The sequence below is a fragment of the Oceanisphaera psychrotolerans genome (assembly GCF_001870485.1).
GTDB classification, from domain to species: Bacteria; Pseudomonadota; Gammaproteobacteria; order Enterobacterales; family Aeromonadaceae; genus Oceanimonas; species Oceanimonas psychrotolerans.
Window position 1 is genome coordinate 1 of record NZ_MDKE01000005.1, and the last position, 98,657, is coordinate 98,657.

The 98,657-nt window shown below is 59.0% G+C and carries 94 protein-coding genes and 7 pseudogenes; 53 read left to right on the forward strand and 48 right to left on the reverse strand.

All coding sequences use genetic code 11. The features are described 5' to 3' along the window. Window positions 1-150, forward strand: a pseudogene (locus BFR47_RS18435) (IS110 family transposase); the annotation flags it as partial. Window positions 151-504: 354 nt separating this feature from the next. Here BFR47_RS18435 and panF read toward each other — a convergent pair. From panF to BFR47_RS01905, 12 genes are all read right to left on the reverse strand, one after another. Continuing rightward, window positions 505-1,959: a sodium/pantothenate symporter gene (gene panF, locus BFR47_RS01850; protein ID WP_071471491.1), complete on the reverse strand. Its 1,455-nt coding sequence runs from the start codon at window positions 1,957-1,959 to the stop codon at window positions 505-507. After that, entirely contained in the window at window positions 1,956-2,228 is a 273-nt protein-coding gene (locus BFR47_RS01855; RefSeq protein WP_071471492.1) for a YhdT family protein, read from the reverse strand. The genes panF and BFR47_RS01855 overlap by 4 nt, the downstream gene beginning before the upstream one ends. Before the next feature lie 111 nt (window positions 2,229-2,339). Continuing rightward, window positions 2,340-2,705: a RidA family protein gene (locus tag BFR47_RS01860; protein WP_071471493.1), complete on the reverse strand. Its 366-nt coding sequence runs from the start codon at window positions 2,703-2,705 to the stop codon at window positions 2,340-2,342. A 120-nt stretch (window positions 2,706-2,825) separates the two neighbouring features. Continuing rightward, the gene (gene accC, locus BFR47_RS01865) at window positions 2,826-4,166 is read right to left on the reverse strand and encodes an acetyl-CoA carboxylase biotin carboxylase subunit (RefSeq protein ID WP_071471494.1); all 1,341 of its coding nucleotides are present in this window, start codon (window positions 4,164-4,166) and stop codon (window positions 2,826-2,828) included. Between the two features lie 9 nt (window positions 4,167-4,175). Next, on the reverse strand, window positions 4,176-4,640 hold the full coding sequence (accB, locus tag BFR47_RS01870) for an acetyl-CoA carboxylase biotin carboxyl carrier protein (RefSeq protein WP_071471495.1): 465 nt from the start codon (window positions 4,638-4,640) through the stop codon (window positions 4,176-4,178). Window positions 4,641-4,677: 37 nt separating this feature from the next. Continuing rightward, window positions 4,678-5,127, reverse strand: coding sequence for a type II 3-dehydroquinate dehydratase (gene aroQ / locus BFR47_RS01875; RefSeq protein ID WP_071471496.1), 450 nt, complete (start codon window positions 5,125-5,127; stop codon window positions 4,678-4,680). Between the two features lie 380 nt (window positions 5,128-5,507). Further along, the gene (acs, locus tag BFR47_RS01880; RefSeq protein WP_071471497.1) at window positions 5,508-7,457 is read right to left on the reverse strand and encodes an acetate--CoA ligase; all 1,950 of its coding nucleotides are present in this window, start codon (window positions 7,455-7,457) and stop codon (window positions 5,508-5,510) included. A gap of 243 nt (window positions 7,458-7,700) precedes the next feature. After that, on the reverse strand, window positions 7,701-8,132 hold the full coding sequence (locus BFR47_RS01885; protein ID WP_071471498.1) for a YqaA family protein: 432 nt from the start codon (window positions 8,130-8,132) through the stop codon (window positions 7,701-7,703). Further along, window positions 8,125-8,820, reverse strand: a complete 696-nt coding sequence (locus tag BFR47_RS01890) for a gamma-glutamyl-gamma-aminobutyrate hydrolase family protein (protein ID WP_071471499.1) — start codon at window positions 8,818-8,820, stop codon at window positions 8,125-8,127. Before BFR47_RS01890 ends, BFR47_RS01885 begins: the two co-directional genes overlap by 8 nt. Continuing rightward, window positions 8,808-9,776 carry an amidoligase family protein gene (locus BFR47_RS01895; protein ID WP_071471500.1) on the reverse strand — a complete coding sequence of 323 codons (969 nt, stop codon included), beginning with the start codon at window positions 9,774-9,776 and terminating at the stop codon, window positions 8,808-8,810. Before BFR47_RS01895 ends, BFR47_RS01890 begins: the two co-directional genes overlap by 13 nt. Before the next feature lie 17 nt (window positions 9,777-9,793). After that, the gene (locus tag BFR47_RS01900) at window positions 9,794-10,159 is read right to left on the reverse strand and encodes a DUF2956 domain-containing protein (protein WP_071471501.1); all 366 of its coding nucleotides are present in this window, start codon (window positions 10,157-10,159) and stop codon (window positions 9,794-9,796) included. A 13-nt stretch (window positions 10,160-10,172) separates the two neighbouring features. Then, window positions 10,173-10,793, reverse strand: a complete 621-nt coding sequence (locus BFR47_RS01905; RefSeq protein WP_071471502.1) for a molecular chaperone TorD family protein — start codon at window positions 10,791-10,793, stop codon at window positions 10,173-10,175. A gap of 253 nt (window positions 10,794-11,046) precedes the next feature. Here BFR47_RS01905 and glyA point away from each other — a divergent pair, with 253 nt between their 5' ends. The 14 genes from glyA (at window position 11,047) to BFR47_RS01970 (ending at window position 22,506) form a co-directional block, all read left to right on the forward strand. Then, a complete protein-coding gene (glyA, locus tag BFR47_RS01910) occupies window positions 11,047-12,300 on the forward strand; it encodes a serine hydroxymethyltransferase (protein WP_071471503.1) in 1,254 nt (417 codons plus the stop codon). Between the two features lie 148 nt (window positions 12,301-12,448). Continuing rightward, a complete protein-coding gene (gene nrdR / locus BFR47_RS01915; protein WP_071471504.1) occupies window positions 12,449-12,898 on the forward strand; it encodes a transcriptional regulator NrdR in 450 nt (149 codons plus the stop codon). Next, entirely contained in the window at window positions 12,899-14,029 is a 1,131-nt protein-coding gene (ribD, locus tag BFR47_RS01920; protein ID WP_071471505.1) for a bifunctional diaminohydroxyphosphoribosylaminopyrimidine deaminase/5-amino-6-(5-phosphoribosylamino)uracil reductase RibD, read from the forward strand. Next, on the forward strand, window positions 14,029-14,682 hold the full coding sequence (locus BFR47_RS01925; protein WP_071471506.1) for a riboflavin synthase: 654 nt from the start codon (window positions 14,029-14,031) through the stop codon (window positions 14,680-14,682). Before ribD ends, BFR47_RS01925 begins: the two co-directional genes overlap by 1 nt. A gap of 31 nt (window positions 14,683-14,713) precedes the next feature. After that, window positions 14,714-15,823, forward strand: a complete 1,110-nt coding sequence (gene ribBA / locus BFR47_RS01930) for a bifunctional 3,4-dihydroxy-2-butanone-4-phosphate synthase/GTP cyclohydrolase II (protein WP_071471507.1) — start codon at window positions 14,714-14,716, stop codon at window positions 15,821-15,823. A gap of 289 nt (window positions 15,824-16,112) precedes the next feature. Continuing rightward, window positions 16,113-16,448 carry a hypothetical protein gene (locus tag BFR47_RS18440; RefSeq protein ID WP_245748760.1) on the forward strand — a complete coding sequence of 112 codons (336 nt, stop codon included), beginning with the start codon at window positions 16,113-16,115 and terminating at the stop codon, window positions 16,446-16,448. After that, on the forward strand, window positions 16,445-18,118 hold the full coding sequence (gene siaA / locus BFR47_RS01935; protein ID WP_245748761.1) for a biofilm regulation protein phosphatase SiaA: 1,674 nt from the start codon (window positions 16,445-16,447) through the stop codon (window positions 18,116-18,118). Before BFR47_RS18440 ends, siaA begins: the two co-directional genes overlap by 4 nt. 10 nt (window positions 18,119-18,128) lie before the next feature. Then, window positions 18,129-18,671, forward strand: coding sequence for a biofilm regulation protein kinase SiaB (gene siaB / locus BFR47_RS01940; RefSeq protein WP_071471508.1), 543 nt, complete (start codon window positions 18,129-18,131; stop codon window positions 18,669-18,671). Between the two features lie 20 nt (window positions 18,672-18,691). Next, window positions 18,692-19,069 carry a biofilm regulation phosphoprotein SiaC gene (siaC, locus tag BFR47_RS01945; RefSeq protein ID WP_071471509.1) on the forward strand — a complete coding sequence of 126 codons (378 nt, stop codon included), beginning with the start codon at window positions 18,692-18,694 and terminating at the stop codon, window positions 19,067-19,069. Further along, on the forward strand, window positions 19,062-19,847 hold the full coding sequence (gene siaD, locus BFR47_RS01950; RefSeq protein WP_071471510.1) for a biofilm regulation diguanylate cyclase SiaD: 786 nt from the start codon (window positions 19,062-19,064) through the stop codon (window positions 19,845-19,847). The genes siaC and siaD overlap by 8 nt, the downstream gene beginning before the upstream one ends. A gap of 44 nt (window positions 19,848-19,891) precedes the next feature. Next, on the forward strand, window positions 19,892-20,449 hold the full coding sequence (locus tag BFR47_RS01955; protein ID WP_071471511.1) for a HutD/Ves family protein: 558 nt from the start codon (window positions 19,892-19,894) through the stop codon (window positions 20,447-20,449). Between the two features lies 1 nt (window position 20,450). After that, on the forward strand, window positions 20,451-21,122 hold the full coding sequence (locus BFR47_RS01960; RefSeq protein ID WP_071471512.1) for an alpha/beta hydrolase: 672 nt from the start codon (window positions 20,451-20,453) through the stop codon (window positions 21,120-21,122). 90 nt (window positions 21,123-21,212) lie between these two features. After that, window positions 21,213-21,560, forward strand: coding sequence for a HopJ type III effector protein (locus BFR47_RS01965; RefSeq protein WP_071471513.1), 348 nt, complete (start codon window positions 21,213-21,215; stop codon window positions 21,558-21,560). A 40-nt stretch (window positions 21,561-21,600) separates the two neighbouring features. Then, the gene (locus BFR47_RS01970) at window positions 21,601-22,506 is read left to right on the forward strand and encodes a DUF808 domain-containing protein (RefSeq protein ID WP_071471514.1); all 906 of its coding nucleotides are present in this window, start codon (window positions 21,601-21,603) and stop codon (window positions 22,504-22,506) included. An 11-nt stretch (window positions 22,507-22,517) separates the two neighbouring features. Here the strand turns inward: BFR47_RS01970 and BFR47_RS01975 are convergent, their stop codons facing one another. After that, a complete protein-coding gene (locus BFR47_RS01975) occupies window positions 22,518-23,423 on the reverse strand; it encodes a DMT family transporter (RefSeq protein WP_071471515.1) in 906 nt (301 codons plus the stop codon). 249 nt (window positions 23,424-23,672) lie between these two features. Here BFR47_RS01975 and BFR47_RS01980 point away from each other — a divergent pair, with 249 nt between their 5' ends. From BFR47_RS01980 to fusA, 12 genes and pseudogenes are all read left to right on the forward strand, one after another. Further along, window positions 23,673-24,596 (forward strand): mechanosensitive ion channel family protein, encoded by a 924-nt coding sequence (locus BFR47_RS01980; RefSeq protein ID WP_071471516.1) that lies wholly within the window; start codon window positions 23,673-23,675, stop codon window positions 24,594-24,596. A gap of 113 nt (window positions 24,597-24,709) precedes the next feature. Next, a complete protein-coding gene (ribH, locus tag BFR47_RS01985; RefSeq protein ID WP_071471517.1) occupies window positions 24,710-25,177 on the forward strand; it encodes a 6,7-dimethyl-8-ribityllumazine synthase in 468 nt (155 codons plus the stop codon). Window positions 25,178-25,190: 13 nt separating this feature from the next. Then, window positions 25,191-25,601: a transcription antitermination factor NusB gene (nusB, locus tag BFR47_RS01990; protein WP_071471518.1), complete on the forward strand. Its 411-nt coding sequence runs from the start codon at window positions 25,191-25,193 to the stop codon at window positions 25,599-25,601. Window positions 25,602-25,649: 48 nt separating this feature from the next. Further along, window positions 25,650-26,621, forward strand: coding sequence for a thiamine-phosphate kinase (gene thiL / locus BFR47_RS01995; RefSeq protein ID WP_071471519.1), 972 nt, complete (start codon window positions 25,650-25,652; stop codon window positions 26,619-26,621). Next, entirely contained in the window at window positions 26,618-27,097 is a 480-nt protein-coding gene (locus BFR47_RS02000; protein ID WP_071471520.1) for a phosphatidylglycerophosphatase A family protein, read from the forward strand. The genes thiL and BFR47_RS02000 overlap by 4 nt, the downstream gene beginning before the upstream one ends. A gap of 387 nt (window positions 27,098-27,484) precedes the next feature. Further along, the gene (locus BFR47_RS02005; RefSeq protein ID WP_071471521.1) at window positions 27,485-29,224 is read left to right on the forward strand and encodes a dipeptide ABC transporter ATP-binding protein; all 1,740 of its coding nucleotides are present in this window, start codon (window positions 27,485-27,487) and stop codon (window positions 29,222-29,224) included. Window positions 29,225-29,244: 20 nt separating this feature from the next. Continuing rightward, window positions 29,245-30,801 (forward strand): ABC transporter substrate-binding protein, encoded by a 1,557-nt coding sequence (locus BFR47_RS02010; protein ID WP_071471522.1) that lies wholly within the window; start codon window positions 29,245-29,247, stop codon window positions 30,799-30,801. A 101-nt stretch (window positions 30,802-30,902) separates the two neighbouring features. Next, window positions 30,903-31,876 (forward strand): annotated as a pseudogene (locus BFR47_RS02015) (ABC transporter permease). 5 nt (window positions 31,877-31,881) lie between these two features. Next, window positions 31,882-32,817, forward strand: coding sequence for an ABC transporter permease (locus BFR47_RS02020; RefSeq protein WP_217645426.1), 936 nt, complete (start codon window positions 31,882-31,884; stop codon window positions 32,815-32,817). A 127-nt stretch (window positions 32,818-32,944) separates the two neighbouring features. Then, the gene (locus BFR47_RS18445) at window positions 32,945-33,559 is read left to right on the forward strand and encodes a hypothetical protein (protein WP_245748762.1); all 615 of its coding nucleotides are present in this window, start codon (window positions 32,945-32,947) and stop codon (window positions 33,557-33,559) included. Between the two features lie 2 nt (window positions 33,560-33,561). Beyond that, the gene (locus BFR47_RS18450) at window positions 33,562-34,284 is read left to right on the forward strand and encodes a hypothetical protein (RefSeq protein ID WP_245748763.1); all 723 of its coding nucleotides are present in this window, start codon (window positions 33,562-33,564) and stop codon (window positions 34,282-34,284) included. A 445-nt stretch (window positions 34,285-34,729) separates the two neighbouring features. Continuing rightward, the gene (gene fusA / locus BFR47_RS02030; RefSeq protein ID WP_071471524.1) at window positions 34,730-36,823 is read left to right on the forward strand and encodes an elongation factor G; all 2,094 of its coding nucleotides are present in this window, start codon (window positions 34,730-34,732) and stop codon (window positions 36,821-36,823) included. Window positions 36,824-37,140: 317 nt separating this feature from the next. Here the strand turns inward: fusA and BFR47_RS02035 are convergent, their stop codons facing one another. Further along, window positions 37,141-38,436, reverse strand: a complete 1,296-nt coding sequence (locus tag BFR47_RS02035; RefSeq protein WP_071471525.1) for an aminotransferase class V-fold PLP-dependent enzyme — start codon at window positions 38,434-38,436, stop codon at window positions 37,141-37,143. 565 nt (window positions 38,437-39,001) lie between these two features. Continuing rightward, window positions 39,002-40,283, reverse strand: a pseudogene (locus tag BFR47_RS19360) (dicarboxylate/amino acid:cation symporter). A 188-nt stretch (window positions 40,284-40,471) separates the two neighbouring features. Here BFR47_RS19360 and BFR47_RS02055 point away from each other — a divergent pair. Next, window positions 40,472-41,377 carry a LysR family transcriptional regulator gene (locus BFR47_RS02055; protein ID WP_071471529.1) on the forward strand — a complete coding sequence of 302 codons (906 nt, stop codon included), beginning with the start codon at window positions 40,472-40,474 and terminating at the stop codon, window positions 41,375-41,377. Between the two features lie 651 nt (window positions 41,378-42,028). On the opposite strand, the pseudogene dxs reads toward BFR47_RS02055, so the two are convergent. The 3 genes and pseudogenes from dxs to xseB form a co-directional block, all read right to left on the reverse strand. Further along, window positions 42,029-43,893 (reverse strand): annotated as a pseudogene (gene dxs / locus BFR47_RS02060) (1-deoxy-D-xylulose-5-phosphate synthase). A gap of 21 nt (window positions 43,894-43,914) precedes the next feature. Beyond that, the gene (gene ispA / locus BFR47_RS02065) at window positions 43,915-44,805 is read right to left on the reverse strand and encodes a (2E,6E)-farnesyl diphosphate synthase (RefSeq protein WP_071471530.1); all 891 of its coding nucleotides are present in this window, start codon (window positions 44,803-44,805) and stop codon (window positions 43,915-43,917) included. A gap of 1 nt (window position 44,806) precedes the next feature. After that, window positions 44,807-45,052 carry an exodeoxyribonuclease VII small subunit gene (xseB, locus tag BFR47_RS02070; RefSeq protein ID WP_071471577.1) on the reverse strand — a complete coding sequence of 82 codons (246 nt, stop codon included), beginning with the start codon at window positions 45,050-45,052 and terminating at the stop codon, window positions 44,807-44,809. A 223-nt stretch (window positions 45,053-45,275) separates the two neighbouring features. On the opposite strand from xseB, the gene pomA reads away from it, so the two are divergent. From pomA to thiI, 3 genes are all read left to right on the forward strand, one after another. After that, window positions 45,276-46,031: a flagellar motor protein PomA gene (gene pomA, locus BFR47_RS02075; protein WP_071471531.1), complete on the forward strand. Its 756-nt coding sequence runs from the start codon at window positions 45,276-45,278 to the stop codon at window positions 46,029-46,031. After that, window positions 46,031-46,924 carry a flagellar motor protein MotB gene (locus BFR47_RS02080; RefSeq protein ID WP_083398971.1) on the forward strand — a complete coding sequence of 298 codons (894 nt, stop codon included), beginning with the start codon at window positions 46,031-46,033 and terminating at the stop codon, window positions 46,922-46,924. The genes pomA and BFR47_RS02080 overlap by 1 nt, the downstream gene beginning before the upstream one ends. Window positions 46,925-47,060: 136 nt before the next feature. Then, on the forward strand, window positions 47,061-48,509 hold the full coding sequence (gene thiI, locus BFR47_RS02085) for a tRNA uracil 4-sulfurtransferase ThiI (protein ID WP_071471532.1): 1,449 nt from the start codon (window positions 47,061-47,063) through the stop codon (window positions 48,507-48,509). 91 nt (window positions 48,510-48,600) lie between these two features. On the opposite strand, the gene BFR47_RS02090 is transcribed toward thiI, so the two are convergent. Next, window positions 48,601-49,491 carry a ketopantoate reductase family protein gene (locus BFR47_RS02090; RefSeq protein WP_071471533.1) on the reverse strand — a complete coding sequence of 297 codons (891 nt, stop codon included), beginning with the start codon at window positions 49,489-49,491 and terminating at the stop codon, window positions 48,601-48,603. 128 nt (window positions 49,492-49,619) lie between these two features. On the opposite strand from BFR47_RS02090, the gene BFR47_RS02095 reads away from it, so the two are divergent. Continuing rightward, complete coding sequence (locus BFR47_RS02095) at window positions 49,620-50,102, forward strand: YajQ family cyclic di-GMP-binding protein (RefSeq protein WP_071471534.1); 483 nt, start codon at window positions 49,620-49,622, stop codon at window positions 50,100-50,102. Window positions 50,103-50,207: 105 nt separating this feature from the next. Here BFR47_RS02095 and BFR47_RS02100 read toward each other — a convergent pair whose 3' ends face one another. From BFR47_RS02100 to BFR47_RS02115, 4 genes are read right to left on the reverse strand one after another with little or no spacing between them, the layout of a single operon-like run. After that, entirely contained in the window at window positions 50,208-51,587 is a 1,380-nt protein-coding gene (locus BFR47_RS02100) for an AmpG family muropeptide MFS transporter (RefSeq protein WP_071471535.1), read from the reverse strand. After that, complete coding sequence (locus BFR47_RS02105; RefSeq protein WP_071471536.1) at window positions 51,568-52,137, reverse strand: peptidylprolyl isomerase; 570 nt, start codon at window positions 52,135-52,137, stop codon at window positions 51,568-51,570. The genes BFR47_RS02100 and BFR47_RS02105 overlap by 20 nt, the downstream gene beginning before the upstream one ends. Next, window positions 52,138-52,716, reverse strand: coding sequence for a YajG family lipoprotein (locus BFR47_RS02110; protein WP_071471537.1), 579 nt, complete (start codon window positions 52,714-52,716; stop codon window positions 52,138-52,140). An 11-nt stretch (window positions 52,717-52,727) separates the two neighbouring features. Continuing rightward, window positions 52,728-53,864 carry a methyltransferase gene (locus BFR47_RS02115; protein ID WP_071471538.1) on the reverse strand — a complete coding sequence of 379 codons (1,137 nt, stop codon included), beginning with the start codon at window positions 53,862-53,864 and terminating at the stop codon, window positions 52,728-52,730. 57 nt (window positions 53,865-53,921) lie between these two features. Here BFR47_RS02115 and BFR47_RS02120 point away from each other — a divergent pair, with 57 nt between their 5' ends. From BFR47_RS02120 to dinB, 11 genes and pseudogenes are all read left to right on the forward strand, one after another. Next, the gene (locus tag BFR47_RS02120; RefSeq protein WP_071471579.1) at window positions 53,922-54,524 is read left to right on the forward strand and encodes an alpha-ketoglutarate-dependent dioxygenase AlkB family protein; all 603 of its coding nucleotides are present in this window, start codon (window positions 53,922-53,924) and stop codon (window positions 54,522-54,524) included. A gap of 56 nt (window positions 54,525-54,580) precedes the next feature. Further along, window positions 54,581-54,897, forward strand: a pseudogene (locus tag BFR47_RS02125) (BolA family protein). A gap of 354 nt (window positions 54,898-55,251) precedes the next feature. Then, window positions 55,252-56,595 carry a Na(+)-translocating NADH-quinone reductase subunit A gene (locus BFR47_RS02130; protein ID WP_071471539.1) on the forward strand — a complete coding sequence of 448 codons (1,344 nt, stop codon included), beginning with the start codon at window positions 55,252-55,254 and terminating at the stop codon, window positions 56,593-56,595. A gap of 3 nt (window positions 56,596-56,598) precedes the next feature. Further along, a complete protein-coding gene (locus BFR47_RS02135; protein WP_071471540.1) occupies window positions 56,599-57,837 on the forward strand; it encodes an NADH:ubiquinone reductase (Na(+)-transporting) subunit B in 1,239 nt (412 codons plus the stop codon). Continuing rightward, entirely contained in the window at window positions 57,830-58,600 is a 771-nt protein-coding gene (locus tag BFR47_RS02140; protein ID WP_071471541.1) for a Na(+)-translocating NADH-quinone reductase subunit C, read from the forward strand. The genes BFR47_RS02135 and BFR47_RS02140 overlap by 8 nt, the downstream gene beginning before the upstream one ends. Continuing rightward, on the forward strand, window positions 58,593-59,225 hold the full coding sequence (locus tag BFR47_RS02145; RefSeq protein WP_071471542.1) for an NADH:ubiquinone reductase (Na(+)-transporting) subunit D: 633 nt from the start codon (window positions 58,593-58,595) through the stop codon (window positions 59,223-59,225). The genes BFR47_RS02140 and BFR47_RS02145 overlap by 8 nt, the downstream gene beginning before the upstream one ends. A 3-nt stretch (window positions 59,226-59,228) precedes the next feature. Next, window positions 59,229-59,825, forward strand: a complete 597-nt coding sequence (gene nqrE / locus BFR47_RS02150) for an NADH:ubiquinone reductase (Na(+)-transporting) subunit E (RefSeq protein ID WP_071471543.1) — start codon at window positions 59,229-59,231, stop codon at window positions 59,823-59,825. Between the two features lie 26 nt (window positions 59,826-59,851). Further along, the gene (gene nqrF, locus BFR47_RS02155; protein ID WP_071471544.1) at window positions 59,852-61,075 is read left to right on the forward strand and encodes an NADH:ubiquinone reductase (Na(+)-transporting) subunit F; all 1,224 of its coding nucleotides are present in this window, start codon (window positions 59,852-59,854) and stop codon (window positions 61,073-61,075) included. 6 nt (window positions 61,076-61,081) lie between these two features. Next, a complete protein-coding gene (locus BFR47_RS02160) occupies window positions 61,082-62,116 on the forward strand; it encodes an FAD:protein FMN transferase (protein WP_071471545.1) in 1,035 nt (344 codons plus the stop codon). Window position 62,117: 1 nt separating this feature from the next. After that, window positions 62,118-62,342, forward strand: a complete 225-nt coding sequence (gene nqrM / locus BFR47_RS02165) for a (Na+)-NQR maturation NqrM (RefSeq protein ID WP_071471546.1) — start codon at window positions 62,118-62,120, stop codon at window positions 62,340-62,342. An 87-nt stretch (window positions 62,343-62,429) separates the two neighbouring features. Continuing rightward, window positions 62,430-63,485 (forward strand): DNA polymerase IV, encoded by a 1,056-nt coding sequence (gene dinB, locus BFR47_RS02170; RefSeq protein ID WP_071471547.1) that lies wholly within the window; start codon window positions 62,430-62,432, stop codon window positions 63,483-63,485. Window positions 63,486-63,499: 14 nt separating this feature from the next. On the opposite strand, the gene BFR47_RS02175 is transcribed toward dinB, so the two are convergent. The 3 genes from BFR47_RS02175 to BFR47_RS02185 all read right to left on the reverse strand — a co-directional run bounded on the left by BFR47_RS02175 (window position 63,500) and on the right by BFR47_RS02185 (window position 65,748). Then, a complete protein-coding gene (locus BFR47_RS02175) occupies window positions 63,500-63,679 on the reverse strand; it encodes a hypothetical protein (protein ID WP_071471548.1) in 180 nt (59 codons plus the stop codon). 140 nt (window positions 63,680-63,819) lie between these two features. Further along, entirely contained in the window at window positions 63,820-64,146 is a 327-nt protein-coding gene (locus BFR47_RS02180) for a hypothetical protein (protein WP_071471580.1), read from the reverse strand. Window positions 64,147-64,290: 144 nt separating this feature from the next. Further along, window positions 64,291-65,748 carry an aminoacyl-histidine dipeptidase gene (locus tag BFR47_RS02185; RefSeq protein ID WP_071471549.1) on the reverse strand — a complete coding sequence of 486 codons (1,458 nt, stop codon included), beginning with the start codon at window positions 65,746-65,748 and terminating at the stop codon, window positions 64,291-64,293. 332 nt (window positions 65,749-66,080) lie between these two features. Here BFR47_RS02185 and gpt point away from each other — a divergent pair, with 332 nt between their 5' ends. The 5 genes from gpt to BFR47_RS02210 all read left to right on the forward strand — a co-directional run bounded on the left by gpt (window position 66,081) and on the right by BFR47_RS02210 (window position 70,094). Then, on the forward strand, window positions 66,081-66,551 hold the full coding sequence (gene gpt / locus BFR47_RS02190) for a xanthine phosphoribosyltransferase (protein ID WP_071471550.1): 471 nt from the start codon (window positions 66,081-66,083) through the stop codon (window positions 66,549-66,551). A 169-nt stretch (window positions 66,552-66,720) separates the two neighbouring features. After that, entirely contained in the window at window positions 66,721-67,119 is a 399-nt protein-coding gene (crl, locus tag BFR47_RS02195; protein WP_071471551.1) for a sigma factor-binding protein Crl, read from the forward strand. A gap of 113 nt (window positions 67,120-67,232) precedes the next feature. Next, the gene (proB, locus tag BFR47_RS02200) at window positions 67,233-68,336 is read left to right on the forward strand and encodes a glutamate 5-kinase (RefSeq protein ID WP_071471552.1); all 1,104 of its coding nucleotides are present in this window, start codon (window positions 67,233-67,235) and stop codon (window positions 68,334-68,336) included. 8 nt (window positions 68,337-68,344) lie between these two features. Continuing rightward, the gene (locus BFR47_RS02205) at window positions 68,345-69,601 is read left to right on the forward strand and encodes a glutamate-5-semialdehyde dehydrogenase (RefSeq protein ID WP_071471553.1); all 1,257 of its coding nucleotides are present in this window, start codon (window positions 68,345-68,347) and stop codon (window positions 69,599-69,601) included. Between the two features lie 64 nt (window positions 69,602-69,665). Next, window positions 69,666-70,094 carry a hypothetical protein gene (locus BFR47_RS02210; protein ID WP_071471554.1) on the forward strand — a complete coding sequence of 143 codons (429 nt, stop codon included), beginning with the start codon at window positions 69,666-69,668 and terminating at the stop codon, window positions 70,092-70,094. Window positions 70,095-70,172: 78 nt separating this feature from the next. On the opposite strand, the gene BFR47_RS02215 is transcribed toward BFR47_RS02210, so the two are convergent. The 8 genes from BFR47_RS02215 to BFR47_RS02250 form a co-directional block, all read right to left on the reverse strand. After that, window positions 70,173-70,676, reverse strand: a complete 504-nt coding sequence (locus tag BFR47_RS02215; RefSeq protein WP_071471555.1) for a protein disulfide oxidoreductase — start codon at window positions 70,674-70,676, stop codon at window positions 70,173-70,175. Beyond that, complete coding sequence (locus tag BFR47_RS02220) at window positions 70,673-72,724, reverse strand: protein-disulfide reductase DsbD family protein (protein ID WP_071471556.1); 2,052 nt, start codon at window positions 72,722-72,724, stop codon at window positions 70,673-70,675. Before BFR47_RS02220 ends, BFR47_RS02215 begins: the two co-directional genes overlap by 4 nt. Window positions 72,725-72,776: 52 nt before the next feature. After that, complete coding sequence (locus tag BFR47_RS02225) at window positions 72,777-73,133, reverse strand: hypothetical protein (protein ID WP_245748765.1); 357 nt, start codon at window positions 73,131-73,133, stop codon at window positions 72,777-72,779. Between the two features lie 20 nt (window positions 73,134-73,153). After that, window positions 73,154-73,756 carry a LysE family translocator gene (locus tag BFR47_RS02230; RefSeq protein ID WP_071471558.1) on the reverse strand — a complete coding sequence of 201 codons (603 nt, stop codon included), beginning with the start codon at window positions 73,754-73,756 and terminating at the stop codon, window positions 73,154-73,156. Window positions 73,757-73,858: 102 nt separating this feature from the next. Next, window positions 73,859-74,404, reverse strand: a complete 546-nt coding sequence (locus tag BFR47_RS02235) for a YceB family lipoprotein (RefSeq protein WP_071471559.1) — start codon at window positions 74,402-74,404, stop codon at window positions 73,859-73,861. Window positions 74,405-74,502: 98 nt separating this feature from the next. Further along, window positions 74,503-74,940: a YaiI/YqxD family protein gene (locus BFR47_RS02240; RefSeq protein ID WP_071471560.1), complete on the reverse strand. Its 438-nt coding sequence runs from the start codon at window positions 74,938-74,940 to the stop codon at window positions 74,503-74,505. Further along, window positions 74,940-75,341, reverse strand: a complete 402-nt coding sequence (locus tag BFR47_RS02245) for a DUF2750 domain-containing protein (RefSeq protein ID WP_071471561.1) — start codon at window positions 75,339-75,341, stop codon at window positions 74,940-74,942. Before BFR47_RS02245 ends, BFR47_RS02240 begins: the two co-directional genes overlap by 1 nt. Before the next feature lie 33 nt (window positions 75,342-75,374). Beyond that, entirely contained in the window at window positions 75,375-75,572 is a 198-nt protein-coding gene (locus tag BFR47_RS02250) for a DUF2061 domain-containing protein (RefSeq protein ID WP_071471562.1), read from the reverse strand. A 214-nt stretch (window positions 75,573-75,786) separates the two neighbouring features. Here BFR47_RS02250 and aroG point away from each other — a divergent pair, with 214 nt between their 5' ends. Further along, entirely contained in the window at window positions 75,787-76,842 is a 1,056-nt protein-coding gene (aroG, locus tag BFR47_RS02255; RefSeq protein ID WP_071471563.1) for a 3-deoxy-7-phosphoheptulonate synthase AroG, read from the forward strand. A gap of 369 nt (window positions 76,843-77,211) precedes the next feature. Here the strand turns inward: aroG and lipA are convergent, their stop codons facing one another. The 14 genes and pseudogenes from lipA to leuS form a co-directional block, all read right to left on the reverse strand. Continuing rightward, entirely contained in the window at window positions 77,212-78,177 is a 966-nt protein-coding gene (gene lipA, locus BFR47_RS02260; protein WP_071471564.1) for a lipoyl synthase, read from the reverse strand. Continuing rightward, window positions 78,174-78,827 (reverse strand): lipoyl(octanoyl) transferase LipB, encoded by a 654-nt coding sequence (gene lipB / locus BFR47_RS02265; RefSeq protein ID WP_071471565.1) that lies wholly within the window; start codon window positions 78,825-78,827, stop codon window positions 78,174-78,176. Before lipB ends, lipA begins: the two co-directional genes overlap by 4 nt. A 9-nt stretch (window positions 78,828-78,836) precedes the next feature. After that, window positions 78,837-79,100 carry a DUF493 family protein YbeD gene (gene ybeD / locus BFR47_RS02270; protein ID WP_071471566.1) on the reverse strand — a complete coding sequence of 88 codons (264 nt, stop codon included), beginning with the start codon at window positions 79,098-79,100 and terminating at the stop codon, window positions 78,837-78,839. Between the two features lie 176 nt (window positions 79,101-79,276). Continuing rightward, window positions 79,277-80,443 (reverse strand): serine hydrolase, encoded by a 1,167-nt coding sequence (locus tag BFR47_RS02275; RefSeq protein WP_071471567.1) that lies wholly within the window; start codon window positions 80,441-80,443, stop codon window positions 79,277-79,279. Window positions 80,444-80,514: 71 nt separating this feature from the next. Next, window positions 80,515-81,069, reverse strand: coding sequence for a septal ring lytic transglycosylase RlpA family protein (locus tag BFR47_RS02280; RefSeq protein WP_281245921.1), 555 nt, complete (start codon window positions 81,067-81,069; stop codon window positions 80,515-80,517). A 255-nt stretch (window positions 81,070-81,324) separates the two neighbouring features. Next, window positions 81,325-82,296, reverse strand: a complete 972-nt coding sequence (gene mltB / locus BFR47_RS02285; RefSeq protein WP_071471568.1) for a lytic murein transglycosylase B — start codon at window positions 82,294-82,296, stop codon at window positions 81,325-81,327. A gap of 12 nt (window positions 82,297-82,308) precedes the next feature. Further along, a pseudogene (rodA, locus tag BFR47_RS19250) lies at window positions 82,309-83,350 on the reverse strand (rod shape-determining protein RodA). 55 nt (window positions 83,351-83,405) lie between these two features. Further along, window positions 83,406-85,298 (reverse strand): penicillin-binding protein 2, encoded by a 1,893-nt coding sequence (gene mrdA, locus BFR47_RS02295; protein ID WP_071471569.1) that lies wholly within the window; start codon window positions 85,296-85,298, stop codon window positions 83,406-83,408. Between the two features lie 2 nt (window positions 85,299-85,300). Continuing rightward, window positions 85,301-85,771 carry a 23S rRNA (pseudouridine(1915)-N(3))-methyltransferase RlmH gene (gene rlmH / locus BFR47_RS02300; RefSeq protein WP_071471570.1) on the reverse strand — a complete coding sequence of 157 codons (471 nt, stop codon included), beginning with the start codon at window positions 85,769-85,771 and terminating at the stop codon, window positions 85,301-85,303. Next, on the reverse strand, window positions 85,771-86,112 hold the full coding sequence (rsfS, locus tag BFR47_RS02305; RefSeq protein ID WP_071471571.1) for a ribosome silencing factor: 342 nt from the start codon (window positions 86,110-86,112) through the stop codon (window positions 85,771-85,773). Before rsfS ends, rlmH begins: the two co-directional genes overlap by 1 nt. A 33-nt stretch (window positions 86,113-86,145) precedes the next feature. Then, window positions 86,146-86,793 (reverse strand): nicotinate-nucleotide adenylyltransferase, encoded by a 648-nt coding sequence (gene nadD / locus BFR47_RS02310; protein ID WP_071471572.1) that lies wholly within the window; start codon window positions 86,791-86,793, stop codon window positions 86,146-86,148. Then, a complete protein-coding gene (gene holA, locus BFR47_RS02315) occupies window positions 86,790-87,812 on the reverse strand; it encodes a DNA polymerase III subunit delta (protein ID WP_071471573.1) in 1,023 nt (340 codons plus the stop codon). The genes nadD and holA overlap by 4 nt, the downstream gene beginning before the upstream one ends. Continuing rightward, window positions 87,812-88,297 (reverse strand): LPS-assembly lipoprotein LptE, encoded by a 486-nt coding sequence (locus BFR47_RS02320; RefSeq protein WP_071471574.1) that lies wholly within the window; start codon window positions 88,295-88,297, stop codon window positions 87,812-87,814. Before BFR47_RS02320 ends, holA begins: the two co-directional genes overlap by 1 nt. 90 nt (window positions 88,298-88,387) lie before the next feature. Continuing rightward, a pseudogene (leuS, locus tag BFR47_RS02325) lies at window positions 88,388-90,966 on the reverse strand (leucine--tRNA ligase). 121 nt (window positions 90,967-91,087) lie between these two features. On the opposite strand from leuS, the gene BFR47_RS02330 reads away from it, so the two are divergent. The 4 genes from BFR47_RS02330 to BFR47_RS02345 all read left to right on the forward strand — a co-directional run. After that, entirely contained in the window at window positions 91,088-91,573 is a 486-nt protein-coding gene (locus tag BFR47_RS02330; protein WP_071471575.1) for a zinc ribbon-containing protein, read from the forward strand. Between the two features lie 378 nt (window positions 91,574-91,951). Next, entirely contained in the window at window positions 91,952-93,544 is a 1,593-nt protein-coding gene (locus BFR47_RS02335) for a TolC family protein (protein WP_083398974.1), read from the forward strand. Then, window positions 93,541-94,281, forward strand: a complete 741-nt coding sequence (locus BFR47_RS02340; RefSeq protein WP_083398975.1) for an efflux RND transporter periplasmic adaptor subunit — start codon at window positions 93,541-93,543, stop codon at window positions 94,279-94,281. The genes BFR47_RS02335 and BFR47_RS02340 overlap by 4 nt, the downstream gene beginning before the upstream one ends. A gap of 60 nt (window positions 94,282-94,341) precedes the next feature. Beyond that, window positions 94,342-98,657: DUF4347 domain-containing protein (locus tag BFR47_RS02345; RefSeq protein ID WP_071471576.1), on the forward strand; the 4,316-nt coding region annotated here is incomplete at its 3' end.

Here is a 98,657-nt window from a genome sequence, read left to right on the forward strand (position 1 = left end):
TTGGACAAGGCCGAAGACCGGTTATCGCTGTGGACCAAACAGCTGGTGGAGCGACGAGGCAAGCAACGCGCTGCCGTGGCCACCGCCAATAAGCTGGCACGCATTATCTGGGTCATGTTATTCCGGCAGGAGCACTACCGGGCAGCATGAACTGAAACGAAGATACAGCATTAAACCACGTTAAGCAGGAAGGAAAAGCAGCAGTAATACACCCCGATAAAACGCGATGCGGTAGACGTGTATGAGGCAACAGGTTAAACCGGCCCTTGCAAACGCCGGGTGAACCCCAGGAGTCTGAACTCCGTAGGGACGATAGGCAGCAAGGGCGCGGTTCTCATTAGGGCCAGAGTGAGCAGAAGTCTCACTCATCAAAACAGGCCGAATATACGGGTGCAGTTAATCCTGATAGCCAAAAACACGGAAACCTCACTTGCGAAAAGCGAGGTGTCCATATATGGGTTTACGGCGAGTCGGCGGAGCGGGCCCTTTGTCCGACTTTATCAGTCAGTCACGACCGAACAGCTGGCGAACTTCGGTGGTGGGGGGCGCTGTCAACAGCGAGCCGAACACATAGGCCAGGCCCGACAGGGTCAGGCTGGGCACGATGGCGTGCAATCCCAGCACCTTGATGCCGAAGCTGGTCAGCAGGCCGTAGCAGACGGCGCCGGTGACCATGGACGCCAGGGCGCCGGTGGCGTTGCCGCGCCACCAGTACAGGCCCAGCACCAGCGGCCAGAAGAAGATGGCCTGCAGGGCGCCGAACGCCAGCAGATTGAGCCAGATGATCATGTCCGGCGGGCTCAGCGCCGCCCACAGTACGATCAGTCCCAGTACCAGGGTTACCAGTCGGCTGGCGCGCTTGATGGCGGTGGGCGAGGGTGGGGTACGGCTCAGGTAGTTGAGATACAGATCCTTCACCAGGGTGGCGGAGGCCTGGATCAGCTGGGAGTCGATGGTCGACATGATGGCGGCCATGGGGCCGGCCAGAAACAGCCCGGCCACGATGGGCGGCAGCACCGTCAGCATCAGGGTCGGCATCACCTTGTCGGGTACCGTGAGTTCGGGCACCAGCACCCGACCGAGGGCGCCGGCGAAATGCATGCCGAACATCAGCAGGGCCCCCACCAGGGTGCCGATGATAATGCCCTTGTGCATGGCGCCGCTGTCCTTGTAGGCCAGGCAGCGCACCGCCGAATGGGGCAGACCGATAACGCCGAAGCACACCAGCACCCAGAACGACAGCATGAAACTGGCACCGAGAAAGCCGTCCGGCCCCCGGGGCTCTACCAGGCCCGGATCGATCTCGGCCAGGGCGGTGAACATGGCGCCGGCCCCGTCGCCCGCGTGCAATACCCCGGCCAGCAGTACCAGGGTGCCCAGCAGCATCAGCACGCCCTGTACCGCATCGGTGACCACCACGGCCCGAAAGCCGCCAATCAGGGTGTAGAGCAGCACCGTGGTGGCGAAGATGATCAGCCCCCCCTGGTAGGGCAGGCCGGTGACGGTTTCCAGCAGCCGGGCGCCACCGATGAACTGCACCACCATGGTGGCGACAAAGGCGGCGAGCAGGCCCAGTGCCGCCAGTATCACCACCAGCGGGCTGCGATAGCGGGCATAGAGCATGTCGTTGATGGTCAGCGCGTTGACCCGACGGGCGATGTGAGCGAACTGCTTGCCCAGCACGCCCAGGGTCAGCCAGACGGTGGGCACCTGGATCATGGCCAGCAGCACCCAGCCCAGCCCCATGCGATAGGCCGCACCGGGCCCGCCGATGAAGGAGGAGGCAGAGGCATAGGTGGCCACCATGGTCATGGCCAGCACAAAGCCGCCCATGGAACGGTTGCCTAGAAAGTAGTCCTGCACGAAGCTGCCTTGCTGCGGGCGACGGCTGAGCCAGAAGCCCAGTCCGATCATGACCGCCAGGTAACAGGCCAGCGGGATCAGCAATTCAAGGTTCATGGCTTGTCTCCCAGACTGCGCTCCTGGCCGGACTCGGGGTCGTCTTCCAGCATGATGTTCCTGAAGCTGAGCCGCACCATCAGTACACAGAGTCCGACAAACAGCAGCGGATTGAACAGGCAGCTCAGCACAAACCACAGCGGCCAGTCGCCCAGCATCAGCCCGGGTGGCACCGCGTAGGCGCTCAGCCACCAGCCGGCCATATACAGCAGCGCCAGCGCCACGCTCAGGCCGGCTTCCCGGCGGGCAATGGATACGATATTGGTCATCTTTGATGTTCCACAAGAAGGGGGCCGGAGAATAACAGCGGGGGCGTGCCGGGATCAACGCGGTGCGCCCGTCAGCGGCGGCAGGAGAGCCCCTGCCGCCGGTTGGCATCGTCAGCCGGCGTAACCGTCACCGGCCGCGGCGACGAAGGCCAGCTCGACCAGATAGTCGGGGTTGGCCAGTTCCGCCTTGACGCAGGCGCGGCTGGGGGCCGTATTCGGTTCGAACCAGGCATCCCAGGCGGCATTGAAGGCCGGCAGGTTGGCGAAGTCGGTCAGGTAGATGGTGACCGACAGCAGACGCGTCTTGTCGCTGTTGATCTTGGCGAGGGCCTGCTCGGCCTGGGCGAAGATCTGGGCGGCCTGGCCTTGGATGTCGGCGTCGAGGTCGGACTCGGGTACTTCGACGAAATGGGCGATGCCGTTGAATACGGTAATGTCGGACCAGCGCTGGCTGGGGTTGATGCGATGGATAGTCATACTGTCTCTCTTCAGGTGGGGGCAGAGGCGCCATTTTAACGGTAAAGGACGGCGAGGGGAAAACGCCGTCGTCACAAACAAAAACGGCGCCCGCAGGCGCCGTTTTCCATCAGCAGTGTCTTACAGACCCAGCTTCTTCTCGAGGTAATGAATATTGGTGCCGCCATTGCGGAAATTTTCATCACTCATGATTTCTTTATGCAGCGGGATATTGGTCTTGATACCTTCGATTACCAGCTCGTTCAGGGCGTGGGTCATGCGGGCGATCGCGATGTCGCGGTTTTCGCCGTAGCAGATCAGCTTGCCGATCATGGAATCGTAGTAGGGCGGTACCTTGTAGCCGGCATAAATGTGGGAATCCCAGCGCACACCCAGGCCACCCGGAGAGTGGAAGCGGGTGATCTCGCCCGGACTCGGCACGAAGCTCTTCGGGTCTTCGGCGTTGATCCGGCACTCGATGGCGTGGCCACGAACCATGACCTGCTCCTGGGTGATGGACAGGGGCAGACCGGCGGCGACGCGCAGCTGCTCCTTGATCAGATCGACCCCGGTGATCATCTCGGTAACCGGATGCTCTACCTGGATACGGGTGTTCATTTCGATGAAATAGAACTCGCCGTTTTCATACAGGAACTCGAAGGTACCGGCGCCACGGTAGCCGATATCGACACAGGCCTTGCAGCAGCGATCGCCGATAAACTTGCGCATTTCGGCGGTAATGCCCGGGGCCGGCGCCTCTTCCACTACCTTCTGGTGGCGGCGCTGCATGGAGCAGTCCCGCTCGGCCAGATGGATGGCCTTGCCCTGACCGTCGGCCAGAACCTGGATCTCGATATGGCGCGGGTTTTCCAGGAATTTTTCCATGTACACCATGTCGTTGCCGAAGGCTGCACCCGCCTCGGCCTTGGTCATGGCGATGGATTTCTCCAGCTCGCTTTCGTTGCGTACCACGCGCATGCCGCGACCACCGCCGCCACCGGCGGCCTTGATGATCACCGGATAGCCAATGCGCTTGGCGATGGTGGCGTTTTTCTTGGCATCGTCACCGATGGGGCCATCGGAGCCGGGCACACAGGGCACGCCGGCTTTCTTCATGGACTCGATCGCGGACACTTTGTCGCCCATCAGGCGAATGGTGTCGCCCCGGGGACCGATGAACACGAAGCCGGACTTCTCGACCTGGTCGGCAAAGTCGGCATTTTCTGCCAGAAAGCCGTAACCCGGGTGAATGGCGACCGCATCGGTCACTTCGGCCGCGGCGATGATGGAGGGAATGTTCAGGTATGACTGATGGGACTGATTGCCACCGATACAGATGGACTCGTCCGCCAGCAGTACATGCTTGAGCTCACGGTCGGCGGTGGAATGTACCGCGACCGTCTTGATCCCGAGTTCTTTACAGGCGCGCAGGATCCGCAGGGCAATTTCACCGCGGTTGGCGATGACTACTTTATCCAGCATGAGAATTCCTTATTCGATGATGAACAGCGGCTCGTCGAACTCGACCGGCTGGCCATTGTCGATCAGGATGGCCTTGATCACGCCGGACTTGTCGGCTTCGATCTGGTTCATCATTTTCATGGCTTCAACGATGCACAGGGTGTCACCGGCATTCACGGTCTGGCCGACTTCGGCAAAGTTCTTGGCGCCGGGGCTGGAGGCGCGGTAGAAGGTACCGACCATGGGGGAACGCATGACATGACCGCTCATTGCCGGGGCGGCGGCTTCGGCGGCCGGGGCAGCAGGTGCGGCCGGTGCAGCAGCAGGTGCGGCCGGGGCCGGAGCGGCTTGCATCTGATACTGGGGCTGCATGACCTGGCCGGGGTTACCGTAACGGCTGATGCGAACGGATTCTTCGCCTTCGGAAATTTCCAGCTCGGCGATGCCGGATTCTTCTACCAGTTCGATCAGTTTCTTGATTTTACGAATATCCATGAGCGTTCTCTTGTTATGTTAGTACTGTGCTGATGAGTTAACGACGGGTCAGATGACGAGCCGCCGCTTCCAGGGCAAATTCGTAACCATCGGCGCCGAAGCCACAAATCACCCCCACCGCCTTGTCGGCCAGGTAAGAGTGATGGCGGAAAGGCTCACGGGCATGCACATTCGACAGGTGCACCTCGATAAAGGGGATGTTAACCCCCAGCAGGGCATCTCGGATGGCAACGCTGGTGTGAGTGAAGGCGGCGGGATTGATGATGATGAAATCCTGCCTGCCATAGGCCTGGTGGATGGCGTCGATCAGTTGATGTTCCGCATTGGATTGCAGGTGACTGAGTTCGATATCGCGCTCGGCTGCCTGTTCGGTCAGGCGGGCAACGATGTCGTTCAGGCTGTTCTGACCATAGATGCCGGGTTCGCGCTGGCCCAGAAGATTAAGATTGGGTCCGTTCAGCAACAGAATTCGGAATTTATCGGTCATTATGCGGCAATCCTCGTCAATCTTGCGGTTTAACATCGAGCAATAGGGAGCCTAGCCGTTTTTACCCATTACTGGCAAATAAAATCGTACGGTTCGACCCAGCGCGCCCAATTATAGTGATTTCGTGAAAATTGGCAGCAATTTACTGGTCTAATCACTGATCGCGGCCTGAAGCCCGGTAATGGTGACTGCCTTCCGGTATCGGGTGCGGTCGGGATGATACCGCCAAGACGCAATGTAGCGAGTGAAGGCCGTGGGTGCGACAGCTTCGGTCATGCAGTTGCAGGTTCGATCGGGGTGGCCGGATGGGCGGGAGTTCGGAGTCGTGGTGGCAACAACGCCGCCCGCAGGCGGCGTTTAATGGGTTAATGCCGTGTCGGTCAGGCGACCCGGCTGCGTTCCTCGATCAAGCGGTCAACCACGGCCGGATCGGCCAGGGTAGAGGTATCGCCCAGAGAGTCGGTCTCGCCGGTGGCAATCTTGCGCAGAATACGGCGCATGATCTTGCCGGAGCGGGTCTTGGGCAACCCTTCGGCCCAGTGGATGATGTCCGGGGTGGCGATGGGGCCGATTTCCTTGCGTACCCAGTCTTTCACCTCCTTGTGCAACTCGGCGGTGGGGATTTCGCCGGCGTTGAGGGTGACGTAGGCGTAGATACCCTGGCCCTTGATCTCGTGAGGCACGCCCACCACCGCCGCTTCGGCGATTTTCGGGTGGGCGACCAGTGCCGATTCAATTTCGGCGGTGCCCATGCGGTGACCGGACACGTTCAGCACGTCGTCTACCCGGCCGGTGATCCAGTAATAACCGTCTTCGTCACGACGGGCGCCGTCACCAGTGAAATAGGTGCCAGGGAAGGTCGAGAAGTAGGTCTGCTCGAAGCGGTCGTGATCACCGTAGATGGTGCGCATCTGGCCGGGCCAGGAGTCCAGGATCACCAGATTGCCGTCGGTGACGCCGTCGAGCACGGTGCCTTCGCCATCCACCAGCGCCGGCTGCACGCCGAAGAAGGGGCGGGTGGCGGAGCCGGGCTTGAGATCGGTGGCACCGGGCAACGGGGTGATCAGGATGCCGCCGGTCTCGGTCTGCCACCAGGTATCGACGATGGGGCAACGCTCGTCACCGATCACCCGGTAGTACCATTCCCAGGCTTCCGGGTTGATGGGTTCGCCCACCGAACCCAGCACGCGCAGGCTGGTACGGCTGGTGTTCTCCACCGCTTCGTCACCCTTGGCCATGAAGGCACGGATGGCGGTGGGCGCAGTATAGAGAATGTTGACCTGATGCTTGTCGACGATCTGCGCCATGCGGTTGGTCTTGGGATAGTTGGGCACGCCCTCGAACAGCAGGGTGGTCGCGCCGTTGGCGAGGGGGCCATAGATCAGGTAGCTGTGGCCGGTGATCCAGCCCACGTCGGCGGTACACCAGTAGACGTCACCCTCGTGGTAGTCGAAGACGTACTTGAAGGTCATGGCCGCATACACCAGGTAGCCACCGGTGGTGTGCAACACGCCTTTGGGGGTGCCGGTGGAGCCGGAAGTGTAGAGGATAAACAGCGGATCTTCGGCGGCCATTTCCGTGGGCGGACAATCGGCGCTGGCCTCCGCCGTGGCTTCGTGCCACCAGATATCTCTGGACTCGTGCCAGGCAATATCGCCACCGGTACGGCGATAGACGATCACCGCGTCGACGGTTGTAACCTTGGGATTGGCCAGGGCCAGATCCACGTTGGCCTTGAGCGCCACGGTGCGGCCGCCACGCAGGCCTTCGTCGGCGGTGATCACCACCTTGGCCCGGGAGTCGGCGATGCGGCTGGCCAGAGCGTCGGGAGAGAAGCCGCCGAATACCACCGAATGCACGGCGCCGATGCGGGCACAGGCCAGCATGGCCACGGCGGCTTCCACCACCATCGGCATGTAGATGCTGACCACGTCACCTTTTTTCACGCCCTGAGCCTTCAATACGTTGGCAAAGCGGCACACCTGTTCATGCAGTTCGCGAAAGGTGACGTTCTTGTCGTCGTAAGGGCTGTCGCCTTCCCAGATGATGGCCACGTCGTCCGCCTTGGTAGCCAGATGACGGTCGATACAGTTGGCGGACAGGTTAAGAGTACCGTCTTCAAACCACTTGATGCTGATGTGGCCGGGATCGTAAGAGGTGTTCTTCACCTTGGTATAGGGTTTGATCCAGTCGAGGATTTTGCCCTGTTCGCCCCAGAATCCCTCCGGGTTGTCGATGGATTGCTGATACAGGGCCTGATAGCTGGCATTGTCCAGCAAGGCATCCTTGGCAATGTGTGCTTTTACCGGATGAACCTTGACTTCACTCATTCTTCCACTCCTTGGTGCGGTAACCATTCGTTAACAAGGTGACCCATAAGGTCGCTTGAATCAATTAGACTTTTGGCTAGAAAGTAACAACATGGCAATACTATACAATCACTTGTTGCGCCTGTGTTTATTATTCTTTTTGAATGTTGTTGCTTTTGCTGGTGATTTTTCCGGGTGAGCTGTGTCTGCTGATGGTTTTTCGCGCCGGGAGAGCCGGCGCGCATGCTTTTCTCTGCGTACGAATTACAGCAGCAGTTGCTCGGCAAAATAAATCACGATCAGGTAGCGCAGCCCCTTGCCGATGAACACCAGCAGCACGAACAGCGCCAGCCGTACCCGCATGATGCCGGCGATAAAGGTCAGGGCATCGCCGCCCACCGGCGCCCAGGCCAGCAGCAGCGACCAGACTCCGAAACGTTGAAACCAGCGTTGGGCCCGCTCCAGCTGTTTGTCCTTGATGGGAAACCAGCGCTTGTGTCGGTAATGCAGCAGGTATTTGCCCAGCCACCAGTTGATGACCGAACCCAGGGTGTTGCCGACGCTGGCCAGGGCCCACAGCAGCATGGCGGCATCGGGCTGGCGGGTCAGCACCGCCGCCAGCACCACCTCGGAATAAAAGGGCGCTATGGTGGCGGCGATCAGGCTGCTGGCAAACACCAGCACATAATCAATCATAGAGTCGCTCGGGTCTGGCTGTCCGGGCCAGCCGGACCAGGGTGCGGAAGATGGCGCGCTGATGGCCGAGATAGGGCAGGTATTCCGGATGCCACTGCACTCCCAGCATATAGTGAGGATCCTGGCTTCGGCTTTCTATTGCCTGTACAAAACCGTCCAGATCCCGGGCCACTATGCTCAGCCCCTCACCCAGGCGATCGACGGCCTGATGATGCAGGCTGTTGATGCGCCAGCGTGGTTGGCGAATGATGTCATGCAGCCGGCCCTGGCCACAGCCGATGGCGGTCTTGCGTGGCAGGGGGGTGCGTCGGTTGGAGGTATGGCGGCGCAACGGCCGGATATCCGAATGCAGGGAGCCGCCGAGCACCACGTTGATCAGCTGAGCACCGCGGCAGATGCCGAGCAACGGCAACTGGGTATCCAGCGCATGTTCGATCAGTTCTATTTCGAAGGCGTCCCGTTCGGGATCGGCGGGGGCCCGGCCGGTGTCATCGCCGTACAGCGCGGCGTCGATGTCATCGCCGCCACCGATGATCAGCCCCTGCAGCTTGTCCCGCTTGTGGGGCAGGAAGGTGGCGGGGGTCAGCCGCAACGCCCGGCCACCGGCCAGAAAAATGGCCAGCCGGGTAGCCCACCAGGCCAGTGGCAGCCGGCTGTCGGGGCCGGTTACGCCAATCAGCGGAGCCAAGGCGTGACCTTGAGCTTCCAGGGATCGAGAAAGTCGGGCGTCATGCTGTCCAGGTGAGCGGCATAGTGTCGGCACAGCTGTTCCAGCCGGCCTTCATCGTTGGCCAACGCTTCTACCTGCAGCCATCCTGCCCAGGCGTGCTGCAACGACCAGAGTGGGTTGTCGATATCGGAGTTGGGCAGCCGGTAGTGCAGGGTGGGCCGCTTGTTGACCTTGTCATCCTGTACCACCTCCTGCACCCGGGCTTCGTTGTGCCAGGCCAGCATGGGCAGCAAATCCAGCGATCGATTGCGGCTGGGATTGGCGGCCAGGTAGTCTTCGCTGAACTGTGACAAATCGGGCCAGTAGTCGGGGTCGATCACCCGTCGGCTGTAGTCCTTGGCGAAACCGCGGATATAGGGCGACAGCTTGCGGGCGGCAACGATGTCTTCGTGCTGCTCCAGCCAGTCGTGCAGACACAGGTAGGCCTTGAAATAGCGCAGCAGGGTGACGCCGTCGGTGTCCGGCAGTTCGGGATTCAGGTGCAGGCCAAAGGCGTAATGCAGGGCGTGGCGGGTACCCTTGGCACCGCTGGCGCGCAGTCGCTCGAACAGCGGCGTCAGGCTGTCGAGCCGGGACAGTGGCAGTGGCGGGCTGACCAGCTCCAGCGGTACCACTTGAAAGGCCAGGGTGCCCAGCAGTTCGGTGGCGGCCTGCTCCAGTTCACCCGGAGGTTGCCGGAGCTGAACCCGGGCCAGCCGCTTGAGATAATCGAAGTCCAGCTCGGCCCTGAAGAGGCCGAGCGAGGTGTCGATTTCGATTTCGTACTCCGACCGGGGGAGCAGGTGACCATCCAGTTGTTCGGCCACCAGCCCGGCCAGCCGGGTCAGTGGCAGGCCGTTCAGTTCCAGCTCGACGCCGAGGCGGCGTTCCTGGCCTGAGGCCGTGTGTCTGTGTTCGGGTAAGCTGAATGCCATGGTCGGGCTCCTGTCGGTTAACCGGACTGTTGCTGCCACCAGTAAAGCGCAAAGCCGGCCCAGCTCAGGGCAAGCAACAGCCAGGGGAGCCAGGACGAGCGGGCGGGTGCCGGCATCGGCTGGTCGACGCCGTGGTCGGCCTCGGTACCCGCATCAGTGTCTTGTGGTGGCTGGCGGCTCTGCTGCTTTCTGGCCTTGTCGGCGGCACGGGCACGGGCCTTGTGCTGCTTCTTGTACTCTTCTATGCCTTTCTGAATGCCCTGCGCGATGAGCCGGGTCTGTTCCTTGGTCTGGCCCGGACGCTGGGTCGCCCTGGCGACACGCTCGGCCTCCTCCCGGGTCTTGGGCGAGGGATTGCTCTTGCGGTTCTTGTTAAAAGCCATTATTGCGCCACCATTACTGCGCCACATTGTTGAGATAATGGATATCCATGCTGAACATGGCCAGCAACAGCGCGGCGGCGGCGGCGTAGAAACCGAAGGGGTCCTTTTTTTCGCAGCCGTCGACAAAGGGCGGCAGCCAGTCGATCAACAACTGGTTGGCCAGCTCGCGCTGCTGGTCCAGCAGCGCGATGCGTTCGGCTTCGTCGTCGGAGGTGGCGGCAGCCTGGGCCAGGGTGGCCATCATTTCCAGCTGGTTGCAGGCGTTGAGCGGATCGTCGTCCTCTAGGCGGGTACCGTGCTGGTGCAGCAAGATGCTCATCATGATCATCGCCTCGTCTTCCGGTTGAGTCAGCGACGAGGTGTCGAGCAGCGAAGGCTGATCAAACAGGCGGCGATAGTGTTCGCTCAATTCGGCCTGGGGCTGAGCCAGTTGCAGTACCCGACCGGCTTGCCGGCGAAAGGCTTCGGCGGCCTCGTGCAGCGGATCCAGGGTAGCCAGACTGTCGAGGAAGGCATGCATGTCATAACCATCGAATTCGCAGATCTCGTCGTCGGCCAGCGGGGCGGCAAACAGGGCGGTAAACCAGTGATAAAGCTCGGCACGACGGTGCGAAGTAACCATGAAATCTTGCATATTCTCCTCAACGGCTCCTGAGGGCCGGTCTAGCGACTAAAGCATCCATTCTATCGGGTTTAACGGCTATATCTACCCCGATTCCGGTGAACGTGGTGCTGTTTCGGTGTTGCATTCCCTTCAACTTTTTGTAAAATTTTCAACTTAAAGATAAATAAATGTTGTTAACTGGCGTCCGGGGCTAGGCCGAACCCGGCCTAAAGGGTAAACTCGGGATTTCAGTAAACACCCCCATGTGAGTCAGGAGAGACGGATGTTAAAGCGTGACATGAATATCGCCGATTATGATCCTCAGCTGTGGCAGGCCATCTGTGATGAAACCCAGCGTCAGGAAGAGCACATCGAGCTGATTGCTTCCGAGAACTACACCAGCCCGCGCGTGATGCAGGCTCAGGGTTCTCAGTTGACCAACAAGTATGCCGAAGGCTATCCGGGCAAGCGTTTCTATGGCGGCTGTGAATATGTCGACATCGCCGAAGAACTGGCCATCGAGCGCGCCAAGCAGCTGTTTGGTGCAACCTACGCCAACGTACAGCCGCACTCCGGCTCCCAGGCCAACTCCGCCGTGTTCATGGCGCTGGTCAAGCCCGGCGATACCGTCATGGGCATGAACCTGGCTCACGGTGGTCACCTGACTCACGGCTCTCCCGCCAACTTCTCCGGCAAGATGTACAACATCGTGCCTTACGGCATCAACGAAGCCGGCGTGATCGATTACGAAGAAATGGAGCGTCTGGCGGTCGAACACAAGCCGAAGATGATCATCGGTGGTTTCTCTGCCTTCTCCGGCATCGTCGACTGGGCGCGCATGCGTGAAATCGCCGACAAGGTCGGCGCCTGGTTCATGGTGGACATGGCCCACGTTGCCGGTCTGATTGCCGCCGGTCATTACCCGAGCCCGCTGGCTCACGCTCACGTGGTAACCACCACTACCCACAAGACCCTGGCCGGCCCCCGTGGCGGTCTGGTGCTGTCTGCCGCCAACAACGAAGAGCTGGAGAAAAAGCTGAACTCCGCGGTCTTCCCCGGTGGCCAGGGCGGCCCGCTGATGCACATCATCGCTGCCAAGGCCGTTGCCTTCAAGGAAGCGATGGAGCCCGAGTTCAAGGAATACCAGGGTCAGGTGCTGAAGAACGCCCAGGCCATGGCCGATGCTTTCCAGCAGCGCGGTTACAAGGTGGTTTCCGGCGGTACTCACAACCACCTGTTCCTGCTCGACCTGATCGACAAGGACATCACCGGTAAGGAAGCCGACGCCGCCCTGGGCCGCGCCTTCATTACCGTGAACAAGAACGCCGTGCCCAACGATCCGCGCTCTCCGTTCGTGACCTCCGGTATCCGTATCGGTACCCCGGCGGTGACCCGTCGTGGCTTCAAGGAAGCCGACGTACGCGAGCTGGCCGGCTGGATCTGTGACGTGTTGGACAACATCAACGACGACGCCACCATCGCCCGGGTGAAAGAGCAGGTGCTGGAAATCTGCCGTCGCCATCCGGTTTATGCGTAATTGCATACTGGTTGATGAATGAGAAAAACGGGGTCTTCGGACCCCGTTTTTGTACCCGGTCACAAACCAAGTTACAGCCGTGTTTCATTCTGGCAATCTGATGCCTGCTTATTTACACTAACGACCGAATTCAGCCCATGGAGGCGCCATGCACTGTCCCTTCTGTCACGCAACCGAAACCAAGGTCATCGACTCCCGCCTGGTGGGAGAAGGTTTGCAGGTGCGCCGTCGGCGGGAATGCAACGCCTGCAAGGAGCGCTTTACCACCTTCGAGAGCGCCGAACTGGTCATGCCAAAGGTGATCAAGACCACCGGTATTCGTGAGCCTTTCAACGAAGACAAGCTGGAAGCGGGTATGCAGCGGGCGTTGGAAAAACGCCCGGTCAGCACCGAAGCCATCGAGCAGGCGGTCAGCCACATCAAGTCCCAGTTGCGCGCCACCGGCGAGCGAGAAGTCAAATCAGAACTTATCGGCAACCTGGTGATGGAAGAGCTGAAACAGCTCGACAAGGTAGCCTATATCCGTTTCGCCTCCGTTTATCGCTGTTTCGAAGACTTGCGCCAATTCGGCGAGGAAATAGCCCGACTGGAGCAATGAGTGTTTAATTCCGAAGATGCGCGCTGGATGTCCCGGGCGCTTGAACTGGCCCGGCGCGGGCGCTTTACCACCAGCCCCAACCCGTCGGTGGGCTGCGTTATCGTGCAAAACGGCATCCTGGTGGGCGAAGGCTATCACCAGCAAGCCGGCGGCCCCCACGCCGAGGTCTTTGCCCTGCGTCAGGCTGGCCCCGCGGCCAGAGGCGCCACCGCCTATGTGACCCTCGAACCCTGTTCCCATCACGGTCGTACCCCGCCCTGCGCTCAGGGGCTGATCGATGCCGGCGTGGCGCGGGTGGTGGCGGCCTCGGTGGATCCCAACCCCCGGGTGGCCGGTCGTGGTCTGGCCATGCTGACCGATGCTGGCATCGACGCCGAGGCCGGGCTGATGAGTGAGGCGGCCGAGGCCATCAATACCGGTTTCATGCACCGCATGCGCACCGGACTGCCCTTTGTCACCGTCAAGCTGGCCGCCAGCCTGGACGGCCGCACCGCCCTGGCCAACGGCGAAAGCAAGTGGATCACCGGTCCCGCCGCCCGTCGTGACGTACAACGTCATCGCGCCCTGAGCTGCGCCACCCTGTCCGGCGCCGATACGGTGCTGACCGACGATGCCAGCCTCAATGTACGCTGGGACGAATTGCCCGAGTCGGTGCAGGCAGGCTATTCGGAAGCCGGGAGCGCTGCATCGGCGTTACGCCAGCCGCTGCGGGTGATCATCGATACCCGCAATCGTCTGACCCCCGGTCTCAAGCTGTTCGCCCAGCCCGGCCCGATACTGTTGCTGCGCGGAGAAATCACCGGCGGCCTGGGCGAGCAGGTGGAAGAATGCGTGCTGCCATTGGCAGACAATGGCCGGCTCGACCTGCCGCTGTTGCTGGCCGAGCTGGGCCGCCGTCAGGTTAATCACCTGTGGGTAGAAGCGGGGGCTCGCCTCAGTGGTGCCCTGCTGAGCGCGGCACTGGTGGGCGAACTGGTGTTGTATCAGGCGCCCAAATTGATGGGGACTGCCAGCCGCGGGCTGTTCGAGCTGCCTGAACTGACCGCCATGAGCCAGGTGCCGGAGCTTGAGTGGCGTGACTGCCGCCGGGTGGGCACCGATCTTAAACTGACCGCAAGGGTAAAAAACTGATGTTTACCGGAATAGTGGAAGCCACAGGCATACTGGCCGACATTCGCCGCCAGGGTAATGAGTCGGTGATCCGTATTCATTGCCCCCGGCTGGACCTGTCGGATGTGAAGCTTGGCGACTCCATCGCCACCAACGGCGTCTGTCTGACCGTGACCGAGCTGGGCACGGATTACTACTGTGCCGATGTGTCCGGCGAAACCATCGACCGTACCGGTTTTGCCGGCTATCGCACCGGTCAGGCGGTAAATCTGGAAAAAGCGCTGCTGGCCACCAGCCGGCTGGGCGGCCATATCGTGTCCGGCCATGTGGACGGGGTGGGCAGGATCACCCGCCGCTCGGTACTGGGCAGCAGCATAGAGCTGTGGGTCGAGGCGCCCGCCGGCCTGGCGCGTTATATCGCCGAAAAAGGCTCCATTACCGTGGACGGCATCAGCCTCACGGTCAACGATGTGGACGGCGCGGCCTTTAAACTGACCCTGGTGCCCCATACATTAAAGGAAACCACCCTCGACAACTGGCGGCCGGGCCGTCAGGTAAACCTTGAGGTGGATATTATTGCCCGCTATCTTGAACGTCTGCTGACCGCTGCGTCCGAGCCGCAACAGGGTGGACTGACGCTGGCGACCCTGGCCGCCAGCGGTTTTGTGAAATAAGCGGTCTCGTTAGATTACAAGGGAGAACCCCATGGCTTTAAGCAGTACCCAGGAAATCATCGACGATATCCGTCAGGGCAAAATGGTCATCCTGATGGACGATGAAGACCGGGAAAACGAAGGTGACTTGATCATGGCTTCCGAGCACGTGCGCCCGGAAGACATCAATTTCATGGCCAAATACGGCCGGGGCCTGATTTGCCTGACCCTGACCGAAGCCCGTTGCCGCCAGCTGGATATTCCCCAAATGGTCAGCCGCAACACCGAGCAGTTTTCCACCGCTTTTACCGTCTCGATCGAGGCCGCGGCAGGGGTAACGACCGGCATTTCCGCCGCCGACCGCGCCCATACGGTACAGACCGCCGTGGCCAAGGAAGCCAAGCCTGCGGATCTGGTGCAGCCGGGGCATATCTTTCCGCTCAAGGCCCAGAACGGTGGGGTGCTGACCCGTGCCGGTCATACCGAGGCCGGCTGTGATCTGGCGCGGCTGGCCGGCCTGGAGCCCTCGTCGGTCATCGTCGAGATCCTCAATGAAGACGGCACCATGGCCCGTCGCCCGGATCTGGAAGTCTTCGCCGAACAGCACGGTATCAAGCTCGGTACCATCGCCGATCTCATCGAATACCGTAACCAGAACGAAACCACCATCGAGCAGGTGGCGCGTTGCAATCTGCCCACCGAATACGGTGACTTCGAGCTGGTGACCTTCCGCGACACCATCGACAATCAGGTGCATTTCGCGCTGAAAAAGGGCGAGATCAAACCCGAGGTACCGGCACTGGTGCGGGTGCATATCCACGATATGTTCACCGACGTTCTGATGACCGACCGTCACTCGGCCCGGACCTGGCCGCTGGGCAAATCGATGGCCCGCATCGCCGATGAAGGCGGTGTACTGGTGATACTGGGACGGGAAGAAACCCCGGATCACCTGTTGTCGCTGGTACGCCAGTTCGAGGCGGTGGACCGCGGTGAACGTCTCGAAGGTGCCAAGCGCCAGGGCACTTCCCGCCGGGTCGGCGTTGGCTCGCAGATACTGCAGGCCATGGGTGTCGGCAAGATGAAGCTGCTCAGTTCGCCCAAGCGCTACCATGCACTGTCCGGCTTCGGCCTGGAAGTGGTCGATTACATCATCGACTGATCAGCTGTATCGGCTGCCGCCCCCCGGGCGGCAGTTTTCTTTATCTTGCCGTTTTTTCGCCTGCTTCCTTCTTCCTGTTCATCCTGCCTCGGTACGATCATCCCGGTGTTATCTTCACCATCGATAAGCACTGCCGGAACCGATTCAAATAAATCCGCCTGTTCAGGGCGAGTAATTCGTTACAATCTGTCGCCTTTTCTGGTTATTGGATTGAGTTTTCATGCCGTTGCGTCAACAATAGCGAACAGAGCGAAGGGAATAACGACAGTAAAAGAGCAAAGGGAAAACAATGGCTATCTGGGGCAGGGGACTGCGCGCTAAATCCATATGGGCACTGTTGATCGCCTGCCTGCTGGCCTTTATTCCGGCGGGCGGCATCGGCTGGCAGGTGATGGCCGGGGTGCAGGAACATTTTGGCAAGGCCTATGCCCGCAATTTTACCCAGCTTAACCGGCAGAACATTCTGGTGCCGCTGTCCCGGGATCTGGCGCTGGCCCGGCGTTTTGCCGACTCGGTGCTCATGCGGCAATGGTTGCAGAACGAGCACGACGAGCAGAACAAAACCCTGCTGTTTCGTGAGGCCGAGGCTTTGCCGAGGACTTCAGCAGTCATTCCTTCTTCGTGATCGGCGCCGAGTCACGCGGCTATTACTACCATGATCCCGATACCCCTCTCAGCCGCGAACCGCAATATCGGCTCAATCCCGACAATCCCGACGACCGCTGGTTTTTCAATACACTGGCCAGCGGCGACAGGTTCAACATCAATGTCAACAGAGATACCCGTCTGGAAACGACCCGGGTCTGGCTGAACGTGCTGGTGCAAGAGCAGGGCCGGGTGCTCGGGCTGGCCGGCACCGGTATCGATTTGACCCGTTTTATCGAGCACTTTATCAACACCGATGAGGCCGGCGTCACGCCGATGATCATCGACGAGCAAGGCGCTTTTCAGGCGCACCCGGACAGCACGCTGATTGCCCTGGGCTCGGCCACCGGTGCCGATGCCGAGCGTCGAACCTTGCCGGCTCAGCTTGCCGATACCGGCCAGCGGCAACGGTTGCAGGAATTGATGGCACAAGCCAGGGCGGAGCCCGACAGCGTCGGCATCGACTGGCTTACCCTGAGCGGGCGGCGTCAGTTGCTGGCCCTCAGCTTCATGCCCGAACTCGGCTGGTATGTGGTGACGGCGGTCGATCCCGGCGCCGCCCGGGTGCTGGAGGAGGGCTGGATCAATACGGCCCTGCTGGCCTTTGTGATGATGCTGGCGGTGTTGCTGCTGGCGCTGGCCTATGCGGTTGAACGACTGATGCTGACCCCGCTGCGACGGTTGCAGGGCTCGGCCACCGCCATTGCCCAGGGGCGTTATGATGTTGCTTTGCCGCCGCCATCGGGGGACGAAATCGGTGATCTCAGTGCCGCCTTCGGGGTGATGGCAAGCAAGGTGCAGGCCCATACTGCAGAGTTGGAACAGAAGGTGCGCAGCCGTACTCACGAGCTGGAAGAAGCCAACCAGAAAATGCGTCTGGCGAACCAGCAGATCAACGATTCCATCGATTATGCCAGCCTGATCCAGCGGGCCATTCTGCCGGATCACCAGCTGACCCAGATGCTGGGCGAACATCATTTCGTACTCTGGCATCCGCGTGATGTGGTGGGCGGCGATTTCTATATCTTTCACCCCGGCGAGCGGGGACGCTTTCTGGTCGGCGTGGTGGACTGCGCCGGCCACGGGGTGGCGGGCGCGCTGATGACCATGCTGGCGCGGGCGGCGCTGGATCATGCCATTCGCGAGCAGGGGATAGACTCACCGGCGTCTATACTGCGACTGGCCGATCAGATCCTGAAAGGCATGCTGCAGGACGGCGAGTTGCCGCGCGGGCTGGCGACCAACATGGACGTGGGCCTGGCCAGTGTGGTTCCGGACCGGCAGCAACTGGTTTTTTCCGGTGCCAAGATGTCGCTCTATCACAGTGATGGGGAGCGGGTGGAAGAGCTCAAGGGCAGCCGGCGAACCCTGATGGATCGCCGGGACGCCTATTTTGAAGATCAAGTGATTGAACTGCAGCGCGACCATATTTATTACCTGGCCACCGATGGATATCTGGATCAGGCCGGCGGCAGCAAGGGCTTTGGGCTGGGCAGCAGCCAGTTCCGCGAGCTGTTGCTGACCCATTCACGCCTGCCGCTGGCAGAGCAGGCCAGGGCGCTCAAGCAGGCACTGGATGATTACCGGGGTACGCATCCGCAGCGGGACGACATGACCCTGCTCGCGTTTAAAGTCGATTCGTTTAAATAAGGATATTGATATGCTGTCCATTGACCTGCTGTCGATAAGAGAACAGTTTAATCAGAATCAGATACTATTGTGTTTCAACGGACCTATTTCCCGCAGTCTGATTGAAGAAATAGGTAATGCGCTGAAAAACTACCTGCAGGCGGAGAAGGCGCTTCCCGCTGCGGCGATGGACGTGTTCGGGGTTTACATCGAACTGACCCAGAATATCCGCCACTACGCCACCCGCGCGGCATACTCTGAAACCGAAGGGTCGGCCACGGTGGTGGTGGCCCGCAGCGACGAAGGCCACTATATGGTACTGGCCGGTAACCAGGTAGAACTGGATGATGGTCGGGCCCTGTGCCGTCGCATCGAGCAACTGGCCGAGATGGATAAAGCCGAGTTGAAGGCGGCTTACAAGACCCAGCTACGTCAGCCTCGAATGACGAACGACCATAGTGGCGCCGGGCTGGGTCTGCTCGATGTGGCTCGCAAGTCGTCTCGTCCGATGGCGGCGAAACTGGTCGAGACCGGTGAGGGCCGGGGTTTTTTCAGTCTGTTGGCGGTGATATGAGCACGAAATCGGAAGCGGTTATGAAGTCATTAAACATTACTGGTAGTCAGTCTACCCCCACCATTTTCTGCGACCCGGACAGCGGCGTGATGACGATGCAGGGGGACTCGTATCCCGAAAACTCGTTCGAGTTCTTCGGGGAAGTGATCGAATGGGTCGAACAGTTTCTGCATCACTCCGAGATACCGCTGCAACTGGAACTGCGGCTGATTTACATGAATACCAGCAGCGTCAAGGCGATGATGGACATCTTCGATATGCTGGAAGCGGCCTTTGGGCGGGGGCGCGAGGTCAGGGTGCGCTGGTGTTACGACCCGGATAACGAGCGGGTGGTGGAGCTGGCCGAAGAATTCAAGGAAGACTGTACCTTTCCCTTCGATATCGTACCTCATGACTGACCGGCTCCCTGACGATACCGAACTGGAGCGGCTGCTGGCGGATCCCGAACACCGGGATAACCCGCTGCTCCCGCTGCTCAGCCTGTTACTGGAGCGGGACAGGGAACAGCGAGCCCGGTTGGAACGGTTGCTGCGCATTTCCGACTGCAGCTACGACATGGCCCGCGGTCAGACTCAGGATCTGTTGCAGCAATACGACAGGCAATTGCGGCGGCTGGAAAAAATTACCCGCATCTCCGACCGTTATCAGCGCAACCTGCTCGAGCTTAACGAGCAGCTGAAAAAAGCCGCACTGCGGGATCCGCTGACCGGGCTGGCCAATCGACGACTGCTGATGGAGCGGCTGCACGAGGAGCTGGAGCGGTGCCGCCGAGGCAGAGAGCCATTCACTCTGGTGATGCTGGACGCCGATCATTTCAAGCGCATCAACGACGCCTTCGGTCATGATATGGGGGATCGGGTGCTGTGCATGATGGCCGATACCATTTCCCGGCAACTGCGCGATTACGATCTCTGTGCGCGCTGGGGCGGCGAGGAATTCATGCTGTTGTTGCCCAATACCGGACTGGAGCAGGCGACCAGTATGGTGGAAAGGGTCATGGAGGCGGTACGAGCCCTGCGACTGGAGGGAGACGAGCAGATCCAGCTCAGCGTCAGTGCAGGGCTGAGCACCTACCGCCCCGATGAAGCTATTGATCTCACCATCTACAGGGCAGACAGTGCACTGATCCGGGCCAAGCAGAATGGGCGGGATCGGTTGCAGGTGGCGCAACGCTAGTTGTCGCCGCGTTTTCATCGACACCGCATACGGATTGATAGCAAATGGCAACACGACTGGGACCGAGCAATTTTATCTACATGCCCTGGAAAAACGGCGGCGGCGTCACCCGGGAGCTGTATCGTCTGCCCGGTGAGCCGGGTACCGATTTCGGCTTGCGGGTGTCGATGGCCCGTGTGGGGCAAAGTGGCCCCTTTTCTTTCTTTCCCGGCATCGACCGTATCCTGATGCTGGTAGACGGCGCCGGCTTCGAGCTGGACATGAACGGCTCGAAGCAAACGCTGGATACTCCCTTCGTGCCGATGGCCTTTTCCGGCGAAGAGGCGGTGAGGTGCCGCTTGTTGAACGGTGAGTGTCTGGACTTCAATGTGATGAGCGACCGCCGCTGGGGCCGAGCCGGAGTGCAGGTGCATGAGCTGGCACCGGGACAGATTTATCGTTGCAACAGCGTGACGCCACGTTTGTTGTATCGTCATTCGACGGGCCAGAGCGCCGAGCCCGAGTTATGGGTACTGGCACCGGGAGACAGCCTGGATCTGGCTGCCGACGAGCAGGGCAGCATCCTGGTCGATATCACCCTTTATCCTCTGAACGGAGCCTGAGATGACCACACTGAATGTTATTGTGCGCGACACGGCGCCCACTCCGGACGCCTGCGTGATCTGGCTGCATGGCCTGGGCGCCGACGGTCACGACTTCGAGCCGATCGTGCCCGAACTGGACTTGCCTCAGGGCAGCGCCATCCGGTTTATCTTTCCTCATGCCCCGAAGATCCCGGTGACCATCAACGGAGGCCTGCCGATGCCGGCCTGGTATGACATTCTGGCCATGAGTCTGGAGCGGGAAGTGGATGAAGTACAGCTGCGGGCTTCGGCCATGGCGGTGCAGGCGCTGATTGAGCAACAGCTGGCTCAGGGCATCGACAGCCGACGTATCGTGCTGGCCGGATTTTCCCAGGGTGGTGCCGTGGCTTACGAGGCGGCCTTGAGTTACCCCCAGCCGCTGGCCGGTTTGATTGCCATGTCCACCTATCTGGCCACCGCCGACAGCCTGCAGCGCCATGATGCCAACCAGTATCTGCCGGTGCAGATACTGCACGGTAGTCGCGATGGCGTGGTGCCCGAGCTGCTGGGCGAGCGGGCCTGCCAGACGTTGCAGCAATGGGGCTTGGTGCCCGAGTTCCACAGCTACCCGATGGAGCACAGCGTCTGCGCCGCCGAAATTGCCGATATCTCCCGCTTCCTGCGCCGTTGCCTGCAACTGCAGGACGCATGAGCTGGCGCGTGCAGAGCAGGCAGGCTACACCGGCCCTTTGACTGACGTTAATAGAGCGTTAATTTTTAATCGTATTATCAAGGAAACAAGATGAACCTGAACGACCTGCAGCACACACTGCAACATACTCCCGAAACCGTCGAATTTGCCGACACCATGGCGGTGATCGAGAGCCTGTACGATTTTACCCCCACCGCCTTCACCAACGGCGAGCTGCACAACGAGGCCGGCCAGAACAACGGCTCCTGCAAACTGTTTGCCTTTGCCCGGCTGCAGGGCTTCGACCAGCAGCAGACCCTGGCCTGTTTCGGTGCCTTCTACCGGGACGATGTACTGGGTCATCCGGACGGACAGGATCATCAGAATATCCGCAACTTCATCAACCACGGCTGGGAAGGCATCGAGTTTACCGGTCAGCCGTTAACGCCCAAAGCCTGATCAACTTTTGATCGAGACCTGATCATAAAAGGATACTGCCATGGCCGGTGCCAGCCTGTTAACCCTGATTGATGATATCGCCACCATACTTGACGACGTGTCGCTGATGACCAAGGTCGCGGCCAAGAAAACCGCGGGAGTGCTGGGGGATGATCTGGCGCTTAATGCCCAGCAGGTTTCCGGGGTGCGGGCCGAACGCGAGCTGCCGGTGGTGTGGGCGGTCGCCAGGGGATCGCTGCGTAACAAGCTGATCCTGGTGCCGGCGGCGCTGTTGATCAGTGCCCTGGCACCCTGGGCCATCATCCCGCTGCTGATGCTGGGCGGCGCCTTTCTCTGCTTCGAGGGGGTGGAAAAGCTGGTGCATTCCCTGCTGCACAAGGGAGAGGCAGAACACACTCACCTGGCCGAGATCCCGGAGTCGGAGGATTTGGTGGCACTGGAGCAGGACAAGATCAAGGGGGCCATTCGTACCGATTTTATTCTGTCGGCCGAAATCATCGTCATCACCCTGGGCACCGTTGCCGGAGCCGGCTTCGGCATGCAGGTCATGGTGCTGTCAGGTATCGCTTTGCTGATGACTGTTGGTGTTTACGGGCTGGTGGCGGCTATCGTCAAACTGGACGATCTGGGCCTCTATCTGAGCCGGAAAAGCGGGCTGCTGCAGCTGTTGGGGCGTGCCCTGTTGTCGGCCTGCCCCTATCTGATGAAAGGCCTGTCGGTGGTGGGAACCGCCGCCATGTTTCTGGTGGGGGGCGGCATTCTGGTGCATGGCATTCCCGGCGCCGATACCCTGATCCATGACTGGATTCGGGGGCTGCCGTTATTGGGCGGCACGCTGAACTGGCTGGCGCCGATGCTGCTGAACGCTGCCGTCGGTATTCTGGCGGGGATTCTAGTGTTACTGCTGGTCAAGGGGGCCGGCCGGCTGAAGGGAGCGGCCGGTTAAAGGCTTGCCGTTCAGGGTTGTCTTCTGCCCGGATGCAACGCCCGGCGGCTACGATACCAGGCCAGCAGGCTGCGGCTGCGATAGCTGAGCAGCGCCAGCAGGATCAGCGCACAGCCAAACACTTTCTGTATCGGCATGGGTTCGTGATACCAGAATACGCTGATCAACACGGTCCATACTGGTTCCAGCATCATGATCAGCGCGGCATTGGCCACGTTGCTGTATTTTTGCCCGGTGCTCTGGCAGACGAACCGCAGCGAGGTGGCCAGCAACACGCTGGCGGTAAACCAGCCCCATATTTCGGCCTCGATGACGTCGGGCCATTGTTCGAACAGGCCGGAGTAAATCAGGTGCATGACGCCGGTGACCGCCAGTTGAATGCAGGTGAGCGCCATGGGGTCGATGCGCCGGGCAAAACGGCTGTTGAAGTTGAAATACAGGGCCAGCGACAGCGATGCCAGCAGGAACAGCAGCTGGCTGAGCGACAGACTCAAGCCCGAGCCCATGGTCAGCAGGAACAGGCCGGCGATGGCGATGGGCAGAGCCAGCCAGAACTGCCGGCTGGGCCGTTCCCTGAAGATCAGCCAGGCCAGGGGGGGCACCATCAGCATCGACAGACTCATGATAAAGGCACCTTCGCCGATGCCCTCGCTGTGGGAGATGGCCTGAATCCAGAAAATCAGGTTCAGAGTCATCATCAGGCCGATGGCGGCGGCCTTGAGCAGGTGTTCGGGTGACGTCTGGCGTAACTGGCGGTAACAGAAGGGCAGCAGCAGCAGTGCCGCCAGCACGAAGCGCCAGCCAACAAAGCCGGCGGGGGGCAGGCCGGCAATCGCCTCCTTCGAAAACAGCCAGCCGGCGGACGCCAGCAGGGTCGCCGTTAAAATAAACAAGTCGCCGCGCCGTTCTGGCAGCATAAAGCACCCTTCGTTGTGTTCTGGTGGAAAACGGATTGAGACTGGTCGGTATACAGATGATCTGCGCGGCTTCATCGCAGGAATGAATGTGTTGGCCGACAGTGGTCCTACTCTATGCCATTTCTATTTGTTTGCACAGAGTCGTCTGGTTCTGTAAGGCAGCCGACACCCCCCCTCGGTATTGGCGAACCTGGTTTCATCTACATAAGCTTCAGAGAACCATGTCGATGAAAATGAAGAGAGATAATAATGTCCGACCAGACAGGAGCCAGGAGCGAGGCGGCCTCGCCGGAAGATGTGCCACAACAGATTGATTTCGACTTCGGGATCATGACGGAGCGTATCGACAGCTGGGTGGACGGCGGTGTTCGCCTGGTGCCGAACATCTTGCTGGCCCTGGTGGTACTGGCCCTGTTTTATGGTCTCGGTGCCCTGAGTCGGCGGCTGATACGGCGTCAGGGCCATCGCCGTGGGCGGGAGAATCTGGGCGAGGTACTGGGTGGTTTCGTCAAGTGGACTCTGGTATTGCTGGGGTTTCTGCTGGCCGCCACCATCGTCATTCCCAGCCTGAAGCCGGGCGATTTGATTGCCGGCCTGGGGGTCAGCTCGGTGGCCATCGGTTTTGCCTTCAAGGATATTCTGCAAAACTGGCTGGCGGGCCTGCTGATCCTGTTGCGTCAGCCCTTCAACATCAAGGATCAGATCGAGGTCAATGGTCATGAGGGGACGGTCGAGCGCATCGAAACCCGGGCCACCATCATCAAGACTCACGACGGACGGCGCATCGTGATCCCCAACAGCGATATCTACACCAACGCGGTACTGGTGAAAACCGCCTATGAGTATCGGCGTAGTCAGTACGATATCGGCATCGGTTATGAAGATGATCTTGATCGGGCCTGTGAGTTGCTGAAAGAGGCCGTGACCAGGCTGGATGGAGTGGAAGCAGAGCCGGCGGTGCAGGCGCTGCCCTGGGATCTGGCCGCCAGCTGGGTAACCATCCGCGTGCGTTGGTGGACCGGCAGTCAGCAAAGTGATGTGACCCGGATTCGGGCGGCGGTGGTCAGGACCATCAAGCTGACCCTGGAGCAGGCCGAAGTCGATATGCCGGGCGAAACCCGGGTCTGTCTGTTGCAGGATATAACCGGGTCTGCGGATGACGAAAAATCCTGATCTCTGGTTGGCTGACCAGCGTTACATGACCAGCTCAGAGAGCCCCTGTTAAGTCTTTTGTCACCCTCTGGTTGTGGTAAGATGTGCGCACTTTTGTCCAAACAGGGATTCCCATGAAGGTAATCGAAGGGCTGATGGCCACTCCCGAGGCCAAGGTGGCGATCGTTGTCGCCCGTTTCAACAGCTTTATCAACGACAGCCTGGTGGCCGGTGCACTGGATGTGCTCAAGCGTCAGGGCCAGGTCAAAGATGACAATATCACTCTGGTACGGGTACCGGGTGCCATCGAAATGCCACTGGTGTGCAAAAAACTCGCCAAGAGCGGCAACTATGATGCCATTGTGGCCCTCGGCTGCGTGATCCGTGGTGGTACCTACCACTTCGATCTGGTCGCCAACGAAAACAGCAAAGGCATGGCCAGTGTGATGATGGATTTCGAAGTGCCGATTGCCTTCGGGGTTCTGACCACCGAAAACATCGAACAAGCCATAGAGCGTGCTGGCACCAAGGCGGGTAACAAGGGCGCGGAAGCTGCCCTCAGCGCACTTGAAATGATTAACGTCCTGCAAGCGCTGGACTAAGAGGAGTACTGCATTGAAACCGTCTGAACGCCGTAAGGCCCGCCGTCTCGCTACCCAGGCCATCTACCAGTGGCAGATGACCCGGGATAACGTGGCCGATATTGCCCAGCAGTTTGCGCTGGAACAGGACACCAAAGGGGTGGATCTGGATTATTTCCGCGATCTGCTGTTTGGGGTCTCGGTTCATGCCACCGAGCTGGATGCGGTGTATTCACCTTATCTGTCTCGTCCGCTGGCCGAGCTGGATGTGGTGGACAAGGCGGTGTTGCGGTTGGCCACCTATGAGCTGACCCGGCGTGAAGATGTACCTTATCGGGTTGTCATCAACGAGGCGATCGAACTGGCCAAGGCCTTTGCCGCCGAAGAGAGCCACAAGTTCGTCAATGGTGTACTCGACAAGGTCATCAAGCAGTTGAAAAAATAACAATAAGCACGGGAAAAAAGCCAGCGACTGCTGGCTTTTCATTTTCTTATGAATGAATTTGAAATAATAAAACACTATTTTACCGTCCCCGGCCACCGCAAGGATGTGCTGATGGGGCCGGGGGATGACTGCGCCCTGTTGCAGGTACCGCCTCATTCCCAGCTGGCAGTGAGCACCGATACCCTGGTGAGCGGGGTACACTTTTTTGCCGATATGGCGCCGATGGCGCTGGGCCACAAGGCGCTGGCGGTCAACCTTTCCGATCTGGCGGCCATGGGGGCCGATCCTTGCTGGGTATCGCTGGCGCTGACCCTGCCGGAGATCGATGAAAGCTGGATTAAAGGTTTTTGTGCCGGCTTCTTCGAACTGGCGGAATATTACAACGTGGCACTGGTGGGGGGCGATATGACCCGCGGCCCGTTGTCGATTACCGTCACCGTCCACGGCACCCTGCCGGAAGGCAAGGGACTGCGGCGCAACGGTGCCCGGGTGGGGGATGGCATTTATGTCACCGGCACCCTGGGGGATGCGGCACTGGGCCTGCAACAGATACAGGGCAAGGTAACGGTGCCGGAGCAGTATCGGGACTTTGTGCGGACCAAGTTCGAGTTCCCTCATCCGCGTATTCTGGCGGGACAGGCGCTGCGAGACATTGCCTCCAGCGCCCTGGACCTGTCAGACGGTCTGGCCGGCGATCTGGCCCATGTGGCGCGCGCCTCCGGCGTTCGTGCACAACTGGAGCTGGAGCGACTGCCGCTGAGTGCCGCCATGCTGGACTCGGTATCGCGGGAGCAGGGCTGGGAGCTGGCACTGACCGGCGGTGACGATTACGAGCTGTGCTTTACCGTGCCCGAAATTCACCGCGGGCAGCTCGAAACTGCGCTGGCCCACTGCGGCGTCAAGTTTACCCGGGTCGGCCGCATGCTCGCCGGTGAGCCGGGCGTCGAGCTGATGGCCAAAGGGCGTTCCTACCAGCTGAGCACGCAAAGCTGGGATCATTTCCGGAGTACTCCCGCATGAGAAAGCCCGAGCTGGCGGCTCTGAAACTGTCCAATCCGCTGCACCTGCTGGCCCTGGGGTTTGGCACCGGCCTGAGCCCGGTGATGCCGGGCACCATGGGGACCCTGGCGGCGATTCCGCTCTATCTGCTGATACAGGGGCTGTCGGCTCCCTGGTATCTGCTGATCCTGGTGCTGGGCTTTATTGCCGGCATCTGGATTTGCAATGCGGCTACCCGGGCCATCGGCCGTCATGACCATGGTGCCATCGTCTGGGACGAAATTATCGGCTTCGGCATCACCATGTTCGCGGCACCGACCGGTGGCTGGTGGATACTGGCGGGCTTCGTGCTGTTCCGGTTGTTCGATATCGTCAAACCCTGGCCCATTCGCTGGTTCGATCGGCGGATACACGGCGGCTTCGGCATCATGTTCGACGACGTTATCGCCGGGCTTTTTGCCCTGGCCTGCCTACAGGGACTGGCCGCTCTGCTGTAATAACCGGCCACGCAGCCATTCGGGCTGCGTGGCCGAGTCGGGTTATCCCCTGACCCTAGCCTGGTTATCCCCTGACATTGTGGCTCCCTGCCACTCGGCATCTTTAGATTAAAAACCCTATTTTACCCGTGCCTGCCTCCTGACCTTAGCGGTTGCCTCCGTCATAAAAACTGTTGCTCATTGGATCCCTGAAATATATTGCTGAACTTGTGAGTTAAGACCCTATATCCACGATTTACCTTGAAATAAAGATAGCTTTACCATAGCGTTGATATGTTGCTTTTTTGTTGCCGGCTATCCATGCTCGACAACAGTACATCGGCTGCCATCTCAGGGTGGCCGGTCCAAGGACGCGTGAGCGAGGCCAGACCTCGGTTAAGGATGAGCATGTCCCTGTTAGCCGTAAAACACCTGCGAATTGAATATCCGTCCCGCCATGGCGTCATGGCTGCAGTGGACGACCTGTCCTTCAGTATCGAAAAAGGCGAAATTCTCGGCGTGGTCGGCGAGTCCGGTGCCGGCAAGTCAACCATCGGCAATGCGGTCATCGATCTGCTGAGTCCGCCCGGTTGCATTGCCAGTGGCGAAGTCTATCTGGACGACGAGAAGATCTCCGGCCTGAATCCGGCCGAGATGCGTGCCATTCGTGGCAGCCGTATCGGCTTTATTTTTCAGGACCCCATGACCTCGCTCAATCCGCTGTTTACGGTGGAATATCAGATGGTCGAGACCCTGCTGGCCAATACCGACATGAGCCGGGAGCAGGCCCGTCACAAGGCCATTTCGCTGCTCGATGCCGTGGGCATTCCCCAGCCGGAGCAGCGTATCGGGCAGTATCCGCATCAGTTTTCCGGCGGCATGCGGCAGCGGGTGGTCATTGCCATCGCCCTGTCCTGTGATCCCGAACTGATTATTGCCGATGAGCCGACCACGGCGCTGGACGTGTCGATTCAGGACCAGATCCTGACCCTGATCCGCACCTTGTGCAAAGAGCGTAACGTGGGCTGCATGCTGGTGACCCACGACATGGGGGTGGTGTCCAACGTCACCGACCGGGTGGCGGTGATGTATCGTGGCCGGCTGATGGAAATCGGCCCTACCGCCCGGGTGCTGGGCACGCCGGAACATGACTATACCCGCAGCCTGATCTCCGCCGTGCCCCGTTCCGATGTCAAGCTGCGGCGCTTTCCGCTGGTGTCCTACATCGAAGATGCCAAGGAAAAGGCCAGCCTGGATCTCAAACACCACTGGCTGGGCCAGAGCCAGGATCAGCGTGACTACCAGGGGGCGCTGTTGCGGGTCGAACACTGTAACCTGCGCTTCGTCACCAGGGATTCGATTTTTCCTTCCCGCCGCCGGTATCTGCAGGCGACCAACGACGTCAGCTTCGAGATTAATGAAGGGGAAACCTTCGGCCTGGTGGGGGAGTCGGGTTCCGGCAAGTCCACCATCGCCCGGGCCATTACCGGGCTCTATCCGCCCGACAGTGGCCAGATCTGGTTCGAAGGCATCGAGCTGACCGCCATCAAAAGCGAGCGGGAGCGGCGCCCTTTTCGTCGGCAGATGCAGATGGTGTTTCAGAATCCCTATTCGTCACTCAACCCGCGCATGCGGGTGGCGGACATCATCGCCGAGCCGATTCGCTTCCACCGTCTGGCGCAGAGCGAGGCGCAGATCCGCGGCATCGTCGACGACCTGCTCGATTACGTCGGCCTGGGACGGGTGGCGGGGCTGAAGTTTCCCCACGAGTTTTCCGGTGGCCAGCGCCAGCGTATCTCCATCGCCCGCGCCCTGGCCACCCGGCCCCGGCTGTTGATCTGCGATGAGCCGACTTCGGCGCTGGATGTGTCGGTACAGGCGCAAATTCTGAATTTGCTCAAGGATTTGCAGGATGAGCTCAAGCTGACCATGCTGTTTATCAGCCACGATTTGCCGGTGATCCGGCAGATGTGCGATCGCATCGGAGTGATGAAAAAAGGCACCCTGGTGGAGGTGGCCGCCACCGAGCAGTTGTTTACCGACGCGGCAGATCCCTACAGCCGCTCATTGATTGCATTGATGCCCGAATTCAAGGGCATGTCACGGGAAGGCCTGGACATTTCCAATGCCCATGCGGGCCAACATTAATGATGTCAACGGAGTGTTTCATGAAACAAGGACTCAACAAGGTAACGGCGGCGCTGCTGGCGGCCGGTCTGGCATTCGGCGTACAGGCGGCGGATATCACCATCGCCTATGATGCGGATCCGGTGTCGATGGATCCGCACGAGCAGTTGTCCGGCGCCACGCTGGAAATGTCGCATCTGCTGTTCGATCCCCTGGTACGCTGGACCAGAGACTTCAAATTCGAGCCGCGGCTGGCCGAAAAGTGGGAACGTATCGACGACAACACCATGCGTTTTCACCTGCGTCAGGGCGTCAAGTTTCACAGCGGCAACAGTTTTACCGCCGATGACGTGGTGTGGACCTTCAACCGGCTGAAAGTGTCGCCGGACTTCAAGGCCATCTTCGAGCCCTTTACCGAGGCGAAGAAGGTCGACGACCACACCGTCGATCTGGTGACCAAGGGGCCCTTTCCGCTGGTGCTGAATACCGTGACCTACCTGTTCCCGATGGACTCGAAGTTCTACAGCGGCACCGGGGACGACGGCAAGGACAAGGGTGAGGTGGTCAAGCATGGCAGCTCCTTTGCCTCGACCAACACATCGGGCACCGGCCCCTTCAAGCTCAAGTTTCGCCAGCAGGGAGTGAAGGTGGAATACGAGCGCAACGCCGATTACTGGGATACCGGGTCACCCGGTAACGTGAACCACATGACCCTGGTGCCAATCAAGGAAGACGCCACCCGGGTTGCGGCGCTGCTGGCCGGTGATGTGGACTTTATCAAGCCGGTATCACCCAACGATCACGACCGGGTCAAGGCTTCGACGAGCGTCAAGCTGGTGACCGAGGCCGGTACCCGTATCATCACCTTCCAGCTCAATCAGGCGCGCTTCGAGCCCTTCAAGGATGTTCGGGTGCGCCAGGCGGTGAACTACGCCATCAATCAGGACGGTATCGTCAAACGTATCATGCGTGGCTTCGGCACCACCGCCGGCCAGCAGGCGCCCGCCGGCTATGTGGGGCACAATCCCGAGCTGACGCCACGTTATGATCTGGACAAGGCCAGGCAACTGATGGAGGAGGCCGGCTACAAGGATGGCTTCAAGATCAGCATGATCGCGCCCAACAACCGTTATGTGAACGACTACCGTATTGCCGAGGCGGTCAAGGCGATGCTGGCGCGGATCAACATCGAGGTGGATCTCAAAACCCTGCCGGTGGCCCAGTACTGGCCGGAGTTCGACAAGTGCGCCGCCGACATGCTGATGATTGGCTGGCACTCGGATACCGAAGATACCGCCAATTTTTCCGAGTTTTTGACCATGACCCGCAACGAAGAAACCGGGCGCGGCCAGTATAACTGTGGCCATTACTCGAATCCGGAGCTGGATGCCCTGATCGAGTCGGCCAATCTGGAAACCGATGGCGGCAAGCGCGACATCATGCTGCAACGAGCCGAAAAGATACTTTATGACGATGCCGCCTTCGTACCACTGCACTGGCAGAACCTGGCCTGGGGGGCGAGTAACAATCTGGACGCCGAGTCTATCGTTAATGCCATGGATTTCCCCTATCTGGGTGATTTGGTCGTCAAGGAATAAGCCCTGGGACTGGGATTAAAAACCGGGATTGGGGACTAGGGAGTGGGGATTAGCCCGGTTCCAAATCCCTGGTCTCCAGTCCCGCAATTGGAAGCAACAAGATGCTTACTTTTTTACTGAAACGGCTGTTCCAGGTGCTGATCGTGATGTTTGTCATCAGTCTGGTGGCGTTTTCGATTCAGGACAACCTGGGCGACCCCTTGCGTGAGCTGGTCGGCCAGTCGGTGTCCGAAGAGGTGCGCCAGCAGATGCGTACCGAAATGGGGCTGAACGATCCCTTCCTGGTCAAGTACGGTCGCTTTATCGGCAACGCGCTGCAGGGGGACTTCGGCACCTCCTACTTTTACAAGCAGCCGACATTGGAGGTGATCTTCGAGAAGTTGCCGGCCACGCTGGAACTGGTGTTTTGCGCCAGCATTCTCATTATTGCGCTCAGCATACCGCTGGGGGTCTATTCCGCCATCAAGCCCCGCTCCCTGCTGTCCAAAGCCATCATGGGCGTGAGCATCATCGGTATTTCGGTGCCGGTGTTTTTGACCGCCATTTTGCTGATGTATGTATTTTCCATCGAGCTGGGCTGGTTGCCTGCCTATGGTCGTGGTGAGCTGACCAGCCGTTGGGCTGGGAGTCGGGCCTGTTCAACTGGCAGGGCTTCCGCAATCTGATACTGCCGAGCATCGCGTTGTCGTCCATCATGCTGCCGTTGTTCATCCGGCTGGTGCGTTCGGAAATGCTGGAGCAGCTGAGTGCGGAATACGTCAAGTTTGCCTGGGCCAAGGGCCTGGCCAAGTACCGTATCTGGTTTGTCCATGCGCTGAAAAACACCCTGCTGCCGCTGATCACCGTGGGCGGGGTACAAATCGGTACCATGGTGGCCTACACCATACTGACCGAGACGGTATTTCAGTGGCCGGGTATCGGCTTGCTGTTTCTCGACGCCATCAACCGGGTGGATACACCGCTGATCACCACCTATGTGATTTTCGTCGGTTTTATCTTTGTGGTGACCAATACCATCGTCGATTTGATCTACGGTCTGATCAACCCGACCGTCAACCTGGCCGCGAAGGGATAAGCATGATGACGACAGACGTTAACCCGAGCCGCTGGGCCCGCTTCATGCAGTCGGACTTTCTGTATCATTTTCGGCGCGACAAGGTGGCCATGGTCAGCTTCGCGGTATTTGTGGCCTTGCTGGCGGCGGCCCTGCTGTCGCCGGTTATCGCGCCGCACAACCCTTACGACCTGGCGACCATCGACATTCTGGACTCCGAGCTGCCGCCAAGCTGGCAGGAGATGGGCGACGAGCGCTTTGTGCTCGGTACCGATGTGCAGGGCAGGGATATTCTGAGCACCATTCTCTATGGCTCGCGGGTGTCGTTGATCATCGGTCTGGGGGCGGTGGCGCTGCAACTGGTGATCGGCATCGTCGTCGGCCTGTCTGCCGGTTACTTCGGTGGTCGCATCGACAATCTGCTGATGCGGATTGCCGATGTGCAGCTGTCGTTCTCGACCATGATGGTGGCCATTATCGTGTCGGCGGTGTTTCAGGCCACTCTGGGCGCGGACTTTTACGCCGAATATGCGGTGCTGATGCTGGTGGTGATCATCGGCCTGGCCGAGTGGCCCCAGTATGCCCGTACCATTCGCGCCACCGTGCTGGCGGAGAAGAAAAAGGAATACGTGGAGGCGGCCAGGGTGATGGGCTTCAAGTCCATGCGCATCATGTTCCGCCACATTCTGCCCAACTGCCTGTCGCCGATACTGGTTATCTCCACGGTGCAGGTAGCCAACGCCATCATGAGCGAGGCGGCACTGTCGTTTCTGGGGCTGGGCATGCCGGTGGACAAACCCTCGCTGGGCTCGCTGATCAGCATGGGCTTCAGTTACATCTTCTCCGGATCCTGGTGGATTACCGCCTTCCCCGGTATCTATCTGGTGATACTGGTGCTGGTCATCAACCTGCTCGGCGACTGGTTGCGGGATGTGTTCAATCCCAGAATTTACAAGGAGTAACGGGCAAACGATGGCCGACAGGGCGCCATGGTGTGAACCATGGCGTTTTTGTATGCGGCTATAGGCATCGGCAGGGTGGGGGCGGTATGATCGACACCTTGCTCTATTTAAAGATGGAATCCATGCCTTGCTCGCCATACTGACCGAACGTTTTACCCTGGCCTCCCGTCGGCGGCTGGCCGGCGGGCTCATCATGGCCGCCATGGCGCTGGTGGCGGCAGGGTTGCTGGGGTTGCCGGTGGAGAGCATCTGGGCCGGGGCCGGATACTGGTGTTCGGCGTTATTGCTGTGGCCGGGGCTGGCCCGGCGCAATCGGACTCAGGCATTGCTGTTGCTGGTGACGGGTGGACTCTGCCTGGCCTGGAGCGGCTGGCAGGGAGCGGCGATTGACGCGCAGTGTATCGTGGCCAGCAACAGCAATTTGCTGTCCATGCTGGTGGCGGTGAGCTTCCTCGGACTGGTGAACCGGCCCGGTGAACAGGATGAGGCGCCTTTCCCCAAGGGGCGACGGGCGGTGGCCTCTACTCTGGGAGCGGTGCATCTGTTTGGTTCCGTTATCAATCTGTCATCGGTGTTCATCATCGGTGACCGTCTGGCCCGGCGGGGCAGCCTGAGCAGGGAGCAGTCCATCGTGCTGATCCGCGGCTTTACCGCGGCCGCGTTCTGGTCGCCGTTCTTCGCCGCCATGGCGGTGTCGCTGAGTCTGGCCCCCAACGCCAATCTGGCGTCGTTGTGCTGGTGAGCATGCCATTGGCGCTGCTGGCCATGGTAGTGACGTTTTGGCAGCTGTCCCGCCAGCAGGGCGGGGAAGAAGCGGCCCCGGTGGACGCTTTTGCGGGTTACCCGCTGCACGTGGGCGGACTCTTGCTGCCGGTGCTGCTGGCGGCGGCGGTGCTGCTGTTGCATCGATGGTGGCCGGAATTGTCCATTCTGGCGGTGATCACCCTGCTGGCGCCGACACTGAGCATCCTGATCCTCGCCGGCAGCCGGCGTTCGCCACTGACGGGGCTGGGCCAGCTGGCCACCGGCCGGCTGCCGCAAATGGGCAACGAGCTGGCGTTGTTTCTCGCCGCCGGGGTCCTGGGCTACGGACTGGAAACCCTGCTCGCCACTTGGGGGGGCACCCTGCCGCTGCAGGGTTTCGGGGCCATGGAGGCGAGCCTGACCTATCTGGCGACGGTGTTGCTGTCATTGCTGGGGATTCACCCCATCATCTGCATCGCCCTGGCCGGCTCGATACTGGCTCCGATTGATCCCGATCATACCCTGCTGGCGCTGGTGTTTCTGTCATCCTGGGCGGTGGGCACCTCGACCGGCCCCCTGTCCGGCATCAACCTGGCATTTCAGGGCCGCTACGGTATCGATTCCTTCCGCATCATGCGCTGGAACCTGAGTTATCTGGGGTTGATGTCGGTGCTGGTGGTACTGGCTATCTGGACACTGGCCGCCCGGCTCGGCCTCGATTAGTCCCCGCTCGGGGGTGACATTCAGGCTTTAACTGAGTGGCGCCACACTATGGTGCCTTTGGAGAGAAAACGGTGAAATTCATCTGGCTCAAGGTATTGCTGACCCTATTGATATTTGCCGGCCTGTTCGCCTGGGTGTACTACAAAGTTGCCAGTGGTACCCTCTGATACCAATGCAAGTCATTGAAAAGAATGTGAAGGCTTACCCTGCTTTCAGCCGAAAGGAGACGGCAGGGGAGGCTCCCGGCCCGTCTGTCGGCGGGAACGCGACGACGACGTGCCGCCGGGAGTTTGCACTGTTTAAAAAGTATTCGTAACCTCCTCCGGGCGTTTGCGCCCCGCAAGGTTCTAATGCATAATATGCGCCTAAAAAACCTGATGTGCGGTGTGTCAGTACTTTTATACATGCTCCGTCTACTTCTTAAACTCATCATTAAAGTTGAATCATGACCGAATTATCCAAATACAGAAACATCGGTATCTTCGCTCACGTTGACGCGGGCAAAACCACGACCACCGAGCGTATCCTCAAGCTGACCGGCAAGATCCACAAGCTTGGTGAAGTACATGACGGTGAGTCCACCACCGACTTCATGGAACAGGAAGCCGAGCGCGGTATTACCATCCAGTCTGCGGCCGTAAGCTGTTTCTGGAAAGATCACCGTTTCAACGTTATCGACACCCCTGGACACGTTGACTTCACCGTTGAAGTTTACCGTTCACTGAAAGTACTGGACGGCGGTATCGGTGTATTCTGTGGTTCCGGCGGTGTTGAGCCCCAGTCCGAAACCAACTGGCGCTATGCCAACGAATCCGAAGTTGCGCGTATCATCTTCGTCAACAAGCTGGACCGTATCGGCGCCGACTTCCTGCGCGTAGTACAGCAGACCCGTGACGTACTGGCGGCCAACCCGATCGTGATGGTGCTGCCTATCGGTCGTGAAGACGAATTCAAGGGCGTGGTTGACCTGCTGACCCGCAAGGCATGGATCTGGGACGAGTCAGGACAAGCCGAAAACTACACCATCGAAGACGTTCCGGCCGACATGGTTGACCAGGTTGAAGAATACCGCGAAATGCTGGTCGAAAGCGCCGTTGAGCAAGACGATGACCTGATGGAAGCTTACATGGAAGGTGAAGAGCCCTCCATCGAAGACCTCAAGCGTTGTATCCGCAAGGGTACCCGCACCATGGCCCTGTTCCCGACCTACTGTGGTTCTGCCTTCAAAAACAAGGGCATGCAGCTGGTACTGGACGCCGTGGTTGACTACCTGCCCGACCCGGTAGAAGTTGATCCGCAGCCGCTGACCGACGAAGAAGGTAATGAAACCGGCGAATTCGCCATCGTTGATGCCGATGCCCCGCTGAAGGCGCTGGCGTTCAAGATCATGGATGACCGTTTCGGCGCCCTGACCTTCGTACGTATCTACTCCGGTCGCATCAAGAAGGGTGACACCATCCTCAACAGCGCCACCGGTAAAACCGAGCGTGTTGGCCGCATGTGTGAAATGCAGGCTGACGAACGTAACGAACTGGAATCGGCACAAGCCGGTGACATCATCGCCATCATCGGTATGAAGAACGTGCAGACCGGTCACACCCTGTGTGACGTCAAGCACCCTTGTACCCTGGAAGCCATGGTATTCCCCGAGCCGGTTATCTCCATCGCCGTTGCGCCGAAAGACAAGGGCGGTTCCGAGAAAATGGGTATCGCTATCGGCAAGATGATTGCCGAAGATCCTTCTTTCCGCGTGGAAACCGATGAAGATTCAGGCGAAACCATCCTGAAAGGCATGGGCGAACTGCACCTGGACATTAAGGTCGACATCCTCAAGCGTACCTACGGTGTTGAGCTGATCGTGGGTGAGCCGCAGGTGGCCTACCGTGAAACCATCACCGCCGAAGTGGAAGACAGCTACACCCACAAGAAGCAGTCTGGTGGTTCCGGTCAGTACGGTAAGATCGACTACATCATCCGTCCGGGTGAAGCCAACACCGGTTTCGTGTTCAAGTCTTCCGTTGTGGGCGGTAACGTACCCAAGGAATTCTGGCCTGCGATCGAGAAAGGTTTCGGCAGCATGATGAAGACCGGTACCATTGCCGGCTTCCCGGTGCTGGACGTTGAGTTCGAACTGACCGATGGTGCTTTCCACGCAGTTGACTCCTCGGCCATCGCGTTCGAAATCGCCGCCAAAGGCGCGTTCCGTCAGTCTATCGCCAAAGCCAAGCCGCAACTGCTTGAGCCGATCATGAAGGTTGACGTGTTCACTCCGGAAGATCACGTAGGTGATGTTATCGGTGACCTTAACCGTCGTCGCGGCATGATCAAGGATCAGAACGCAGGCGTGACCGGTGTTCGCGTCAAGGCTGATGTACCCCTGTCCGAAATGTTCGGTTACATCGGTTCACTGCGCACCATGACCTCTGGTCGTGGTCAGTTCTCCATGGAGTTCTCGCACTACAGCGCCTGTCCTGCCAACGTATCCGAAAAAGTGGTTGCCCAGGTCAAAGAACGCAAAGAAGCCGAATCCAAGAAGTAATTCTGGTTTAACGCCTCAGTGCTTCAATAAAAACCGCTGCTCCGGCAGCGGTTTTTTTATGGGTGAAAATGAAGAGTGAGGGAGGGAGGAGTATAAATGACCTGGGATTCATGGCTACATTCTGCATATACTGCCCCAGTTTCTTGCCGATAAGCCTGCCGAACGCTGGCTTCGTCCCGGTATTCTGCTTAACACTTCAATGATGATGCCCGGGACGCAGTCTTGATACGCTGTTCGAGGTCGATGTTTCCGCCCTCTACCAGAACATGGCCAAGCAAGCCGTTCTGGATATCAATAAGTAGCGACAAGGCTTCGGTTCAAGAGCCAATAAGTTTATTCATGGCTGACAGAAATGCATCAACTTCTTGTGGCGTGTTGTAATGAGCCAGAGAAAGGCGCGCAATCGAGTCGAGGCCGAGAGGGCGCAGGATATTACCGGAGTAAATATCACTGGATCGAGTGTGCAGGCGTATTGCCCGCTTTTCCAGCTCGGCGACGATATCGGAAGACTCCCGGCCTTCAACACCGAAAGAAACCACGCCCTCACGATGTCGGAGGTCATGGGTGCCCAGTACTTTTACCCCAGGCATGTGTAACAGACCTCGGTGTTGAGCGGTGCCATTCATTAACCGGGCTATTAATGCATGCTCGTGTGCCAGCATGGCATCACCAGCGGCCATTAGCAGGTTACGTGTATCGTCTGCGGGTGAAACCTGTTTGCCCAGCCAACTCAGATACTGGATTACCTTTGAAACCGCAGCCAGCGCTGACGGGTCACGGCTGCCCAGCTCCCAAGCATCGCTTGGTTTTCCCAGTATTTTTTCATGAGGAATGTGACTCATTCGCTCCGATACCCAGGCATAGCCATTATTGAATTTTGAATAAACCTTATACATGGAGACGGCGTAGGCATCTGCACCATATTCATCCACTTCCAGATAGCCGTGCGGGGCATGCTGGATACCATCGACGATAATAAAACATTCCGGTGCAATTGCCCGGATGGCACAGATGATGGACTTGATGTCCATCACTATGCCGGTGACGGGGTTGGTGTGTATTACGGTGGCGATCCTAGTGTCTGGAGTGACACAAGCAGCATAATCCTCTGCGCTTACCAGCCCAGACCGGGTGTTGAAGGGGACCTCTATCCATGTCCTTGAAGTCCGTTCGGCCCAAAGCTGGGTGGCACTGTACGTTGAAGGATGCTCAACCGAGCTTGCGACAATGTTCCCTCCCGAAGGCGCGGCGAGGGCTGCACTACGGATCAGGCGGAACAGACACTCGGACCCGGTTTCGCCACCGAATACGGTTCCGCTGCGGGCGCCAAAAAAGGTGCTCAAGTCCTTCAACCCCTGCTCTACTATGAGCGACATCGCTTTGGATGCCGCATTGTTACGATGCTCGTTATCGGGTATTGCACCTATCTCCGTGGTCCGTTCGATAACGGATTTTAACGTCAGGGAACCGCCGGCATTTTCAAAGTAAATTCGCTCACCGGCGTAAGGACAGTGATCGGCAAACCAAAACTGTGAACGTATCTGTTCAAGCAAATCAATATCAAACGGTGAAGTAAAATCATCTTGAACGGATTTTGATAGGATATTTTCCATGAGGTTACCCTGTTGATTTTTCGCCATTCATTGGCACGAAAGTACACCGATCACGGGAATGATGTGATGCGTTGCACCAGGTTAGTCTTTTCGTTAACCAGCTTAGGAAAAGAGTAATATAAAAAAAAGCGAATAGTTTTTATGGTTTATCTTTCCTTTTATTCATGTTTCAAGGGGCTTGGTTGTCGTTATTAACGTTCGGCTTCCCCAGCAAGCCTAATGCGGTCCGCCTTGCAGAGGGGAAGGCATATTGCCCAGAAGACAGCATCGAGCTTACCAGTCTGCACTCTCGTCCCCGTCTATTTGTTCTCACGCCCCGGGAGGCGGGTGGCGGCGCTGAAAGCATGCCGGGAGGCTGGCTTTGAACCGATTAGCAGATATCCGACACCACAAATGGCCTCAATACTTTACTTTCCCAACTCTCCGTCGAGTACGGGTTTTCGCTGGCGCCGATACGGCAACTTCGGATGCAGGGGGGAGCGCCAGGAGAAAGTAAACCGATGAAAAAAGGACGCAGCGGGCCTTGAGCCTGCTGCGTCCTGATTGGGGATGATGAGCCTTATGTTCAGGCGCTGCTGGATGGGTTCAACAGTGGGGCCGATGGCTCTGCTGCCTGGGCATGGGGAATACCTTGGTCATCACATTGCAGTAGCCCCTCGCTTTTGGCCACGACCATGGTGGCCAGCACATCGCCGGAAACGTTAAGCGTGGTGTGTCCCATGTCGATTATCCGGTAGATACCGGCGATGATCCCGACTAGCTCGAAGGGCAGGTTCATCAACTGTAACATCAAGGTGCCCATGACGATGCCACCACCGGGGATGCCGGGGGCTGCCATGGCCAGCAGGGTACCTATCATCACCACGTTGATCATCTGCGCCATGGTCAGTTCTACACCGTAGAAACCCGCCGCAAATACCGACAGCACCGAGAGGTAAACTGCCGCGCCCATCAGGTTGATGGTGGCGCCCAGCGGTAACATGAAGGAGGTGATCCAGCCGGGCACTTTAAAGTTTTCCCGGGTGACCTGCATGCTCATGGGCAGGGTGGCGGCACTGCTAGTGGTGGACAGGGTGACCATCCATACTTTGGCGATTTTTTTGAGCAGGTAGAGGTAATTGACCTTGGTGTAGCTCGCTACTATAACCGAAGCGAACAGCCACACTACTAGCAGACCGGCATAGTCCGCCAGAATGAACTGCCCGATTTGATCGAATATCTCCAGACCATAGTTGCCCATGGAAAAGGCCATCAGGGCGAATACCCCGTAAGGCGACACCGCCATCACCATGTCAAGTATCTTCAGGATTACGTCGGAGGCTGATTGCAGAGGGTCTTTACCCCCTCGGCTTTTTCGCCAAGAAACACCAGCGCAACGCCTACTAGCACGGCAATTAGGATCACCTGCAGCACATTGCCCTTGGCCATGGCATCAAAAATATTCGCGGGGATCATGCTCAGAAAGAACTGTCCCAGAGTCGGAATTTCGGAGGCTGAGACCGCCGAGACAGCGGCGGTTGTACTGTGCTCGAAGCCTACTCCGGGCTGCAGTACATTGGCAATCCCCAGCCCCACGCGCCCGCCATTATGGTCATCAGGGTATAGATAAGGAGGGTTTTACCTCCCACCCGCTTCAGCCGGCCGACATCTCCCATATTGGCAATACCTGCTGCTACGCTGAAGAACACGATGGGGATAATCAGCATCTGGATGGCACGAATAAAGGCATCGCCAAGGGGCTTGATGGCGACACCCCACTCCGGCATGACCAATCCGAACAGCATGCCGAGGGTAAACCCCAAGAATATTTTTGTGGATAAACCAGAAGTGAAGTTGATGGATTTCATGTTCTATTCCCTTTGTACGCTGAGTGATGCACGTTTTAAACACGATGTGTCATGCTCATGGTTTACTTCCTTATTACCTTGTACTCTGTAAACAACAGCTGAGCTGTCGACCGATATTAGGAGATGAAAATAAATAGTTTTAGCGATATTTTATGATTATAAATAATCACTTTTAAGAATGTTTTATCATGATCACTTTTAAACAGCTGGAAGCCCTGTTCTGGATCGTTGAGCTGGGCAGCTTCGAAGCGGCGGCCAACAAACTGCATATGTCTCAGTCGGCCATATCCAAACGTATCCAAGAGTTGGAAGACTCCTTCGATGTACAGATTTTTGACCGTAGCAAGCGCAATGCCCGCTTGTCCGAAAAGGGCCAAGAGCTGTTCGATTACGCCAGGGAGCTGCTGGAACGGCGCGATATACTCGTGGATCGTGTCAGTGCAAAGACGGTGCTGGTACGCCGGCTGCGCCTGGGGGTGACGGAGCTGACGGCGTTGACCTGGCTGCCTCAGCTGGTGGAGGAAATTCGCCGGACCTATCCCAAGGTGCAGATCGAGCCATCGGTTGAGCTTAACAGTGAATTGATACGTAAACTCGGCGATGATCAGCTCGATTTGATTGTCGTTCCCGACATGCCCAGCGATGCCCGTTTCGTCAGTACCCCACTGAAGAGCGTGGAAAACGTATGGATGTGTACCCCTTCTCTGGCTCCGCATGAGGAAGGAATCGGTCTGAAACAACTGGCAGCCTATACGGTACTGACCCAGGGCACTAATTCCGGTACCGGTTTGATCTACGAACGCTGGCTTGCGGAACACCAGATACAGTTGCCAAGAACCATCACCAGTCATAATCTGCTGGTTCAGGTGGGGCTCACACTTTCCGGGGTGGGCATCAGTTATTTGCCCAAGGCATGTTTGGCCCATCTGGTAAAACAGGGGGCCTTGAGCATTGTCGACACCAGTCCGCGATTACCCCGCATTCGCTACGCCGCCCTGCATCGGGCCGATCGGCAGATAGGACTGAATCAGCATGTGGCGCAGTTGGCCCAGGAGTGCTGTGATTTTTCCCGGCTGCTGCTGACGGGTAGCTAAGCGAAACCTGGCAGTCACGATCGGTGTTACTTCTCAAGTCAGGAGTTATCTGCTTCTCTCGTGAGCCGATCACTCTGGCAAAATTTACCAGAATTTTATGGCCGTTGGCGCCGTGTTTACGTTCGATATGGTCGTTGGACTCACCAGCTCGCTTGGCTCATGAGAATGGAGAAGTTACCTAGAGGGCTGATTTTGAGCAACTCACTGTTGACAGCAGTATCGTGTGTGCTCATCAGCACTGTGCAGCAAAAAACAGCGCAGGACGCCGAAGCCATTAGAAAATCAAGGGGACTGACGACTAAAATACACGCAGCCGTTGATGCTTTGGACAATTCTGTACACTTACCGTTAACTTCAGGACAAGCCTCGGAATACAGAAGAACGGAGGCATTATTGAATGGTTTACGTCAGTTCAAGTCTTGGTTGGCAAAGACCATGATTTAGAGGCCTTTGTTGAAAGCATTCAGCATGTTGGAGCTGGTGTGGTTATTCGATCGAGAAGGGATCGCCAACAGCCTGGGACGCTGGAGAGAGATATCTACAAAGCTCGCCAATTGGTAGAGCGTTTTTCCAAAAACTGAAGCAATCTCGTCGCATTGCGATGAGATTCGAACGGCGAAGCCTTCGGCTTCGCCGTTCTGCTTTAAGCCATCAGCGCTGCTGATATTCCCGGATGGACTTCACCATGCCGTCGGCATCCAGGCCCAGCTTGGCCAGGATTTGCTGCTGGCTGCCCTGCTCGATAAAATAATCGGGCAGACCCAGATTCAGCACCGGCACCGGCTTTTTGTGGCGCATCAGGCACTCAAGCACCGCCGAGCCGGCACCGCCCATGATGGCGTTTTCTTCCACCGTTACCAGCATGTCGTGATCCGCCAGCAACGACAGCAGCAGCGCTTCGTCCAGCGGCTTGACGAAACGCATGTCCACCAGGGTGGCATCCAGCTGCCCGGCGGCGGCCTCGGCCTCGGCCAGCAGGGTGCCGAAGTTCAGTATGGCGAGCTTGCTGCCTGGCGGATCACCCGGCCCTTGCCCAGCTCAAGTTGCGTCATCTGCGCCTGGATGACCGAGCCGCAACCGTTGCCACGGGGGTAACGCACCGCCGCCGGACCCTGGTGCTGATAACCGGTATAGAGCATCTGCCGGCATTCGTTTTCGTCTGCCGGGGTCATGATCACCATGTTGGGCACGGTGCGCATGAAGCTCAGATCGAAGGCGCCCTGGTGAGTGGGGCCGTCGGCGCCGACGATGCCGGCCCGGTCGATGGCAAACAGCACGTCCAGATCCTGCAGCGCAACATCGTGGATCAGCTGATCGTAGGCCCGTTGCAGAAAGGTGGAGTAAATGGCCACGACCGGTTTCTTGCCCTCGATGGCGAGGCCCGCGGCCAGGGTTACCGCATGCTGTTCGGCGATGGCCACATCGAAATAGCGTTTGGGAAATTCCCGCGAAAAGCGCACCAGGCCGGAGCCTTCGCGCATGGCCGGGGTAATGGCCATCAGCTTGTCATCGGCCTTGGCCATGTCGCACAGCCAGTTGCCGAAAATGGTGGAATAGCTGGGTCCGGAGGACGCGCTCTTGGGCAGCACGTTTTCGGCCGGATCGAATTTGGGTACGCCGTGATAGCCGATGGGATCCTGCTCGGCCGGCAGATAGCCCTTGCCCTTGCGGGTCATGATGTGCAGAAACTGTGGGCCCTTGAGCTTGCGCATGTTGCGCAGGGTCTCGACCAGAACGTTGATGTCGTGACCGTCGATGGGGCCGACATAATTGAAGCCGAACTCTTCAAACAGGGTGCCGGGAATGACCATGCCCTTGAGGTGTTCTTCGGTGCGCCGGGCCAGCTCTTTCAGCGGCGGCAGTATCTCCAGTGCCTTCTTGCCGCCTTCGCGCAGGCTGCTGTACAGCGAGCCGGACATGATCCGCGCCAGATGATTGTTGAGCGCGCCGACATTCTCCGAAATCGACATCTCGTTGTCGTTGAGGATCACCAGCATGTCTTTGTGAATATCACCGGCGTGATTCAATGCCTCGAACGCCATGCCGGCGGTAATGGCGCCGTCACCGATAATGGCGGCAACCTTGCGGCCTTTCTGCTCCTGACTGGCGGCGATGGCCATACCAAGGGCCGCACCGATGCTGGTGCTGGAATGACCGACACTCAGGGTGTCGTATTCGCTCTCGTCCCGCCAGGGAAAGGGGTGCAGGCCCTGATACTGGCGGATGCTGCCCATGCGTTCGCGCCGACCGGTGAGGATCTTGTGCGGGTAGGCCTGGTGGCCAACGTCCCATACCAGACGATCGAAGGGGGTGTTGTAGACGTAGTGCAGGGCCACGGTCAGCTCTACCACGCCGAGGCCGGAGGCCAGGTGGCCGCTACTGCGGCTGACCGAATGCAGCAGGTAGGATCTCAGCTCGTCGCACAGGGCGGGCAATCGCTCCTGGGGCAGGCTGCGCAGTTCGTCGGGCAGATTGGCCAGCGCCAGGGTCGGGTAATCGGCAATATTCAGACTCATAAGCTTATTATTATCCTCGCCCTAGTAGTCGCGTTTAACGATGTAGTGAGCGAATGCTTCCAGTGTTTGAGTTGGATAGGGGATATCAGCCAGCGCCGACAATGCCTGCTGGTGCAGTTCGTCCGCCAGCCGGCGGGCACCGTCGAGGCCGAGCAGAGCCGGGTAGGTGCTTTTTTGCTGCACCAGATCCTTGCCCTGGGTTTTGCCCAGGGTCTGGGTGTCGGCGGTGATATCCAGAATATCGTCCTGTACCTGAAACGCCAGGCCGATGGCGTCGGCATAATGGCTGAGTGCGGTCAGGTGTGTTTCTTCCATGTTGTCGGCACAGAGTGCGCCCAAACGCACGGCGGCACGGATCAGGGCGCCGGTCTTGTGGCGATGCAGGCGTTCCAGGGTGGCACGGTCGATGGCCTTGCCTTCACTCATCATATCCAGTGCCTGGCCGCCGCACATGCCGCCATAGCCGCTGGCCCGGGCCAGCTCCTGCACCATGCGCAGGCGGCGATCGGCGCCGAGCGAGCCCTGATGCGAGCTGATCAGCTCGAAGGCCAGCGTCTGCAGTGCATCGCCGGCCAGAATGGCGGTGGCCTCGCTAAAGGCCTTGTGCACCGTTGGCTGGCCCCGGCGCAGATCGTCGTCGTCCATGGCCGGCAGATCGTCATGGATCAATGAATAGGCGTGAATGCATTCCACCGCGGCGGCGGCGGCGTCCAGCGCCGCCGTATCGGCCTGGCCCAGCAGCTCGCCACTGGCGTACACCAGCATGGGACGCACTCTTTTACCGCCCTGCAACAGGCCGTACTCCATGGCGGCTTTAAGCTCGGGGGCCAGCTCGTCGAGGCTCTGGATGGCCTCGGTCAGTACCCGCGCGATACGCTCCTGATAGTGTTGCTGCAACGGAATCGAGGCCACTTCAGCGTTCCTCCTGACCCGGCGAAAAGGCCAGTAGCCGCTCTTCGTCCTGCTGCAGCAGTATCTGTACCTGCTGTTCGGCCTGGGTCAGCTTGTGCTGGCCGGCCCGCACCAGTTGAATGCCACGCTCGAATGACTTGAGCGACTGTTCCAGGCTCAGGTCACCTTCTTCCAGCTGGTTTACCAGATCTTCCAGTTCTGCGAGGGCGCTTTCAAAATCCATATTTTCCGGTTTTTTGGTAGCCACGGGCATCCTCTGTCATTAGGCGGCAAAATGGGGGGCAATAGTAACATTCTCGTTCCGCTTTTGGCGAAACATATAGATGTCGTCATCGGCCCGATCCCGGTTCGGGGTCAAGGATTTTTCGATCTTGCCGATAACACCAACAGCGACAAGCCACGCCCTAACAAGGTAATATTGGCGCCGTTTATGTCCGCAATAACATGCAATCACCAATGAGGACTTTGCTTTGGATCTGGCAACGATTATCGGATTGATCGGTGGAATGGCCTTTGTTGGCATGGCAATGGTGCTGGGAGGCAGCCTCGGTCTCTATGTGGACGTACCATCGATTTTTATTGTGTTGATCGGCTCCCTGTTCGTGGTGATGATGAAGTTCAATCTGGGCCAGTTTCTGGGAGCGGCGAAGGTGGCGGCCAAGGCCTTCATGTTCAAGCTGGAAAAACCCGAAGAGCTGATCGAGCGGGTGGTGGTGCTGGCCGACTCGGCGCGAAAAGGCGGCTTCCTGGCACTGGAAGAGGCGGAAATCACCAATCCCTTCCTGCAAAAGGCGGTGGACATGCTGGTGGACGGTCATGAGCAGAATGTGGTGAAGGCGGCGCTGGAAAAAGACATCGATCTCACCGCCGAACGGCAGGAGCAGGGAGCGAAAATCTTTCGGGCACTGGGCGATGTGGCCCCGGCCATGGGCATGATCGGCACCCTGATCGGTCTGGTGGCCATGCTGGCGAACATGGATGATCCCAAGGCCATCGGCCCGGCGATGGCGATTGCGCTGCTGACCACCCTTTATGGCGCCATGCTGGCCAATATGGTGGCCCTGCCCATCGCCGACAAGCTTGAGCTGCGCTCCGGGGAAGAGCGGCTTAACCGCACCCTGATCCTGGATGCGGTGCTGGGGATCCAGGACGGGCAGAATCCGCGGGTACTACAGGGACTGCTGGAAAACTACCTGGCCGACAGCAAGCGGCAGAAGGAGGAGTAGTGGCGAAGAAGAGCAAGCCCCAACCGGCCGGTGCGCCGGCCTGGATGGCGACTTTTGCCGATCTGGCCACCATCCTGATGAGCTTTTTCGTGTTGCTGCTGGCCTTTGCCGAAATGGACGTGCTCAAGTTCAAACAGGTGTCCGGCAGCATGAAATATGCCTTCGGGGTACAGAATCTGATCGAGGCGGACGGCATTCCCAAGGGGACCTCGGTCATCGCCCTGGAATTCAGGCCCGGTCAGCCGCAACCGACGCCGATCGACATGATCATGCAGCATACTACCGACTCAACGCAGGCCGAGCTGGACTTCCAGCCGGGAGAGCAGGACCGTTCTGCGGGCGAGGGCCGGGAAAGCGGCAAGCTCAATGGCGGGGAGCCGGAGGAGGTGGCGCCGACGGAGCAGCAGATGGTGATATTTGCCGAGGCCCTGGCCGAGGAACTCAGTCAGTCCATAGAGCAGGATGCCATCGAGATAGAAGCACTGGGACAGCAGGTGATCATCCGCATCAAGGAAAATGCTTCTTTCTCGGCGGGATCCGCCTTTTTGCAGCCCCAGTTCTGGCCGGTGGTGCGTCAAATTGGCGAGCTGCTCAAGGATGTTCCCGGCGAGATCCTGGTGTCGGGTCATACCGACGATATCCAGACCAGCAACGAGCTGTTTCGCTCCAACTGGGAACTGTCGGCCCAGCGGGCGCTGGCGGTGGCAGAACGGTTGTTGCGGGTAGATGGCTTCGAAAGCGAGCGCATGGTGGTGCTGGGCATGGCAGGAACCCGGCCGCTGGAGCCCAACGATACTTCCGAAAACCGGCGCCGCAACCGGCGGGTGGAGATCACCATTTCTCAGGGTAAACCCAAGTTTTCACCGCCGTTGGATCTGCTCGCTCCCCAGTAAAATACGAGAGGGGGCAGTGGCCAGGCGCTATTCAGTTGCCGTTATTATTTGAGCAAAGGCCCGGCATTGTCGTGTATAATGCCGGGCTTTCGTTTTTGTGTTGTTCTACTTTTGCTGTTCTAGGCGTACCGAATTTATGAAATTTATTATCAAGCTGCATCCAGAAATCACCATCAAGAGCAAGTCGGTGCGCCAGCGCATGAGCAAGATCTTGCAGAGCAATATCCGTAATGTGCTCAAGCCTCTGGATGAGAATATCAAAATCCGGTCCGACTGGGACAAGCTGATTGTCCGCACCAATATCCTGACCGAACCCCATCGTCTGGCCATGATAGAAGCGCTGGCCTGTATTCCGGGTATTCAGTCGTTTCTGGAAGTCAAAGAGTGCAAGGTGGAGTCACTGGACGAGATCCTGACCCTGACCGAAGAGATGTTCGGTGACAAGCTGGCCGGTAAAACCTTCTGTGTACGCGCCAAGCGCCGGGGCCAGCAGTCGTTCAGCTCGCTGGATGTGGAACGTTACGTGGGAGGCGGCCTTAACCAGCGCTGTGAGACCGGCGGGGTCAGGCTGAAGAATCCGGATGTGCAGGTGAATCTGGAGCTGGACGGCGAACGCCTCTATCTGGTCAGCGACCAGCATGCGGGCATGGGCGGCTACCCCATCGCCACTCAGGAAAGCGTGCTCAGCCTGATGTCCGGCGGCTATGACTCCGGCGTGTCATCCTATCAGTTCATCAAGCGGGGCAGCCGGGTACATTACTGTTTCTTCAACCTCGGTGGTGCGGAGCACGAAGCGGGCGTCCGTGAAGTGGTGTACTACCTATGGAAGAAATTCGGCTCTTCGCACCGGGTCAAGTTTATCTCTGTTCCCTTCGAGGAAGTGGTCGGCGAAATTCTGGCGAAGGTTGATAACGGCCACATGGGCGTGGTGCTGAAGCGGATGATGATGCGTGCCGGTGCCGCCGTGGCCGAAAAGCTGGCGATCAACGCGTTGGTCACCGGTGAGTCCATGGGCCAGGTATCCAGCCAGACGGTCACCAACCTCAACGTGATCGACAGAGTGACCGACACCCTGATACTGCGGCCGCTGATCGCCGCCGACAAGCAGGACATCATCGACGTGGCCCGCCAGATTGGCACCGCTCCCTATGCCGAGAAGATGCCGGAATACTGTGGCGTGATTTCCAAGAGCCCCACCATCAAGGCCAAGTTGTCCAAGGTGGAGCACGAAGAAGCCAACTTCGATTTTGGCGTGCTCGACACCGCCATCCAGGCTTCTTTTGTGGAAGATGTGCGTAAGCTGGAACAAAAGTGGGAACTGCCGGAAGTGGAGTTCAGCCAGGGGGCCGATGTGGCCGAGGTGATCCTCGACATTCGCGCTCCGGAAGAAGAAGAAGAAGCGCCGCTGACCGTGCCCGGCCATAAAGTCGTCACCATGCCGTTTTTCAAGCTGGCCAGTCAGTTTACCGAGCTGGATCCCGACAAAACCTATCTGCTGTATTGCGCCCGGGGAGTGATGAGCCGCTTGCAGGCTATTCACCTCAAGGAGCAGGGCTTCGACAACGTCAAGGTATACAAGCCTTAATTCAGAGGGGGAGGCGTGAGGAGTGAGGTGAAAAACCCGTTCTTCCCGCCGCCCCTCACGATGCCCGCCTTACCCCTCAGATGCTCCTGCCTTATCCGCCTCTGCGCTTTATCTCCCGATAGAGCTGGCTGCTGACCGGCACCGGCTGCGTACCGGCATGGGCCAGGATGTAGCCGGTAATGTAATCATTCTCGGTTTTGCGACCGTGGACCAGATCCTGATGCATGGACGAATAGTTGGTCGCGGTCAGCTCAATGACCTGCTGCAGCCGGCGGCGAAATGCGTCCTGGCTTTCGGTTTCGCCAAGGTTCGCCATCACCTGAAAGACCTCTTCGCTCAGCTGTTCCAGCACATCGGCATAGCGGGGTTCCAGCAGCTGACCGTTGCGGATATTGTGGCAGGCGGTGAGCGGGTTGATCACCGCATTGATGCTCAGCTTGCGATGCTGGTGCAGCCGGATGTCTTCACTCCACTCGGCATGCCCCAGCGCCGCCGATAAGGGTTTGACCAGGTGAGCCCATGCGTGGGCCGCCTCGTTCAGCGGCCCCAGCCAGGTTTCCCCCTTGCCGGTATGGCGTACCAGCCAGTCGCCTTCTTTCATGGCGCCGTGGCTGCTGACGCCGGCAATCAGCGGATTATGGGGGAACAGTTCCTGTACCTGTTCGGCGGCGCCCAGGCCATTGTGCAACAGCACTATAGGCGCCGTGGTGGGCAGCTGCTGCAATCCTGTTAACGCGTCCACTACCTGATAGGCCTTGGTGAATACCAGCAGGCATTCCGCCTGCCGGGCCTGCTCGGCAAAGCGGGGCTGCGTCTGGATCAGCTGGTGGCGGCCACCGAGGGTGATCATGTCCAGACTGGGGTGAAAATGGCTACGGTGACGCTCCGACAGCATCAAGGCGACCCGTTCGCCTCGCTGGCGCAGCAGGCCCGCCATCACACAACCCAGGGCGCCGGCCCCGAGAATGGTCCATTCCGTCATCACTCTATCCCCTGAATTTTGTTATTATCATGCTTTGTTTGAGCCTATACGTTAGCCGCGAAGCGCCGTCGTTACCAGAGCGTTTTTTTATCGCTGCCGGTTAACAAAACCGTTTTTAAGGAGTCAGGATGCCGTCTTTTGATATTGTGTCTGAAGTAGAGATGAATGAAGTTCGCAATGCGGTGGAAAACGCCAACCGGGAGCTGGATACCCGCTTCGATTTTCGCGGAGTCGAGGCCAGCTTCGAGCTGAAGGACGACAAGGTCAAACTGAGTGCCGATGCGGAACTTCAGCTGCAGCAGATGCGGGATATGCTGCGGGGGGCCTTGATCAAGCGGGGCATCGATGTCCGGGTGCTGGATCCGGGTAGCATAGTGCGCTCGGGCAAGCGTCATATTCAGGAGCTGGGTTTCAGGCAGGGTATCGACACGGCTCTCGCCAAGAAGCTGGTCAAGCAGATAAAGGACAGCAAGATCAAGGTGCAGGCGTCCATTCAGGGCGAACAGCTGCGGGTGACCGGCAAGAAGCGGGACGATCTGCAGCAGGTGATGGCGCTGCTGCGCCAGGGCGAGCAGGAGCAGCCGCTGCAGTTCAACAATTTCCGGGATTGAGACGCCGACGCTTTTCCTCTGTAGGCCGGGGAGATCCCAGCGCTGATGCAGGCATTGCCCGAATAAATTCGGGCCTACAGGGGACAGTTGTTTGTTTTTTTCCTCTTACCCTTCACCCACACTCGATTTCGCCACCCGGCGGATCAGCCACAGCACCGGCAGGCCGATGGCGGCGGAGCCGATAAAGAAGGGCGCATAGCCATAGGCGTCCACCGCCATTCCCGAAAAGCCGGCCAGAAACTTGGGCAGCAGCATCATCACCGAACTGAACAGCGCGTACTGGGTGGCAGAAAAGGCGACGTTGGTCAGGCTGGACAGATAGGTGATAAAGGCGGCGGTGGCGATACCGGCACTGAGGTTGTCCAGCGAGATAATCAGCGTCAGCAATCGCACGTCGGGGCCGAGCTGACTCATCAGCGCAAACATCAGATTGGTGCCTGCCGCCAGTACCGCACCCAGCATCAGGATGCGCAGGGTACCGAACCGGCTCACCATGATCCCGCCCACGGCGGCGCCGACCAGGGTCATGATCACCCCGTATACCTTGGTGACGGTGGCAATCTGTGACTTGCTGAAGCCCATGTCCACATAGAAAGGGTTCGCCATCACGCCCATCACCACATCAGACACCCGGTAACAGGCGATCAGCGCCAGTATCACCAGTGCCTGGCGGCCGAAACGATGAAAGAATTCGGCAAAAGGTGCCACCACGGCACTGGCGAAAAAGGCCAGCAGGCTGGCCAGAGGGCGGGGATAACCCCGATCGAGCAGTTGCTGGTGGTGGTCGGCCTGAGCCTGCTGCTGTTGCCGCAGGTCGACGTCGGGTTCATGCAACAGCAGGCAGGTGATCACCCCCACCAGCATCAGGGCCATCATGCACAGGTAGGCGACTTGCCAGCCGGCAGGATCGTACCCCAGATCGGAGCCGGCCCAGGCGGCAATGGCCAATGCACCGGCGCCGGCCATGATCATCGCCAGGCGGTAGCCGGTCATGTAGGCGGCGGCCAGGGCTCCCTGCAGCCGCTCGGGGGCGGCCTCGATACGATAGGCGTCGATGACGATGTCCTGGGTGGCGGAAGCAAACGCCACCGCCAGCGCAAACAGCGCCAGATTGACAATTTGTGTATTCGGATCGGAATAGGCCATGCCGGCCAGCGCCGCCATGATGATCAGCTGCGACAGCAGCATCCAGCTGCGGCGCCGGCCCATGCGGCGTGACAGCCAGGGCAGGGGAAGACGGTCCACCAGCGGCGACCACAACCATTTCACCCCGTAGGCCAGGGCGACCCAGCTGAAGAAACCGATGCTGGTACGGCTGACGCCGGCTTCTCGCAGCCAGAACGACAGGGTACCAAACACCAGCAACAGCGGCAGGCCGGAGGAAAAACCCAGGGCAAACAGGGTCAGCACCCGGCGTTCGGCATAGAGCGCCAGTTGCTGTGTCCATCTGTCCTTGCTCAAGACGTTAATGGGCCGCGTCGCCATGAGCCAGGCGGCGAACCTGTTGCAGTATGATGGGCTGCTCCGGTACGTCCCGCGCGCGCAGCTTGAGGTTCATGCCGGTGGGCACTTGCGCCATCTGTTGCAGTACCTGCTCGCCGTCGATCACCCGGCCAAACACCGTGTAACCGGCCTTGCGGCCGCCATCCAGCGACAGATTGTCGCTGAGATTGATGTAAAACTGACGGGTGGCGCTGTCGGGATCCTGAGTGCGGGCCATGGCGATGGTGCCGCTCAGGTTGGAGAGACCATTGCCGGACTCGTTTATCACGGGGGCGTAGGTTGGCAAGGGCTCATGGTCGGTGTCGAAGCCACCGCCCTGTACCACAAAGCCGGGGATCAACCGGTGAAAGAGACTGTTGTTGTAGCTGCCGTCATCCACGTAACGCAGAAAGTTGGCCACCGACGCCGGCGCTGAAGACTCGTTCAGCTCGACCTGAAGTGTGCCCATGTTGGTGACCAGCTCGACCCGGGGCCCGGCCAGCGCCGAGCCGGCCATCAGCAGGCCGGCGGCCAGCAGGAGAAGACGCTTCATTTAGTTACCCCCGATAAATTGTTGTACATCGCGATCGGCCAGCATGTCCTTGACCAGCAACGACAGCTGTTCGTTCAAGGCTTCTTTTACCTTGTCCAGTTCCGGATGCAGGCGACCGGGGAACTCGGCCTGGGCGCTGCGGCGATATTGCTTGGTGATGGTACGACCATCGCGCTGCAGGGTCAGTTGCACCCGCAACTGTTGCACCACATCGTAGCTGATGTGGCCGCGGATCACCCGGGCCAGTACTTCCTGCAGCTCCAGTGTTACCTGGGTGCGGGCGCCGTTCTCGATAAAGGCGCCCTGATTGCTCAGACCCTGAGCCAGTGCCTGCTCCATCTGCACCTTGAGGTTGTTGCTGGCGCCAACCACCACCGGTGCCTTGTCTTTTTGCTCGATTTGAATGACGTAGTCGTTCTTGCGGCCATCCTGGCTGCTGAGCGAGACCGACTGGCCCCGGTACACGCCGGCGCTGGCCTCCACCGTGGGGCTGACATCGACCGCGATGGGGTAGTAGCTGGCACAGGCGGTCAGGCTCAGGGCCAGCATACCGGTTGTTAACCATTTGATGGGTTTCATGAAAGTGTTCCTTACGAGGTTTTAATGGCTCTGAGAATAACGAATTTGCGGTTGGATGCCACCACTCGTTGATTGCCGAACAGTCGTTTCAGCTTCTGATGGTAATCAAGGTGACGGTTGGCAACCAGCAGCAGCTCGCCGCCACGGCGCAGCACCCGTTTGGCGTCGACGAACATTTGCCAGGCGATGTGATCGGTAATGGCCTGCTGCTGGTGAAACGGCGGATTACACAGTATCAGATCGGCACTGTCGGCGGCCATGCCGTCGAGACAGTTATTGACCATGAAGCGGGCACGGGATCCGGCCTCGGGCAGGTTTTCGCTGACATTGAGGCGGGCGCTGGCCATGGCCATGTAAGACTCGTCCACGAAGGTGACCTCGGCATCCGGATTGCGCGCCAATGCCGTCAGTCCCAGTACGCCGTTGCCGCAACCGAGATCGATGATCCGGTCCGGGCGGTTGGCGGGCAGGTGCTCGAGCATGAAACGGGCACCGATATCGAGGCTGATGCGGGAAAACACGTTGGCATGGTTATGAATGGTAAAGCCGGTGCCTTCCAGCGGCCACGACAGCGGTGCCGGCAGCGGTGTTGCCTCTCTGGAACCGTCCCGCTGGCAGAAGATTAGTCGTGCTTTTTTCCAGGCCAGGCTGGTATGGGTGGGACCGATATAGTGCTCGAACAGCTTCAGGGTCGAACTGTGAATGTCGCGCGCCTTGGCGCCGACGACGAGGCGGGTGTCCGGCCCCATCACCTGGCTCAGGGCCGCCAGTTGATATTCGAGCATGGCGTTGGTCTTGGGCAGCTTCATCAGCACCAGCCCCGGCTGTCCCGGCAATTCGGCCAGGCTGTTCAGTGACAGCCAGTTTTTTTCCAGGCCGTTGTCCCGGGCATTGGCGTCCATCGCCAGCTCGCTGATGCGGGAGTCGGTCAGGCTGTAGGGACGATGATGATGCAGTGCCAGGGTGAGCGCACCGAAGCCGTCGTTGAGGATCAGCAGGGGGGCGGTCTGGTCCCATTCCCGGGTCATCAGCTCGGTTATGATATATTCATCGGCCGCATCCCAGGCTTGCAGGCCGTGCTGGGCGGGGCGAGGGTAACGATGCAGTAACAGCTCGCCACCCTGAGGCAGGGGAAAATGATGATTCATGATGCGATGGCCTGACAGAAAAAAGAGCCATTTTAGCAGTTAATGGGGGAAAGCAGTATGGAGCTGTGGGCCGAGTCGCCCCAATGGATCACCCTGCCTCAGGGGCGGCTGCTGTGGTGGCCGGATGCCTTCGTATCCGAGGCGGACGCCTGGTTCGAGCAACTGCAGGCAGAGATCCCCTGGCAGCAGCATCGGCTGCGCCTGTTCGGACGGGAGCACGACGAGCCCAGGCTGTCCTGCTGGATGGGGGAGGCGGTGTACCGTTATTCCGGCAAAACCCGAGAACCTGCAGTCTGGCACCCGCTGGTCAACGAGATTCGAAAGCAAGTGCAAGTCATCTGCGAGCAGCCCTTCAACGGCGTCTTGCTCAACCGGTACCGTCATGGTCAGGACAGCATGGGCTGGCATGCGGATAACGAACCCGAGCTGGGGGCAAACCCGGTCATCGCTTCCATCAGCCTGGGGGCGACGCGGGGCTTCACTCTGCGGCACAAGGACGGCGAACGCCGACAACTGATGCTGAGCCATGGCAGCCTGCTGGTGATGGCGGGCGAAATGCAGCATCATTGGCAGCATGCCCTACCCAAAGCCGGGGCCGTTGACCGGGAGCGCATCAATCTCACCTTTCGCTATCTTCCTCGACACCGTGAGAGTGAGTGAAAGCGGAGCGGGCATCGTCAGGTCCTGGGATATTGTCGTTTATGCAGGAGTAAATCATGTCGATACAGTCTCTTATCGAGAACAAGGTGCAGGCGGCGTTGTCGCCCGTGCATCTGGAAGTGATCAACGAAAGCTACATGCACCGGGTGGCGCCGGGCTCGGAGACCCATTTCAAACTGGTGGTGGTCAGCGAGCAGTTCGAAGGTCAGCGATTGCTGGCGCGGCATCGGGCTCTGAATACGTTGCTGGCCGAGGAACTGGCCGGTGGCGTTCACGCCCTGGCGTTGCATACCCTGACCCCTGCCGAATGGCAGCGCGCGCAGGCGTGCCGGACAGTCCCAACTGTCGTGGTCAGGGCGGCGTGTCGGGCTGACCACGCATGTCATCCACCCTCAGGATATAGTCGTACCTCGAGGCGTGAGTCCCTCCGGTTCGCAATGAGACCAAAGCATAATTAAGTAGCCAAATATCATGGCCTTATTTTTGCTAGGCGAAACTTTGAACAAGCAGGCTTTCCCGAAAGAGGCGCTAAATTTTGGTAATTGCCGTGGCAGCCGCCGCGTTAAAAGTGCTAGAATTATGCGCCTTTTATATCGGGCTGGATGTTATCGGACTGTAGTCATGTTGTTTCAACAGGATAGAGGCAGACCGGTAGCGACTCATCAGCATGTTGTCATGTCTGACATGGCAAGTACCTGTCTTCCCCTAACAAGTAGTGCAAGTGAGTATGATTACAATTAAAAAAGGACTGGACCTCCCGGTTTCCGGGGCCCCAGAGCAAGTAATCTACGATGGCCCTGCCATCAAACGTGTTGCTACGCTGGGCGAGGAGTTTGTGGGCATGCGCCCTACCATGCACGTCAAGGTAGAGGATCGTGTCAAAAAAGGTCAGGTGATCTTCGAAGACAAGAAGAATCCAGGCGTTAAGTTCACAGCTCCCGCCGCTGGTACCGTGGTTGAAATCAACCGTGGTGCCAAACGTGTACTGCAATCGGTCGTGATTGCCGTCGATGACAGCGAAGAACAGATTACTTTCTCAAAATACGCTTCCGCTGAACTTTCCAAACTGGAACCTGATACTGTCCGCGAACAGCTGGTTGAATCCGGCCTGTGGACGGCGCTGCGCACTCGTCCCTTTAGCAAGGTACCTGCCGTCGGTTCTACTCCTCGCTCCATCTTCGTCACCGCCATGGACACCAACCCGCTGAGCGCCAATGCCGAACTGATCATCAAGGAAAATGCGCAAGCCTTTACCGATGGTCTGCAGGTACTGAGCCGGTTGACCGAAGGCCAGGTGCACGTCTGTAAGGGCGAAGGCAGTCTGCCTCAGGCTCAGGCCAGCAACATCACCGAACAAGTGTTCAGTGGCGTGCATCCTGCCGGCCTGCCGGGCACGCACATTCACTTCATCGATCCGGTCGTGGCCGGCAAGGTGGTCTGGTATATCAATTACCAGGACGTGATTGCCTTCGGCAAGCTGTTCACCACCGGTGAGCTGTTTACCGACCGCGTGGTGGCGCTGGGTGGCCCGGTGGTACAGAAGCCGCGTCTGCTGCGTACCCGCCTCGGTGCCTCTCTGGAGGAGCTGACCGCCGGTGAACTGCAGAATGGTGAGAGCCGTGTTATTTCCGGTTCCGTGCTGTCCGGTACTACCGCCAATGGGCCTCACGCCTATCTGGGTCGTTACCACCTGCAGGTGTCGGTACTGGCCGAAGGCCGCGAGAAAGAATTTATGGGCTGGCTGGCGCCGGGTGCCAACAAGTTCTCCGTGACCCGCGCCTACCTGAGCCACCTGACTAAGGGCAAGCTGTTCGATCTGACCACCACCACCAACGGTTCCGCCCGTGCAATGGTGCCGATCGGCAACTACGAGCGCATCATGCCACTGGATATTCTGCCGACCCTGCTGCTGCGTGATCTGCTGTCCAATGATACCGATAGCGCCCAGACTCTGGGCTGCCTGGAGCTGGATGAAGAAGATCTGGCGCTCTGTACCTATGTGTGCCCGGGCAAGTACGATTACGGCCAGGCCCTGCGTCAGTGTCTGACCAAGATTGAGCTAGAGGGCTAAGTAATGAGCTTGAAACACACTCTGGAAAAGCTCGAACACCATTTCGAGCCGGGCGGCAAATACGAAAAGTTTTACGCCCTGTATGAAGCGGTCGCAACCGTGCTCTACACCCCAGGCATGGTGACCCGCAGCGGTGCCCATGTGCGTGACAGCATCGATCTGAAGCGCATCATGATCATGGTCTGGATGGCGACCTTTCCGGCCATGTTCTTCGGCATGTACAACACCGGTGGTCAGGCGATCAGTGCTCTGACCAACCTGTACAGCCCGGCTGAACTGGCGGCGGTCATCGATGGCAACTGGCGCTATGGTCTGGCGCAGAGCCTGGGGGCCACCATGGGTGAAGGCGCAGGCTGGGGCAGCAATATGCTGCTGGGTGCGACCTACTTCCTGCCTATCTACCTGACAGTGTTCCTGGTCGGTGGCTTTTGGGAAGTGCTGTTCGCTTCCGTGCGCAAGCACGAAGTGAACGAAGGTTTCTTCGTGACCTCCGTGCTGTTCGCCCTGATTGTGCCCGCCACTCTGCCCCTGTGGCAGGCGGCGCTGGGTATCACCTTCGGCGTGGTTATGGCTAAGGAAATCTTCGGCGGTACCGGCAAGAACTTCCTCAACCCGGCCCTGGCCGGCCGTGCCTTCCTGTTCTTCGCCTATCCGGCCGAGATTTCAGGTGACACCGTCTGGACTGCCGTTGACGGCTTCTCCGGTGCGACTGCTCTGGGCCAGTGGGCCAGCGGTGGTCAGGCTGCGCTGATGGACGTGAACAGCGGCACCCTGATCAGCTGGATGGATGCCTTTATCGGTAACATCCAGGGCTCCATCGGTGAGGTGTCTACCCTGGCTATCCTGCTGGGCGGCCTGTTCATCATCTATCTGGGTATTGCCTCCTGGCGTATCGTGGGTGGTGTGATGCTCGGCATGGTGGTGACAGCGACCCTGTTCAACATCATCGGCTCCGACACCAACAGCATGTTCAGCATGCCCTGGTACTGGCACCTGGTGCTGGGTGGTTTTGCCTTCGGCATGATGTTCATGGCGACCGACCCGGTGTCTGCTTCCTTTACCAACAAGGGTAAATGGTGGTACGGCGCGCTGATCGGCGTCATGGTGGTGCTGATCCGTGTGGTTAACCCGGCCTTCCCCGAAGGCATGATGCTGGCCATTCTGTTCGCCAACCTGTTCGCCCCCTTGTTCGACCACTTCGTGGTGCAGGCCAATATCAAACGGAGGCTGGCTCGTGGCTAAGAAAGAAACTATCGGCAGAACCTTTGCCGTGATCGGCGGCCTTTGTCTGGTTTGCTCTGTGGTGGTATCCGGCGCAGCAGTATTGCTGAAGCCGACCCAGCAGCGTAACCAGGCCCTGGACGTACAGACCAATATCGTTGACGTGGCCGGTCTGGGCCGTGCCAATGTGGCGGAAAACTACGAGCGCTTTATCGATGCTCGTCTGTTGGACCTGACCACCGGTGAGTTCTCGGACAAATCGGTACAGGGCTACAACCAGCGCAACGCGGCCAAGGAGCCGTCCACCAGCATCAAGCTGAGCCCGAGTGATGATCCGGCCGGTATTCGCCGTCGCGCCAATCTGGTGCCGGTGTATATGGCCAAGGACGAAGACGGCGAGCTGGACAGCATCATACTGCCGATCCATGGTCAGGGCCTGTGGTCTACCATGTATGCGTTTGTCGCCGTTGCACCCGATGGCAACACCATCAAGGGCATCACCTACTACGAGCAGGGTGAAACCCCCGGACTCGGCGGTGAGGTGGAAAACCCCAACTGGCGTGCCCAGTTTGTCGGCAAGAAGCTGTTTGACGACAACGGCCAGCCGGCGCTGAAAGTGGTGAAAGGGGGAGCCCCCGAAGGTGCTCCTTCCAGCGTAGACGGCCTGTCTGGCGCTACCCTGACTTCCAACGGCGTGCAACACACCTTTGAATTCTGGCTCGGTGAGCAGGGCTTCGGTCCTTTCCTGGCCAAGGTTCGTGAAGGAGAGCTGAACAATGGCTGATAAAGCTGAAATGAAAAAGGTTCTGTTCGGTCCCATCATCGGCAACAACCCCATCGCCTTGCAGGTGTTGGGTATTTGTTCGGCGCTGGCGGTGACTTCGCAGATGCAAACCGCCTTTGTTATGTCGCTGGCAGTGATTGCGGTAACGGCGTTTTCCAACCTGTTTATCTCGCTGGTTCGTAACCAGATCCCGAACTCGGTGCGGATTATCGCCCAGATGGCGATTATCGCCTCTCTGGTTATCGTGGTGGACCAGATCCTCAAGGCGTATGCCTACGACATCTCCAAGCAGCTGTCGGTATTCGTGGGTCTGATCATCACCAACTGTATCGTGATGGGACGCGCCGAGGCCTACGCCATGAAGAGCCCGCCGATGATGTCCTTCCTGGACGGCATCGGTAACGGCCTGGGCTACGGCCTGATCCTGCTGGTGGTGGCGACCGTCCGTGAGCTGTTCGGTTCCGGCACCTGGTTCGGCATCGAGATACTGCCGCTGATCAAGAACGGTGGCTGGTATCAGGCCAACGGTCTGCTGTTGCTGCCGCCGAGTGCCTTCTTCATCATTGGTGGATTTATCTGGGTACTGCGTACCTTCCGTCCGGAACAGGTGGAGGCGAAGGATTAATAAATGGAACATTTTCTGAGTTTATTTGTTCGTGCCGTCTTCATCGAGAACCTGGCACTGGCCTTCTTTCTGGGGATGTGTACCTTCCTGGCGGTATCCAAGAAGGTAAAAACCTCGTTCGGTCTGGGGGTTGCGGTAACGGTGGTACTGACCATTTCGGTACCGGTTAACAACCTGATCTACAACTTCATCCTGAAAGATGGCGCCCTGGCCGAAGGGGTGGACCTGAGCTTCCTGAACTTCATTACCTTTATCGGGGTAATTGCGGCTCTGGTTCAGATCCTGGAAATGCTGCTGGACAAGTTCTTCCCTGCGCTCTACAACGCGCTCGGCATCTTCCTGCCGCTGATCACCGTAAACTGCGCCATCTTCGGTGGCGTGTCGTTCATGGTACAGCGGGACTATAACTTCGCCGAGTCCATCGTCTACGGCTTTGGCTCCGGCATTGGCTGGATGCTGGCAATCGTATTGCTGGCCGGTTTGCGCGAGAAGATGAAGTATGCGGATGTACCCGATGGTCTGCGCGGTCTGGGGATTACCTTTATCTCCGCCGGCCTGATGGCTCTGGGCTTCATGTCTTTCTCTGGCATATCTCTGTAACCCCAGTGATAGAAAAGGAATAATCGATGGAAATCATTCTAGGCGTGGTCATGTTCACCGTGATCGTGCTGGTCCTGGTAAGCGTTATCCTGTTTGCCAAGTCCAAGCTGGTCGCGGAAGGGGATGTGACTATCAGCATCAACGACGATCCCGACAAGGCCATCACCACCGGCGCCGGCGGCAAGCTGCTGGGCGCCCTGGCGGCCAACGGTATCTTCGTGTCTTCTGCCTGTGGCGGCGGTGGCTCCTGTGGTCAGTGCCGGGTGCGCATTCTGGAAGGGGGCGGTGAAATTCTGCCTACCGAACAGGATCACATCTCCAAGCGCGAAGCGCGTGAAGGCGAGCGTCTGTCCTGTCAGGTCAACGTCAAGCAGGACATGAAAATCGAGCTGCCGGAAGAAGTGTTCGGCATCAAGAAGTGGGATTGCGAAGTTATCTCCAACGATAACAAGGCGACCTTCATCAAGGAACTGAAGCTGAAGATCCCCAACGGCGAAAGCGTGCCTTTCCGTGCCGGTGGTTATATTCAGATTGAAGCGCCTGCCCATCACGTCAAGTACAAAGACTTCGATGTGCCCGAGGAATACCGGGAAGACTGGGACAAGTTCAAGATCTTCGAGCTGGAGTCCAAAGTAGACGAGGAAACCATCCGCGCCTACTCCATGGCCAACTATCCGGAAGAAGAAGGCATCATCATGCTCAACGTGCGCATCGCGACCCCGCCGCCACGTAACTGGAGCGCGCCTCCGGGCAAGATGTCTTCCTACATCTGGTCGCTCAAGGCCGGTGACAAGGCCACCATTTCCGGTCCCTTCGGTGAATTCTTCGCCAAGGATACCGATGCAGAAATGGTGTTTATCGGTGGTGGTGCCGGTATGGCGCCGATGCGTTCGCACATCTTCGACCAGCTCAAGCGTCTTAACTCCAAGCGCAAGATCAGCTTCTGGTACGGTGCCCGTTCCAAGCGCGAAATGTTCTATGTGGAAGATTTCGACGGTCTGCAGGAGCAGTGCGAGAACTTCCAGTGGCATGTGGCGTTGAGCGATCCTCAGCCCGATGACAACTGGGACGGTTACACCGGATTTATCCATAACGTGTTGTATGACAACTATCTGCGGGATCACGAAGCTCCCGAAGATTGTGAATACTACATGTGTGGTCCGCCGGTGATGAACGCCGCCGTGATCTCCATGCTCAAGAACCTGGGCGTTGAAGACGACAACATTCTGCTGGATGACTTTGGTGGTTAAACACTGATGATGTCTTATGTAACTAAATGGCTGGCCCCCCTGGGGCTGGCCTTTTTATTGGTCGCCTGTAAACCGGCGACGGTCGAGCATCCCCAATTGCATCTGACCGGCAATACCATGGGTACCTACTATTCGGTCAAGGTGGTGGGGGCCGAAGAGTCCCGGGCCCAGGTATTACAGGCGGAGATCGACCGCCGGCTGGAGCGGGTCAACGAGCAGATGTCCACCTATCGGGAAGACTCGGAGCTGAGTCGCTTCAATCGGTTCGGGGAGCCGACCCCTTTCAGGGTGTCGGCGGATACCGCCCGGGTGGTCACGGCGGCGCTGCAATTGGGACGAATGACCGAGGGGGCGCTGGATGTCACCGTGGGCCCGCTGGTCAACCTGTGGGGCTTTGGTCCCGATGCCCGTCCAACCCGGGTGCCCAGCTTGCAACAGTTGGCACAGATTCGTGAACGAACCGGACTGCAACATCTGCGGGTGACAGTCGATAGCGAAGCGGAGTACCTGTACAAACAGTTGCCCGAACTCGCCGTGGATCTGTCGGCCATCGCCAAGGGGTTTGGCGTGGATGTGGTATCCGAGTATCTGGCGGAACAGGGACTGACCGATCATCTGGTGGAAATTGGTGGTGAGGTACGGCTCAGTGGCCTCAATGCCCATGGCCAGCCCTGGCGGATTGCGGTGGAAAAACCGGAAACCGGTAGTGGCTCGGTACAGCAGGTGATTGCCATCGGTAACAGTAGCGTGGCGACCTCCGGCGACTATCGCAATTACTACGAGCTGGACGGGCAACGGTTGTCTCACACCATCGATCCCCAGACCGGCCGGCCCATTACCCATCAGCTGGCGTCGGTGACAGTGATACATCCATCCTGTATGATCGCCGATGGACTAGCGACCGCGCTGACGGTCATGGGTACCGAGCGAGCCCTGGTGTTTGCCGAGCAACATCAGCTGGCAGTCTATCTGCTGACCAAGACCGATGAGGGCTTCAGAGTGGATATGACCAGCGCCTTCAAGAAGTATTTAAGAGGTTGATATGCTGTATTTTCTGATTACCTTTGGTGTCTTTGCGCTGGTGATTTTTGCCATGGCCATCGGCTATATCGTGCAGCGCAAGACCATTGCCGGCTCCTGTGGCGGTCTTGGCAGCATCGGGGTGGAAAAAGCCTGTGACTGCCCGGATCCGTGCGAAAGCCGCAAGAAAAAAATGGCCAAGGAAGAAGCCCGCCGACAGATGCTGGAAGAAAACCGGATCATCTAACCTCCGGGATTGGGGACGGGTGATTAGGGACTGGGGGCGCTGTGATCGAGTCCCGAATCCCTGATCCCCAATCCCCGCTTTGCCCTCATGCGGAAGATCATTCATGTCGACATGGACTGCTTCTTTGCGGCAGTAGAGATGCGTGCCCATCCGGAGTGGCGCGATATTCCGCTGGCCATCGGTGGCAGCGCCAGCCGGCGTGGCGTCATCGCCACCTGCAACTATCCGGCCCGGGCCTATGGCATCCGCTCGGCCATGGCCAGCCATCAGGCGCTGCAACGGTGTCCGCAACTGTTACTGGTTCCGGGCAACATGGCCGAGTACAAGGCGGTCTCAAGACAAATCCGGGAAATCTTTCATCGCTATACCGATCTGGTCGAGCCGCTGTCGCTGGATGAAGCCTATCTTGATGTGACCAACAGCTCCCTGTTCGGCGGCAGCGCCACCCGTATTGCGGAAGATATTCGCCGTACCATCGAGTTTGAGCTGCAGCTGACCGCATCTGCCGGCGTCGCTCCCAATAAATTGCTGGCCAAAATCGCCTCGGAACAAAACAAGCCGAACGGACTCTTTGTGTTGCCTCCCGCGGCGGTGGCCGATTTTGTGCGTGACCTTCCCTTGTCCTGCATTCCCGGCGTGGGGCGCAAGACCACGGAAAAACTCAAGGCGCTCGGGCTGGAGCACTGTGGTCAGCTGAGAGAGGTGGGCGAGCAGGAGCTGGTGCGTCGTTTTGGCAAGTTTGGGCAATTGCTGTGGCTGCGGGCGCAGGGGATTGACGAGCGTCCGGTACAGACCGAGCGGGTGAGGAAGTCGGTGGGGGTGGAAACCACGCTAGCGGAGGATATCCATCATCTGGAGCAGGGACGACAGGTACTGCTGCGGTTGTGGCCCGAGCTGATGCGCCGGCTGGCCGGACGGACAATAAAGGGACTCTGTCTCAAGCTGAAGTTTGACGACTTTAATCAGACGACGCTGTCTCGTCGGTGCCTTTGCCCACAACCGGAATTAGCCGAGCAGCTCTGTGCCGAAGGGTGGGAGCGTGCCAGAGGACGGGGGATCAGGCTGATAGGAGTCAGTGTCGAGTTATATCACGAAGGCAATGAGCTGGCTGTTCAGGGGGAGCAGCTGAACTTCAACTGGTAGTCGGCGGGTTGGTGTCAGGACTTGTGCGGTTCGGTCTCGTCCGGCGTCACGGCGAGGGTAGCATCCGCATCGGTAGTGCTCTTGGCTGCTACCTTGGTGGTTTGCTGGGCTTTGGCCACTATCGTATCGGCCGAAGCGGCTTCCAGATAACCGGCACTCAGGGCCAGAAACAGGGCAATGGATGTTGTTTTCATGTTGAGGTTCTCATTAAGCTTTGAAGTCTAACTATCTTAACATATTGAAATAAAATGTAAAATCAGACTGGCTCTGTGCCGGCAAAGCCGAGCCGTCAGGCGATGGCCGGGAGAGCCTTGCCGGGTCTCAGGAGGGGCTGTTATTTCAGCCGATCTTCTTCAACGAATTGCCAGCCGTGATTGGCGGCAGGCGATACCGGCTGCGAAGCCGCCGGCGGTGGGGCTATCACCACGGTGGTGCCGTTGGACGGACTCTCCAGTGCCGGGCTGTCGCGGCCGTCGTCCGGTGACGTTGCCGTGATACGGGCCGGTGCTTCCTGTCGTCTGTCGTCCTGAATCCCGGGGGCCAGCTTGCGGGTTTCATCCAGCACCTCACGGCCAAAATCGATGATACCACTGAAGATATTACCGGCCATTGCCGGCGTGGCCAGCACGGTCAGCAGCAAATAGAAAGGGGCGCTTTTCATGGCGGTTGCCTCCATTGAATTATTCCAGAGAGCATAAGCCAAATTGCGTCCCTTGAATACCGAATGCGACGGCCGAGGGTCGGTTGCTGACGCGGTAAGCCGGGAGGCGTGAGGTGCAAGACACTCCCTTCACGCCTCGGGTTGTTACCGTTCGGGTATTTGCTTCAGCACCCGTACCAGCAATTGCCAGAAGCGGGAAACCGCTTCGATGTGCACCCGTTCGTCCGGCGAGTGGGCGCCCTGAATGGTCGGCCCGAAAGAGACCATATCCCACTCGGGGTAAGCCGCCTTGAACAGGCCGCATTCCAGCCCGGCGTGGATCACCTTGACCTCGGGCTGCACGCCAAACAGCGCCTTGTGGGTATCCAGCAGCAGCTGCATCACGGCGGAGTCCGGATCTGGCTGCCAGCCGGGATAGGCGCCGTCAAAGTGGCAGTCGGCGCCGGCCAGGCGAAAGACCGCCTGAGTCTGGCCGGCGACCCGCTCCCGGCCCTCATCACTGAGTGAACGGATCAGGCACTGCACATGAATATGCTTGGCTTCGGTGCTGATGACCCCGAGATTGGTGGAGGTTTGCACCACATCCCGCATGCTGCGGCTCATTTCCATCACCCCATGGGGGCAGGCGAACAGGGCGGCGCTCAGTCGCTGCTGCAACGCCGTGGTCATGACTCGCGCGGGCAACCCGGCCGGGGTCAGTTCCAGTGCAATAAAATCATCGACCCCGGCAAATTCGCGCCGGTATTGCTGTTGGCGTGTGTCGACAAGCCTGGCCAGTGTTTCCATTGCATCGGCGGGCAGGGTCAGCAGGGCGCTGGCTTCCCGGGCGATGGCATTGCGCAGGGTGCCGCCGTTCAGCTCGGCCAGGCGAATGGTTTCATGCTGGCCGATATCCATCAGCAATTCGGCCAGCAGCTTGTTGGCGCTGGCACGGCCCTGATGAATGTTGATGCCGGAGTGACCACCGCGCAGGCCGGAGATGGTCAGGCGCAAGGCCTGGTGTCCGGTCGGTACCGGCTCTTGCTCGTAGGGCAGGGTGATGTTGGCGTCGACCCCGCCGGCGCACCCCATGTAGACATCACCGTCCTGCTCGGAGTCGGTGTTGAGCAGTATCTCGCCCTGTAACAGCCCCGGCGCCAGGCCAAAGGCACCGGTCATGCCACTTTCTTCATCGATGGTCAGCAACACCTCCAGTGGGCCATGCTGCACCTTGTCATCGGCCAGCACCGCCAGGCAGGCGGCCAGGCCGATGCCGTTATCGGCACCCAGGGTGGTGCCCCGGGCCCGCACCCAGGCGCCGTCGATATAAGGTTGTATCGGATCCTGCGTGAAATCATGTTCGGTGTCGGCATTGGCCTGGGGCACCATGTCCATATGGGCTTGCAGGATCACACCTTTACACCTTTCCAGCCCGGCGGTGGCGGCCTTGCGGATTATCAGATTACCGATGGCGTCCTGTATGACTTCCAACCCCTGGCTGCCGGCCCAGTCGGCGATCCATTGGCGCACCGCGGCCTCGTGGCCGGACGGATGGGGAATGCTGCACAGGGTGTCGAAAAATTGCCACAGCAGGTGAGGAGAAAGCTGACGAATAGAGGACATGGGATACCTTGTTCACGGAGCCACGGGATAAGGCGACAGCTTAACGCGCTCTTGTTCCGGTTATCCATTCATTAAATGTCGGCGGGCGATAATCCTGACCGACATCACGATGGGCAAGTGTTCCCCCAGCCCGGGTCCTGTAACCGGGGTCGAATAAAGCTCGGGCAATAAAAAGTTGTAACTCTGGTCAAGAATGGGAGTGATCTCTATAATGCGACCATTGTTTGCTCGTTGTCTGGCTGAGGCTGGCTGCCTATCGGCGGTGCCTGAAACACCGCAACGGGCAGCGGTGTCCATCTTGTCTTGAAAGCTAACACCCAAAGGTTCTTTTTATGTCCAACAAATTCGTCGTCACCTGGGACTCCTTTCAGCGCGAAACGCGTAAGCTGGCCGAGCGTCAGTTACCTGCCAGTCAGTGGAAGGGCATTATTGCGGTCAGTCGTGGTGGCCTGGTACCGGCCGCCATCATGTCGCGGGAACTGGGGATCCGTCATGTCGATACCCTGTGCATCTCCAGCTATGACCATGATCAGCAGCGTAGCGATCTGCAAGTACTCAAGCATGTGGAAGGCGATGGTGAAGGCTTCCTGATCGTCGACGATCTGGTGGACACCGGCAACACCGCCAAAGTCATTCGCGAGCTGTATCCTAAAGCCAAATTCATTACCGTCTTTGCCAAGCCCAAAGGCGAACCGCTGGTCGATGACTTTGAAGTGCGAGTCGGTCAGGATACCTGGATTGAGCAGCCCTGGGACATGGGGGTGGTTTTTGTTCCGCCGTTGTGCGAACAGGACAAGGTGTAATAAAACAGGCTCCTCGGGAGCCTTTTTTATTGATGCTCGAGGTGAATGATGACGGTGTTTGCCGGGGTCTGCAGCCCGGTGCTGACGTTTTTTACGGCAAGGACGGCAGGCGGCCTTTACCCCCGCTTAAAAAAAACGTTACATATAGTTAAGTTAACAGGGAGGTTGCATGACCACAGACACGGTTACTCATCGTAAGTTAGTGCGTAAATTTACCGCTATCGGTCCCTATCTGCGGGAGGCGAAGTCGAATGAATCGGAGTATTTCTTTGACTGTCTGGCGGTCTGCGCCAGTGCCAAGGCACTGCCGGAAGCGCGGGAGTTCTGGGGGTGGTGGCTGATGCTGACGACCGAGGACAGCCAGAATTTCGAGTTTCATTACCAGCTCGGTTTCTTTGATGCCAGCGGGCAATGGCAAGAACGGGCCTTGCCCAAAAAGCACGAAGCGGAGGTTGCGCGCACGCTGCGTGATTTTTACGATAAACTCGGTAGCTGTATGAACAGCCTGTCACTCAGTATTCGCCCTTCTCCCGCACTGGGAAACAATCATCTGCTGAGCGCAGCCTGAGCCGGCATTCTCTGCGGCGATGGCCGTTATTACCCGTGGCCCGGGTGTGCCTCATTTTATTATCTTGCCGGCTTTGCCGGCATTGCTGTTAGTAAGGAGCCGCAGGGCGTTCCATGAAAGGCAAAACCATCGTTGTAAAACTGGGCACCAGTGTGCTCACCGGCGGCACCCGTCACCTGGACCGGGCTCACATGGTAGAATTGGTGCGTCAGTGCGCCAGTCTGCACCGGGCCGGCCATCATATTATTGTGGTCACCTCGGCAGCCATTGCCGCCGGGCGTGAACATCTGGGCTTTCCCGAATTGGCCAATACCATGGCCAACAAACAGATGCTGGCCGCGGTAGGTCAGACCCAGCTGATCCAGAACTGGCAGTCATTGTTCAACCTTTACGGGCTGCACGTGGGCCAGATCCTGCTGACCCGGGCCGATCTGGAAGACCGGGAGCGTTACCTTAACGCCCGGGATACCCTGCGCGCCTTGCTCGATAACCGTATCATTCCGGTGATCAACGAAAACGATGCGGTGGCCACCAACGAGATCAAGGTGGGAGATAATGATAACCTGTCTGCCCGGGCCGCCATTCTGGCCGAGGCGGATCTGTTGATCCTGCTGACCGATCAGAAAGGGCTCTTTACCGCCGATCCCCGCCACGATCCCAAGGCGCAGCTGATTGAAGAAGTACAAACCATCGATGACACCCTGCGCAAACTGGCCGGTGGCAGCATCAGCGGCCTGGGCACCGGCGGCATGGCCACCAAATTGCAGGCGGCCGACGTGGCCCGGCGGGCCGGCGTCGATGTGGTGATTGCCACCGGGCAGGTACCGGAGGTGATCGGACGACTGGCCGAAGGTGAGCGTATCGGCACCCGTTTCCCGGCATTGGCCACGCCACTCGAAAGTCGCAAGCGTTGGATCCTGGCCGGCCCTCCTCCCCACGGCGAAATCCATATCGATGCCGGGGCGGCCAAGGCGGTACGGGAAAAGGGCTCCAGCCTGCTGCCCAAAGGAATCGTGCGCATCGAAGGGCGCTTTCGCCGAGGTGAGGCGGTACGTATCGTCAATACCGAAGGGCGGGAGCTGGCGCGAGGTATCTGTCGTTACGATGCACTCGACCTGAACCGAATCAAAGGACAACACTCAGAGCAGATCACATCACTGCTGGGCTACGGCTACGGAAACGTGGCCATTCACCGCGACGATCTGGTGCTCTTGTAGGAGAAAATATGAATCTGGAACAGATGGGGCAGGCTGCACGCGCTGCCGCCTTTATCCTGGCCGAAACCCCGACGCGGGCCAAGAATCAGGCCTTGCTGACGATGGCCGATGCCCTCGAAGCCGCCGCCCCCGAGATCCTGGCTGCCAATGCCAGGGATCTGGAGGCCGCCCGGGAAAGTGGTATCGGTGAGGCGATGCTGGACCGGCTGATGCTGAATCCGGCCCGGCTCAAGGCCATTGCCGACGATGTACGCAATGTGGTGTCGTTGCCGGATCCGGTCGGCAGCGAGCTGGACTCCCGGGTGCTGGAAAACGGCATGCGACTGTCTCGCCGCCGGGTCCCGCTGGGCGTGGTGGGGGTGATCTATGAAGCCCGCCCCAACGTTACCATCGACATCGCCGCCCTGTGCCTGAAAACCGGTAATGCCAGCATTCTGCGCGGTGGTCGGGAAACCTTCCATACCAATCAGGAACTGGTGAAGGTGATCCGTCAGGCGCTGGCGCTGAACCGGTTACCGGAAGGCGCGGTGCAATATATCGGTGAGCCGGGTCGGGAGTGGGTCAGTGGCCTGCTCAAGCTCGACAAGTACGTGGACATGATCATCCCCCGTGGTGGCCCTGGCTTGCACCAACTGTGCAAGGAGCAGGCGACCATTCCGGTGATCATCGGCGGCTTTGGCATCAGTCATGCCTTTGTTGATGACGGTGCCGATCTGGTGCGTGCGATCAAGGTTATCGATAACGCCAAGACCCACAGGCCCAGCGCCTGCAACTCGCTGGATACCCTGCTGGTACACAGGGCCGTTGCAGCAGAGCTGTTACCTACCCTGAGCACCGCCATGGCGCAAAAGCAGGTGGAACTGGTGGCTGACGCCGAGGCGCTGGCGCTGCTGGGGGCGGGCCCGGCCAGGGTGCGGGCCGCCGTCGAAGGTGACTTTGACACCGAATGGCTGGGGCTGACACTGGGGGTGAAAATTGTCGCCGATGTGAACGAGGCGCTGGCACACCTGCGCGAGTATAATGCCAGTCATTCCGATACCATTCTCACCAGCAGCCTGAGCAACGCCGAGCGCTTTATCAACGGCGCACCTTCGGCAGCGGTTTATGTGAATGCCTCGACTCGCTTTACCGATGGCGCCCAGTTCGGCCTGGGAGCCGAAGTGGCGGTATCCACCCAGAAACTGCATGCTCGCGGCCCCATGGGGCTGGAAGAGTTGACCAGCTACAAGTGGATAGGTCAGGCAGATTATCTGATCCGTGACTAATCGCAAATTGCCGAGCAGACAAGTCGGCGGCCTTGCCGTTATTGTCTGGTGAAGAGGGAGTATTATGCCATCCAAGTTGTTGGATGCCCTGCTGTTGGCGATGCCGTTGTCACCGACTCTGGAGTCGTGGCGACAGTATCTCAAGAGCCAGTTACCCTATCCGGTACAGGGGGCTCAGACACTGTTTATCGGGGATCCTGCCCTGGTGATAGTGGTGTTTCAGCACGACAAGGCAGAGGTGCTGCTGCCGGCTATGGAATGGCGCCATCACGATATTCACACCGTCAAACCTCGTTCTCAGGGGGTCATCGATGCGTGTAGTGGCAGTCTGGAACAGTTGCTGGCGCTGGTGGAGGACACCATAGCGTTGAGGCTGAAATCGTTTCATGAATGCAGCAGCTGCGGTAAACGCTGCGCGCCCGAGGTGCTGGGTTCCCTGAAGGGCGAGCCCGTGTGCCGAGACTGTATCAAGGGCCGGCGAGTATTGTTCTGAAAACCGGGACCGGGGATGGATGACTCGGGGTTGAACCCGGTCATCAGTCCCTAGTCCCTAGTCCCTAATCCCTAATCCCTAATCCCTAATCCGGGCCAGCCACAGCCGCAGGTACATGCCCGGCAGGGTGGTGATGCCGGCGGTGGCAAAGCGCAGTTTACCCTGGCTGGCAACCATCAGGGTGGGCGTTACACTGACGCCCAGCGTCTGTCCCAGCCGATGATCCTCATCGTTGACGACCGCAAACTCATACCCCTTTTCCCGCACATAGCCGCTGACCTTCGCATCCGGACCCGAGGCGATGGCGATGCTGACCACGGGGGCTCCGACCATGTTCACCATGGGTGACACCAGTCGACAGACGCCGCACCAGCTGGCCCACACATATACCAGTACCGGCTGCTGCCGACTCATGGCATCGAGGTCCATCGCGTCGCCGTTCAGTGTGGTCAGGGGGCCCAGGGCCGCCACTTCGGTGGGCAGATCCCGACTGCGCCACAGATCCACCGCCGTGATCACGGTGACGAGCAGCAGCAGATAGATCAGCGCGGAGCCAAATCGTTTGCGCCAGGCCCGGCTCATGGCCGTGCCTCATTCAACGCATCGAGGACCTGACGGGTGGTCAGCAGTACGTCCAGCGCCTTGCCATGGGGCAGGCCGGGGCCAAACACCTGATTGAAGGGAATCCCGGCACGCTGGTTGGCATGCAGGTAGTCGGTAATGGCCGCATCGGGGCGAGTCCAGTCGCCCCGCATCAGTACCATATCTTCTTCCTGCAGGGCGGAGTAGACCGGATCACGCAGGGTCACTCCTATCTTGTTGGCCTGGCAGGTAATGCACCAGTCGGCGGTGATGTCGACGAATACCCGCTTGCCGGCGGCGACTTCGCGCTCGATACGCGCCGGGTCCAGCGGTTGCCAGTTGAGTTCACCTTTTACCGGGCTGACCCAGCGTGACTGGGTCAGCAAGGCGGTGGTGCCCCCGACGGCGCCCAGCAGCATGACACCCGCCAGACCGAACACCAGGCCCCGGCGGCCGTAATGGTGCAGCAAGGACCATAGTGGCAGCACAATCAGCACGGCGGCCAGCGACAGGGTAATGGTGCTGCCCAGCGTGGACTGCAGCAGCGACAGCAGCCACAGGCTGGTGGCGAGCAGCATCAGCCCGAACAGCCATTTCACCCTGATCATCCAGGGGCCGGGTTTGGGCAGCGAGCGGACAAAGCCCGGAAACAGTGCCAGCAGCAGCCAGGGCATGGCCATGCCCAGTCCCAGACCGGTGAAGATGGTGATCAGCACCAGCGGGGAGGAAGCCAGAGCCACCGCCACCGCGGTCCCCAGGAAGGGTGCACTGCAGGGGGTGGCGAGCAGGGTGGCGAACATGCCCTGCAGCAGATGGCCGCCGTTGCCATGGCCGGGACGGGTCGCCAGCCAGGTACTGATGGCGGCGGGCAGGCGCAACTCGAACAGTCCGAACAGGTTAAGCGAAAACAGGGCGGTGACCAGCAGCATGAAGCCGATAAAACCCGGCTGCTGGAACTGGATGCCCCAGCCGAGCTGGGCGCCGGACCAGGTCAGTACCAGCATGAAACCGGCCAGGGCCCAGAACGACAGCATGATACCGGCGGCAGACCATAGCAGGGGAGCGCGCACTTCGGCACGGGAGCGCTGACCCAGCAGCAGGCTGTTGAGTTTGAGCCCCAGCACCGGCAACACACAGGGCATGATGTTGAGTATCAGGCCACCGAGCAGGGCATAGAGCAATACCAGTCCCAGCGAGGGGACCGCTGTCGCCATCGGGGACAGGGCCCCGCGGGTGATGGGCCCGGCCAGCTCTTCGGCCAGTCCTTCGTCGGTGGCGGTGATCACCACCACCTGTCCATCCAGATCCAGCTCAGGATCCCAGCTGCCGACCTTGAAGCGGGCTTCCAGCCGGGTGTCGTCGACCGTCAGTTGTGGCTGACTGAAGATGCTGTTGTCGAGTTCGTCGACGAATACCGCCGGTTGTTGCCAGCCACGGAGATTGGTCAGGCTGATAGCGAGTTGTTTGGCGGCTGGGTCCCAGATCAGCGATTCGGCCTGCACCAGGCTCGCCGGCCGGGGGACCCGTGACACCGCCTGTTGGTATTGATGATTCAGCACCTCGTCGGTCGCCATCAGCGGCTCCAGCGGCAGTTGCAGCCGGTATTCGGTAAGCACGCAGATGGTGGTACAGCTGGGCAGGGTCAACCGGGCATCGAAGGTGACGGCCTGTCCAGCCTCGACCGGGGTCAGTTGCAGGGGAAAGTCGACCTCGTGATGGTAGCCCTGGGTTTCGACGCCGAGCAGGGTAAAACGCTCGGGCAGGGGCCACTGCCAGTTGACCGAAAGTAGGTTGGCGGAAGACTGCCAGTCCAGACGGGGCGCGATGCCGCCTTCGCCGGGAGAGCGCCAGTAGGTTTTCCAGTCGTCTTCCAGGCGTATCTGCAGCAGTGCAGGGTAATGATTATTGGCCGCATCATAGGGGCCGGTCTGTACCAGGCGCACCTGCACCGGGGGGTGCTCGGGTGCCTGCAGCCAGCCGGTGTCGGCAGCCTGCAGCGGCAAGGCGGCCGTTAACAGCAGGATGAAAAAGGTAAAGATTCTGATCACGAATAGGGTCTCCGGTGGATTAACGCAAGCTTACAAGATGGCGGCGTTAATCTCATTCCCGGAACACGCACAAGACCAGGTGTCGTCGTCGCTCGGCAAAAGGCCGGGGGGGAGGTCGCAGGCGGCGGTACCAGCGTGTTCCTGGCAGCGGCAGCCAGGGCAGCACCAGCAGCAAGCCGATCAAGAGTGGCTCCAGTTGATTCCACACTTTGCTCAGCAGCTGCTCAGATAGATCACACTGGCTTTCGTTATCGAGGTTGTCGGGGTGATCGGGGGCGGCGAGCTGGTCGGCGCCGCTCTGATGAGCCGAAGCCACACAGCCGGACACCAGGCCCAGTCGCTGGCTCAGGCACAGGCTGATGACCAGCAGAGCCATGGCCAGCGCCAGCCAGCCGGGTTGGCGTGACATCAGCCCACGGCCAGCCACCGTTAACCGATTGCCAGCCACAGGGCCACACCCAGCATCAGGCTGCCGGCGATGCGGTTCATCAGCTTGACCTTGCCTTTTTGTTGCAGTACCCGGCTCAGGGTGCGACCGCCACTGGCATAGAGCAGCATGCACATGAATTCCAGCACCAGTATGATGGACACCAGCCCCAGCAGCTGGCCGGCCAGAGGAGCCTGATTATCGATAAAGGGCGGCAACAGGGCGATGAAAAAGGCCCAGCCCTTGGGGTTGGCGATGGCGGTCACGAAGCCCTGGCTGATGAGGGTACGAGCCGGAATATGACGGGGGCCGGCATCCATCGGGTTCAGGGCCAGTTTGCCCCGGGAGCGCCACAGCTGAATGCCGAGCCAGGCCAGATAGAGGCCGCCGCCGTATTTGAGCAACAGGAACAACTGCGGATACTGCAGCATGATGGCGGCCACGCCGACCACCGCCAGGCAGGCCACCAGGCCCACGCCTGCCAGCTCGCCGAGCATCATCCACAGGGTGCGGCGCACCCCGACCGTCATCCCCAGCGACAGCGCCAGGGTCATGCACATGCCGGGGGTGACCGATACGAAGAAAAAGGTGGGAATAAACACCATCAAGACTGCGGTACTGATAGCACACCTGCCTGTTGTTCTGAGCTGATTGATACGAGTTGTCCGCCATTGTAGGCCAAATGCCGGACAACAGGCTATGGCTATTTAGTCGCTGAAGCGGGGGCTGAACACCAGGCGACCGGGGGCGATATCCATGGCCACCGGCGCCTTGCTCAGCCAGCTGTAACGACTGTCGTCGAGCCGGTAGACCGGCTGGTTTTCCAGCACGGCGCGCAGTAACTGCATCATGCCGGCGGAGGCGGCGGTCATGTCGCCCTTGTAGCCGAAGGCATCGACCTTGCTTTGCAGCAGTTTGAGATCTCGCAGGAAAATCGCATTCTGCTGGCGGTCATAGACCGGACGTCCTTCGATGGCCAGATCCAGCTGGGCCGGAAAGCGGGCTATCAGGGCATTGATGGCGGTTTCGCCCTGCAGGTTCAGGCGCACCACCTGACGGTTATCGGGGCCAATCTGCAGATCCAGGTTGTCGACCCGGGTCTCTACCAGGCCCTGGGTAAAACGAGGTGCCTGCTGTTCCAGCAGGGTATAAAGCGATTTTTCAATTTCGCCTTCCGACACACTGTACTGGCTGAGACCGGCACAGGCGCTGAGCAAAAGGGTGCTCAATGCGATAACAACAGACTTGAACATGGCATACCTCTGTTTTTAAAGACATGTGAAGAGTGAAGGCTGAGGCGAGAAGAGATATAACATGCTTCCCTCACGTCACGCTTCACACAGCAGCGTTTTCAACGCAACAACTGATCCAGCAGGTTGGCAAAGGCCTGACGATCGGCCTGATTAAGGCTGGGCGGCCCGCCGGTGTGCACGCCGCTGGACCGCATGGTATCCATAAAATCGCGCATGGTCAGCTTGGCCCTGATGGTGCTCTTGTCGAACGGTTCCCCGCGCGGGCTCAGCACCCGGGCGCCTTTTTCCAGTGCCTCGGCCGCCAGCGGAATATCGGCGGTGATCAGAATGTCGCCGGGCTGGAGTCGCGCCACGATTTCATCGTCAGCCACATCGAAGCCCTTGGGCACCTGAAGCTGTTTGATGAGTGTAGAACCCGGCAGCGGCAAAGGGTGATTGGCCACCATGGTCAGTTCTGTCCGGGTGCGCTCGGCGGCGCGAAACAGAATATCGCGAATGACCTTGGGGCAGGCGTCCGCATCTACCCAGATATGCATCAGTTATGTCGTCCCGCTTTTTTCTTGCGGTCGATGGCGTCTTGCAGTTCTCGGGGCTCGACCACCACGCCGGTGGCGTCGGAGGTAGGGAATACCGCCACCAGCAGCTCGTCGTCTTCCATGCCCGGCACCCAGCGGTTCAGCCATACCTGAAGGGTGAGGGCTTCCGGCTTGCACTGGCTCCAGTCGTCTACCGCCCATTCTTTGGCATAGTCCGCATGGGGCCATACCGGAATGCAGTCTTCGTCATCATCCGAGGTCAGCATCATGCAGCCGTGTTCGTCGGTGAGGATCCAGAGCTCGTCATGCTCGCACACCCGGGAAACGAAATGGTTGAAGCGCTCGTCATCACGCATGTTCTGGGCGGCGGCCTTGTCGGCGTCGGTCAGGGTATAGCTCATGGTCAGTCTCATATAAGGGATCTGAGCGCATGTTCACACCCCAAGCCCCGTGTTGTCCAGCTTGCTGCCAAATTTGTTCCAGGCCTTCTCATGAAAGAAATAGGCGACGGTATTGACCATCGGCTCCACCAGCGCGATCAGCCCGCCGACCAGCAGATCACCGGAAAGCAGGTAAGCGACACTGAAGGCGACGGTAAAGTGGACGAGGGCGAAGGTCAGGGTCTTGGGCATGGTGCAGATCTCTGGTTGGAAGATATTTAAATAATAACGATTATCATTTAAATATACAGTTGTTGTTTTTTATTCCTTCCATTGGCATCTCCTATCAAACAAATGCCGTCATCGGGCAATAGGGCGTTTACAGTCGCCCCCGCTCGGGATAGATTGAAAACCAGTCTTTTCGATAAAACGAGCCAGGGGCTCGGAATTGTAATCAGGGTTGCTCATGCATTTTCAAACCGACGATATCCGTATCAATGAAATCAAAGAACTACTGCCGCCGATAGCGGTGCTGGAGAAATATCCGGCGACCGATACCGCCTCGGCGACGGTGTTTGAATCGCGCCAGGCCATTCACCGCATTCTGGTCGGCGAGGATGATCGTCTGCTGGTGGTAATTGGACCTTGCTCCATTCACGATACCGACGCCGCCATCGAATATGGCAAACAGCTCAAGGCATTGCGCGATCACTATGCGGATCGGTTGGAGATCGTGATGCGGGTCTATTTTGAAAAGCCGCGTACCACCGTCGGCTGGAAAGGGCTGATCAACGACCCCTACCTGGATAACAGCTTCCAGATCAACGACGGCCTGCGTATCGGTCGTAAGCTGCTGCTGGATCTCAACGATCTGGGTCTGCCCACCGCCAGCGAATTTCTCGACATGATCACGCCGCAGTATCTGGCGGATCTGATGAGCTGGGGCGCGATCGGTGCCCGTACCACCGAATCTCAGGTACATCGGGAGCTGGCTTCCGGTTTGTCCTGCCCGGTCGGGTTCAAGAACGGCACCGACGGCACCATCAAGGTCGCTGCCGATGCCATCGGTGCGGCCAGTGCCTCGCACCATTTCTTGTCGGTGACCAAGTTCGGCCATTCCGCCATCGTGTCCACCGCCGGCAACCCGGACTGTCATATCATTCTGCGCGGCGGCAAGGAGCCCAATTACAGCGCCGATCATGTCGCGGCGGTGTGCGCGGGGCTGGAAAAAGCCGGCTTGCCGCAGAAGCTGATGATCGATTTCAGCCATGCCAACAGCAGCAAGCAGTATCAGCGCCAGCTGGTGGTGGCCGACGATGTCTGCGCCCAGCTGGCTGCCGGTGAGCAGGCGATCATGGGTGTGATGGTGGAAAGCCACCTGGTGGAAGGCCGTCAGGATCTGGAAGCGGGTGGCGAGCTGACCTACGGTCAGAGCATCACCGATGCCTGTATCGGTTGGAAGGATACCGAAGCCTTGCTGGCGCAACTGGCCGACGCGGTTAGCGCCCGCCGCAAGGCTTGAGCAGCCTGATAAGTCGTTATAAAAAGGAGCCGAAAGGCTCCTTTTTTGTTGTGGGCATGCTGAGCAGAGCCTGCTTGAAGCGGAAAGAGGCCAAAGGGCCAGCTCCGCCGACTCGCTGCAAGCACATCCATGTGACGCTCACACATGACATCCCTGTCATGTGATGGTCGGCTGAGCAGATCCCTTTGTCCTCACGCCTTGGCGTCGCCTGTTGGCAACGGCTACTGGCAACTCGATACCCAAAAAGAGACAACAGAGGCCGCCTCTAGGCTAGGCCTCTCAAATATGAGCAAATTAACGATTTCACACGTACTGTCGAAACAAAAAAGGAGCCTAACGGCTCCTTTTTTAAGGCGGAGGGTAGGGCAATTACTTGACTTCCACACCCTGGGCCTGCAGGTCCGCGTGATAGGACGAGCGGACGAAGGGGCCGCAGGCGGCGTGGTGGAAGCCGATGCTGTCGGCCACGGCTTTCAGCTCGTCAAACTCGGCGGGCGGCACATAGCGCTTCACCGGCAGGTGATGGCGGCTTGGCTGCAGATACTGGCCCAGCGTCAGCATGGTGACGTTGTGCTCGCGCAGATCCTTGAGCACGTCCACGATTTCTTCGTTGGTCTCACCCAGACCCATCATCAGGCCGGACTTGGTGGCCACCTGCGGGTGCATTTCCTTGAACCGGCGCAGCAGCTCCAGCGACCATTTGTAATCGGCACCGGGGCGGGCAACCCGATACAGGCGCGGGGCGGTTTCCAGATTGTGGTTGAATACGTCCGGCGGCGTGTCCTTGAAGATTTCCAATGCGGTATCCATGCGGCCGCGGAAGTCCGGAGTCAGGATCTCGATTTTGGTATTCGGGCTCTGCTCGCGAATGGCGCGGATACAATCGACGAAGTGCTGGGCACCGCCGTCGCGCAGATCATCCCGGTCTACCGAGGTGATCACCACGTATTTGAGACCCAGCTCCCGGATAGTCTTGGCCAGCTTGGCCGGCTCTTCCGGATCCACCGCCAGCGGGCGGCCGTGGGCCACGTCGCAGAAGGGGCAACGGCGAGTACAGATGGCGCCGAGGATCATGAAGGTGGCGGTGCCGTGGTTGAAGCATTCGGGCAGGTTGGGGCAGGACGCCTCCTCACAAACCGAATGCAGCTTGTTCTCGCGCATGATGTTCTTCAGGTTCTGTATGCGCTGATTACTGGGAGGAAGCTTGATCTTCATCCACTCCGGCTTGCGCAACACTTCCTCTTCAGCATCCGGCATGTACTTGACCGGGATCAGGGCCATCTTGTCGGCGTCACGCAATTTTACGCCGGGCTCGACGCGTACAGGTTTACTCATAATTTCAGTTTCTCTGTGGTGTAGTAGAGATGTTGATAGCCAAGCTGCTCTGCCAGCAAGGGTACCAGTCGGGACTGAGCTTCTTCCAGGGTCTGGGGTCCACCCAGGGCGCAACACTGCGTCATGGCCATGCCGGCATAACCGCAGGGGTTGATCCGCAGAAAGGGAGTCAGGTCCATGTTGACGTTAAGCGCCAGCCCATGAAATGAGCAGCCTCGGCGCACCCGCAGCCCCAGTGAGGCAATTTTACTGTCCCCCACATAGACGCCGGGGGCATCGGGTTTGGCATAGGCTTCTATCTGATAATCGGCGAGCAGGCTGACGATAGCGGTTTCCATGCCGGTGACCAGGTGGCGTACCCCCAGCTGTTTGCGACGCACGTCCAGCAGCAGATACAGTACCAGCTGCCCCGGGCCATGATAGGTGACCTGGCCGCCTCTGTCGGTCTGCACCAGCGGGATATCACCGACATTGATGATATGCTCGGCCTTGCCGGCCTGACCCTGGGTGAATACCGGCAGGTGTTCGACCAGCCAGAATTCATCGCCGGTATCGGCATCCCGCTGATCGGTAAAGGCCTGCATGGTATGCCATACGTGCTCGTACGAGGCCTGTCCCCAGTGCCTGACCGTAAGCTTCTCCTGCGGCATCACTATGTCCTAGAGTACGTACTTGACCAGATCCAGCTCACCCAGCTTTTGATACAGCAATTCAACCTGCTCTTTGCTGTGCACCGTGACCTGCACGCTGACGGCGTGATAAGTGCCTTTGCTGCTGGGACGGACCTGAGGACTGTAATCACCGGGGACATGCTGTTGCAGCACTTCCACCACCAAGTCGGGCAGGCGCTCATCGGCCAGGCCCAGTATCTTGAACGGGAAACGACAGGGAAAGTCGAGTAACTCATCAAATTTGGTATTCATGGCAACCTTTACAACGTGCGGTATTCGGGGCTGATGGACATTGTTCCATAACCTGATTCACATTTTTATCATAAAACCGCCGGTTTCGAAACCGACAAGTGACGGAGGCGCGACGGCCATGAAAAAGCCGGGAGCGTTTATTCTCCCGGCTGCTGGCTGAGTATCACCGGGCTCGGTCAGTTAAACATTCCCTGGATCAGCAGCTTGATATAGTCGATCAGGCGGCTGAACAGCCCACCCTGTTCAATGTCTTCCAGCGCCACCAGCGGTATGGTCATGACATCCTTGTCGGCCAGCTTGAGGTGCAGGGTGCCCACTTGCTCCCCTTTGGCCAGCGGGGCCTTCAATGCCTTGTCGAGGGTAAAGTCGGCCTGCAGGCTTTGAGCCTGGCCGCGGGGAATGGTGACCGCGACAGTCTTTTCCACGCCAAGGGCGACGGTGTCTTTGTCACCCATCCAGATCCGCTGATCCATCAGCTTGCTGCCCGCCTGATAAGGAGTCACGGTCTGATAGAAGCGGAAGCCGTAGGTCAGCAGTTTCTTGCTCTCGGAAGCGCGCATCCGTTCGTTGGACGCCCCCATCACCACGGCAATCAGGCGCATGTCTTCCTTGGTGGCGGAAGACACCAGGTTGTAACCCACGGCTTCCACGTGGCCGGTCTTGATGCCGTCTACATTCAGCGACTGGTCCCACAGCAGCGAGTTGCGGTTGTGCTGGGTAATGCCGTTATAGTTAAAGGATTTTTCGGAATAGATTTTATATTCTTCCGGCACATCGCGGATCAGCGCCTGGCCCAGCAGCGCCATGTCGTAGGCGGTGGTGTACATGTCTTCGCTGTGCAGGCCGTGCGGGGTCACGAAGTGGCTGTCGTTCATGCCCAGACGAGCCGCCCAGGCATTCATCAGGTCGGCGAAGGAGTTGACGCTGCCGGCCAGGTGTTCGGCCACGGCCACGGTGGCATCGTTGCCGGACTGAATGATGATGCCCTTGTTCAGCTGCTCGATGCTGACCTGCTTGCCGACTTCCAGAAACATCACCGAGGAGCCGGGGAAGTTCTGGGCCCAGGCCGCCTCGCTCACGGTGACCATGTCTTCCCGCTTGACCTTACCTTCCTGCAGGGCCTGACCCAGAATGTAGGAGGTCATCATCTTGGTCAGGCTTGCCGGCGGCAGTTTTTCGTCGGCCTGGTGAGAAACCAGTACCTGGCCACTGGCATAATCCATCAATACATAGGATTTGGCGGCGATGGCCGGGGCCTCGGGGATCATGGGAGCCTGGGTCTGCGCCTGACCGGAAAAGGATACAAAGGCGGCGAGCAATAAGGGGGAGAGAGTTGTAACCATTCGCATAACGTCTGTTGGATCCCTGTATAAATAGGCAATAGCTGCCGGTGCAAGATGAAAAATAAAACCGATTAGTTCAGAAAATACGCCTGAGCATAGCCTTCGGCAAGCAGTCGGGTCAGGGTATCTTGTGTTTTGTTGGCCGGAATGGGTCCCATCTGCAGACGGTACCATTCCGACTGGCGCTCAACCCGGGCGGGGAAACCATACTCTTTGCTCAGGCGGGCAGCAAGTTCCTTGGCCTTGTCGGCGGAACGGGTGGCCAGCAGCTGGATATGCCGGCCATCGGCCACCTGGGCCAGACGACGTTCATTGCCGCTGGGGGCCACCTTGATCAGCTCTACCCTGACCGGTGCCGTACCGGTATTGAGCATGCCCAGTTTGTAGGCGGCGGCATAGGACAGGTCGATCACCCGACCGTCGTGGAAGGGGCCGCGATCATTGACCCGCACTATTACCTGCTTGCCGTTTTCCTTGTTGGTGACGCGTACAAAGGAAGGCAGCGGCAGGTTCTTGTGGGCGGCGGTCATGGTGTACATGTCATATACCTCGCCGTTGGAGGTATGGTAACCATGAAACTTGGCGCCGTACCAGGAGGCCATGCCCTCGTCCTGGTAGTTTTCCACCTCCTGCCATACCTCGTAATCCTGGCCCCAGACATTGTAATTCTTGTTGCCCTGGCGGGTATAGGGCTCATAACGAGGTACCGCGTCCTTGACGTGATCCAGATTAGGAGCCTTTCCGGGCGGCTTGTCCTGGCGCAGGCTGTAGCGGCCACCGGCGGTTTCCCGATCGTAGGCATCGTCCTGATTCTTGCCCTGGCCTGCTCGGGGGCAGAGCTGCAGGCGGCGAGCCCGAGCAGGGCCAGCGGCAAAACGGATTTAGAGAGACTGTTCATGGGCCTGCTTGAGCTGTTCACTGAGTTGATAGACCGCCATGGCGTACAGAGGGCTGCGATTATAACGGGTAATCACGTAAAAGTTATGTCGTACCACCCAATATTCCGGGCCTTCAACCCCGTCCAGACGGATCAGTTTGACCGGGGTATCCGCATCCAGTTCCTGCTCCACCAACACGCCGGCGGTGGCCAGCTCGGCCCAGCTGTGACTCAGCTCCAGTGCCGGGCTCAGCAAGGCGTCGGCGGCGACGGTATCGGTCACCCGGGCCGGGTAGGCGACATCGTCCCCCAGTTGCCATTTATGCTGATGAAAATAGTTGGCGACGCTGCCGATGGCATCCACCGGCTGGAACAGGTTGCGCTCGTCGTTACCGTCGAAGTCGATGGCATAGTGGCGGTAGCTGGAGGAAATGAACTGACCCATGCCCATGGCACCGGCGTAGGAGCCTTTCTGCTCATCCAGCGACCAGCCCTGTTCTTTGGCCAGTTGCAGGTAATTGGCGAACTCCGAACGGAAGAACTCGCCCCGGGGGGGATAATGAAAACCCAGGGTGTACAGCGCATCCAGCACCTTGTGGCTGCCCATGTGGGCGCCGTAGAAGGTTTCGACCCCGATGATGGCGGTGATGATTTGTGCCGGCACCTGCAGTTCCTGCTCGGCCCGGGCCAGCAATTCGGCGTGTTGCTGCCAGAACGCCAGACCCTGCTGCAGCCGCTTGTCGGTCAGAAAGATGGACCGGTACTGATGCCAGGGCTTGGCCTCTGCCGGCCGCGTCATGGCATCGATAATCGACAGCTGATAAGTGGCTTGCGCCATGGCATCGTTCAGCTCGGCGACGGGCAGTTCGAACTTTCCGGCCAGCTCGTCGAGCCATTGCTGTTGCTCCGGATCAAGCTCCGCGGCCGTTACCGAGGTGGTCAACAGCAAGGCGGCAGAAAGAAGAGCTAGACGCATTCGGTAATCCTTTTATTTGGCCAACAGGCGCTTATGAGTATGCACGGACATCAGGATGCCAAATCCGGCCATCAGTGTCACCATGGAGGTCCCCCCATAACTGATTAACGGCAGCGGTACTCCCACCACCGGCAACAGGCCGCTGACCATGCCGATGTTGACGAACACATACACGAAAAAGGTCAGGGTCAGGGCGCCGCCGAGCAGGCGGGGAAAGGCGCCCTGGGCCTGCATCGAGATATAAAGGCCACGGCCGATGATAAAGAGATAGAGCAGCATCAGCAGGCAGACGCCAACCAGGCCGAACTCCTCGCTCAGTACCGCAAAAATAAAGTCGGTATGGCGTTCGGGCAAAAACTCCAGTTGAGACTGGGTGCCCTGCAGCCAGCCCTTGCCCCAGAGCCGCCCGAGCCGATGGCGATCTTGGACTGGATGATATGATAACCGGCGCGAGGGGATCGCTTTCCGGATTGATCAGAGTCAGAACCCGTCGTTTCTGATAGTCGTGCATCAGAAAAAACCACAATGCCGGCAAAAAGGCGGCGATGGCGACGACGGCGGCCAGGATCAGTCGCCAGGACATGCCGGCCAGAAAAATGACGAAGAAACCGGAGGCTGCCACCAGCAGAGAAGTGCCCAGATCCGGTTGTTTGGCGATCAGCAGGGTGGGGAACAGCACCAGCCCCAGCGCGATAAACACATGCAGCAGGCTGGGCGGCAGCGGATAGCGGCTGATATAGGCGGCTATCGTCATCGGCATCACCAGCTTCATAATTTCCGAAGGCTGGAAACGGAAAGAACCCAGCTCCAGCCAGCGCTGGGCGCCCTTGCCGATATCCCCCACCAGCAGTACCAGCATCAGCAGTATCACCCCCAGAATAAACACCGGTGGCGCCCAGCGGCTGTAAAAGCCGGGAGGCAACTGCGCCAGTACCATCATCACCACCAGCGACAGCCCGATGCGCGTGCCCTGGCGAGTCAGGGAGTCCAGGCTTTCGCCGGAGGCGGAATAGAGAATGGCCAGGCTGGCACCGAGCAGGATCAGCAGGGCCAGCAGCAGGGGCCAGTCCAGATGCAGAATTTCCCATAACGAGCGACGACGCTTATGTTTATTCATTATCCTGTTTCTCGCCTTCTGTGTTCTGGAGTGGCTCGGGGATCATGTAGAGATCGAGCAGGGCCCGGGCGACGGGGGCGGCGTAGGAGCTGCCACCACCGGCGTTTTCCAGCACCACCGAGACCACGACTTCCGGCTTATCGAAGGGGGCAAAAGCCACGAACAGGGCATTGTCGCGCAGGTGCTCCTTGGTGTTGGCGTGATCATACTGCTGATTTTCGGCCAGGCTGAACACCTGGGCGGTACCGGACTTGCCGCCGGCCTTGTAGGGGGTATCGGCAAAGGCCCGGCGAGCGGTGCCTTCCCGGCCGTTAATCACCCGATACATGCCGGCGAGGCCGACGTTCCAGAAGCTGTCCTGTTTCAGCTTGATGGGTTCGCCCTTGCTGACCGGCATGGCAATCATGCCATCGGGCCCGGCAATGCCGTGCAGCAGTCGGGGATGAATGGTTTCGCCATGATCCGTCATGATGGCGGTCGCCCGGGCCAATTGCAGTGGGGTGGCGGTCCAGTAGCCCTGGCCGATGCCGACCGAAATGGTGTCTCCCTGATACCAGGGCTGTTTGTGGCGCGCCTGCTTCCAGTCGCGGGAGGGCATGGTGCCGCTGGCTTCTTCGTGCAGATCGACCCCGGAAAACTGGCCAAACCCGAAGCGGGTCATGTAGTCGTTCAGATTATCTATGCCCACCCGGTAGGCGAGATCATAGAAAAAGGTATCGGCGGAGATTTCGATGGCCCGGTAAACATCCATCCAGCCGTGGCCCCAGCGGCGCCAGTCGCGAAATTTGCGGCTGGTATTGGGGATCTGGAAAAAGGGGCCACCGAAGAAGCGGGTGTTGGGGGTAATGGCGCCTTCGTTCAGACCCATCACTGCCAACAGCGGCTTGACGGTAGAGGCCGGCGCATAGATGCCCTGGCTGGCCCGGTTGATCAGCGGGCGATCCGGGTTGTGCAGCAGATCCCGGTATTCCGGGCCGCTGATACCGTGCACGAACAGGTTGGGATCGTAGCTGGGGCTCGATACCAGCGACAGTATCTTGCCGTCTTTCGGGGTCATGATTACGGCCGCCCCCCGGCGACCGGCCATCAGTTGCTGTGCCTGCTGCTGCAGAGCCACGTCCACGTTGAGGTAGATGTCACTGCCCGGTATCGGGGGCTGATACTTGAGGGTGCGGATCACCCGGCCGCGGTTGTTGACTTCGACTTCCTGGTAACCGGCCTGGCCGTGGAGCAGATCCTCGTAATAACGCTCCACTCCCAGCTTGCCGATGTCCCGGGTGGCGGCATAATTGGGCAGCTTGTTGTCTTCCCGCAGCCGTGCCACGTCCTTGTCGTTGATGCGCGCCACATAGCCGATCACATGGGTGAAGGTGTCCCGGTAGGGATAAAAGCGCTTGAGGTAGGCCTCGATGGAGGCACCCGGATACTGGTGCTGATTGACGCTGAACAGCGCAACCTGCTCTTCGCTCAGGCGGTTGACCAGTACCACGGGGTTAAAGCGGCGCTGGCGGCGCACGTCGGCCAGAAAGCGGGCTTTGATTTCGGGATCGAGATCGAGCAGCGCTATCAGCTCGTCGACGGTGGCGTCAAGATCTTCGGATTGCTCGGGCGTGATCTCCAGGCTGTAGATGGGGCGGTTTTCCGCCAGCAGCACGCCGTTGCGATCGTAGATCAGGCCTCGGGTCGGGGCGATGGGCACCACCTTGATGCGGTTATCGTTGGAGCGGGTCTGATAAATCTGGTGCTGGTTGATCTGCAGGTGATACAGATTGGCGAACAATATCCCCATCAGCAGCACGATGCCCATAAACGCAATCACCGCCCGGCGCCAGTACAGGGATGATTCGGCGCCGTGATCGCGCATCTTTACCCGACCTTTTGCCATGCTTACTCTCGGTGATAGGGATGGTTGTTATTGATGCTCCAGGCCCGGTACAGGCTTTCGGCAGCGACCACGCGCACCAGCGGATGGGGCAGGGTCAGTGGCGACAGCGACCAGGACTGCTCGGCAGCAGCCTTGCAGGCGGGTGACAGCCCTTCGGGGCCGCCGATCAGGATGGCTACATCCCGACCGTCGAGCTGCCAGCGGGTGAGTTCGCCGGCCAGTTGCTCGGTGGTCCAGGGACGGCCCGGAATATCGAGGGTGACGATACGCGCCGATTTGGACACGGCCGCCAGCATCTGCTCGCCTTCGCGTTGCAGAATACGGTCGATATCGGCATTCTTGCCCCGTTTACCGGCGGCAATCTCGACCAGTTCGAGTGGCAGATCCCGGGGGAAGCGTCGTTGATATTCCTGAAAACCGGCGGTTACCCAGGCCGGCATCTTGGTGCCGACCGCCACCAGTTGCAATTTCATCAGGCCACGGCTCCGACGCTGTTGCCACCCCAGAGTTTTTCGAGCTGGTAAAAATCGCGGGTTTCTTCCTGCATCACATGCACGATGACGTCGCCCAGATCGACCAGCACCCATTCGCCGGCGTCTTTGCCTTCCACACTCAGCAGGTTCAGGCCGGCGTGTCTGGCTTCGGTGGCCAGATGTTCGGCGATGGAGTTGACATGACGGCTGGAGTTACCGGAGCAGACGATCATGCAGTCGGTGATGCTGGATTTACCGCTGACGTCCAGAACCTGGATATCGCGGGCTTTGAGATCGTCGAGCTTGTCGACAATAAAGGCGTGCAGTTCTTGACCTTGCAAGGGAGGGTCTCCTCAATTCTACGTGAAGGCGGATTATAACACGGGCCTCTGATAGAGTCCCTTGTCTCGAATATAGTCCGCGACCGGTTCAGGCAACAAATACTGGGCATTGTTCCCGTTCCGGATACAGTCACGGATCTGGGTGGAAGAAATGTCCAGTTCCGGATTGTCGAACAGGTAGATACAACCACTCGGGCGACGATGCAGTTGCTCGCTGTCCTGGGTGCCGTGGCGTTGGTAGAGCGCGGTGACGGCGGGATTGAAGTCGGGACGCCAGCCGGGTCGGTGACTGACCACCAGGTGGGCATGGTCGAGCAGCTCCTGCCAGCGATGCCAGCGGTCGAGGCTGCACAGGGAGTCCATACCCATCAGAAAACACAACGGTGTGTCGGGCAGTTCCTGACGCAACTCGATCAGGGTCTCGATGGTGTAGGACGGGCGGTTTCGTCTGAGCTCCCTATCGTCCAGAGTCAGCCCCGGGGTCTGTGCGGTCGCCAGCCGGACCATGGCCAGCCGGTGTTCCGGCGCGCTGTCGGGGGTGGCTCTGTGGGGGGGGATATAATTGGGCAACAGCCGAACTTCGGCCAGTTCCAGCCGTTCCAGAATATGAATGGCGGGGCGCAGATGGCCGATATGAATGGGGTCGAAGGTGCCGCCCAGCAGGCCGATGGCTTTGGTCATGGATTGATGGCCAGAGGTTGATTGTCAAGAAAGCCGACGCAGAGGCTGTAGAGCCAGCGCCAGGCCTCGTCGTCATCGAAGGCGGCAACGGCACGGTCGGCGGCGGCCAGCATGGCCTGCAGCTGTTGCAGTTTTTCCAGCGGCAATCGTCCCAGCGCCGCCTGCATCAGTGGTTGCCGGCTGGACCAGACATGCAGCGCCCCGGCAAGTTGATGAAACGACTGACCGCCCTGCAAACCCAGCTGCAGTTGTTGCAGGGTGTTCAGCTCCCGGGCCAGCAGATGGCACAACATGCCGGCTTCCACTCCTTCCTGGCGCAGCTGCAGCAGGATACGGCAGGCGCGTTTGACCTTGCCCTGCAACAGGGGGTCGAACAGCTGGAAGGGATTGAACTGATGGTGGGGCTGTACCTGTTGCTGCAGCAATGCCAGCGTCAACGGCTGCGGCAGGGCCTGCAACGCCAGTTTTTCAATTTCGCCCGCCACCGCCAGCAGGTTGCCTTCAAAGGCATAGGCCAGCCAGTGCAGGGCCTCGGGGTCGGCGCTCATGCCATGATGGTGCAGCCGTTGCGCCAGCCAGCGGGGAAAATGGCGGGCATCCGGGGTAAAAACCGGCACCTGGGGACCAGCCGCCGCCAGCGCCTTGAACCAGGCGCTCTTTTGCTGCTGCTGGTTCAGGCGGGGGCCGGTGAGCAACAGCAGTAAATCGCCGTGGCACTGCCCCAGCAATTCGCGCAGTCGATCCGAGCCGGTCTTGTCGAGCTTGTCCGGCAGATGCAGCTCGATGATCTGCCGCTGGCTGAACAGGCTCATGGACTGGCTGGCCGCGAAAATACCGTCCCAGTCCAGCCCCTCGTCGGCATCGAACCGATGACGTTCGTCGAAGCCCAGGGTACGGGCGGCCTGACGCAGGGTGTCTAGCGTTTCCTGCTTCAGCAGCGGCTCGTCACCATAAATGAAGTAACAGGGAGCCAGCCCGGCCTGCAGATGCTGCGGCAGTTGTTCCGGGTAGAGGCGCATCAGAACGACAGACGATTGAGCTGACGTATGATCTGTTTGGCGGCTTCGATTTCCATCTGCTCGCGCAGTTGCTGTTGTTCGCGGCTCGATGCCAGCGCCTGCTCGGATTTATCGAGGAAGCTGCGGTTGAAGGTGACGTTAAACACCTGGCGTGGCTGCTCGGGGATGTCGATGGTAAAGCGGGTACTGAAACGGGTCGCGTATTCGAGCGCTTCGACGCTGGTATTGACCGAGGCGACGCTGTTGCTTTGCGTCAGGGGCGCTATGGTCAGTATCGGGGTGAGGGCGTCCGGTTCGACCAGCTGTACGCCGGCACGTTGCAGCCGGGCCGAGACCAGCCGGTAGAACTGGGTCTTGTCGTCGCCGACCAATGCCAGTCGTTGCAGTTCAGGGGGCAGGTTGTCGCCGCCCCGGAGCTGAAAGCCGCAACCGGCCAGCAGCAAGGTCAGCACGAGCAGTATTCCTGCCTTGATTCGAGTGAGCATGAAAACTCCTTTAAAAGCGTCGAAATGAGGGGCGAAGCGTGAGGAGTGAGATGTAATTCCTCACGCCCGACTCCTCACCCCTCAGGTTTCTTAGTTGGCGACGATGTTCAGCAGTTTGCCGGGCACGTAGATCACCTTGCGGATGGTCTTGCCATCCAGGTGACGCGCCACGTTGTCGTCGGCCTGGCCGGCGGCTTCTACCGCCTCCTGAGTCGCATCGGCGGCCACGGTGATTTTACCGCGTACCTTGCCGTTGACCTGCACCACCACCAGCTTCTCGTCTTCCACCAGGGCATCGGCATCGGCTTCCGGCCAGCGGGCGTGGTCGATGTCGCTCTGGCCCAGGGCACGCCACAGTTCGAAACAGGTGTGGGGCGCAATCGGATGCAGCATGATGGTCACCGCTTCCAGTGCTTCCTGCAGCAGGGCGCGATTCTGGGCATCAGCATGTCGACCTTGGCCAGCTTGTTCATCAGCTCCATGATGGCGGCAATGGCGGTATTGAAGGTCTGGCGACGACCCACATCGTCGCTCACCTTGGCGATGGTCTTGTGCACATCCCGGCGCAGGGCTTTCTGTTCGTTGTTCAGTGCCGCCAGGTTCAGTGCTTCCGGCGCCCCCAGCGCCTGGTGCTCGAACACCAGTTTCCACAGGCGCTTGAGGAAGCGCAGCGCGCCTTCCACGCCGGAATCGGACCATTCCAGGGTCATGTCGGCGGGCGAGGCGAACATCATGAACAGACGCACGGTGTCGGCGCCGTACTTGTCGACCATCACCTGCGGGTCGATGCCGTTGTTCTTGGACTTGGACATCTTGGTCATGCCGGTGTGCACCAGCTCGCGGCCCTCTTTATCCAGGGCGCGTTTGACCCGGCCCTTTTCGTCCCGCTCCAGAGTCACATCCAGCGGGCTGACCCAGGTGCGGGCGCCTTTGTCGTCGGTATGGTAGAAGGCATCGGCCAGCACCATGCCCTGGCACAGCAGACGCTTGAACGGCTCGTCGGACTCGACAAGGCCGGTGTCGCGCAGCAGCTTGTGGAAGAAACGGGCGTACAGCAGGTGCATACATGCGTGCTCGATGCCGCCGATATACTGATCCACCGGCAGCCAGTAGTTGGCCTTTTCCACGTCCAGCATGCCCTGATCGTAATCCGGGCTGCAGTAGCGGGCATAGTACCAGGACGACTCCATGAAGGTGTCGAAGGTGTCGGTTTCGCGCCGTGCCGGCTGGCCGTTGTAGCTGGTTTTGGCCCACTCGGGATCGGCCTTGATCGGGCTCTGGATACCGTCCATCACCACGTCTTCCGGCAGCAGTACCGGCAGGGTCTCTTCCGGTGCGCCCACCACGGAACCGTCTTCCAGATTCAGCATCGGGATGGGGGCTCCCCAGTAACGCTGGCGGCTCACGCCCCAGTCGCGCAGGCGGAAGTTGACGGTGCGGCGACCGAGATCCTTGGCAATCAACGCATCGGCGATGGCATCGAACGCCTGTTCGAAGTCGAGCCCGTCGAACTCACCGGAGTTGAACAAGACGCCTTTTTCGGTGAAGGCGGCCTCGGAGATATCCGGCTCGCTGCCATCGGCGGGCCGGATCACCGGCATGATGTCCAGACCGTACTGGGTGGCGAACTCGTAGTCGCGCTGATCGTGGGCGGGGACCGCCATTACGGCGCCGGAGCCGTAATCCATCAGCACGAAGTTGGCGACCCAGATGGGCACCTGTTTGCCGGTCAGCGGGTGTACCGCGTACAGACCGGTGGCCATGCCCTTTTTCTCCATGGTGGCCATTTCGGCTTCGGCCACCTTGTGGTGCTTGCATTCGTCGATGAAGGCGGCCAGTTCCGGATTATGCTCGGCCGCCTGGGCGGCGAGCGGGTGACCGGCGGCGATGCCGACATAGGTCACGCCGAACAGGGTATCGGGGCGGGTGGTGTAGACCTCGAAAGACTGTTGCTGGTCGGCCACCGCAAAGCTCAGGGTGACCCCTTCGCTACGGCCAATCCAGTTGCGCTGCATGGTCTTGACCTGCTCGGGCCATTCTTCCAGGTTGTCGATATCGCTGAGCAGCTCGTCGGCGTACTCGGTGATCTTGATGAACCACTGGGGGATTTCTTTCTGTTCCACCGGGGTGTCGCAGCGCCAGCAGCAGCCATCGTTGACCTGCTCGTTGGCGAGCACGGTTTCGTCGTTGGGGCACCAGTTGACGGAAGAGGTCTTCTTGTAGACCAGACCTTTCTCATACAGCTTGGTGAAGAACCACTGCTCCCAGCGGTAATATTCGGGGGTACAGGTGGCCAGCTCCCGATCCCAGTCGTAACCGAAGCCCAGCCGCTTGAGCTGGTTCTTCATGTAGTCGATGTTTTCATAGGTCCAGGGCGCCGGTGCCGTCTTGTTGTTGATGGCGGCATTTTCCGCCGGCAGGCCGAAGGCGTCCCAGCCGATGGGCTGCAGCACATTTTTCCCCTGCAGCCGTTGGTAGCGGGAGATAACGTCACCTATGGTGTAGTTACGTACATGCCCCATGTGCAGTCGACCCGAGGGGTAGGGGAACATGGACAGGCAGTAGAACTTGTCTTTGCCCGGCTGTTCTGTGGCCTTGAAGGTCTGCTGCTCCGCCCACAAGCGTTGCACTTCGGGCTCGATGTTCTGGGGAATGTATTGCTCTTGCATTAGTGACATCCGGATCTGTGAAATGGGTGAAAAACCGTGGCGATAAATCGCCATAGAATACCCCAGGGGGGGGAGGGCAACAATAGCCGCACCGCCAGGGCTTGGTATCCAAGGGGGGAAGATGAACAATAACGAACAAAAACATAAAAAGGGCTACGACGCCTTCGTCGAGGAATTGCATCGCCGCTGGCAGCAGACCGAAGACACCACCATCAGGGAAATGGTGGAAACCACCCAGGCCTATATGGAGGCGGCCGGCGATCTGACCAAAGACGAGCTGGCGCTGATCGCCCAGTACGTGAAGCGGGATCTGGCGGAAATGGAAGACAGCGGCGACGAATTTCGTGACAGCCTGTTCTATCGCCGGATCAAGGAAACCGTGTGGGGCTGGCTGGCCGACATCACCGACAAGAGCCAGCTCGAATGGCGGGAGCTGGCCAGCGAGCTGGAGCATCACGGCGAATACCGGGCCGGAGAAGTGGTGGGCCCGGGCCTCTATGACTGCACCCTGTGCGCCCATTCCCACGAAGTGACTCATCCGGAGGTGCTGATCAGCTGCCTGGAATGTAATCACGAGACCTTTATCCGCCGGCCCTTGATGCCCTGAAGAAAGTGAAACCAACTTGGCCCCATATGGAGCATATTGTTCACTTTTAGTGGCCAAGTTACCGATAATGGTTTAACTTTCGAAGGTTTTCATTTGATACTAAAGTCTAACGCTGCTAGCATCCACTGACGCTTTTAAGCTCGCATTTTGATTGTGGTTATTCATGGAAGATAACGCAGTGATGATGGTCGTTTCAGATGATTTCTTCCTCGGATTAGGCCCCGTGCCCAGCCGGTGTTTCGCAGACCTTCCTTGCTTCACCTCCCCGATTTTATTTAAAAAACGGTGAGGTGCGTATGCTCTCCGACCCTCGTTACTTTTATCGGTGACGGTATCAAAGTGGATACTTATTCCATCTGAAAATTAAGAGATTGATACATGTTCAAGAAGACCCTGCTTGCCTCATCAATGGTGTTGGCCATTACTGGCTGTGCCGTCACTCCAGAAACGATTTCTCCTGATAACGTCAGCGCAACGGTACAGGCAGACATGACGCTGCTCGCACAGGAGCAAGATCAGGTCCTGGACAGTATCGGACTGGAAGATGCCATCGCCCGGGCGGTGCGCAACAACCGGGACAAGAAGCTGAAGGCACTGGAGTCGGCCATGGAGCAGGGCCAGATTGATCTGGTTCAGCACGAGATGCTGCCCAGCCTTGCCGCCTCTGCCGGCTATTCCGAGCGTAGCAACTATGCCGCCTCGGCCAGCGTGGCATTTCAGGACGGTCAGCCCGGTCCACTGGGTTCCAATCCTTCCTACTCTATTTCTCAGGATAAACAGCGCTCCACCTACGATCTGGCCCTGAGCTGGAATGTACTCGACTTCGGTCTGTCCTATGTGCGTGCCAAGCAACATGCAGACCGTTACCTGATTGCGAAGGAGCGGGAGCGCAAGGTCACCCACAACATTACCCAGGATGTACGCGGCGCCTACTGGCGGGCGGTGTCGGCCGAGCGACTGCTGCAGAAAATCGGGCCGCTGATCGAGCAGGCCTCAGCTGCCCTCGACGATTCGCGCCAGGTCGAGTTGCTGCAGCTGCGCTCCCCGATGGAGGCGCTTTATTATCAGCGCGAACTGCTCGATGTGTTGCGCTCGCTGCAGTCGGTGAAGCAGGATCTGTCCAACGCCAAAACGGAGCTGGCCGGGCTGATGGGACTGAAACCCGGTACGGTATTCGAGCTGGCCGATGTTGGCTCACCTGACTTCCGTGTGCCCGAGCTGACGGTAGAGCTGGCAACCATGGAAGAGCTGGCGCTGAGCCAGCGCCCCGAGCTGGTGGAAACCTATTACCAGCAGCGCATCTCCGCCGCCGATACCCGCGCCGCCATCCTGAAAATGCTGCCGGGTATCAGCCTCAACGCGGGCGCCTATTACGACAACAGTGACTATCTGCTCAATCAGGACTGGACCAGCCTGGGCGCTCAGGTCAGCTGGAACCTGTTCGACGTGTTCAAGGTGGGCGCCGAGCGCCGCATGGCCAAGACCCGTGAAGCGCTTGCCGAAGAACAGCGTCTGGCCTCATCCATGGCGGTGCTGACTCAGGTGCACCTGGCCCGGATCCGCTATAACGAGTCACGCAAGTCGTTTGATCTGGCCGACCGCTATCTGGACGTGGCCAGCCGCATCAATGAGCAAACCGTCAATGCCGCGCGCATGAAACGGACCTCCGAACTGGACTTGATCCGTGAATCGCTCAATACCCTGCTGGCCGAGTTGCGCCGTGATGTGGCCTATGCCGATCTGCAAAACAGCTATGGCCGGATCTTTGTGACCATGGGTATGGATTTGTTGCCGGAAGATTACGCCGCCAGCAGCGTGGATGAGCTGGCCGATACCATTGGCGAACGGTTTGCCCGATGGCAGCGCGGTGACCTGGTGGAGCCGGTGGCTCCCTCTGCGGCAGAGAGTGCCGAGAACGAACAGGCACAGGCCAACAGCACAGCGTCTGCAAGCACGGGTGACATGAGTTGATAACACCATTCTGGAACAAGGGGCTGCTGCTGACGGCCCTGCTATTGCCGGCGTTGCCGGCCCAGGCCGAAGAGTACAAGGCCCGGGCCGTGATCAACGCCTGGGACCGGGCGGTGTTGTCCGGCGAGCTGGCTGCCCGGGTCACCAGCCTGCCGAAACGGCCCGGAGCAAGTTTCAAGCGGGGTGAGCTGCTGGTCGGACTGGATTGTGCCCTGTATGAAGCGCAGGCCAGCAAGGTGGCGGCAGAAAACAAGGCCGCCGGGATCAAGCTGGATAATGCCCGGCAACTGAACGAACTGCGCTCCATCGGCAGCCTGGATGTGGCCCTGGCCCAGTCGGAATACGCCCAGACCCAGGCCGAGCTGAATATTGCCAGGATCAACACCCAACGTTGCCAGATCAAGGCCCCCTACGACGGCAAGGTGGTGACGGTGCTGGTCAACCAGCATGAAAACATTCGCCAGCAGCAGGAGCTGATCGAAATCGTCGCCGACCAGCGGCTGGAGGCCGAAGTGGTGGTGCCCGCCACCTGGCTGAGCTGGCTGCGGCCCTCGGCCTCGCTGATGCTGCAGATAGATGAGACCGGTGCCAGAGTCGAGGCGAGCATCATTGCCGTCAGCCCGGCGATTGATCCGGTCAGTCAGACCCTGCTGCTGCGCGCCGAGCTGGCGCCCTCGGCTGAGCTGATGCCGGGCATGAGTGCCACCGCCTATTTCACTGCGCCCAGCGCAGAGTAACCCCATTATATTTTGTGCCGGGTGCCACAGGATGCCCGCTGCCGACCAGGGACCGATGCCATGAACAAGCAAGATAACGCCAAGACCTCCCCCGGATTTCGTCGCAAGCCGCTGATTACCGCCCTTGAATCACGCATCTTGCTTGATGGTGCCGCCGTGGCCACCGCCGTCGACATGACCACCGATGTGGCCTTTCAGCAGGACCCGGTGCATCAACCCGCCCCGGACCAGGCCGTGCATTTCAGCGAGGGTGACCTGGCGCTGGCGCCGACCCAGATTCAAGCGGCCGACCCCAGCCAGAACAACGGCCGCAAGGAAGTGGCCTTTATCGACAGCAGCGTGGAAGACTACCAGACCCTGGTCGACGGCATTGGTGCCGGTATCGAGGTGCAACTGCTTGACGGCAGCCAGGATGGCTTGGCACAGCTGGCCGTGTGGGCGCAGCAGAACTCGGGGTATGATGCGATCCATATTCTTAGTCATGGCAGCAGCGGCGAGCTGAGTCTGGGCTCGGTGGTCCTCAGCAATGCCAACCTGGCAGATCACAGCGAGGCGCTGAATCAGGTTGGTCAGGCTCTGACGGAAAACGGGGATCTGCTGGTTTATGGTTGCAATGTGGCGACGACTGAGGGACAGGCGTTTATTACTGCTTTGGCAACGGCCACCGGCGCCGATGTGGCGGCCTCGGACGATCTCACCGGTGCTCAGGTGCTGGGTGGTGATTGGCAGCTGGAGCACAGACAGGGTGATATTGAAACCGAAGGACTGAATGTCCAGCCTTATAGTGGGGTGCTGGCGGAGCCGGTGCAGGTGTCGGTGTTCAGTTACCCGGGACTGAACGGCAGCGGTTCCCAGCCGAGCGATGAAAATGCCAATCTGACCAGTATTGTACAGGCGCAAATCGATGCTGGTGCCAACTATACCCTGGATACCTCGATTACCAGCTTTACCGACCCTGATCTGGCAGACAAACTGGCGGCCAGCGGTTTCTTCTTTATGACCGACATGGAGAGACAGAGTCCGACAGATACCTCTTTCTTTCCCGAGTCTGCCCGCACTATTTTCCGTGACTGGGTAAATGAGGGGGGCGTGATCATGATGACCGGCACCAGTGGTTCGAAAGATGCCGATTTCCTTAATCTGATTTTCGATTGGGATCTGAGTAGTGTTTCTGCTTCTTCCCAGATGTACAAGAACGATGCCAATGCCGCCGGCACGCCGTTTGAAAATGTGGAGGCAAGCTACCTGGATGCTCCCTCGGCTACGGACGGCATCAATAAGGGATCAGTCGAGAATTTTACCACCATGTATGGTACTGATACTCAGGCGGCGGTTGCCGTTATTGAGCATGGCTCCGGCTACGTTATCTATATGGGGTTTGATTTTTATAATGCCGGCACCGAAGGTGGGCAATATAACAATGCCTGGGTGCAGGAGATCATACCTGCCGCCATGGAATACTCTGCCATTCTGGCTGGCTCCGGCGACGTAGAAGAAGATCAGACCTATACCTTTGCTGCCGATGCTTTCAAGTCGGGCGGTAGCGTATTGTCACAGGTGAAAATCACTTCCTTGCCCACCAACGGCTCACTGACTCTTTCCGGGACTACGGTCACTGTGGAGCAGGTGATTACCAGTGCGCAATACGATTTGCTGACCTATACGCCCGATGAAAACTTCAACGGTGAAGATGGTTTTAACTGGCAAGGGTATGACGGCGAGACATACAGCGCAGATATATCCTATGAGTTAAATGTCGGCGCGGTTAACGATGCCCCGATACTGGATACCACGCCCGAGCTGGCATTGCTCAGCATCGACGAAGATCTGCCGGCAGCTGATAACCTGGGTACCTCGGTTGCCGATATTGTTGCAGACGGCTCCATGACTGATATCGATGGCGATGTAGTGGAAGCTATTGCTGTCAGTGTCGTGGATAACAGCAATGGTACCTGGCAATACAAAGTCGGTTCAGGTGCCTGGACGGCCTTTGATTTCTCCGGCAGTAATGTCGGAAAAGCATTGTTGTTGGACAGCACCGACAGTATTCGCTTTTTCGCCGATACCGACTTTAACGGCACAGTTACCGAAGGCATCACTTTTTATGCCTGGGACAAAAGCCGTAGCCGTGCCGGCAATTACCTGACCATAGACGGTAATAGCGGTGGTGAAGGGACTCTTTCCGTAAATACGGATAATGCCGCAATCACGGTGAACTCGGTTAACGATGCGCCGAATTTTGGTCTGCCTCTGCCCCCCACCAACCAAACGGCCATCGGAGACGGTATTGACCGTGGTTACAGCGTGGTATCGCAATCCGACGGCAAATTGCTGGTGGCCGGTTACAGCTGGAATGGCAGCGATGATGATATCGTCTTGGTGCGCTACAACAGTAATGGTTCGCTTGATACCGGTTTTGGTGACGGTAACGGTTATGTGCGGACCGGGATCAGCGCTTCGGATCTGGGCAATACGGCGAATGGTACCGAGGCCGGTGATGATTTTGGTTATAGCGTAACGGTACAGGGTGACGGAAAAATCCTAGTTTCCGGAAAAACCCAGGTGAGTAATGGTAACAGCGATGTGGTCGTGTTGCGTTACAACAGCGACGGTTCGCTGGACAGTAGTTTCGGCAATGCCGGCGTGGTGGTGATCGATGCGGGCGGTACCAGTGAGGCTAGCTGGAGTGTCTCCGAACACGACGGCAATATTGTGATTGCCATCTCCGGGCACAGTCGGGTGGTTGTTGCGCAATTAACGGCGACCGGTGAGCTCGATAGCAGCTTCGGCAGCGGTGGGCTGGTGACAACCGACGTAAGCGGCAGTTCGACTGAATATGCCTATCGTCTTGTCCATCAGCCGGATGGCAAGATAGTCGTGGCCGGTGTTGCAAACGGCACAGATATACTGGTGTTGCGCTACAACGATAATGGCGTGCTGGATAGCACTTTCGGTGGAGGGGATGGCATTGTCACCGCGTCGGGCATGGCGACCGGCGGCAGCCTGTCGGTGCCGTCCCTTGCGCTACAAGATGATGGCAAGATAGTCGTCGCCGGTTATGCCGAAAGCAACTACATGGACTGGATGACCAAGACCATGATTACAACCGAGTCGGTAGCGCTGGTGCGCTTTACCGAGGCTGGGGTGTTGGATACAGGTTTCGGAACTAACGGAGTGGTAACCAATACTGCTCTTGATTGGTCTGAGGTCAAAGATGTGGCCGTCCAGAGTGATGGCTCGATATTGGTTGCCGGCAACAAGTCGATATCCGGTAATGGAGTCGATTTTGTGATGGCACGCTTTACCAGCAGCGGATCGCTGGATAGCACGTTTGGCAATAGCGGTCAGATCAATACGGACGTAGGCAACGCCAATAATTATGTATCTGCTATGACTCTGCTGGATAATGGCGCCCTGGTGCTGGTCGGCAGTGCCCATAATGGCAGCAATGACGATATTGCGGTGGCCCATTACAACAGCGATGGCTCCCTTAATATAAACCTCAGTGGCGAAACGCTGGGGGGGATGGTCAATTTCACCGAAGATGGCGGTGCTGTCGTGCTCGATAATGATGTCGAGATTTCCGATGCTGAGTTGGATGACGGCAATTATGCCGGCGCTACCCTGACCATTGAGCGCAATGGCGGTGTCAGTGCGGAGGATCACTTCTCGGCCACAGGTACGCTTGGTGTCTTAGTGGAGGGAGACGACCTGACGGTCAACGGTACTGTCATAGGTACAATCACCGTTTGTTCCGGCGGTACTTTGACGTTTTCTTTCAATGGCAACGCCACACAGAGCCTGGTCAATGAGGCCATGCGTCAGATTGCCTATACAAACGATTCCGATACCCCGCCAGCTTCGGTACAGCTTGACTGGCGTTTCGCTGATGGCAATGTGGGAGAGCAAGGTACCGGGGGGCTGCTCACAGGCAGTGGTACGGTGACGGTAGCCATTACCGCTGTTAACGACGAGCCGACCCTGACCGCCACCGCCAGCGCCCCGACTTTCACCGAGGGCGGCAGCGCGGCCGGCCTGTTCAGCGGCACCGACATCAATACTGTCGAGGCCGGTCAGACCATCAGCGGCCTGAGCTTTACCGTGAGTAACGTCACCGACGGCAGTAACGAGCGCCTCAACGTCGATGGTACCGCCATCGTGCTGACCCACGGCACCAATGGCAGCACGGCGAGCAATAGCCTCAGCTACAGCGTCAGTGTCAGCGGCACCACCGCCACTTTGTTGCTGACCGGCGGCACCCTGTCGACGGCCTCGGCCGAGACGCTGATTGACGGCATGAGTTACCAGAACAACAGCAATACTCCGAGCACCAGTAACCGGGTGGTAACCCTGACCAGCCTGCAGGATAGCGGCGG

Excerpts from the sequence above, each read along its gene's own strand:
- panF (WP_071471491.1), bottom strand. The coding sequence starts at position 1,959 with ATGAACCTTGAATTGCTGATCCCGCTGGCCTGTTACCTGGCGGTCATG.
- BFR47_RS01855 (WP_071471492.1), bottom strand. The coding sequence starts at position 2,228 with ATGACCAATATCGTATCCATTGCCCGCCGGGAAGCCGGCCTGAGCGTG.
- BFR47_RS01860 (WP_071471493.1), bottom strand. The coding sequence starts at position 2,705 with ATGACTATCCATCGCATCAACCCCAGCCAGCGCTGGTCCGACATTACC.
- accC (WP_071471494.1), bottom strand. The coding sequence starts at position 4,166 with ATGCTGGATAAAGTAGTCATCGCCAACCGCGGTGAAATTGCCCTGCGG.
- accB (WP_071471495.1), bottom strand. The coding sequence starts at position 4,640 with ATGGATATTCGTAAAATCAAGAAACTGATCGAACTGGTAGAAGAATCC.
- aroQ (WP_071471496.1), bottom strand. The coding sequence starts at position 5,127 with ATGACCGATAAATTCCGAATTCTGTTGCTGAACGGACCCAATCTTAAT.
- acs (WP_071471497.1), bottom strand. The coding sequence starts at position 7,457 with ATGAGTGAAGTCAAGGTTCATCCGGTAAAAGCACACATTGCCAAGGAT.
- BFR47_RS01885 (WP_071471498.1), bottom strand. The coding sequence starts at position 8,132 with ATGATTGATTATGTGCTGGTGTTTGCCAGCAGCCTGATCGCCGCCACC.
- BFR47_RS01895 (WP_071471500.1), bottom strand. The coding sequence starts at position 9,776 with ATGGCATTCAGCTTACCCGAACACAGACACACGGCCTCAGGCCAGGAA.
- BFR47_RS01900 (WP_071471501.1), bottom strand. The coding sequence starts at position 10,159 with ATGGCTTTTAACAAGAACCGCAAGAGCAATCCCTCGCCCAAGACCCGG.
- BFR47_RS01905 (WP_071471502.1), bottom strand. The coding sequence starts at position 10,793 with ATGCAAGATTTCATGGTTACTTCGCACCGTCGTGCCGAGCTTTATCAC.
- glyA (WP_071471503.1), top strand. The coding sequence starts at position 11,047 with ATGTTAAAGCGTGACATGAATATCGCCGATTATGATCCTCAGCTGTGG.
- nrdR (WP_071471504.1), top strand. The coding sequence starts at position 12,449 with ATGCACTGTCCCTTCTGTCACGCAACCGAAACCAAGGTCATCGACTCC.
- BFR47_RS01925 (WP_071471506.1), top strand. The coding sequence starts at position 14,029 with ATGTTTACCGGAATAGTGGAAGCCACAGGCATACTGGCCGACATTCGC.
- ribBA (WP_071471507.1), top strand. The coding sequence starts at position 14,714 with ATGGCTTTAAGCAGTACCCAGGAAATCATCGACGATATCCGTCAGGGC.
- BFR47_RS18440 (WP_245748760.1), top strand. The coding sequence starts at position 16,113 with ATGGCTATCTGGGGCAGGGGACTGCGCGCTAAATCCATATGGGCACTG.
- siaB (WP_071471508.1), top strand. The coding sequence starts at position 18,129 with ATGCTGTCCATTGACCTGCTGTCGATAAGAGAACAGTTTAATCAGAAT.
- siaC (WP_071471509.1), top strand. The coding sequence starts at position 18,692 with ATGAAGTCATTAAACATTACTGGTAGTCAGTCTACCCCCACCATTTTC.
- siaD (WP_071471510.1), top strand. The coding sequence starts at position 19,062 with ATGACTGACCGGCTCCCTGACGATACCGAACTGGAGCGGCTGCTGGCG.
- BFR47_RS01955 (WP_071471511.1), top strand. The coding sequence starts at position 19,892 with ATGGCAACACGACTGGGACCGAGCAATTTTATCTACATGCCCTGGAAA.
- BFR47_RS01960 (WP_071471512.1), top strand. The coding sequence starts at position 20,451 with ATGACCACACTGAATGTTATTGTGCGCGACACGGCGCCCACTCCGGAC.
- BFR47_RS01965 (WP_071471513.1), top strand. The coding sequence starts at position 21,213 with ATGAACCTGAACGACCTGCAGCACACACTGCAACATACTCCCGAAACC.
- BFR47_RS01970 (WP_071471514.1), top strand. The coding sequence starts at position 21,601 with ATGGCCGGTGCCAGCCTGTTAACCCTGATTGATGATATCGCCACCATA.
- BFR47_RS01975 (WP_071471515.1), bottom strand. The coding sequence starts at position 23,423 with ATGCTGCCAGAACGGCGCGGCGACTTGTTTATTTTAACGGCGACCCTG.
- BFR47_RS01980 (WP_071471516.1), top strand. The coding sequence starts at position 23,673 with ATGTCCGACCAGACAGGAGCCAGGAGCGAGGCGGCCTCGCCGGAAGAT.
- ribH (WP_071471517.1), top strand. The coding sequence starts at position 24,710 with ATGAAGGTAATCGAAGGGCTGATGGCCACTCCCGAGGCCAAGGTGGCG.
- thiL (WP_071471519.1), top strand. The coding sequence starts at position 25,650 with ATGAATGAATTTGAAATAATAAAACACTATTTTACCGTCCCCGGCCAC.
- BFR47_RS02000 (WP_071471520.1), top strand. The coding sequence starts at position 26,618 with ATGAGAAAGCCCGAGCTGGCGGCTCTGAAACTGTCCAATCCGCTGCAC.
- BFR47_RS02005 (WP_071471521.1), top strand. The coding sequence starts at position 27,485 with ATGTCCCTGTTAGCCGTAAAACACCTGCGAATTGAATATCCGTCCCGC.
- BFR47_RS02010 (WP_071471522.1), top strand. The coding sequence starts at position 29,245 with ATGAAACAAGGACTCAACAAGGTAACGGCGGCGCTGCTGGCGGCCGGT.
- BFR47_RS02020 (WP_217645426.1), top strand. The coding sequence starts at position 31,882 with ATGACGACAGACGTTAACCCGAGCCGCTGGGCCCGCTTCATGCAGTCG.
- BFR47_RS18450 (WP_245748763.1), top strand. The coding sequence starts at position 33,562 with ATGCCATTGGCGCTGCTGGCCATGGTAGTGACGTTTTGGCAGCTGTCC.
- fusA (WP_071471524.1), top strand. The coding sequence starts at position 34,730 with ATGACCGAATTATCCAAATACAGAAACATCGGTATCTTCGCTCACGTT.
- BFR47_RS02035 (WP_071471525.1), bottom strand. The coding sequence starts at position 38,436 with ATGGAAAATATCCTATCAAAATCCGTTCAAGATGATTTTACTTCACCG.
- BFR47_RS02055 (WP_071471529.1), top strand. The coding sequence starts at position 40,472 with ATGATCACTTTTAAACAGCTGGAAGCCCTGTTCTGGATCGTTGAGCTG.
- thiI (WP_071471532.1), top strand. The coding sequence starts at position 47,061 with ATGAAATTTATTATCAAGCTGCATCCAGAAATCACCATCAAGAGCAAG.
- BFR47_RS02090 (WP_071471533.1), bottom strand. The coding sequence starts at position 49,491 with ATGACGGAATGGACCATTCTCGGGGCCGGCGCCCTGGGTTGTGTGATG.
- BFR47_RS02095 (WP_071471534.1), top strand. The coding sequence starts at position 49,620 with ATGCCGTCTTTTGATATTGTGTCTGAAGTAGAGATGAATGAAGTTCGC.
- BFR47_RS02100 (WP_071471535.1), bottom strand. The coding sequence starts at position 51,587 with ATGGCGACGCGGCCCATTAACGTCTTGAGCAAGGACAGATGGACACAG.
- BFR47_RS02105 (WP_071471536.1), bottom strand. The coding sequence starts at position 52,137 with ATGAAGCGTCTTCTCCTGCTGGCCGCCGGCCTGCTGATGGCCGGCTCG.
- BFR47_RS02110 (WP_071471537.1), bottom strand. The coding sequence starts at position 52,716 with ATGAAACCCATCAAATGGTTAACAACCGGTATGCTGGCCCTGAGCCTG.
- BFR47_RS02115 (WP_071471538.1), bottom strand. The coding sequence starts at position 53,864 with ATGAATCATCATTTTCCCCTGCCTCAGGGTGGCGAGCTGTTACTGCAT.
- BFR47_RS02120 (WP_071471579.1), top strand. The coding sequence starts at position 53,922 with ATGGAGCTGTGGGCCGAGTCGCCCCAATGGATCACCCTGCCTCAGGGG.
- BFR47_RS02130 (WP_071471539.1), top strand. The coding sequence starts at position 55,252 with ATGATTACAATTAAAAAAGGACTGGACCTCCCGGTTTCCGGGGCCCCA.
- BFR47_RS02135 (WP_071471540.1), top strand. The coding sequence starts at position 56,599 with ATGAGCTTGAAACACACTCTGGAAAAGCTCGAACACCATTTCGAGCCG.
- BFR47_RS02145 (WP_071471542.1), top strand. The coding sequence starts at position 58,593 with ATGGCTGATAAAGCTGAAATGAAAAAGGTTCTGTTCGGTCCCATCATC.
- nqrE (WP_071471543.1), top strand. The coding sequence starts at position 59,229 with ATGGAACATTTTCTGAGTTTATTTGTTCGTGCCGTCTTCATCGAGAAC.
- nqrF (WP_071471544.1), top strand. The coding sequence starts at position 59,852 with ATGGAAATCATTCTAGGCGTGGTCATGTTCACCGTGATCGTGCTGGTC.
- BFR47_RS02160 (WP_071471545.1), top strand. The coding sequence starts at position 61,082 with ATGATGTCTTATGTAACTAAATGGCTGGCCCCCCTGGGGCTGGCCTTT.
- nqrM (WP_071471546.1), top strand. The coding sequence starts at position 62,118 with ATGCTGTATTTTCTGATTACCTTTGGTGTCTTTGCGCTGGTGATTTTT.
- dinB (WP_071471547.1), top strand. The coding sequence starts at position 62,430 with ATGCGGAAGATCATTCATGTCGACATGGACTGCTTCTTTGCGGCAGTA.
- BFR47_RS02175 (WP_071471548.1), bottom strand. The coding sequence starts at position 63,679 with ATGAAAACAACATCCATTGCCCTGTTTCTGGCCCTGAGTGCCGGTTAT.
- BFR47_RS02180 (WP_071471580.1), bottom strand. The coding sequence starts at position 64,146 with ATGAAAAGCGCCCCTTTCTATTTGCTGCTGACCGTGCTGGCCACGCCG.
- BFR47_RS02185 (WP_071471549.1), bottom strand. The coding sequence starts at position 65,748 with ATGTCCTCTATTCGTCAGCTTTCTCCTCACCTGCTGTGGCAATTTTTC.
- gpt (WP_071471550.1), top strand. The coding sequence starts at position 66,081 with ATGTCCAACAAATTCGTCGTCACCTGGGACTCCTTTCAGCGCGAAACG.
- crl (WP_071471551.1), top strand. The coding sequence starts at position 66,721 with ATGACCACAGACACGGTTACTCATCGTAAGTTAGTGCGTAAATTTACC.
- proB (WP_071471552.1), top strand. The coding sequence starts at position 67,233 with ATGAAAGGCAAAACCATCGTTGTAAAACTGGGCACCAGTGTGCTCACC.
- BFR47_RS02205 (WP_071471553.1), top strand. The coding sequence starts at position 68,345 with ATGAATCTGGAACAGATGGGGCAGGCTGCACGCGCTGCCGCCTTTATC.
- BFR47_RS02210 (WP_071471554.1), top strand. The coding sequence starts at position 69,666 with ATGCCATCCAAGTTGTTGGATGCCCTGCTGTTGGCGATGCCGTTGTCA.
- BFR47_RS02215 (WP_071471555.1), bottom strand. The coding sequence starts at position 70,676 with ATGAGCCGGGCCTGGCGCAAACGATTTGGCTCCGCGCTGATCTATCTG.
- BFR47_RS02225 (WP_245748765.1), bottom strand. The coding sequence starts at position 73,133 with ATGTCACGCCAACCCGGCTGGCTGGCGCTGGCCATGGCTCTGCTGGTC.
- BFR47_RS02230 (WP_071471558.1), bottom strand. The coding sequence starts at position 73,756 with ATGGTGTTTATTCCCACCTTTTTCTTCGTATCGGTCACCCCCGGCATG.
- BFR47_RS02235 (WP_071471559.1), bottom strand. The coding sequence starts at position 74,404 with ATGTTCAAGTCTGTTGTTATCGCATTGAGCACCCTTTTGCTCAGCGCC.
- BFR47_RS02240 (WP_071471560.1), bottom strand. The coding sequence starts at position 74,940 with ATGCATATCTGGGTAGATGCGGACGCCTGCCCCAAGGTCATTCGCGAT.
- BFR47_RS02245 (WP_071471561.1), bottom strand. The coding sequence starts at position 75,341 with ATGAGCTATACCCTGACCGACGCCGACAAGGCCGCCGCCCAGAACATG.
- BFR47_RS02250 (WP_071471562.1), bottom strand. The coding sequence starts at position 75,572 with ATGCCCAAGACCCTGACCTTCGCCCTCGTCCACTTTACCGTCGCCTTC.
- aroG (WP_071471563.1), top strand. The coding sequence starts at position 75,787 with ATGCATTTTCAAACCGACGATATCCGTATCAATGAAATCAAAGAACTA.
- lipA (WP_071471564.1), bottom strand. The coding sequence starts at position 78,177 with ATGAGTAAACCTGTACGCGTCGAGCCCGGCGTAAAATTGCGTGACGCC.
- lipB (WP_071471565.1), bottom strand. The coding sequence starts at position 78,827 with ATGCCGCAGGAGAAGCTTACGGTCAGGCACTGGGGACAGGCCTCGTAC.
- ybeD (WP_071471566.1), bottom strand. The coding sequence starts at position 79,100 with ATGAATACCAAATTTGATGAGTTACTCGACTTTCCCTGTCGTTTCCCG.
- BFR47_RS02275 (WP_071471567.1), bottom strand. The coding sequence starts at position 80,443 with ATGGTTACAACTCTCTCCCCCTTATTGCTCGCCGCCTTTGTATCCTTT.
- mltB (WP_071471568.1), bottom strand. The coding sequence starts at position 82,296 with ATGCGTCTAGCTCTTCTTTCTGCCGCCTTGCTGTTGACCACCTCGGTA.
- mrdA (WP_071471569.1), bottom strand. The coding sequence starts at position 85,298 with ATGGCAAAAGGTCGGGTAAAGATGCGCGATCACGGCGCCGAATCATCC.
- rlmH (WP_071471570.1), bottom strand. The coding sequence starts at position 85,771 with ATGAAATTGCAACTGGTGGCGGTCGGCACCAAGATGCCGGCCTGGGTA.
- nadD (WP_071471572.1), bottom strand. The coding sequence starts at position 86,793 with ATGACCAAAGCCATCGGCCTGCTGGGCGGCACCTTCGACCCCATTCAT.
- holA (WP_071471573.1), bottom strand. The coding sequence starts at position 87,812 with ATGCGCCTCTACCCGGAACAACTGCCGCAGCATCTGCAGGCCGGGCTG.
- BFR47_RS02320 (WP_071471574.1), bottom strand. The coding sequence starts at position 88,297 with ATGCTCACTCGAATCAAGGCAGGAATACTGCTCGTGCTGACCTTGCTG.
- BFR47_RS02330 (WP_071471575.1), top strand. The coding sequence starts at position 91,088 with ATGAACAATAACGAACAAAAACATAAAAAGGGCTACGACGCCTTCGTC.
- BFR47_RS02335 (WP_083398974.1), top strand. The coding sequence starts at position 91,952 with ATGTTCAAGAAGACCCTGCTTGCCTCATCAATGGTGTTGGCCATTACT.